86 protein-coding genes, 6 tRNA genes and 2 pseudogenes are annotated in these 88432 nt (G+C 71.9%); 47 read left to right on the top strand and 47 right to left on the bottom strand.

What is annotated here, in order from left to right; genetic code table 11:
- Nucleotides 1-24 precede the first annotated feature (24 nt).
- Genes bioD through ABZU74_RS08715 form a run of 3 tightly spaced genes read left to right on the top strand, consistent with a single transcriptional unit; the run spans nt 25 to nt 3053 of the window.
- Nucleotides 25-750 (top strand): dethiobiotin synthase, encoded by a 726-nt coding sequence (gene bioD, locus ABZU74_RS08725; RefSeq protein WP_355420505.1) that lies wholly within the window; start codon nt 25-27, stop codon nt 748-750.
- A 54-nt stretch (nt 751-804) separates the two neighbouring features.
- On the top strand, nt 805-2376 hold the full coding sequence (locus tag ABZU74_RS08720; RefSeq protein ID WP_355419962.1) for a histidine kinase: 1572 nt from the start codon (nt 805-807) through the stop codon (nt 2374-2376).
- Nucleotides 2376-3053: a response regulator transcription factor gene (locus ABZU74_RS08715; RefSeq protein ID WP_355419959.1), complete on the top strand. Its 678-nt coding sequence runs from the start codon at nt 2376-2378 to the stop codon at nt 3051-3053. The genes ABZU74_RS08720 and ABZU74_RS08715 overlap by 1 nt, the downstream gene beginning before the upstream one ends.
- Nucleotides 3054-3090: 37 nt before the next feature.
- On the opposite strand, the gene ABZU74_RS08710 is transcribed toward ABZU74_RS08715, so the two are convergent.
- The 5 genes from ABZU74_RS08710 to ABZU74_RS08690 all read right to left on the bottom strand — a co-directional run bounded on the left by ABZU74_RS08710 (nt 3091) and on the right by ABZU74_RS08690 (nt 7672).
- Nucleotides 3091-3912 carry an ABC transporter permease subunit gene (locus tag ABZU74_RS08710; RefSeq protein ID WP_355419957.1) on the bottom strand — a complete coding sequence of 274 codons (822 nt, stop codon included), beginning with the start codon at nt 3910-3912 and terminating at the stop codon, nt 3091-3093.
- Nucleotides 3909-4841, bottom strand: coding sequence for an ATP-binding cassette domain-containing protein (locus ABZU74_RS08705; protein ID WP_355419954.1), 933 nt, complete (start codon nt 4839-4841; stop codon nt 3909-3911). The genes ABZU74_RS08710 and ABZU74_RS08705 overlap by 4 nt, the downstream gene beginning before the upstream one ends.
- Before the next feature lie 89 nt (nt 4842-4930).
- Nucleotides 4931-5779, bottom strand: a complete 849-nt coding sequence (locus ABZU74_RS08700) for a polysaccharide deacetylase family protein (protein ID WP_355419951.1) — start codon at nt 5777-5779, stop codon at nt 4931-4933.
- Nucleotides 5780-5803: 24 nt separating this feature from the next.
- Complete coding sequence (locus tag ABZU74_RS08695) at nt 5804-6994, bottom strand: cytochrome P450 (protein WP_355419948.1); 1191 nt, start codon at nt 6992-6994, stop codon at nt 5804-5806.
- A gap of 9 nt (nt 6995-7003) precedes the next feature.
- Nucleotides 7004-7672 (bottom strand): 50S ribosomal protein L11 methyltransferase, encoded by a 669-nt coding sequence (locus tag ABZU74_RS08690; RefSeq protein WP_355419945.1) that lies wholly within the window; start codon nt 7670-7672, stop codon nt 7004-7006.
- 150 nt (nt 7673-7822) lie between these two features.
- Between ABZU74_RS08690 and ABZU74_RS08685 the strand changes: the two genes are divergently transcribed.
- Complete coding sequence (locus ABZU74_RS08685; protein WP_355419942.1) at nt 7823-8716, top strand: hypothetical protein; 894 nt, start codon at nt 7823-7825, stop codon at nt 8714-8716.
- A 45-nt stretch (nt 8717-8761) separates the two neighbouring features.
- On the opposite strand, the gene ABZU74_RS08680 is transcribed toward ABZU74_RS08685, so the two are convergent.
- The 3 genes from ABZU74_RS08680 to ABZU74_RS08670 form a co-directional block, all read right to left on the bottom strand.
- Complete coding sequence (locus ABZU74_RS08680; RefSeq protein WP_355419939.1) at nt 8762-11692, bottom strand: M36 family metallopeptidase; 2931 nt, start codon at nt 11690-11692, stop codon at nt 8762-8764.
- Nucleotides 11693-12138: 446 nt separating this feature from the next.
- On the bottom strand, nt 12139-12720 hold the full coding sequence (locus ABZU74_RS08675) for a TIGR03086 family metal-binding protein (protein ID WP_355419936.1): 582 nt from the start codon (nt 12718-12720) through the stop codon (nt 12139-12141).
- 82 nt (nt 12721-12802) lie between these two features.
- Complete coding sequence (locus tag ABZU74_RS08670; RefSeq protein WP_196921788.1) at nt 12803-13405, bottom strand: TetR/AcrR family transcriptional regulator; 603 nt, start codon at nt 13403-13405, stop codon at nt 12803-12805.
- Nucleotides 13406-13792: 387 nt separating this feature from the next.
- Between ABZU74_RS08670 and ABZU74_RS08665 the strand changes: the two genes are divergently transcribed.
- The 3 genes from ABZU74_RS08665 (at nt 13793) to ABZU74_RS08655 (ending at nt 14058) form a co-directional block, all read left to right on the top strand.
- Nucleotides 13793-13865 (top strand) — tRNA-Gly (locus tag ABZU74_RS08665).
- A gap of 34 nt (nt 13866-13899) precedes the next feature.
- Nucleotides 13900-13970 (top strand) — tRNA-Cys (locus ABZU74_RS08660).
- Between the two features lie 13 nt (nt 13971-13983).
- Nucleotides 13984-14058, top strand: a tRNA-Val gene (locus ABZU74_RS08655).
- Nucleotides 14059-14122: 64 nt separating this feature from the next.
- On the opposite strand, the gene ABZU74_RS08650 is transcribed toward ABZU74_RS08655, so the two are convergent.
- Nucleotides 14123-14608, bottom strand: a complete 486-nt coding sequence (locus tag ABZU74_RS08650; protein ID WP_355420502.1) for a winged helix-turn-helix domain-containing protein — start codon at nt 14606-14608, stop codon at nt 14123-14125.
- A 182-nt stretch (nt 14609-14790) separates the two neighbouring features.
- Nucleotides 14791-15525, bottom strand: coding sequence for a GNAT family N-acetyltransferase (locus tag ABZU74_RS08645; RefSeq protein ID WP_355419932.1), 735 nt, complete (start codon nt 15523-15525; stop codon nt 14791-14793).
- A gap of 118 nt (nt 15526-15643) precedes the next feature.
- Here ABZU74_RS08645 and ABZU74_RS08640 point away from each other — a divergent pair, with 118 nt between their 5' ends.
- From ABZU74_RS08640 to ABZU74_RS08630, 3 genes are all read left to right on the top strand, one after another.
- On the top strand, nt 15644-16225 hold the full coding sequence (locus ABZU74_RS08640; protein WP_355419929.1) for a TetR family transcriptional regulator: 582 nt from the start codon (nt 15644-15646) through the stop codon (nt 16223-16225).
- An 80-nt stretch (nt 16226-16305) separates the two neighbouring features.
- Nucleotides 16306-17415 (top strand): Gfo/Idh/MocA family oxidoreductase, encoded by a 1110-nt coding sequence (locus ABZU74_RS08635; protein WP_355419926.1) that lies wholly within the window; start codon nt 16306-16308, stop codon nt 17413-17415.
- Between the two features lie 13 nt (nt 17416-17428).
- Nucleotides 17429-18385 (top strand): NADP-dependent oxidoreductase, encoded by a 957-nt coding sequence (locus ABZU74_RS08630; RefSeq protein ID WP_203125542.1) that lies wholly within the window; start codon nt 17429-17431, stop codon nt 18383-18385.
- Between the two features lie 169 nt (nt 18386-18554).
- On the opposite strand, the gene ABZU74_RS08625 is transcribed toward ABZU74_RS08630, so the two are convergent.
- Nucleotides 18555-18797 (bottom strand): DUF6458 family protein, encoded by a 243-nt coding sequence (locus tag ABZU74_RS08625; RefSeq protein ID WP_091400768.1) that lies wholly within the window; start codon nt 18795-18797, stop codon nt 18555-18557.
- A 146-nt stretch (nt 18798-18943) separates the two neighbouring features.
- On the opposite strand from ABZU74_RS08625, the gene ABZU74_RS08620 reads away from it, so the two are divergent.
- A tRNA-Gly gene (locus ABZU74_RS08620) sits at nt 18944-19016 on the top strand.
- A gap of 26 nt (nt 19017-19042) precedes the next feature.
- Nucleotides 19043-19117: transfer RNA gene (locus ABZU74_RS08615), tRNA-Val, on the top strand.
- A gap of 86 nt (nt 19118-19203) precedes the next feature.
- On the opposite strand, the gene ABZU74_RS08610 is transcribed toward ABZU74_RS08615, so the two are convergent.
- The 4 genes from ABZU74_RS08610 to ABZU74_RS08595 are packed head-to-tail and all read right to left on the bottom strand — an operon-like array spanning nt 19204 to nt 26768.
- Complete coding sequence (locus ABZU74_RS08610; protein ID WP_355419923.1) at nt 19204-21957, bottom strand: FtsX-like permease family protein; 2754 nt, start codon at nt 21955-21957, stop codon at nt 19204-19206.
- Nucleotides 21954-25109, bottom strand: coding sequence for a permease (locus tag ABZU74_RS08605; RefSeq protein WP_355419920.1), 3156 nt, complete (start codon nt 25107-25109; stop codon nt 21954-21956). Before ABZU74_RS08605 ends, ABZU74_RS08610 begins: the two co-directional genes overlap by 4 nt.
- A 7-nt stretch (nt 25110-25116) precedes the next feature.
- Nucleotides 25117-25839 carry an ABC transporter ATP-binding protein gene (locus ABZU74_RS08600; RefSeq protein ID WP_355419917.1) on the bottom strand — a complete coding sequence of 241 codons (723 nt, stop codon included), beginning with the start codon at nt 25837-25839 and terminating at the stop codon, nt 25117-25119.
- Nucleotides 25836-26768 (bottom strand): ABC transporter ATP-binding protein, encoded by a 933-nt coding sequence (locus ABZU74_RS08595; RefSeq protein WP_355419914.1) that lies wholly within the window; start codon nt 26766-26768, stop codon nt 25836-25838. Before ABZU74_RS08595 ends, ABZU74_RS08600 begins: the two co-directional genes overlap by 4 nt.
- A gap of 338 nt (nt 26769-27106) precedes the next feature.
- Here ABZU74_RS08595 and ABZU74_RS08590 point away from each other — a divergent pair, with 338 nt between their 5' ends.
- From ABZU74_RS08590 to ABZU74_RS08580, 3 genes are all read left to right on the top strand, one after another.
- Nucleotides 27107-27625 carry a sigma-70 family RNA polymerase sigma factor gene (locus tag ABZU74_RS08590; protein ID WP_355419911.1) on the top strand — a complete coding sequence of 173 codons (519 nt, stop codon included), beginning with the start codon at nt 27107-27109 and terminating at the stop codon, nt 27623-27625.
- Nucleotides 27622-28086, top strand: coding sequence for a hypothetical protein (locus ABZU74_RS08585; protein ID WP_355419908.1), 465 nt, complete (start codon nt 27622-27624; stop codon nt 28084-28086). The genes ABZU74_RS08590 and ABZU74_RS08585 overlap by 4 nt, the downstream gene beginning before the upstream one ends.
- Before the next feature lie 105 nt (nt 28087-28191).
- Nucleotides 28192-29184, top strand: a complete 993-nt coding sequence (locus ABZU74_RS08580; protein WP_355419906.1) for an NAD-dependent epimerase/dehydratase family protein — start codon at nt 28192-28194, stop codon at nt 29182-29184.
- Between the two features lie 15 nt (nt 29185-29199).
- Here ABZU74_RS08580 and ABZU74_RS08575 read toward each other — a convergent pair.
- From ABZU74_RS08575 to ABZU74_RS08555, 5 genes and pseudogenes are all read right to left on the bottom strand, one after another.
- A pseudogene (locus tag ABZU74_RS08575) lies at nt 29200-29544 on the bottom strand (nitroreductase); the annotation flags it as partial.
- Nucleotides 29545-29766: 222 nt separating this feature from the next.
- Nucleotides 29767-30624 (bottom strand): universal stress protein, encoded by an 858-nt coding sequence (locus ABZU74_RS08570; protein WP_355419903.1) that lies wholly within the window; start codon nt 30622-30624, stop codon nt 29767-29769.
- A gap of 11 nt (nt 30625-30635) precedes the next feature.
- Nucleotides 30636-33029 carry a phosphoketolase family protein gene (locus ABZU74_RS08565; protein ID WP_355420500.1) on the bottom strand — a complete coding sequence of 798 codons (2394 nt, stop codon included), beginning with the start codon at nt 33027-33029 and terminating at the stop codon, nt 30636-30638.
- A gap of 68 nt (nt 33030-33097) precedes the next feature.
- Nucleotides 33098-33958: a universal stress protein gene (locus tag ABZU74_RS08560; protein WP_355419900.1), complete on the bottom strand. Its 861-nt coding sequence runs from the start codon at nt 33956-33958 to the stop codon at nt 33098-33100.
- Nucleotides 33959-34050: 92 nt separating this feature from the next.
- The gene (locus ABZU74_RS08555) at nt 34051-34188 is read right to left on the bottom strand and encodes a hypothetical protein (protein ID WP_355419897.1); all 138 of its coding nucleotides are present in this window, start codon (nt 34186-34188) and stop codon (nt 34051-34053) included.
- Between the two features lie 47 nt (nt 34189-34235).
- Here ABZU74_RS08555 and ABZU74_RS08550 point away from each other — a divergent pair, with 47 nt between their 5' ends.
- The 7 genes from ABZU74_RS08550 to ABZU74_RS08520 all read left to right on the top strand — a co-directional run bounded on the left by ABZU74_RS08550 (nt 34236) and on the right by ABZU74_RS08520 (nt 40472).
- Nucleotides 34236-34472: an HTH domain-containing protein gene (locus ABZU74_RS08550; protein WP_030336062.1), complete on the top strand. Its 237-nt coding sequence runs from the start codon at nt 34236-34238 to the stop codon at nt 34470-34472.
- The gene (locus tag ABZU74_RS08545) at nt 34472-35056 is read left to right on the top strand and encodes a Clp protease N-terminal domain-containing protein (protein ID WP_355420498.1); all 585 of its coding nucleotides are present in this window, start codon (nt 34472-34474) and stop codon (nt 35054-35056) included. The genes ABZU74_RS08550 and ABZU74_RS08545 overlap by 1 nt, the downstream gene beginning before the upstream one ends.
- Before the next feature lie 93 nt (nt 35057-35149).
- Nucleotides 35150-36154, top strand: coding sequence for a diacylglycerol kinase family protein (locus ABZU74_RS08540; RefSeq protein WP_355419894.1), 1005 nt, complete (start codon nt 35150-35152; stop codon nt 36152-36154).
- Nucleotides 36147-37148: a YihY/virulence factor BrkB family protein gene (locus tag ABZU74_RS08535; RefSeq protein WP_355419892.1), complete on the top strand. Its 1002-nt coding sequence runs from the start codon at nt 36147-36149 to the stop codon at nt 37146-37148. Before ABZU74_RS08540 ends, ABZU74_RS08535 begins: the two co-directional genes overlap by 8 nt.
- Nucleotides 37149-37266: 118 nt before the next feature.
- Nucleotides 37267-38757 carry a phosphatase PAP2 family protein gene (locus tag ABZU74_RS08530; RefSeq protein ID WP_355419889.1) on the top strand — a complete coding sequence of 497 codons (1491 nt, stop codon included), beginning with the start codon at nt 37267-37269 and terminating at the stop codon, nt 38755-38757.
- An 11-nt stretch (nt 38758-38768) separates the two neighbouring features.
- Nucleotides 38769-39578 carry an endonuclease/exonuclease/phosphatase family protein gene (locus ABZU74_RS08525; protein ID WP_355419886.1) on the top strand — a complete coding sequence of 270 codons (810 nt, stop codon included), beginning with the start codon at nt 38769-38771 and terminating at the stop codon, nt 39576-39578.
- Between the two features lie 66 nt (nt 39579-39644).
- Complete coding sequence (locus tag ABZU74_RS08520; RefSeq protein WP_355419884.1) at nt 39645-40472, top strand: hypothetical protein; 828 nt, start codon at nt 39645-39647, stop codon at nt 40470-40472.
- Between the two features lie 137 nt (nt 40473-40609).
- Here ABZU74_RS08520 and ABZU74_RS08515 read toward each other — a convergent pair whose 3' ends face one another.
- On the bottom strand, nt 40610-41485 hold the full coding sequence (locus ABZU74_RS08515) for an alpha/beta fold hydrolase (protein WP_355419881.1): 876 nt from the start codon (nt 41483-41485) through the stop codon (nt 40610-40612).
- Nucleotides 41482-42444 (bottom strand): TIGR03557 family F420-dependent LLM class oxidoreductase, encoded by a 963-nt coding sequence (locus tag ABZU74_RS08510; protein WP_355419878.1) that lies wholly within the window; start codon nt 42442-42444, stop codon nt 41482-41484. Before ABZU74_RS08510 ends, ABZU74_RS08515 begins: the two co-directional genes overlap by 4 nt.
- A 375-nt stretch (nt 42445-42819) precedes the next feature.
- Between ABZU74_RS08510 and ABZU74_RS08505 the strand changes: the two genes are divergently transcribed.
- Nucleotides 42820-44181 carry a cellulase family glycosylhydrolase gene (locus tag ABZU74_RS08505; protein ID WP_355419876.1) on the top strand — a complete coding sequence of 454 codons (1362 nt, stop codon included), beginning with the start codon at nt 42820-42822 and terminating at the stop codon, nt 44179-44181.
- Between the two features lie 55 nt (nt 44182-44236).
- On the opposite strand, the gene ABZU74_RS08500 is transcribed toward ABZU74_RS08505, so the two are convergent.
- From ABZU74_RS08500 to ABZU74_RS08470, 7 genes are all read right to left on the bottom strand, one after another.
- A complete protein-coding gene (locus ABZU74_RS08500) occupies nt 44237-44557 on the bottom strand; it encodes a multidrug efflux SMR transporter (RefSeq protein WP_355419873.1) in 321 nt (106 codons plus the stop codon).
- Between the two features lie 385 nt (nt 44558-44942).
- Nucleotides 44943-46217, bottom strand: coding sequence for a sigma-70 family RNA polymerase sigma factor (locus tag ABZU74_RS08495; protein ID WP_355420495.1), 1275 nt, complete (start codon nt 46215-46217; stop codon nt 44943-44945).
- 4 nt (nt 46218-46221) lie between these two features.
- Entirely contained in the window at nt 46222-46623 is a 402-nt protein-coding gene (locus tag ABZU74_RS08490; RefSeq protein ID WP_355419870.1) for a YciI family protein, read from the bottom strand.
- A 105-nt stretch (nt 46624-46728) separates the two neighbouring features.
- Nucleotides 46729-48936 carry an alpha-galactosidase gene (locus ABZU74_RS08485; protein WP_355419868.1) on the bottom strand — a complete coding sequence of 736 codons (2208 nt, stop codon included), beginning with the start codon at nt 48934-48936 and terminating at the stop codon, nt 46729-46731.
- The gene (locus tag ABZU74_RS08480; protein WP_355419865.1) at nt 48933-49847 is read right to left on the bottom strand and encodes a carbohydrate ABC transporter permease; all 915 of its coding nucleotides are present in this window, start codon (nt 49845-49847) and stop codon (nt 48933-48935) included. The genes ABZU74_RS08485 and ABZU74_RS08480 overlap by 4 nt, the downstream gene beginning before the upstream one ends.
- The gene (locus tag ABZU74_RS08475; RefSeq protein ID WP_355419863.1) at nt 49844-50800 is read right to left on the bottom strand and encodes a sugar ABC transporter permease; all 957 of its coding nucleotides are present in this window, start codon (nt 50798-50800) and stop codon (nt 49844-49846) included. Before ABZU74_RS08475 ends, ABZU74_RS08480 begins: the two co-directional genes overlap by 4 nt.
- 21 nt (nt 50801-50821) lie before the next feature.
- A complete protein-coding gene (locus ABZU74_RS08470) occupies nt 50822-52150 on the bottom strand; it encodes an ABC transporter substrate-binding protein (RefSeq protein WP_355419860.1) in 1329 nt (442 codons plus the stop codon).
- A gap of 283 nt (nt 52151-52433) precedes the next feature.
- On the opposite strand from ABZU74_RS08470, the gene ABZU74_RS08465 reads away from it, so the two are divergent.
- Nucleotides 52434-54425 carry a beta-galactosidase gene (locus ABZU74_RS08465; protein WP_355419857.1) on the top strand — a complete coding sequence of 664 codons (1992 nt, stop codon included), beginning with the start codon at nt 52434-52436 and terminating at the stop codon, nt 54423-54425.
- Between the two features lie 37 nt (nt 54426-54462).
- On the top strand, nt 54463-55236 hold the full coding sequence (locus tag ABZU74_RS08460; RefSeq protein WP_355419854.1) for a DeoR/GlpR family DNA-binding transcription regulator: 774 nt from the start codon (nt 54463-54465) through the stop codon (nt 55234-55236).
- A 197-nt stretch (nt 55237-55433) separates the two neighbouring features.
- Here the strand turns inward: ABZU74_RS08460 and ABZU74_RS08455 are convergent, their stop codons facing one another.
- Both ABZU74_RS08455 and ABZU74_RS08450 read right to left on the bottom strand, forming a co-directional pair.
- On the bottom strand, nt 55434-55670 hold the full coding sequence (locus tag ABZU74_RS08455; RefSeq protein WP_355420492.1) for a hypothetical protein: 237 nt from the start codon (nt 55668-55670) through the stop codon (nt 55434-55436).
- Between the two features lie 95 nt (nt 55671-55765).
- Complete coding sequence (locus ABZU74_RS08450) at nt 55766-56014, bottom strand: DivIVA domain-containing protein (protein ID WP_355419851.1); 249 nt, start codon at nt 56012-56014, stop codon at nt 55766-55768.
- A 326-nt stretch (nt 56015-56340) separates the two neighbouring features.
- Between ABZU74_RS08450 and ABZU74_RS08445 the strand changes: the two genes are divergently transcribed.
- Entirely contained in the window at nt 56341-57204 is an 864-nt protein-coding gene (locus ABZU74_RS08445) for a helix-turn-helix transcriptional regulator (RefSeq protein WP_355419848.1), read from the top strand.
- A complete protein-coding gene (locus ABZU74_RS08440; protein ID WP_355419845.1) occupies nt 57201-57410 on the top strand; it encodes a DUF397 domain-containing protein in 210 nt (69 codons plus the stop codon). The genes ABZU74_RS08445 and ABZU74_RS08440 overlap by 4 nt, the downstream gene beginning before the upstream one ends.
- On the opposite strand, the gene ABZU74_RS08435 is transcribed toward ABZU74_RS08440, so the two are convergent.
- The gene (locus ABZU74_RS08435; RefSeq protein ID WP_355419842.1) at nt 57407-58021 is read right to left on the bottom strand and encodes a TetR family transcriptional regulator; all 615 of its coding nucleotides are present in this window, start codon (nt 58019-58021) and stop codon (nt 57407-57409) included. The two genes, ABZU74_RS08440 and ABZU74_RS08435, sit on opposite strands and share 4 nt — an antisense overlap.
- Nucleotides 58022-58062: 41 nt before the next feature.
- Between ABZU74_RS08435 and ABZU74_RS08430 the strand changes: the two genes are divergently transcribed.
- Both ABZU74_RS08430 and ABZU74_RS08425 read left to right on the top strand, forming a co-directional pair.
- Complete coding sequence (locus ABZU74_RS08430) at nt 58063-59232, top strand: glycosyltransferase (protein WP_355419839.1); 1170 nt, start codon at nt 58063-58065, stop codon at nt 59230-59232.
- A gap of 189 nt (nt 59233-59421) precedes the next feature.
- Nucleotides 59422-60363 (top strand): sporulation protein, encoded by a 942-nt coding sequence (locus ABZU74_RS08425; protein WP_355419836.1) that lies wholly within the window; start codon nt 59422-59424, stop codon nt 60361-60363.
- A gap of 68 nt (nt 60364-60431) precedes the next feature.
- Here ABZU74_RS08425 and ABZU74_RS08420 read toward each other — a convergent pair whose 3' ends face one another.
- Together ABZU74_RS08420 and ABZU74_RS08415 are read right to left on the bottom strand one after the other, a co-directional pair.
- The gene (locus ABZU74_RS08420; protein WP_355419833.1) at nt 60432-60803 is read right to left on the bottom strand and encodes a hypothetical protein; all 372 of its coding nucleotides are present in this window, start codon (nt 60801-60803) and stop codon (nt 60432-60434) included.
- 178 nt (nt 60804-60981) lie between these two features.
- Nucleotides 60982-63024, bottom strand: coding sequence for a glycerophosphodiester phosphodiesterase family protein (locus tag ABZU74_RS08415; protein ID WP_355419830.1), 2043 nt, complete (start codon nt 63022-63024; stop codon nt 60982-60984).
- Nucleotides 63025-63215: 191 nt separating this feature from the next.
- Between ABZU74_RS08415 and ABZU74_RS08410 the strand changes: the two genes are divergently transcribed.
- Nucleotides 63216-63638, top strand: coding sequence for a hypothetical protein (locus tag ABZU74_RS08410; RefSeq protein ID WP_355419828.1), 423 nt, complete (start codon nt 63216-63218; stop codon nt 63636-63638).
- Nucleotides 63639-63701: 63 nt separating this feature from the next.
- Here ABZU74_RS08410 and ABZU74_RS08405 read toward each other — a convergent pair whose 3' ends face one another.
- The gene (locus ABZU74_RS08405) at nt 63702-65996 is read right to left on the bottom strand and encodes an ATP-binding domain-containing protein (RefSeq protein WP_355419826.1); all 2295 of its coding nucleotides are present in this window, start codon (nt 65994-65996) and stop codon (nt 63702-63704) included.
- A gap of 146 nt (nt 65997-66142) precedes the next feature.
- On the opposite strand from ABZU74_RS08405, the gene ABZU74_RS08400 reads away from it, so the two are divergent.
- The gene (locus ABZU74_RS08400) at nt 66143-66769 is read left to right on the top strand and encodes an SGNH/GDSL hydrolase family protein (protein WP_355419824.1); all 627 of its coding nucleotides are present in this window, start codon (nt 66143-66145) and stop codon (nt 66767-66769) included.
- Nucleotides 66770-66838: 69 nt separating this feature from the next.
- Here ABZU74_RS08400 and ABZU74_RS08395 read toward each other — a convergent pair whose 3' ends face one another.
- Nucleotides 66839-67969, bottom strand: a complete 1131-nt coding sequence (locus tag ABZU74_RS08395) for a hypothetical protein (protein ID WP_355419822.1) — start codon at nt 67967-67969, stop codon at nt 66839-66841.
- Nucleotides 67970-68064: 95 nt separating this feature from the next.
- Between ABZU74_RS08395 and ABZU74_RS08390 the strand changes: the two genes are divergently transcribed.
- Nucleotides 68065-68721: a response regulator transcription factor gene (locus tag ABZU74_RS08390; RefSeq protein WP_355419820.1), complete on the top strand. Its 657-nt coding sequence runs from the start codon at nt 68065-68067 to the stop codon at nt 68719-68721.
- 74 nt (nt 68722-68795) lie between these two features.
- The gene (locus tag ABZU74_RS08385; RefSeq protein WP_355420490.1) at nt 68796-70286 is read left to right on the top strand and encodes an ATP-binding protein; all 1491 of its coding nucleotides are present in this window, start codon (nt 68796-68798) and stop codon (nt 70284-70286) included.
- Between the two features lie 280 nt (nt 70287-70566).
- Here the strand turns inward: ABZU74_RS08385 and ABZU74_RS08380 are convergent, their stop codons facing one another.
- Nucleotides 70567-72276, bottom strand: a complete 1710-nt coding sequence (locus tag ABZU74_RS08380; RefSeq protein ID WP_355419818.1) for a tetratricopeptide repeat protein — start codon at nt 72274-72276, stop codon at nt 70567-70569.
- A gap of 57 nt (nt 72277-72333) precedes the next feature.
- A complete protein-coding gene (locus tag ABZU74_RS08375; RefSeq protein ID WP_030333595.1) occupies nt 72334-72795 on the bottom strand; it encodes a MarR family transcriptional regulator in 462 nt (153 codons plus the stop codon).
- 49 nt (nt 72796-72844) lie between these two features.
- Here ABZU74_RS08375 and ABZU74_RS08370 point away from each other — a divergent pair, with 49 nt between their 5' ends.
- Nucleotides 72845-73366, top strand: a complete 522-nt coding sequence (locus tag ABZU74_RS08370; protein WP_355419816.1) for a VOC family protein — start codon at nt 72845-72847, stop codon at nt 73364-73366.
- A gap of 24 nt (nt 73367-73390) precedes the next feature.
- Nucleotides 73391-74275: a hypothetical protein gene (locus tag ABZU74_RS08365; protein WP_355419814.1), complete on the top strand. Its 885-nt coding sequence runs from the start codon at nt 73391-73393 to the stop codon at nt 74273-74275.
- A 70-nt stretch (nt 74276-74345) separates the two neighbouring features.
- On the opposite strand, the gene ABZU74_RS08360 is transcribed toward ABZU74_RS08365, so the two are convergent.
- Complete coding sequence (locus ABZU74_RS08360; RefSeq protein ID WP_030333600.1) at nt 74346-74525, bottom strand: DUF4236 domain-containing protein; 180 nt, start codon at nt 74523-74525, stop codon at nt 74346-74348.
- A gap of 247 nt (nt 74526-74772) precedes the next feature.
- Between ABZU74_RS08360 and ABZU74_RS08355 the strand changes: the two genes are divergently transcribed.
- The 7 genes from ABZU74_RS08355 (at nt 74773) to ABZU74_RS08325 (ending at nt 80320) form a co-directional block, all read left to right on the top strand.
- Entirely contained in the window at nt 74773-74850 is a 78-nt protein-coding gene (locus ABZU74_RS08355) for a putative leader peptide (RefSeq protein WP_349881247.1), read from the top strand.
- A 132-nt stretch (nt 74851-74982) separates the two neighbouring features.
- Entirely contained in the window at nt 74983-76014 is a 1032-nt protein-coding gene (locus ABZU74_RS08350; protein WP_355419812.1) for an ABC transporter substrate-binding protein, read from the top strand.
- Nucleotides 76011-76940, top strand: coding sequence for an ABC transporter ATP-binding protein (locus ABZU74_RS08345; RefSeq protein WP_355419810.1), 930 nt, complete (start codon nt 76011-76013; stop codon nt 76938-76940). Before ABZU74_RS08350 ends, ABZU74_RS08345 begins: the two co-directional genes overlap by 4 nt.
- Nucleotides 76933-77805, top strand: coding sequence for an ABC transporter permease (locus ABZU74_RS08340; RefSeq protein ID WP_355419808.1), 873 nt, complete (start codon nt 76933-76935; stop codon nt 77803-77805). The genes ABZU74_RS08345 and ABZU74_RS08340 overlap by 8 nt, the downstream gene beginning before the upstream one ends.
- A 12-nt stretch (nt 77806-77817) precedes the next feature.
- Nucleotides 77818-79152, top strand: a complete 1335-nt coding sequence (locus tag ABZU74_RS08335) for an LLM class flavin-dependent oxidoreductase (RefSeq protein ID WP_355419806.1) — start codon at nt 77818-77820, stop codon at nt 79150-79152.
- Nucleotides 79149-79712, top strand: coding sequence for a flavin reductase family protein (locus ABZU74_RS08330; RefSeq protein WP_355419804.1), 564 nt, complete (start codon nt 79149-79151; stop codon nt 79710-79712). Before ABZU74_RS08335 ends, ABZU74_RS08330 begins: the two co-directional genes overlap by 4 nt.
- A complete protein-coding gene (locus ABZU74_RS08325; RefSeq protein WP_355419802.1) occupies nt 79709-80320 on the top strand; it encodes a malonic semialdehyde reductase in 612 nt (203 codons plus the stop codon). The genes ABZU74_RS08330 and ABZU74_RS08325 overlap by 4 nt, the downstream gene beginning before the upstream one ends.
- 12 nt (nt 80321-80332) lie before the next feature.
- Here the strand turns inward: ABZU74_RS08325 and ABZU74_RS08320 are convergent, their stop codons facing one another.
- On the bottom strand, nt 80333-80788 hold the full coding sequence (locus ABZU74_RS08320) for an Rrf2 family transcriptional regulator (RefSeq protein WP_355419800.1): 456 nt from the start codon (nt 80786-80788) through the stop codon (nt 80333-80335).
- Between the two features lie 7 nt (nt 80789-80795).
- Nucleotides 80796-81788, bottom strand: a complete 993-nt coding sequence (locus ABZU74_RS08315; protein ID WP_355419798.1) for an AraC family transcriptional regulator — start codon at nt 81786-81788, stop codon at nt 80796-80798.
- A 202-nt stretch (nt 81789-81990) separates the two neighbouring features.
- On the opposite strand from ABZU74_RS08315, the gene ABZU74_RS08310 reads away from it, so the two are divergent.
- On the top strand, nt 81991-82767 hold the full coding sequence (locus ABZU74_RS08310; protein ID WP_355419796.1) for a glucose 1-dehydrogenase: 777 nt from the start codon (nt 81991-81993) through the stop codon (nt 82765-82767).
- A gap of 115 nt (nt 82768-82882) precedes the next feature.
- On the opposite strand, the gene ABZU74_RS08305 is transcribed toward ABZU74_RS08310, so the two are convergent.
- Nucleotides 82883-83314, bottom strand: a complete 432-nt coding sequence (locus ABZU74_RS08305) for an SsgA family sporulation/cell division regulator (RefSeq protein WP_007457244.1) — start codon at nt 83312-83314, stop codon at nt 82883-82885.
- 273 nt (nt 83315-83587) lie between these two features.
- On the opposite strand from ABZU74_RS08305, the gene ABZU74_RS08300 reads away from it, so the two are divergent.
- Together ABZU74_RS08300 and ABZU74_RS08295 are read left to right on the top strand one after the other, a co-directional pair.
- Entirely contained in the window at nt 83588-84259 is a 672-nt protein-coding gene (locus ABZU74_RS08300) for a PGPGW domain-containing protein (RefSeq protein WP_355419794.1), read from the top strand.
- A gap of 50 nt (nt 84260-84309) precedes the next feature.
- Nucleotides 84310-84381, top strand: a tRNA-Val gene (locus ABZU74_RS08295).
- Between the two features lie 75 nt (nt 84382-84456).
- Here ABZU74_RS08295 and ABZU74_RS08290 read toward each other — a convergent pair.
- From ABZU74_RS08290 to ABZU74_RS08280, 3 genes and pseudogenes are all read right to left on the bottom strand, one after another.
- A pseudogene (locus ABZU74_RS08290) lies at nt 84457-84755 on the bottom strand (hypothetical protein); the annotation flags it as partial.
- A gap of 4 nt (nt 84756-84759) precedes the next feature.
- Nucleotides 84760-85338 carry an HD domain-containing protein gene (locus ABZU74_RS08285; RefSeq protein ID WP_355419792.1) on the bottom strand — a complete coding sequence of 193 codons (579 nt, stop codon included), beginning with the start codon at nt 85336-85338 and terminating at the stop codon, nt 84760-84762.
- Entirely contained in the window at nt 85335-86462 is a 1128-nt protein-coding gene (locus ABZU74_RS08280) for a helix-turn-helix transcriptional regulator (protein ID WP_355419790.1), read from the bottom strand. Before ABZU74_RS08280 ends, ABZU74_RS08285 begins: the two co-directional genes overlap by 4 nt.
- Nucleotides 86463-86694: 232 nt before the next feature.
- On the opposite strand from ABZU74_RS08280, the gene ABZU74_RS08275 reads away from it, so the two are divergent.
- Nucleotides 86695-86871 carry a hypothetical protein gene (locus ABZU74_RS08275; protein ID WP_355419788.1) on the top strand — a complete coding sequence of 59 codons (177 nt, stop codon included), beginning with the start codon at nt 86695-86697 and terminating at the stop codon, nt 86869-86871.
- A 172-nt stretch (nt 86872-87043) separates the two neighbouring features.
- The gene (locus tag ABZU74_RS08270; protein WP_355419786.1) at nt 87044-87262 is read left to right on the top strand and encodes a hypothetical protein; all 219 of its coding nucleotides are present in this window, start codon (nt 87044-87046) and stop codon (nt 87260-87262) included.
- 77 nt (nt 87263-87339) lie between these two features.
- Here the strand turns inward: ABZU74_RS08270 and ABZU74_RS08265 are convergent, their stop codons facing one another.
- Both ABZU74_RS08265 and ABZU74_RS08260 read right to left on the bottom strand, forming a co-directional pair.
- Entirely contained in the window at nt 87340-88059 is a 720-nt protein-coding gene (locus ABZU74_RS08265; RefSeq protein WP_355419784.1) for a VOC family protein, read from the bottom strand.
- Nucleotides 88060-88178: 119 nt separating this feature from the next.
- A partial coding sequence (locus ABZU74_RS08260) for a DUF418 domain-containing protein (RefSeq protein ID WP_355419782.1) occupies nt 88179-88432 on the bottom strand: 254 nt, incomplete at its 5' end.

The raw sequence follows: 88432 nt of genomic DNA, 5'->3' as shown, positions 1-88432 counted from the left end.
GCAGTCGCGAAGGAAGGCGGACCAGTGACCGGGTGGGCGGGGCCGGTTCTGGTTACCGGAACGGACACCGAGGTCGGTAAGACGGTGGTGACCGCGGCGATCGCGGCCGCCGCGCAGGCGGCCGGGCTGCGGGTGGCGGTGGTGAAACCGGGCCAGACCGGTACGGCCGGTGGTGAGCCCGGCGACGTGGACGCGGTCAACCGGCTGGCTGCGCCGCTGACCGGTCGGACCCTGGCCAGCTATCCGGATCCTCTTGCCCCGTTGGCCGCCGCGCGGGTCGCCGACCTGCCGCCGTTGGAGTTGTACGCGGCGGTGGACGCCGTCCGCGAGGAGGCCGACAAGCACGACCTCGTGTTGATCGAGGGTGCGGGTGGGTTGCTGGTTCCGATGGGGCTGCGGCCGTCGGGGGAGCCGTGGACGATGGCCGACCTGGCGGTGTCGCTCGGCGCGCCAGCGGTGGTGGTCGCCCGCGCCGGGTTGGGCACGCTCAACCACACCGCGTTGACCTTGGAGGCGCTGGATCGTCGGGCGGTGCCGGCGGGTGTGGTGATCGGCGCCTGGCCGGCCCGGCCGGAGCTGGTGCACTGGACGAACCTCACCGACCTGGTGCCGAACCTGCTCGGCGCGCTGCCCGACGGCGCGGGCGCGATGGATCCGGGTGTGTTCCGGCGGTCCGCGCCGGGTTGGCTCACCCCGGCCCTGCACGGCGTGCTCGACGACTGGCGGGTATGGGCCGAGGAGAGCGGCTGAACATCTGACTTTCGTCAGTGTTCGCGCAGGTCGGGCGTGGGTAGCCTGGCCGCCGTGGGGATCCTCGACTCCGCGCCGCCGGGTTGGTTGCACCGGCGGCGTCGCCTGCTGCTGGACGTGCTGCTCTGGGCGGTGGTGGCCGCCCCGGTCGGCTACGCCGGGGTCAGCCCGCCCTATTCGCGGTACGCGTTGCCGCTGCTGGTCGGCAGCCTGCTGGTGCTCACTGTGGCGGTGGTGGCGAGTCGACGTCAGCCGTTGGTCTCCCTGGTGCTGGTGGTGCTGGGGTCGTTGATCGACGGCAACTTCCTGTTCGCCATTCCGGTCTTCAGCTATCTCGCCGGGCGGCGCAGTGCCACTGCGGGTCCGTCGATCATGGTCTTCGTGTTGATCACGGCCGGTGGCACGGCGCTCAACCTGGGGGTGCTCGGCGCCGGCGCGGCAACCTGGTTCCTGCTCGCGTCGGTGCTGCTCTTCGCCGCCGTGTTCCCCTGGTTGGTCGGCCGGTACCGCCGTCAGCAGCAGGAGTTGACCGACGCCGGTCGCCGGCACGTCGACGCGCTGACCCGCGAGCAGCGGGGTGCCGCCGAGCGGATCCGGCTGCGTGAGCGGGCCCGGATCGCCGGGGAGATGCACGACTCGCTCGGTCACGACCTCAGCCTGATCGCGTTGCGCGCCGCCGCCCTGGAGGTCGCCGCCGACCTGGACGACCGGCACCGGGCCGCGGCGGGGGAGTTGCGGGCCAGCGTCTCCGCCGCCACCGAGCGACTGCACGAGATCATCGGGGTGCTCCGGGAGGAGGCGGGCGCGTCACTGCGTCCGAGCGGGGAGACCGTCGCCGACCTGGTCGACGGTGCCCGGGAGGCCGGCATGGCGGTACGACTGGACGCCGCCCCGGCGGTCGCGGAGCTACCGGCGATGACCGGTCACGCGGCGCACCGGATCGTCCGGGAGTCGCTGACCAACGCGGCCCGGTACGCGCCGGGCGCACCGGTCGACGTGCGCCTCACCCGCGACGGTGACCGGGTCGAGGTGGCCGTCGTCAACGACCCCCCACCGGGCGGGCCGCTGCCCGCCCCGCCGTCGCAGGGCAGTGGGCTGCTCGCCCTCGCCGAGCGGGTCCGCCTCGCCGGCGGGACGCTCGACGCCGGCCACCGGGCCGACGGCGGGTTCGTGGTACGGGCGGTGTTGCCGGCCACCGCGTCGCCGCCGGAGGCGATCGGGTCGGCGGCCGAGGTCGGGCCGACCGCGTGGTCCGACGAGCGACCCGGTCCGGCGGAGCGGCCGGTGGACGCCGAGCGGCGGCTGCACGACGCCCGGCGGCGGGTTCGGCGCAGCCTGCTGGTGGCGCTCGTCGCCCCGGTTGGTTTCGCCCTGGTGCTCTCGTTCGTCTACTACCCGGTGGCGACCGCGGGGACGGTGCTGGACCGGGCCACCTTCGACCAGCTGCGCGTCGGCGCGCCCCGGTCGGAGCTGGTAGGGCTGCCCCGGCGGCAGTTGGAACGCCCCGCGGCTGTCGACCGGGCCGACTGCGAGTACTACACCGACGGCAATTTTCCCCTCGCGGAGCCGACATGGCGGCTCTGTTTCACCGATGGCCGGCTGGTCAGCAAGGAGTGGATCGTCTAGTGGACACCGACACGGCGGGGGCACCGCCGATCCGGGTGGTGCTCGCCGACGACGAGGCGATGATCCGGGCCGGCGTCCGGGCCATCCTCGCCAGCGACCCCTGCATCGAGGTGGTCGCCGAGGCCGGCGACGGGCACGCGGCGGTGGAGCTGGTTCGTGCCCACCGACCCCGGGTGGCGCTGCTGGACATCCGGATGCCGCGGCTGGACGGGTTGGCCGCCGCCGCCGAGATCCGCCGGGTCGTGCCGGACACCGCGACGATCATGCTGACCACGTTCGGCGAGGACGACCATGTGGCCCGGGCGCTCGGGCACGGTGCCAGCGGGTTCCTGCTCAAGGCCGGCGACCCGCGTGAGCTGATCGCCGGTGTGCACGCGGTGGCCGACGGTGGGGCGTACCTGTCGCCGAGGGTGGCCCGCCGGGTGATCGAGCTGGGGGCTGATCGGCTGGCCCGTCGACCCGCCGCCCGGGACCGGACGGCGGGGCTGACCGAGCGGGAACGGGAGGTGCTGGCCCTGGTCGGGGCGGGGCTGTCCAACGCCGAGATCGCCCGCCGGCTGCACCTCGTGGAGGGCACCGTGAAGAGCTACCTGACCAGCATTTTCACCCGGCTCGACGTGCGTAACCGGGTGCAGGCGGCGATCCTCGCGTACGAGGCGGGGTTGGTCGACGGTTGAGCGGGGGCCGGGGGAGCCCCCGCTCAACCGTCATTCCTCAAGCGTCGCGGCGGCGCAGTGCGGCCCGGCCCAGCAGCAGCGCGGCCCCGGCCCACCCGGCGAGCACTAACAGCCCGACCATAGGCGGGTACGGCTCGGTGTCGCCGGCCAGGAAGTGTCCGCCGGCCACGCCGGGGAACATGTCGGCGATCCGGTTCAGCACGTCGATGTCCGGCTCCTGCAGTGACAGCGGCACGATCATCAGGGTGGCGAGGAGCACGGTGAGGGTGAGCACCGCGCTGCGCAGCGCGGCGCCGAGGCCCAGCGCGAGTACGCCGATCAGCGCCAGGTAGACCGCCACCGCCACGATGTCGCCGACCGTGTCGGCGGCCGGTGCGCTGCCCCACTCGCCGAGCACCGGCCGGGCGACCAGGGTGCCGACCCCGCCGAGCAGCAGCCCGAGCGCGAAGGTGACCGCCCCGGCGATCACGGCCTTGGCCAGCAGCACCCGGCCGCGGGACGGGGTGCACTGCAGCGTCGTCCGGATGGTGCCACTTGTGAACTCGGCGGTGATGGCGAGCAGGCCCAGCGCCAGCACCACGTACTGGGTCAGCTCGACCGAGTCGATCAGCACGCTGCCGACGGTGACGATCCCCCGGTCGTCGGTCGGGTCGTCGTTGGTGTTGTCGTTCGCGGCGTAGATGGCCAGTTGGCCGGCGCTCGCGGCCATCACCAGCAGCCCGGCCAGAGCCGTCCACCAGGTGCTCCGCACCGAGGAGAGCTTGGTCCATTCGGCGGCCACGGCGCCGCGGAGGGCAGCCGGCGTACCGGCGGCCGGCGGGTTGGCGGGACGGGTGCCCGCGTCGGTCTGCGCGCTCATCGTGCCCCACCTCCGGTCGAGCCGCCGACGTACTCCACGCTGTCGGCCGTCAGCTCCATGAACGCCTGCTCCAGCGACGCGGCGTGCGCGCTCAGCTCGTGCAGTCGTACCCCCAGCTCGTGGGCCAGGTCGCCGACCTGGTCGGCGGTGGCGCCGCTGACGGTCAGCTCGTTCCGGTCGGCCGCCTCGACGGTCGCCCCGGTGGCGGTGAGGCGTGCGGCGAGGGCGGCGAGCCCGTCGGGGTGCGGGCTGCGGACCCGGACCGCGACAGTGCTGCGGGCGATCACCTCGGCGATCGGCGCGTCGGCGAGCAGGCGTCCCCGGCCGATCACCACGAGCTGGTCGGCGGTGAGCTGCATCTCGCTCATCAAGTGGCTGGAGACGAACACCGTCCGCCCCTCGTCGGCCAGCGAGCGCATCAGCTGCCGCACCCAGCGCACCCCGTCCGGGTCGAGGCCGTTCACCGGCTCGTCGAACATCAGCACCGGCGGGTCGCCGAGCAGCGCGCCGGCGATGCCGAGCCGTTGGCCCATGCCGAGGGAGAGCGTCCGCCCCGACTTGGCGGCGGCCCGTCCGTCCAGCCCGACGGTGTCCAGCACCTCGTCGACCCGGCGGGTCGGGATGCCGTTGCTGTGCGCCATGGCCCGCAGGTGCGCCCGGCCGGACCGGGCCGGGTGGATGGCCCGGGCGTCGAGCAGCGCGCCCACCTCGTGCAGTGGCCGGCGCAGCTCCCGGTACGCGCGCCCGCCGACCAGCGCCTGCCCGGCGGTGGGACGGTCCAACCCGAGGATCATCCGCATGGTGGTGGACTTGCCGGCGCCGTTGGGGCCGAGAAAGCCGGTGACCCGGCCGGGCGCGATGTCGACGGTCAGCGCGTCGACCGCGACGGTCGACCCGAACCGTTTCGTCAACCCACGTAATGTGATCATGTGCTGACGCTAGGCGAGTGGTCCGCTGCCGCACCGCGCCCGAACGGCACCACCCACCCCTGACCTTCGTCAGGCCGGTGGCGGTGCGGTCACTGGATGTAGTTGGTGAGCAGGGCCGGGGTGAGCCCCGCCCGGTGGATCGCCTTCAGCGCCGCGAGCAGGTCGTCCATCAGCGCCGGCCGGAAGTGCATGAGCAGGATGTCGCCGGGCCGCACCACCTTCTCGGGGGTTTGGTAGCGAACCTTCCCCTCGTGCACGGTCTCGCTCCAGTGCAGCACCGCCTTGGCGCCGCAGTCGTGCGCGGCCTGCAAGGTGGTGGAGTCGTATTCGCCGAACGGGGGGCGGAACAGCGTCGCTCGCGTGCCGAAGAGGGCCTCCAGCTTGTCCGCCGCACCGCAGATCTCCTGCTTCTGGTGGCCGTACGACCGGCCGGCCAGCGAGGTGTGGTTGATCGTGTGGTTCTCGACCATCCCGCCCGCCACCTGGATCTGTCGGAAGTAGTCGGTGTGCTCCGCCGCCGCCGGTGAGTTGAGGAACATGGTGACCGGGATGCGCGCCTGCCAGATGAAGTCGATCGCCCCCGGCGGGCGGGCCAGCCCACCGTCGTCGATCGTGATGAAGGCGACCTTCTGCTCGGTCGGCAGGTGGTGCCAGAACGCCGCCGTGCCGGTGGTGGGCAGCGGCACCGGCTGCGGGATCGGCGCCTCGGGGAAGGCCGGCACCTGGGCGACATACCAGGCGAGGCTCTTGAACGCGGGTTTGGCGGTCGCCGACGGCGAGGCCGACGGGGTCGGGGACGGGGCGGACACGGTCGGCGGGGGCACGGTGATCCGTCGGGCGTGCGCCGGGTGTCCGGGACCGACTGTGCAGCCGGTCAACGCCAGCAGCGCCAGAAGCGTTACGACGGCAGGGATCCGGCGGGTGGGGGTGGCTGACACGCCGGGAAACATACCGAGCGGATGTCAGGATCCGGTCAGCCCGGTGACCCCGGTCGAGCGGCGGACCACGAACGCGTCCGGCATCCGGAAGGTGAGATTGTCCGGGCACCAGGGCGGACGGAGCACCGTCACCCCGTCCAGCAGCGGCGCGGCCTCGGCCACCACCACCGCCGCCTCCATCCGGGCCAGCACGTCCCCGACGCAGCGGTGCGCGCCCGCCCCGAACGCCAGGTGTCGGCGTGATCCGCGCTGGCCCGGTCGGAACTCGTCGGGCGACTCCACGACCGCCGGGTCCCGACCGGCGCGGCCCAACCACAGCACGAGGCTGCTGCCCGCCGGCACCGTCGTGCCGCCCAGCGTGCTCTCCGTCGTCGCCACCCGCCGCCAGGTGACGATCGGCGGTTCCAGCCGCAACCCCTCCTCCACCACGTCGGCCACCGCGACCTCGCCGGTGCGCAGGCCGGCCCGTACCGCGGGCTCGCCGGCCAGCCGGTGCAGCAGCAGGGTGAGGAACTGCGAGGTGGTCTCCTGCCCGGCGACCAGCAGGAAGAAGAGCGCGCCGACCACCACGTCCGGCGGGTGTCCGGCCGCGCGCAGGTCGGCGGCCAGCCCGCCACCGACGGCCGCGAAGTCACGCAGTACGCGGTGGAACCGGCCCACCTCGGTGGCGAGCGCAAGCTGCCGTTCGGCGTCCAGTGGTGCCCAGAACAACTCCAGCGCGGCGCGGGCGAACTCCTTGACCGCGCCGACCGGCGCGTCCGGCAGCTCGACCAGCCGGGCCAGTACCAGCAGCGGCAGATCGGCGGCGAGGTCCGCGTACAGGTCGACCGGGTCACCGGCGTCGAGCGCGGCGCCGATCCGGGCCACCCGGTCCCGGACCAGTGTGGTGAGCCACTGCCGCTGCGCGGCGACCCGGGCCGGATGCAGCGCCTCGGCGACGATCGACCGGATCTGCGGATGGCTGGCACCCGAGTTGTTCGCCAGGGTCGGCGGCAGCCGGAACCGGTGCCCGGCGAGCACCCGCAGCGAGGTCACCGGCATCGGCGTCACCGCGTCCAGCGCGTTGTCCGGCTGGTAGCTGACCGGGTCGGCGAGAACCTGGCGGACCAGCGCGTGCCGGGTCACGACCAGGTGTTCACCGCCGACGTGGTCCGGCACCCGGGCCACGTCCGGCCATGCGGGGTCGGCCACCTGCGCCCAGCTGCGGAACAGCACCCGGACACGCTAGCCGGCGGCCCCCGGCAGCCCGGCCCGTAGCCGCCAGACGGTGGTGCGCTTCACCCGCACGCTCTCCAGCGCCTCCGGCACCGGCACGTCGTACGCGGCCACCTCGTCGAAGCGGTCCCGGGGCAGGAACGCCCGGCCGGGGTCACCGACCAGCGCCGGCGCGCCGGCCCGGGCGGCGCGCAGCAGGAACCGCAGGACCCGGCGGGCCATCGCCTCGCTGTAGAAGACGTCCCCGGCGAGCACCACCTCGGCGTCCCCGGCGTCCCCGTCGAGGATGTCGCCGAACTCGGCGTCGACGCGTACCCCGTTGGCCTCGGCGTTGAGGGCGACCGCCGCCACCGCCAGCTCGTCCACCTCGACGGCCCGCACCGACGCCGCGCCGGCGCGGGCGGCGGCGATTGCCACCAGGCCGGAGCCGGAGGCGAGGTCGAGCACCCGGCGGCCGGCGACCAGCTCCGGGTGGTCGGTCACGTAGCGGGCGAGGGCCTGCCCACCGGCCCAGGCGAACGCCCAGAACGGCGGCGGCCGGTCGGTGGAGAACTCACCCTCGGTCAGCTCCCACAGCCCGATCGGCTCGTCGGCCTGGTGCAGCCGCACCTCGGGCACGAAGGGGACCGGGGCCAGCCGGGCGTGCAGCCGGACGAAGGTGCTGGAGAGCTCGGACACCGCGTGATTCTCCCAGCGGCACGACTCCCGGCGTGTCGCGGGGGAGCGGTGACCGGTTCACCACCGTCGGTGAAAACGCACCCCGTCCTTGCCGTCCGGTGCGAACACACCCGTCTGGTCCGGCCGGTGCCCCACTTCTAGCGTTGCGGGGTGGAGGCGACCGAACGGAGGACGGCGGTGGTGACGGTGTGGCGGTATGCGCTGAGGGCAGGGGTGGTGCTGGCCTGTCTGAGCGGGGTGGAGCTGGCGGTGGCCGCCCCGGCACAGGCGGCCTTCACCACCGAGATGAGCGGCCTGCCGGGACGGTTCACGGCCGGCGAGCAGGTGCGGACGATTTCCGCGGTGGTCTCCCAGACGGATCGGCGCGCCAGGTGCGGGAAGGTGCGCTGGTCGATGGTGCTCAGCGTGCAGGGCCTCCGGCTCGACCAGGTGAAGATGGACCGGGTCGAGGAGAACGGCGACTTTCCGCTGGAGATCCGTACCGAGGGTGACGTGGCCCGGTTGACCGATCGGCAGCTCGACCCGGGCACGCTCTGCCCGGGCCGCACGGTCACGGCCCGCTACCGGGTGGCCTTCGCCGAGGACGTCACCCAGGGGCGGATCACCCTCGCCGCCGAGGCGTACGACGCCAACCTGCGCCTGCTGGCCCGGCAGACCGCCACCCGCACTGTGGTGGGGCTGGGCGGCGTCCCGACCGGTACGCCGAAGCCGACGAAGACCCCGCCGGAGCCCACCGAATCGGCGAGTGCACCCGCCGAGGACGAGAATGCGGCGACCGAGGAACCGGTTGAGGAGTACCCGGCCGACGCCGCGCCACCGGCGGCCAGCCGTCCGGTCTCCCAGTCCGGCGCGTTCGGCGTGGTGCAGGCCGCGTTCCTGCTCGGTGGGCTGCTGCTCTTCCTCGGGGTGGGGCTGCTGCTGCGGCTGCGGCAGCTGACCCGGGCCGCCGCCGGGGACGCCGACGAGGCCGACGACGACCCGCCGGTGGACCGGCGCTGGGAGCGCCCGGCCGTCGCCGACCCCTGGCGCCGGGCGCACCGCTGACCGAGGGCAGTGGGGGCCGGCGGACACCCGCCGGCCCCCACTGTGTCACTTCGCGAACGCCTGGAACTCGGCGATCCTGACCTGGCTCCGGGCCGGGCTGGCGGTCGCGCAGTCCGTCGTCGTGGCCGGGTCGTCGTCCTGCTCGCCCGCGTAGTGCGGGCCGCCGGTGCACTGGCTCGCCAGCACCTCGAGTCGCAGGTGGGTGGCGAGGGTGGTGGGTACCGCGAACGTCCGGAGGTTGATGTCCCGGCTGTACGCCCGGTACGCCCCGCCGGGGAACGCGTCCCCAGCGCTGGTGTAGATGCGCTGCCAGCGCGTCGGGTCGGCGCAGTCGGTGGTCCTCGCGTTGCAGGCCGACACCGCGAACGAGCGCAGCGCACTGAGCGCGTTCTGGGCGCCGGTGTCGGCGTCGCCGGTGATCGCCGGGCGCAGCATCGCGCTGACGTTCACCCGCTTGACCGTCTGTGGGGCGTCCCCCGGCAACGCCACGGTGAGCTGCCGGCCGGCGACCCCGTCCAGGGAGGCCCAGTTCGTCGCCTCGGTGTCGTCGGCGACCCGGTCCAGGTTGACCCCGTCGCCGGTGACGGTGGCGCCGGACGCGGTGGAGGCGAGGTTGCGGCTCATCCGCAGGTCGACGTAACCGTCCTGACCGGCCTTGGCGACCACGCTGAGCCGCTGGTGCCCGAATCCGGGAGCCACGGCGAGCAGGTCGTACGTGCCGGCCACCAGCTCCACGGTGTCCGGGATCGGGGTCGCCGGGTCGGTGTCGGCCACCGGCACGGCCCGCGCCTCGTACGCCCCCACGTACACCCGGATCGGCGCGTCGGCGCTGTCCCCGCGCGGGCGGAGGGTGAGCGTCGCGTTGCCACCGCGCGGCGAGGCGAAACTCGGCGTCGGGTCGGTGTCGCCGGCACCGTTGGTGGCGGCGTCCCGGCCCATTCCGGAGCGGGCGAACTCCGCCCAGATCAGATCCTGGTTGGCGCCGCCGAAGCGGAGCAGGTCGGCGGTGAGCATGTTGTCCCGCATGTCGAGCATGCTGACCTGGCTGGCGGCCTGCAGCAGGAACGAGTCGAAGACCAGCTGCGACCAGCGCCGGTTGCCCGGGCACTGGTCCGCCGCGACGGTCCCCTGTGCGCAGTCGAGCTGCCGCTGCGGGGTGCCGAGGCCGTACCGCTTGACCAGGGCGGAGCGGACCCGGAAGTTGGTGGCGCCCCAGATCTCCCCGTCGGCGTGCACGGCCGGGCCGGCGGTGTTGTAACCGATGTCGGAGTAGTTGAGGGGGCTGCGGCTCAGGTCGTAGTTGCGGATGCCGCTGACCAGGTTGCCGGTGACGTAGCCGCCGGTGACGAAGGGCGTCTCGCCGGGCGCGCGCAGCCCGTGCTGGAAGAGGTACTCGGCGGCGAGCAGATCACCCCACGACTCACCCATCGACCCGCCCTGGTGGCCGCTGATCCCGCTGTCCGGACCGGCGATCATCCGGTTGGTGATCGCGTGGGTGTACTCGTGGCCGATCACCGTCATGTCGTAGTCGCCATCCACGCACGGCGGGTACGGCCCACCCGCCTGCGGCTGCCAGAGGTACATGTTCGTGGTCGGCGGCAGCCCGTCGCGCGGGGTGCCCTGGTTGGCGTTGTTCCGGTTGCCGCTCAGCGCGCCCTGCTGGGCACGACCCTGCTCGGCGTCCCCGCCCAGCCCGGACGGGGTGAGGTTGACCGCCTGGAGGTTCCACGCCGACTCGGTGAAGCCCAGCTGGTACGACCAGTCGTGCATCCGGTTGTGCATGGCGAACAGGTTGGCGATCGACGCGTCCGCGTCGTTGCGCTGGGCCGAGGTGAACACCCCCGGGTTGCAGCGGGCCTGGTGCCACTGGTCGGTGAAGGGGTACTCGTAGCGGCGTTCCGGGCTGGTCGGGGCCGGCACGACCGGGGTGTTCGCGCCCCAGGACAGCACCGTGTTGGCCGAGTTGCCGCGCGAGGTGAAGGTCGGCGTGCCGGTGGCCGCGTCGACGTCCCACGGTTGGCCGGTGGCCGGGTCGCGGAAGGCGGCCTGGCAGCCGGGGGCCGGGTCGCCGCACCAACGCACCCGAGGGTCCTGCCCGGGGCCGAGGTCGCGGGGCGGGGTGGCCGGGAAGACCGCCCAGCTCGGGTTGTCGGAGTCGTAGTCGACGAGATCCTCGCGGACCAGCACCTGCCCGGTGCTGCCGTCCACATAGCTGGTGAACGCTGCCGGGTGCTCGGTGTCCGCGCCGATCATGGTCACCTCGTAGGCGGCCCGGGGCCTGTCCAGCGGCGTGGGCACGGCCACCGACCGGACGGTGTGGCTGGCCACCGCGCTGGCGGTCAGCTTGGCGTCGGCGAGCGCTGCAGCGTACGCCTGCTCGGCGGTGCGGGTGGCCGGCGCCGGCGCGCCGGTGTTCCTGGCCAGCGAGGAGCTGACCGAGAGCACCGCGCCGTCGGCGACGGCGAGGGTGACGAGGCCGTCCGGCCCGGCCGGCAGGTCGCCGAAGCGTTGCCGGAGGGTGACCACGGTGCCACTGCCGATCGGCCGGACCAGCACCCGTTCCATGGCGGCCACAGCGGCGGCGTCCATGCCGAACAGGTCACGGTTGGCGGCCAGGTAGGCGCGGGCCGCGGCCTCCGGGTCGGCGGGCAGCCCGCTGGCCAGCGGGGTGCGGCCGGGGCCGAGCGCCTGTGGGGTGCCGAGCCGGTTCCACCGGACGTCGGGGTCGACGGCGCGGGCCATGCCGCGTTGGCGGGCGTCAGGTGCCGCCGTACCGGTGCGGTTGTCGGCGTCGGCGGGTGCGTGCCCCTCGGCGAACGGCCCGGACCGGCGCTCGGCGGACGCGGCGCCGCCGGTGGGGGCCGCGGTGCTCACGCCGGTGGGGAGCAGCGCGGCGACCGTCGCCGTTGTCGCCAGGATGGCGATGAGCCGGCGTCGACGCCGGCTCATCGGGGGTGACCATTCCGGTTGTGGCACGGGACCTCCTCGTGGGAGCGGGATGGCCGGCGATCGCCGGCCGTCGCTGCGCGGTGACGCATGCGCATCTGTGGATATCAGTCTGCCGAGGTCCCGGCAAGGTCCCGGGCCGTCACCGCACCAACAGATGGAGATAACCCGACTTTACGAAATGGCCACGCTTGTAAAAGCGGGCGGTCGGACGGAGTCGACGCAGGATGCTGGAGCGGACGTTGGCCGTGGCCGTCGATGCCGATCGGCCCGGCCGCCTGGCGAGGCCCGCGAAATGCCTGGCCGCTGGCGCTGCTGGTGCCGACGCGCGGCACAGCGACCAGCACGCCGCGCCGCTGCTATCAGGCTTGCGCAGCTTCGACTCCGCGCCGCAGCCGCAGGCCAACCTCCACCGCCGGAGCTGTCCCCCGCGGTGTGGTCAGTCGGTGGTCAGGCGCTTGGCACGCCCTGCGTGGTCAGTCGCTCGGCGCCCAGTCGGGGTCGCGGCCGAACGCGGCCAGCAGGTGGTCCTGCTCGTCGGCGTCGTCGGGCACCCGTACCCCGGTGTGGACCAGATTGTTTCGCTGGTAGGCCTCGATCTGGCCGGCGAACCACTGGGCTGCTGCGTGCACCGCGTCTGGGTCGAACCGCGGCTGCGCGCCGATCGCCACCGCCAGGTCCCAGCCGTGCACGAGGTGCTCGGCGAGGAGTTGCCGGAGGTACTCGGTGGCCGGGGTGTCGCCGCCGGAGAGGTGCACGGTGCGGTCGATGGCGCCGGGGTGGGTGGCGGCGATCTCGGCCTGCGCGGCGGCCTCCCGCGCCGTCGCGATCGGGTCGGCGCCGAGCTGGTCACCGTCGAGCCGGTCGCCGACCTCGTCGATGGTCCGGCCGGCGAGCAGCGGCACACTCCACCGGTCCTCGGTCACCACGTGGTTGACGAGCGTGCGGACGTCCCAGTCCGAGCAGGGTGTCGGGTCGGACCACTGGCCGGGCTCGATCTGGTCCACCCGGTCGATGAACTCGGCCAGGCTCCGGCGGTACGCCTCCAGTAGATCCATGTTGCCGATTGTTCCGGTCGGCGGGGCGGCAGGAGCCCGTTTTGCCCGGCCTGGTGCGGCGGATCGGTGCTGGTTGCCCAGCTCAGTCCAGGTCGGCCGGGTCCAGGCCGAGCTCTCGGGCGGTGACCAGCCGGACCCACTCGCCGAACTGCCGGCGGGAGATCACCCGGTCGTGCACGGCGAGTTGGACGGCAAGGCCGTCCATCACCGCGCTGATCCGCCAGGCGGCCCCGTCCGGGTCGGCGCACTGGAAGGTGCCGTCGGCCACCCCGGCGGTGATCACTGCGGCCAGGTCCTGCCGCCAGCGCAGGTCGAGCCGGCGGGAGACCTTCTCCAACTCGGGAGTGCGCAGCGACTCGGACCAGCCGTCGATCCACATGGACCAGGAGGTGGCCCGCCCGGCCGGGGTGTAGAGCTTGAGGATCCGGCGAAGCTTGGTCAGCGGTGGGGCCGAGGAGCGGGTCACCACGTCCAGCCGGGCCAGGTCCTGCTCGACCGCGTACGCGAAGGCCTGCGCGAGCAGCCGCTCCTTGGTGGCGAAGTGGTAGAAGACCAAGGCCTGGCTCACGCCCGCGGCATTCGCCACATCCGCCGTCCGGGTGTTGGCCAGACCGCGCTCCACGATCACGTCACAGGCGGTGCGCAGCAGGGCATCCAGGCGGATCTCGGCCGCACGTCTCGTCACGACCGTTACCGTAGCCCATCCGACCGAACACGAACAGTTACCACCACGCGCCGATCCGCGCGGTGACAGTCGGAAGCCGGACACTTCCTCCGGGTGCCGTGGGTCGTTCAACAGAGAGTGTTCGTCGAGGTCCGCCGCCCAGTATCGGGGGGTGGAGACGTCGATGGTCGGGCATGCGACGCGGTGATAACGATCATTGCCTGGTGATGTCGGAGTGTGACGTTCCGTGCGGGAGATGGTCACCAGGTCAGCCCCCTAGGAAGCCTGCGGGTGGTGCCTCCCGTCCAGCCCCGGCCATGCGGGACGCGCCGAGGCGACCCCGAGTTGGCAGTCAAACACCGGCTCGGCTAAAGTTCTCATCCGTCACCCGGGAACGTCCGGGGGCGTGCGGACGTAGCGCAGCTGGTAGCGCATCACCTTGCCAAGGTGAGGGTCGCGGGTTCGAATCCCGTCGTCCGCTCGGAGCTGCCGCCACGCATGACGGGGGCAACCTCGGTGGGGTGGCCGAGAGGCGAGGCAACGGCCTGCAAAGCCGTGTACGCGGGTTCAAATCCCGTCCCCACCTCGGCAACAAGCACGGGCGATTGGCGCAGTGGGAGCGCGCTTCCTTGACACGGAAGAGGTCACTGGTTCAAACCCAGTATCGCCCACCAGAGCGAAACGGCTCGTTACCGGAAGACTCGGTGACGAGCCGTTTCCCTTGTGGCGCGACGGCCATCAGTCGACGCTGAGCCGGTAGCCGATGCCGCGTACGGTGTGCACGCGCAGGGCATCGTCGACGGCATGCAGTTTGCGACGTAACCGCTTCACGGCCGAGTGCAGGACCGACGTGTCGCCGAGGAACGCGCAGCCCCAGACCGATTCGAAAAGCCTCTGGTAGGTCCAGACGCCGACCGGTGCGGTGGCGAGTTGGGTGAGCAGGTTGCGCTCGAGTCGGGTCAGCGCCAGCGGTTCTCCGCGCCACGTCACCCGGTGGTCGAGCGGGTCGATGGTGAGGTCACCGAGGTTGATCTGGCCGGCCACGGCGACGGGGGGAGCGGCTGCCGCCGGAGCGGGGGCGGACGCGGTGTCGGAGGTGGGCAGCCGCGCCGGCCCACCGATCACCGGTCCGCCGATCATCGCCTGCAACTCCGCGAGGTCGGTGCAGATCACCAGGGTGCCGAGGCCGTCCAGGCGCCGGACCATCCGCTCGCGCACCGACACGTCAGCGGTCACGCAGAACACGAGGGACACATCGTCGATCACTGTCGTACCTCCCCAGGCGCCAGTAAAAGACAACGCTGTCTGAACCTCGTAGTCAATGGTTTCCGCAGGGCGGCCACGCCGTGATCCACCGGATTCCTGCGCGCGACCCGCAGCGCCGGCACCAGGCCGAGCGCTCCCCTTCAGAAGGTCAACAGGCGGAACTCGCCCACCGGCCGGAAGCCGAGGCCGTGGTAGACCGACTCGCCGACGGCCGACGAGGTGAGGGCCGCGGTGCGGACGCCCCGCTCGCCGGCCAACTCGAGGGCGGCCCTGGTCATGGCCGCGCCGATGCCCCTGCGGCGCTGCTCCGGCTGGGTGCCGACGAAGTAGAGGGTGACCAGACCGTGGCTGACCCAGGCGACGGCCGTCGCGACGATCCGGCCGTCGTCGAGGCGGCCGGCCAGCCGGAGCACTGTGCCGTCGCCGGTGAATGCCTTCTCCCGTTCGATCGTCGCCGCCACACCGTCCGCCGGGATTCCGGACACCCGGGCATAGGCCGGGACGAACGTGGCGAGGTCTGTGGTCTCGGCGATCCGCACGCCAGCGGGAGTCGGGACATCGGCCGTCGCCCCGATCCTCACCGCCATGATCGGCATCCGGGCGACCTGCACCGCGCCGAGGGAGACCAGGCCGTCCGCGGTGCCGGCGTCGCTGTCCGGGCCAACCCACCAGATCCGGGGTACGCCGTGCAGGCGCTGCCGGGCCTCGGCGAGGGCGTCCTGTGGCGTGCGCCCGGCCACCCGCAGTACGCCGTTGAGGGGTGCGTGCGGCACCTCACTGCGGTAGGTCGGGAGGTCGGGACCCCCGGCGACACCGATGTTCCAACCGAGCAGGTACGCCCGGTGCGCGGCCAGCACCGTGTCGAGAGGCTCCATGATCTGGATCGTAACGCGGCGTCCGGGACCCCTGTCAGCCAGCGCAAACGTCTCGATTCGTCGGCTGTGACCGGCGGTACTTTGTCGATCGTTCCAGATAGCGGGTAGCGTCTCCGGCATGGCCCGCACCCGTGAGTTCGACCTCGACGCCGCGGTCAACGCTGCCATGAACGTGTTCCGGAGCAAGGGCTACGAGGGCACCTCCATGCGTGACCTCTCCGAGGCGACCGGTTTGGGCAGCGGCTCGATCTACGCCGCGTTCGGCAGCAAGGACGGCCTCTACCTGGCGGTGCTCGACCTGTACCGGCAGCGTTACGCCGCACCCATGGTTGATCTGCTGCGCTCGGGCAACGACGCGCGAGCGGTCGTCCGTGAGGTGTTCATCGGTGCCGTGGACGACATCACCGGGGACGGCCGGCACCTCGCCTGCCTCATCGTCGGGGCCTCCATGGAACGGGCTCACCAGGATGTGCGGGTCGCCGAGCGGCTCCGCTCGACCACCCAGTCCCTGGAGTTGGCGCTCTACGACCTGCTCGCCGAGGCGCAGTTGCGGGGCCAGATCAGCACCGACCGCAGTGCCACCGACCTGGCCGGCTTCCTGGTGACCAGCCTCCAGGGTCTGCGGGTGATGGGCGCCATCAACCCGGATCGGGCGGCGCTGACGCGTTACGCCGAGGTCGCGCTCACCTGCCTGGACTGACGTCCGCCGGACGACGTGGTCGGCCCATCGTCCAACCAACGTACGCTTTTCCGATTTATCCTGTTTTGAGGAGATGGAACATGTCCAAAATCGGCGTCGGCATCATTGGCGCGAGCACCAGTGGATGGGCCTCCACCGCACACGTGCCCGCCATCGCCGCGACACCCGAGTTCACCCTGCGCGCGGTGAGCACCTCCCGTCCGAGCAGCGCCGAGGCGGCAGCGGCCAGGTACGGCGTGCCCGCCTACCACGACCACCGCGACCTGATCCGCCATCCCGGCGTCGATCTCGTGGTCGTGGCGGTGAAGGTCACCGAGCACTTCAAGCTCATCTCCGCGGCCCTTGACGAGGGCAAGATGGTCTACAGCGAGTGGCCGCTGGGCAATGGCCTGGTCGAGGCCCAGCAGTTGGCAGACCGGGCGGCGAAGGCGGGCGTCCGCACGGTGGTCGGCCTCCAGGGGCGGTACGCCCCCGAGGTCCGATACGCCCGGGAGTTGATCCGCGACGGGTACGTCGGCAAGGTGCTCGGCACCACGATGGTCGGCTCGGGGATGGTCTGGGGTGGTGAGGTTGCCGACCCCAGCCAGGCGTACTGGTTCGACAACGCCAACGGCGCCACTCCGCTCACCTCAGCCACCCTGCACGCCCTCGATCCGCTGCACTTCGTCCTCGGTGAGTTCGACTCGGTGGCCGCGAACCTCGTCGTCGGCCGCAAACAGGCGACGGTCGCGACGGACGGCAGCACCATCCCGGTCACCGTGCCGGACCAGGTCGCGGTGATCGGTACCCTCGATGGCGGCGCGGCGGCGTCCATCTTCTACCGGGGCGGGGCGTCTCGTGGGGACAACTTTCGGTGGGAGATCAACGGCAGCGAGGGCGACCTGGTGCTGACGGCCGGCTGGGGCAACATGCAGGTCGCCGAACTCACTCTCGCCGGAGGCCGGGGCACGGACAGCGCCGTCCAACCACTGGAGGTGCCGGCGTCCTACCTGGACGGCGTGCCCGCCGAGCTGAGTCGTTCCGTGGCCGGAGGTGTGGCGCGGCTCTACCGGCAGCTCGCCCGGGAGTTGGCCGACGGCACCCGGACCGTCCCGGACTTCGCGCACGCCCTCGGTCGGCACCGGCTCATCGACGCGATCGAGCGGGCCTCCGCCACCGGCATGACGCAGCCCCTGGCCCGACCCGAATGACGAGGAGTCGAGCATGAGAGCAGTTGGACTACTCCGGTACGGCGGGCCCGAGGTGCTGCGGGTGGTCGAGCTTCCGACGCCGCACGCCGGCCCTGGCGAGGTCCGCATCCGGGTACGCGCCGCGGCGGTCAACCCCGCGGACACGCTGATCCGGGCCGGTATGACGCCGGTGCGACTGCGCGGCGGCGACCCGCTGCTGCCCGGTCAGGACATCGCCGGCACCATCGACGAGGTGGGTTCCGGGACCAGTGGTGCTCTCGCCCAGGGTGACCCGGTGATGGCCATGATCAATCCGACCCGGGCGGCCGGCGGTGGGTACGCCGAGTGGGTGGTGCTTCCGGAGACCTGGGTGGCGCCCGCGCCGGCGGGCGTGTCACCCGCCGAGGCGGCCACCCTGCCGCTGAACGGGTTGACCGCCCTGCACGCCCTGGACCAGTTGCGGCTGCCGCCGGGCAGCACCCTCGCGGTGACCGGAGCGGCCGGCGCGGTCGGCGGGTACGCGGTACAGCTCGCCAAGGCCGCCGGGCACCGGGTGTTGGCCGACGCGGCGCCCGACGACGTCGAACTGGTCACCGCGCTCGGCGCCGACGTGACGGTGACCCGAGGTCCCGATGTCGCCGACCGCTTCCGGGAGCACGCCCCGGACGGGGTGGACGCCGCTGTCGACGCCGCGTTGCTCGGCGGCGCGTTGCTGCCCGCGGTGCGCGCGGGTGGTGCCGTCGCGCTGCTGCGCGGCGGGCCCGATCCGGTGCTGCGGGCGCAGGCCGACCAGCGGAGGATCGACATGGTGTCCGCGTACGTGCACGAGTACGACGGGCGCCGCGACAAGCTCGACCTGCTTCGGCGGCTCGCCGAGGAGGGTGCGCTGACCCTGCGGGTCGCCGGCCGGTTCCCGCCGGAGGAGGCGGCCCGGGCGCATCAGCTCCTGGAGGCCGGAGGGGTACGCGGCCGATTGGTCATCGAGTTCTGATTCCGCCGCCGGCACCACCGGAGCATGCCGGCCCACTCGCCGGCCGCGACGCCTACCCGACGTCTGCTGCGGCACGGGGTCGCCGGTGCGACGGGTCGGCCGCCTTCGGCGAGGCGGCCGACCCGGAATCGTTGATCTGGCGGCTCTGTCAGCGATGGAAGTGGTCGCGTCACAGCGGAGGCGCGATGTCCCGCCGCTCCTCGACCTGCCGGTACTCCACCGGCTGCTCGGTGGTGGTGACGACCTGGCGGCGGCGACCCCAGATCAGCGTGGTCATGATCAGGCCGAGGACGCCGGCGCCCATCAGGATCCAGCCGACCACGTCGAGGTTGATGCCGCCGACGCTCGCGTCCAGTGCGAAGGTGAGGATCGCGCCGAGCGCGATCAGGAAGATGCTGGTGCCGATACCCACGACAGCCTCCTTAAGGGGTGTGGTGCGCTGTCGCGTCCTTCAGTACCCCGGCCGGGACCAGCGCAACCGCGACCGGCCAGGGTGCCGTGCCAAGCGATCTTGGCATCGGGTAGAGTTCACCTGTCGCCGGCGCTTGCCGGGGACGTGCGGACGTAGCGCAGCTGGTAGCGCATCACCTTGCCAAGGTGAGGGTCGCGGGTTCGAATCCCGTCGTCCGCTCGCGATGCGCCCCACGGGGCCGCCACGGGCGATTGGCGCAGTGGGAGCGCGCTTCCTTGACACGGAAGAGGTCACTGGTTCAAACCCAGTATCGCCCACCATCCATACGAGCAGATCAGACGACCCGTTTCCGGATATCCGGTAACGGGTCTCGGCGTTTCTGCTTCCCGCATGGGGAGACCACCGGCTACTCGCCGGCGCGGAGTACCTCGCTCAGCCGGTCGCGTCGCCGCAGCGCCGACTCGACAGGTACGACAGTGGCGGCCGCCGCCAGCAGCGCCACGCCCGCCAGGCCCAGCAGCCACCACGGCAGGACCGTCGCCGGGTCGTCGCCTTGGCCGGTGAGCAGCCGCAGGTCGAGCGGGCCGAGCGTCAGGCGTGCGAGCAGGGCCCCGAGTAGCGGGCCGCACACCGCGGCGACCACCACCGGCGGCAGGAGCTCTCCGGCGGCGACCCAGCGGACGTCGCGTGGCCGCAGGCCGAGGGTCCGCAGCCGGGTCAGGGTCTGCCACCGCTCCGACGCACCGGCGGCTGCGGCGAGCGTGAGGCCGAGCACTCCCAGCGCCAGCAGCACCGCGGCGGCCGTCCACGCCAGCCCTAGTAGCCCTGCGGTCAGCGGAGCCACTCGCTGCGCCCGCAGGGCGTCCGCGCGCAGCTCGACGTCGGCGGCGACGCCGGTGTTCGACACGGCCCGCGCCGCGCCGGGGCCGGTCACCCAGACGGTGTTCGGAACGGCGGGCAGCCCGGCCTCGGCGAGGGCCGCGGCGTCCACCATGACGACGTCGTTGGCGCCGCCGACGGAGGGAGCGGTACCGACCGCGGCGAGACGGATCGCCGGGGCGCCGTCCCGGGGTAGTTGCAGCCGCGTGCCGGCCCGCAGAGCACCGTCGCTCGATCGGACCAGCGCTGGGACGTCCCCGGTGCCAGGACCGGGTGCCGTGAGTCGAGCCAGCGCCGGCGCGTCGGGCAGCGGAGTGCTGGCCAGCAGGCGCTGGAACGCGGCGGTGTCCACGATGACCAGACGTGGGGTGAGCAGTGCCGACTCGGTGAAGACGCGTGCCGAGTCGGTGACCTGCGCGACGACGACCTGCTCTACCCCCGGTGCGGCGGCGATGCGTTCGGCGAGTGCGGGCGTGGCGGCGCCGACGCCGACGTCGAGGCGGGCGTCGGCGCCGACGGTGCTCCACGCGCCGTCGGCCAGACCCCGGGTGACTGTGGTGCCGAGGATGAGCGCGAACGACGCGAGCGCCGTGGTGCTGACCAGAACCAGCAGCGGCAGCGCGCGCCCGGCCGTTGTGGCCGCCTGGGCGGCACTGAACACGGCCAGCGGGCGGCGCGAGCGCAGGGCCTGTCGGAGCGCGAACCGCGCCCCGAGGGGCAGTAGCCGGAGCAGGACGAGCGCGCCGACGAGCGCGCCCAGAGTGAGGGCGCTGATCGGCAGGACCAGGTCTCCGGTCAGCTCACCGGTGTCGCCGTCGGAGGCGACGGGCAGGAGCCCGCGCTGGTGCAGTGTGACGAAGGCGGCGACCGCGGCGATCAGGACAGCGGCCTCCACCGCGGCGCGGCGCAACTGGCCGGTGGCCTGGATCCAACGCCGAGCGGCCGGGTTGGCGGGTTGGCGCCGGTCGCGGCTGGCGCGGGCGGCGGCGAGGGTGCCGAACGCCGGCCCGGCGACGGCACCGGCCAGGACCACGGGAACGGCCCAGGTCCAGGAGACACCCGGTGCGGCCGCGCGGGCGAGCGCGAGCCCGACGGCGGCGGCCGACAGGGACACCACAGTGGACTCGAGGATCAGTTCCGCACCGAGGTCGGGTAGCGCCGCCCCACGCTGCCGGGCGGCGCCCAGCACCGGAGTACGGCGGCAAACCAGCAGGTCGGCGGCGAGCAGCAGGACCAGTACCGTGGCGGTCAGCACCCCGGCGAGCAGGACGGCGGCCTGTGCGGAAGCGGCGCTGTTCCGGGTACGGGCGTCGCGCAGGGCGGTGTCGAGCTGCGACTCCCACCTCAGGGTTTGGTCGCGGTCGCCTGATGAGCCGGAGGCCGCCTTGAGCTTGACCACCTGGCTGGCGAGCGCCGCGGTGGCGTCCCAGGTGAGCGCGTCGGGTGCGGGGGCGAAGTGGACGGTGCGCCGCAGTTGGTCCTCGTCGACGGCGAGCCGGGCGTCCGGTAACGACTCGCGCGACAGCAGGCCGGCGAACCGGGTGGTCCCCACGCCGTCGGCGCCGGGCACGGGGCGCAGTAGCGCCGGGGCGAGTCGCCAGGCTGGATCGGCGCTGTCCGCGGGTCGGTAGATCCCGCTGATCCGGACGTCCTTGTCGCCACCCTGGCCGTCCCTGACCGGGATTCGGTCGCCGGGGCCGAGGTCGAGTGCTGTGGCGTCCTCCTCGGAGAGGCCGACCTGCACCGGCCAGGGCGGCCCGTCGTAGGGGGTCTCGACGTACTCGTCGGAGACGGCGGGGCCGGGCGGGCTGCCGGCGATCCAGGTCACGTCCGGGCCGCCGAGGTCACCGGCCAGGTAGGTGAACTGGAAGGTACGCGGCACGCTGCCGCCGGTGATGCTGAGGATCGGGCCGTTGACGGCGGCGACGGGTGGGAGTAGCGCGGCGTCCAGGTCGGGCCCGAGCGCGTAGGTCGCCCGGCCGCGGAAGTCGTCGACTTCCTCGGCGAGGCCGGGCATCCGGACCCGCCCGCCGGTCGGCCCGTCGTCGCGTTCCCAGTTGGAGTGGACGAGGACGTTCGCGTCGTGGCCGGCGCGGCGGACCGTGTCCTGGACGGCGTCGTCGGCGGCGGCGCGGAGCAGCACCGGCACGGCCCCGGCGAGCAGCGTGACGGCCGCGATGACGGCGGCGGTGAGCAGCAGCGGCCCCGCGTCGGCACGGCCACGGCCGCGGATGCTGGGCCAGTGCGGCGCCGGCCACCGGCGGGTCAGCCACCGGTTCACGGCGACACCCGCAGGTGCGCGGCGTCGGCCCGGCGGACCTGGACGGTGACCACAACGGCGACCGCCAGCATGCATCCGGCCAGCAGTACGGCGAGCAGTGCGGCCTCGGCTGGCCACGGCCAGTGTGGCTGGGGGGCCGGGACGGGCGCGGCGCCGGTGTCGGAGCGCACGAGCAGGGGAGCGACGACGCGGGTGGCGAGCGCGCCGACGGCCGCGCCCGCCGCGAGCAGGGGCAGCAGAACGCCGGCGTGCTGGCCGAGCAGCACGGCCCGGATGCCGCGCCGGGACATCCCCAGGCCGCGCAGCCGCGTCACCTCGACGGCGCGGACCTGTAGATCACAGGTGACGTGCAGGACGACGCCGGCGAGCAGCAGCAGGGCCGCGGCCGGGACGATGAGCCGGAGCGCGGCCGGCACACCGGCGTTCAGCGGGCCGCCGGTGAGGCGGGCGGTCTCCGCCTCGCGGGTCGCGACGGTGCCCAGGTGCAGGGCGGTGGCCCGGTCGGCGGCACCGGGACCGGCTGGGTGGCCGATCCACCAGGCGTCGACCGGGAACGTCAGGTCGCCGATGACGGCGCGTGCGCGGGACAGCGCGTCCAGGTCGGCCAGGACGGCGACGGCGCCGGGGGCGGACGGCACGGTCGGCACGACCTCGGCGACGACGATCGGCACGGGCGTGGTGCCGACAGTGACGCTGAGCTGACTGCCGCTGTCGACACCGACCTCGCTGGCAAAGCGGGCGGAGACGGCGACGGGCACCGGGCCGGGGTCCGGGAAGGCGCTGGCGACGAGGGTCCGGGCGGCGTCGTCGGCGCCGCCGAGGTCGACGGTCGCGGCCATCCGCAACGCGGTTCCCGTCGGCGTGGCGGACAGCGTGACTGTCGGATCGCTCAACTTGCTCGGGACCGGCGGCGCGGAGGTGGCGGTCCAATCCGATCCGGCAGTGGACCCCTGCGCCGGCACGGTGAGCGTGACGGCTACCGCGACGGGTCCGCCGACCGCGTCGGTGGTGACCGGCAGGGCGACCGCGACGAGACGCAGCCCGTCGGCGGTCGCGCAGGCGGGCAGCCGAAACTCCCGGCCGTCGAGCGGTACGGCGGGACCGGTGCAGGACGTCCGTAGGCCGGTGGCGTCCTGCAGCAGCAGCCGGGGCGTCACGGCGAGCGGGGTGTCGCCGGCCGCGGTCCCGCTCAGGACGAGCGGGGCGCCAGTCGGAACGGCAAGGCCGGTGACCCGGGTGCGCGGCGCCAGCGTGGCACCCACGTCCGCCCAACCGCGGTCACTGTCCAGCGGCCCGCGCAGGAGGGCGTCGGCGCGGGTGGTGTCGACGGCGACCAGGCGCGGCGCATCACCGGCGGTGCCGAGCCACTGACCGACGGCGGTACCACGGTCGAGGGCCGGGCTCACCGCCCCGGCGGTGGCCGCGCTGATGACAGCGCCTTCGCCGGCCACCGGCGCCGTGCTGAGGGTGAGTGCCAGGTCGGTGCCGACGGAGAGCGCGGCCTGGTCGCGCTGCGACTGGTGCCACGTGTTGTCGAAGGCGAGGCCGAAGGTTCCGGCCGCGCAGGCCAGTCCGACGAGCAGCCCGGCGGCCACCGCTTGTGGCCGGCGGGCGGTCTCGGAGGCCGCCAGCGGAAGGACCAGCCCGCGGGCGCGGTACGCCAGCCGGTCGGCGCCGCGAAGAGCGGGCCGTACCACCCGGAGAGCCAGGGCGGCGCCTGCGGTGAGCAGCAGCGCCGGCGCGAGCACCCGGACCGTGTCGGCGCGTGGGCTTGCGGCGGAGGGCTGGGCGTACAGCTGCCACCATCCGGCGGCGGCGAACACCGCGAGCATCAGGTCGGCGCCGGATCGGGCCAGCAGTTCACGGCGGGTGCGCTGGTCGCCGGCGACCGGGACGGGCCGGATGGCCAGGACGGTGAGGACAGCGGCGAGCACCAGCGCGCCGCCGGCGACCGCGAGGACCTGGGCACCGGCGATGGCCGGACGGACGGTCAGGCCGGCGTCGTCCATCGGCGGCAGGTGGGTCAAGCTGGCGTGCAGGGCCGACGAGGCCGGTGTCGCGAGCGCGGCGGCGACGGCGGCGACGAGCCCGGCCTCGAGTGCCGCGGTGGCGGCGAGTTGGCGACGGCTGGTGCCCAGGGCGGACCGCAGGGCGGTCTCGTCGGCGCGTATGCCCGTGGTCAGCCGGCCGGCGAGGACGAGTGCCGTCGCGGCCAGGACACCGCCGAGGACGGCGATGGCGAGCACGACGGCGGCGGTGACCTGCCGTTGGTCGTCGGCGGACCGCAGGGTCAGCGGCAGGTCGGAGGAGACACGGGCGAGCTGGACGCGGTCGCCGAGGGTGCCGGCCAGCGGGCGGTCGGCACCGCGCACGGCCCCGGCCACGGTCTCCAGGTCGCGGCGGTTGGGGTGGGACAGGTCCGGATGGGCGGTGACCTCCAGCCGGTCGACTGTGGCGCCCGTGGTGACCAGGTCGGCGAGGTTGACGAGGAACGGGCCGTAGGCGTTGACCGGCTGCAGGAAGCGGCCGTCCCGGTAGCCGATGGCGGAGCCGGCCGCGGCCAGCGGGTCGCGGTCCCAGCCCCGCCCCGCTAGCGGGCGTACGACACCGACGACTGTCACGTCGAGGGCCGGGACGGGCGGGTGGGCCAGTTCGGCGCCGAGGCGCACCCGGCGACCGGGGGTGAGGTCGAGCAGTTGGGCGGTGGACTCCAGCAGCACCGCGTCGCCGGGATGTTGTGGCCAGCGCCCGCTGACCAGCTCGGTTCGGGCCGGCAGGTCGTCAAGCCCCGACAGGTACGCCTGGGCCGGGACGGTGGTGCCCGGGGCGAGGGCGGGCGGCAGCGCCCGCAGCACCGTCGACGCCCGCGCGGTCGTCGTCACCGGGAACGGTGCGAGCGCGGAGGTCACCACCGTGCGGGTGTCGGCGGCGACGGACGGCACGTTCGGGCCCTCGACCGTGCCGGTGTAGACGGTCACGTCGACGGCGGCGGGGGCGGCGCGGGCCATGGCGACCTCCAGCGCCCGCTCGGCGGTGCGGGTGACCAGCAGGGTGCAGGTGCCCAGCAGTGTCGCGCCGATGGTGACGACCCCGAGGAGGGCTGCCAGCAACGGCCACTGCGCGCGGGCGCGCCGGCTGACCAGCCTCAGCATCGTCGCGTCACCCGACGCCCGGCACGGGCTCGTGCGGCTGCCCGGCCGGCTGTTCGTCGAGGTGCCCGTCGTGGATGCGGATCACCCGGTCGGCCAGGGCCATCATCACCGCGTCGTGTGTCGACACCACCACTGTGACGCCTTCGGATTCCACTATCCCGCGCAGCAGGGCCATCACCGACAGGCCGGTCTCGGCGTCCAGTTGCCCGGTGGGCTCGTCGGCGAGCAGAAGCTGGGGCGAGGCGGCCAGCGCGCGGGCGATCGCCACCCGCTGCTGCTGGCCGCCGGAGAGCTCGGCGGGCCGCTGCCGGGCGTGGTCGGCCAGGCCGATCAGCTCCAGCAGCAACTCGACCCGCCGCTCGCGCTCGGTTGGGGCGACGCGGGCCATCCGCAGCGGGGCCGCGACGTTTTCCGCAGCCGACAGCACCGGGATCAACCCGAAGCTCTGGAAGACGTACGACACCTTCTCGCGCCGCAGGCGGGACAGGCCATCCTCGTCGAGCGCGGTGACGTCGGTGCCGTCGACGTGCACGGTGCCGGCGTCCGGGCGGTCCAGGCCGCCGATGACGTTGAGCAGTGTGGTCTTGCCCGAGCCGGACCGGCCGACGAGCGCCACCATGGAACCGGCGGCCACGTCGAACGACACGCCGCGCAGGGCGTGTACGACGGTCGGCCCGGTGCGGAAGCGCCGGTGTACGCCGCGCACGCGCAGCAGCGGCTCGTTGCTCATTCGCCGCTTCCCGAGTCGGGGCGGATCGTGATGTGGTCGGGTTCCAGGGCCAGCCGGACCCGTCGGGTCAGCGCCAGTGCCTGGCGGAACTCGCGGGGCACCTGGACCCGCCCGGCCCGGTCCATCACGGCGTACTCCTCGGCGATCATGTGCGTGTCGCCCTCCGCGTCGGTGGTGGTGCGGCGCAGGACCTCGCTGCTGGTGCGCCCGTCCCGGATCGCGACGGTCCGTTCGACCTGGCCGCTGACCTCCGGATCGTGGGTCACCACGACAACCGTGACGCCGTAACGGCGGTTGACGTCCCGCAGCACGCCGAAGACCTCGGCGGACGTGGCGGCGTCCAACTCGCCGGTCGGCTCGTCGGCGAGCAGGACCCGCGGCTGGTTGGCAAGCGCCACCGCGATGGCGACCCGCATCTGCTGTCCTCCGGAGAGTTGTCCGGGGCGCCGATCAGCGCAGTCGGCGACACCGAGGGTGGTCAGCAACTCGTCCGCGCGCTCCCGGCGCTCCTTTCTCGCGGTGCGGGCCGCCGTCATCGGCAGGTCCACCATCTCCCGTGCGGTCAGGTAGGGGATCAGGTTGCTCGCCGTCTGCTGCCGTACAAACCCGACGGTGTGCCGCCGGTAGTTCACCCGGTCCGCACGGGACATCGCCAGCAGATTCCACTCCTCGACGCGGACCCGCCCGGCGGTGGGGGCGTCGATGCCGGCCAGGATGGAGAGCAGGGTCGACTTGCCGGACCCGGAGGCGCCGACGACGGCGACCAGCTCACCGCTCTCCACGGCCAGGTCCAGTCCCTGCAGTGCCTGCACCTCGATCGAACCGGTCTGGTAGATCCGCACCAGGTTCTCGCAGACGATGAGGGCGTCGCGGCCGAACTCGGGCGCCCGCGCGGTTGGCTGCGGCAGGGACAGCGGTGTGCTGGACATTCCCTCTCCGTCCGGGTCGTGCCGACGTCGAGCCAGCCTCGGGTAGCGGTCGAGCCCACCGGTCGGCAAGTAGGGTCACCTGGACGGCACGCCTGGTCACCAAATGCGTCAAGAGCCTCGATTGCCCGTGCTGACGCACATTGAAGCAGTTTCGCAATCGGCGGCTGCGTTGACCATGCCCTGGGCGGCTTTCCTGCATTCTGGACGAGGGTCGGCCACTGAACGTTTCGGCGGGCGGCGGCGCGGAGGATGGCGCCGCCCGCCCGGAATGGTTTTCGCTGTGGCGGGTCGTGAACCTGCCGGGCCTCCACGCCGACTGAACAGGCGAAGGAGGGCCGATGAGCGATGAGTTGCTGGTGGTCCGCTGCCAGTTGGGTGAACGGGAGGCGTTCGCCGAGCTGGTGCAGGGCTGGCATCCGGCGGTCGAGCGGTACGTCGGGCGGATGCTCGGCGGGTCCGACGACGATGTGGTGCAGGAGATCTGGCTGGCGGTCTTCAACGGGCTGCCGAAGTTGCGGCAGCCGGACCGGTTCACCCCGTGGCTGTTCACCATCGCCCGTCGGGCGGTGATGAACCGGTTGCGGGACGCGTACGCCCGCCCGGAGCCCGAACCGATCGACGACCTGCCGGGCGTCGACGAGGCGGAGGGTGTCGTCAACCGGGAGACGCTGGCCGGGGCGCTGGCGGCGCTCCCCGCCCGGGAGCGGGAGGTGCTTCTGCTGTTCCACCTTGAGGATCAGCCGCTGGACGCCTGCGCGCAGATCTGCGGCGTACCCGTCGGCACTGTCAAATCGCGGCTCAACCGGGCCCGCAGGTTGTTACGCCACGAGCTGGTGCGGAAGGGGTACGAGGCATGACTCCGGAAGAGGTGCTGGCGCGACTGGACGCGCCGTTGTCGTTGCGCAGGCGGATCGGCTACCTGGCCGTGGCCTTCACCGGTCTCACCGCGAGCGCCCTGATCGGCCTGCTCTGGGTCACCGAGCCCCGGTTGCCGACACGCACCAACGTGGCCTTCGCCGTCCTGGTGGCGATCGGCTTGTGCTGGGCGGTGTTCGGTGGCTGGGCCGTGACCCGACGCACCCCGCTGTTCGCCCGGGATCGGGTGGTCGCCGGCTGGCTCGGCGTCGGGGCCTGGCTGACATTCAGCGTTGGCGCGCTGATCATCAGTCTGCTGCGGCACGACCTGGAGCCGGCGCTGCTGGGCGTTGTGCTCCTGCTCGGCGCGGTGGCGGCCCTGAACCTGCGGGCGGCCCGGCGGGCGCGAGCGGTGCTGGTGCGCCGCAGGAGCGTGCTGACCGGAACGGCGAAGGGCGAGTGAGTGAACGCCCGACCCTCCTGCCCACCGTCCGGTTCTGCCGCGGGCAGATCCGCTGCCGGTGAACAGGGGTGCCCTTCGTCGGCCGGTGTCGGCAGGGTGGAGCACATGCGACTGCTGGTGCTGGGTGGTACGGGTTTTGTGGGCGGGGCGACGGTCGCCGAGGCGGTGCGCCGCGGCTGGTCGGTGACGGTGTTCAACAGGGGTGTGCACGGCGCGGTGCCTGCCGGCGTACACCGGTTGCGGGGTGACCGCACCGCGCCGGACGGCCTGGCGGCGCTGGCCGGCGGCGAGTGGGACGTCGCGGTGGACACCTGGGACGGTGCGCCGCGGGCCGCCGGCGACGCCGCCCGCGCCCTGGTCGACGCGGTGGGCCACTACGTGTACGTGTCCAGTGGGTCGGTCTACACCGACCATGCCAGGGCGGGGTTGACTGAGGACTCGCCGGTGGTGGACGCCGACCCGGGCTCCGTCGACGGTGACTACCCGCAGCTCAAGGCCGGTGCTGAGCGCGCCGTGCGGGAGGTGTTCGGCCGGCGCGCGCTGGTCGCGCGGGCCGGCCTGATCCTGGGCCCGGGTGAGGACATCGGCCGGCTGCCCTGGTGGCTACGGCGCGTCGAGCGGGGCGGGGACGTGCTCGCCCCCGGGCCGGCCGACCTGTCGGTGCAGTACGTCGACGTCCGCGACCTGGCGGCGTGGATGCTGGACGCGGGCGCCCGGCGGGTGGGCGGCACGTTCAACGCGGTGGGCCGTCCGGCGCAGACCACCATGGGCGAGCTGCTCGACGCGTGTGTGGCCGCCACCGGTGCCGACGCCCGGCTGCGCTGGACCGAACCGGCGTCGATCCTCGCCGCCGGGGTGCAGCCGTGGAGCGACCTGCCGATCTGGCTGCCGCGCGGGCACCCGTACCGGGGGTTGCTGGAGCAGGACGTGACCCGGGCCCTCGCCGCCGGGTTGACCTGCCGGCCGGTGGCGGAGACCGTCGAGGACACCTGGCGCTGGCTGCGCGAGGTCGGTGCGGTTCCGCCGCGCGCCGGGCGACCGCACCGCAGCTCGATCGGGCTGGATCCGGCCCTGGAGGCCGCGGTGCTCGCCGCCTGACCGTGTCCCGGCGGGTCAGGCGGGCACTACCGGCTGGTCCAACACTTCGTCGACGTCCCGACGGGGGGTCGGTCGGCCCGGCTGGCCGTACCCGATCCGCAGCACCATCTGCGGTGTGCCGAACCGGCCCAGTGACAGCCGCAGCTGCTCCCGCGCCGCGGGCACCTCGATCGGCTGGGAGAGCATCGACACGCTGAGTCCAGCATCCGTGGCGGTCAGCAGCAGGCGTTGCAGCGCCTGCCCGGCGATCACCTGGTCCACTGCGGTGTTGCCCGCCGAGCCCAGCACCCCCACCAGGGGTTCCGGTTCGAAGTCCCGCCCGGGGGCGCGGTCGCGCCCACCGTAGCCGCGCGTCGGGAGGTGGCGGCGGCCTCCGCCAGCGCGGTGGTCAGCTGACTTTCCTGACTCATCGTCATGACCTTTCCGTCTCTGCTCATCGTGCTGCACGGCGCGTCGCTGTGCCCGGGGTTGCCACCTCAGCCTGCGTCATCCGGTGGTGCGCCACAGGGGCCACAGGTCCCGACCCCAACGGGCCGCTACGCCCGCCCTGGCTGCGCCCGCACCTTGCCCGCCCGGTGGGTGTCAGCGTTCGCGGACCACGGCGACCGGGCATGCGGCGTGTTGGATGAGTTGTTGGCTGACCGAGCCGAGCAGCATGCCGGCCAGCCCGCCCCGGCCCCGGCTGCCGACCACGATCAGCTGCGCGTCCCGACTCGCCTCGATCAACATCGCCGCCGGGCTGGTCGGCACCAGGTCGACGGTGACCGCCAGTTCGGGGAAGGTCCGCCGCCACGGCTCCAGTGCCTGCTCCACGGCGGCCCGCTCGTCGGGCACCCCGGCCGCCCCGCCGGGGCCCGGGGTCCAGGCGTGCAGGACGCGCAGCGGCGTCCGCCGCTGTGCCGCCCGTTCGGCCGCGAAGCCGAGCGCCACCAGCGACGGTTCCGAGCCGTCCACCCCGACCGCCACCGGGCTGCTCGACGGGTCGGTCGCGGAGCTGCCGGCCCCGTCCCGGACCACCACGACCGGGCAGTGGGCGTGCGCGGCGACCGACACCGCCGTCGACCCGGCCAGCAGGCCGCCGAATCCGCCGTGGCCCCGGCTGCCGAGCACCAACATCCCGGCCTCGGTCGAGCGTTCCTGCAACACCAACGCGGGGGGCCCGTCGTACACCTCGCCGGTGATCCGCAGCCCGGGGTTGGCCGCGGTGGCGTCCGCAGCGGCCTTGCGTACCAGGTCGTCGACCTGCCGGCGGGCGGTGTCGTCGGGCCACACGCCGGGGGCCACGCCCGGGCCGACCCAGCTGGCCACGGTCAGCCATTCGAAGACGTACGCCAGCCGCACCGGCTGGCCGCTGTGCCGCGCCTCCTCCACGGCCCAGTTCAGGGCCACCGAGGCGTCGGTGGAGCCGTCGTAGCCGACCAGGATCTCCGCGTCGCGCACGTCGTCCTCCTTCAGGGGGCGGTCGGGTCGGTTTCGCGGACCCAGCGCCATTCGGCGACCTGGGGGTCGTCCTCGCCGTACTGGCGGGTGTAGTCGCGGGCCGCCTGCCGGGCGTCGACCATCCGTTGGCGCAGGTGCGCGGCGCTGGCGGCCAGCCCCGGCACCCGGTCGATGACGTCGATGACCAGGTGGAAGCGGTCCAGGTCGTTGAGCATCACCATGTCGAACGGGGTGGTGGTGGTGCCCTCCTCCTTGTAACCGCGCACGTGCAGGTTCTCGTGGTTGGCACGGCGGTAGGTGAGTCGGTGGATCAGCCACGGATAGCCGTGGTACGCGAAGATGATCGGCCGGTCCTCGGTGAAGATGGTGTCGAACTCGTTGTCGGTCAGGCCGTGTGGGTGCTCGGTGTCCGGCTGGAGTCGCATCAGGTCGACCACGTTGACCAGGCGCACCTTCAGCTTCGGCAGGTTCTGGCGCAGCAGCTCGACGGCGGCCAACGTCTCCAGGGTGGGCACGTCTCCGCAGCAGGCGAGCACCACGTCCGGTTCGGTGCCGCCGTCGTTGCTGGCCCACTCCCAGATGCCCAGGCCACGCCGGGTGTGTTGGATCGCCTCGGTCATCGTCAGCCAGTTCGGCGCGGCCTGCTTACCGGCCACCACCACGTTGATGTAGTGCCGGCTGCGCAGGCAGTGGTCCATCGTGGCGAGCAGCGTGTTGGCGTCCGGCGGCAGATAGACCCGCACCACCTCGGCCTTCTTGTTGACCACATGGTCGATGAAGCCCGGGTCCTGGTGGGAGAAGCCGTTGTGGTCCTGCCGCCAGACGTGGCTGGACAGCAGGTAGTTCAGCGAGGCGATCGGCTGCCGCCAGGGGATGGCCCGGGTCACCTTCAGCCACTTGGCGTGCTGGTTGAGCATTGAGTCGACGATGTGGATGAACGCCTCGTAGCTGGTGAACAAGCCGTGCCGGCCGGTCAGCAGGTAGCCCTCCAGCCAGCCCTGGCACAGGTGCTCGGAGAGCACCTCCATGACCCGCCCGTCGGGGGAGAGGTGGTCGTCGCCGGGCACGGTGGCGGCCACCCAGGCCCGGTCGGTCACCTCGAACGCGGCGCCCAGCCGGTTCGACGCGATCTCGTCCGGGCCGAACAGCCGGAACGTCTCCGGGTTGGCGCTGATCACGTCGCGGATCCACGGGCCGAGCACCCCGGTCGCGCCGGCGATCGGGGTGCCGGGCTCGGGAACCTCCACGCCGTAGTCGCGGAAGTCCGGCAGGGTGAGGTCGCGTAGCACCACCCCGCCGTTGGTGACCGGGTTGGCGCTCATCCGCCGGTCACCGCGCGGCGGCAGCGTCAGCAGCTCGTCGACCGGCGCGCCGGTGGCGTCGAACAGCTCCTCCGGCCGGTAACTGCGCAGCCAGTGCTCCAGCTCGGCCAGGTGCGCCGGCTTGTCGCGGACGCCCGACAGCGGCACCTGGTGGGCGCGATAGGTGCCCTCCACCTGGGTGCCGTCGACCTCACGGGGGCCGGTCCAGCCCTTCGGCGTCCGCAGAATGATCATCGGCCAGCGGGGGCGGTCGACGACGCCCCCGGAGCGGGCCCGCCGTTGGATCTCGGCGATCTCGTCCAGCACCCGGTCCAGCGTCGCGGCGAGGGTCCGGTGCACCTGGGCGGGATCGTCGCCGGCCACCACGTACGGCTGGTAGCCCGATCCGCGCATGAGGTCGAGCAGGTCGGTCTCGGGGATCCGGGACAGCACGGTCGGGTTGGCGATCTTGTAACCGTTGAGGTGCAGGATGGGCAGCACCGCGCCGTCGCGCGCCGGGTTGAGGAACACGTCGGAGAGCCAACTCCCGGCCAGCGGCCCGGTCTCCGCCTCCCCGTCGCCGATCACACAGGTCACCAGCAGGTCCGGGTGGTCGAACGCGGCGCCGTAGGCGTGGCTCAGGGCGTACCCAAGCTCGCCGCCCTCGTGGATCGAACCCGGAACGTCCGCCGCGACGTGGCTGGGGATGCCGCCCGGGAAGGAGAACTGGCGGAACAGCCGGGACATCCCGACCTCGTCGCGCGCCACGTCGTGGTAGCGCTCCGACCAGGTGCCCTCCAGCCAGGTGTTGGCCACGATGGCCGGGCCGCCGTGGCCGGGGCCGGTGACCAGCATGGCGTTGAGGTCGCGTGCCACGATCACCCGGTTGAGGTGGGCGTAGATCAGGTTGAGGCCGGGGCTGGTGCCCCAGTGCCCGAGCAGCCGGGGCTTGATGTCGTCGGGGGTCAGCGGCTCCCGCAGCAGCGGATTGTCCAGCAGGTAGATCTGCCCGACGGTGAGGTAGTTCGCGGCGCGCCAGTAGGCGTCCAGCCGGCGCAGTTCGTCGTCGGTGAGGGCGTGCTGCACGTCGAGAGCGGTGTCCATCATGCTGCCTCTCGCGGGTAGGAGTGGGGCGTCCGACGTTCAGCCTGGCCGCTGCGGGCGCCCCGGATTCAGGGCCGTTGGTCCCGCGCCGGGTGGGCGTCAGGCCCGGTCAGCGGTGCCTCGGCCAAGCCGCGGACGACGACCACCGGGGCCGGGGAGTGGTAGAGCAGGGACTGGGCGACCGCGCCCAGCATGGCCCGGCCCGGTTCGTCGCCGCGGGCGGCGACCAGTGCCACCTGCGCGTTACGGGACGTGTCGATCAGCACTTCGGCGGGGTCACCGCGTACCACCCGGCACTCGGTCGGCACCGCGCCGTGCCCGTCGGCGTGCCGGGCCAGTGCTTCGCTGAGCTGCTCGGCGACCGCGTCGGTGTCCTCGTCGTACTCCACCACCCGCAGCGCCAGCAGTCGGCTGTCCCGGCGAGCAGCGCACTCCACGGCCCACTGAAGGGCGAGGTGTGAGCTGGGGGAGCCGTCCACGCCCACCAGCACCGGGCCCTGTGGCGGCGGCTCACGCCGGACCACCAACAGGGGGCAGCCGGCGCGGGCGGCCAACTGCACGGCGGTCGTCTCGGCCGGAACGCACTGACCGCTGCCCGCCATGCCGCTGTCGCCCACGGCCAGCAGGAAGGTGCCCTCCGAGCGGCGGATGAGGGTGGGCAGCATGGCGCTCTCGACGATCTCGCCGCGTACGGTCAGCCCCGGCTCGGTCTGGTGGGCCAGTTGGGCGGCGCGGGTGATCAGTTCTTCGGCCTGGTCGCGGGGTGCGGCGACGGTGTCCGCGGCGAAGGCCGCACGCCAGTCGAAGGTGTGCAGCAGGTGCAGTGGGCGGCCGTGTCCGGCGGCCTCCTGCGCGGCTTGTTCGACGACCGGGAGGTCGAGTTCCGACCCGAGGCCGACCAGCACCGCTGCGTCGGCGGGTGCGGCCATCCGATATCACCTCCCGGGCGTCGCGCCCGGCACGACCAGACTGTCCCTGACCGAGGGTAGTCGGATGAGCACGGCGGCGCGGCGTCGTTGCGTTATCGCCCGGTGGTCCGCCTGGAGAGGACCCGGTTCCAGTCGACGGTGCGGGCCCAGTCGGCGTAGCGGTGCCAGACGACGTCGGGGTACGCGGCGTGCAGCGCGTCGGTTGAGGTCTGTCGCTGCGGACCGATCATGTCAACCAGGGTTGACGCGCGAGGTTCTGTCAACGTATGTTGACGGCATGAGTCAGGCGACAGAACTCGCGGCGGCAGCCGGCAGCACCGACCCCCGGGTCGGGCTGCGCGCCGTCCGCGCGCTACGCCGGCTGCTCGAGCGGCTCGAGGTGGTCCAGGTGGACAACGCCCGACGACAGGGCTGGTCCTGGCAGGAGATCGCCGACACGCTCGAGGTCAGCCGGCAGGCAGTGCACAAGAAGCACGCCGGGCGACCGGCGGTCAACTCATCCTGGGAGGCGTGATGTTCGAACGGTTCACCGACCGGGCACGCGACGTGGTGCGCCGGGCGCTGGACGAGGCGCGGGCCGAGGGCCAGCGGCCGGTCGGCACCGAGCACCTGCTGCTCGCCCTGCTCGCCGACGACGCCGGCCTGGCCAGCCGGGTGCTCGCCGACGCCGGCGTGCGCGCCGACGACCTGCGTGAACGCATCCACCGGCACACCGCCAGCGGCGGCGCCGGCCTCGGCGAAGCGGACGCGGCAGCCCTGCGGGAGATCGGCATCGACCTGGCCGCGATCGTGGCCCGCATCGAGGAGTCATTCGGCCCGGACGCGCTGCGCGAGGCCGTGCCGGCACCGCGCAGCCGCTGGGGTCGCCGGCGGCGGCGGTACCTCGGCGGCCCGTTCTCGCCCCGCTCCAAGAAGGCGCTGGAGCTGTCCCTGCGGGAGGCGGTGCGCCTGCACCACCGCCACATCGGCACCGAGCACATCCTGCTCGGGGTGCTCCGGGAGGGCCAAGGGCTGGGGGCGCTGGTGCTCACCGAGTCCGGGGTCGACCTCGACGATCTGCGCCGACGGGTGGAGCTTGCGCTGCGGGCGGCGGCCTGACGGGTGCGACCGTCCTGAAACCTGTCTGTGGCACTTCCGACGCGGGCGGCTCGCCGGGTCGCTGAAGCCCTCCGGGTGCTGCACACTGGCGCCGTGGATGCTGGACAGGACAGGCGGCCCTCGGGCGGCGACGGCGGGTTGCGCTCCGCCGTGGTGGTCAACCCGTCGAAGGTCGACGATCTCGACGAGCTGCGCCGCACCGTCGACGACGCCCTGACCGCGGCCGGTTGGCCCGCGCCGCAGTGGTACGAGACGACAGTCGAAGACCCGGGGCGCGGTCAGACCGAGCAGGCCGTCAAGGACGGGGTCGACCTGGTCTTCGCCTGCGGCGGCGACGGCACAGTGATGTCCTGCGTCAGCGGGTTGGTCGGCACCGACGTGGCCCTCGCCGTCCTGCCGCAGGGCACCGGCAACCTGCTCGCCGCCAACCTGGGCCTCTCCACCGACCTGGCCGCCGGGCTGGAGATCGCTGTCGAACGCGGCCGACGGCTGCTCGACGTCGGCGCGGTCGAGGACAAGTACTTCACAGTGATGGCCGGGATGGGCTTCGACGCCCAGATGCTCGAGGCCACCAACGAGACCACCAAGGCCCGCATCGGCTGGCCGGCGTACGTGATGGGCGCCGCCCGCCACCTACGGGACCGGCCGATGCGGGTGCAGATCCGCATCGACGACCGGCCGCCGTTGCGCCGCCGGGCCCGTTCGGTGCTGATCGCCAACGTCGGCCGGTTGCAGGGTGGCGTGACCCTGCTGACCGAGGCCGAACCGGACGACGGCTGGCTCGACGTCGCCGTGCTCACCCCGCGCAACCTGCGACACTGGCTCGCGCTCGGCTGGGCGGTGATCCGCCGCAGCGGCCGGGTGCCGCAGCTGGAGGTGTTCCGGGGCCGGCGGGTGGCGGTCACCAGCAACCGGGCGCAGCCTCGGGAGTTGGACGGCGACCTGATCTCCCCGGGCCGGCAGCTGCGGGCGGAGATCCGGCCCCAGGCGCTCTGGCTCTGCGTCCCCCAGCCCGCCGACGCCCCGGACCTGGCCGTCGATGCGCAAGGCGCCGGGGAGCGGGGCGAGCAGCTGATCGAGGAAGCACGCCGTGAGTAGCACCCGGATCGTGCCGGAGACCCGGCTGATGGCCGACGAGGAGCTGTCCGCCGACGACGCCTGGCACACCCTGCGCGGGCAGGGCGGCTGGCACCTGCTGCGGGACGCGTTCATCCGGTTCCGCTACGGCGACGGATTCAGCCACTCCCGAGCCTTCGCCCTGCAACTCTGCCTCGCCGTGGTGCCGTTCCTGATCGCCCTCACCGGCCTGATCAGCGAGCTGGGCGTCGAGGAGGGCGGCCAGGTGGTCGCCGACACCGTCCTGGCGCTCACCCCCGGGCAGAGCGCGCAGATGGTCTCCGAGCTACTCGGTGAGGGCGAACGCGCCGAGGACGCGGGAGAGCTGGCGCTCACCCTCGGTCTGCTCACCGGCCTGTTCGCGCTCACCACCACGATGGCCCAGATCGAGAGGGGCGCCAACCGCATCTACGGCGTCGAGCGGGACCGCCCGGCGCTGCGGAAGTACCTGCGGGCCGCCCTGCTGGCCGTCACGGCCGGCCTGCCCGCGCTCGCCGGCTTCCTGATCCTGGTCGGCGGCGGCGCGATGGGCGACTCGGTCCGCGAACACTACGAGTGGGGTGCGCTCGCCAACGGCATCTGGGACGTGATCCGCTTCCCGCTGAGCCTCGCGCTGACCGTCGTCGCCGTCGCTGTGCTGTTCCGACACGCGCCGCGCCGCAACCAGCCCGGGCTGTCCTGGCTGATGTTCGGCGCCGGCATCGCCACGGCGCTGTGGTGGCTGGCGAGCCTGCTGCTCGCCGCGTACGTACGGTTCAGTGACGGTTTCGGGCAGACCTACGGCGCCCTGACCGGCATGATGGCGCTGCTGCTCTGGGCCAACCTGACCGGGATGGCGCTCTTCGGCGGGCTGTCCTTCGCCGCCCAACTGGAGGCGCTGCGCATCGGGGTGCAGGAGCCCGCCCAACCGGACCTGTGGGAGCCCGACCCGGACCGCGCCGAGCTGTACGACACCGGGGACATGTCGGCGCTCTAGGGCGTGCGTCGAAGCCCCTCGCCCGAGGGCTTCGACACACGCCCCGGGGGCACACCGGCGTGTACGACGGACGCGGATCGGGTAAAGCGCCTCGCCAGACAGGAAAGGGAGGTGCGGGGTGACCGCGGTCAAAGAGGTGGCGCGCCGTCCGATCGGTCATTTCGCCGAGCGGAGCATTGCCGGCCTGGTGGCCGTCACCGGCGCCGGGGTGGCCTTCGGGCTGCTGTTGTTGCTGGTCCGGGTGCGGTGGAGCCCGCTGCAGGATGCCGACCACGCGGTCGCCGAGTGGTTCAACGGGCTCGTCGCCCCGCACCACGCGCTGGTCACCGTGCTCCAGGCGGTGACCGACCTGGGCGGCCGGCCGATCCTCATCTGGCTGGTCACCATCGCCGTGGTCGGGCTGCTGATCCGGCGGCAGCCCCGACTCGCCGTCTACCTGATCGTCACCGGGGTCGGTGGTCTGATCCTCGACCCGTCGCTGAAGACGCTTGTCGGCCGGCTCCGCCCGGTCGTGGACGTGCCGGTCGCCAGCGCGCCCGGTAACAGTTTCCCGAGCGGGCACGCGCTCGGCTCGTTCGTCGCGTACGGGGCGCTGCTGCTGGTGTTCCTGCCGGCGATGGCGCCCCGCTGGCGCAAGCCGGCCATCGTCGGGGTCGGTGCGCTGGTGGCACTGGTCGGGCTGACCCGGATCGCGCTGGGCGTGCACTTCGTCTCCGACGTGTTGGCCGCCTGGCTGCTCGGGGCCGCCTGGCTGGGCGTCACCGCGTACGCCTTCCGGCTGTGGCGGCGGGAGCGGGGTCGGCCGGTGCCGCCGCTGACCGAGGGCCTGGAGCCGGAGGCGGGGCACGACATCGCCCCCGCCCCGGCCGAGGAACACGTGTTGGCACACCCCCGCTCGGCGGTGGCCGAGCTGCTCGTCGGCTGGGTGATCGTGTTCGGGGCGCTGTACGGCTTCGGCAACTACGTCAGCTACCACGCCAAGGGCACCTTCTTCGACACCCTCGACACCGAGGTCCCTCAGTGGTTCGCCGAGCGGCACACCGAGGTGCTGACCGACGTCAGCTGGTGGTGGAGCAAGTTCGGTGACACCCATGCCATCCTGCTGATCTCGCTGGTGTTCTGCCCGCTGGTGCTGGCGGTGTGGCGGCGCTGGCGCCCGGTGCTCTTCGTGGCGCTGGCGATGGTGGGTGAGCTGACCCTCTTCCTCGCGTCGGCCCGCGCTGTCGACCGGCCGCGTCCGCCGGTGGAGAACCTGGACGGGCAGATGCCCACCTCGTCGTTCCCGTCCGGGCACATCGCGGCCACGATCTGCGTCTGGCTGGCGATCACCCTCATCGTGTTCCCGCGTACCGACAGGTGGTGGCGTTGGGTCTTCGTGGCGCTGGCCGTGCTCATGCCGGTCGGGGTGGCCACCTCCCGGATGTACCGGGGGATGCACCACCCGACCGACTTCGTGGGCGCGATCCTGCTCTCCGCGCTCTGGATCGGGTTGCTCTACCTGGTGATCCGCCCGAATGAGGACCTGAAGGAAGGCAACCGACCGGCCATCGAATCGGAGGACGTGGACACCCTCGACGACGAGCTGGCGCGGGCCGGCCGAGCCGACTAGGCGTCGCCGTCGTGCTGCGGGTGATGACCTGGAACGTCCGCACCGGCGGGCGGGACCGCGGCGGCCCGGACCGGCTGGATCAGGTGGTCCAGGTCGTCAACGAGCAGGCACCGGACGTGCTGGCCCTGCAGGAGTTGCGCGGCTTCGACCGGGACGGGCTGATGGCCACGGTGGCGGGCCGGGTGGGGATGACGCCCCACCTGGCCCGGTCCTGCTTCGGGCAGCCGGTGGCGGTGCTGGTCCGGCCCCCGTACCGGGTCGTCGACGCCGGGTCGGTGCGCCGCCCGTTCCACCACGCGGCCGTCCGCGTCGTGGTGGCCACGTCCGCCGGTCCGTTCACGGTGCTGGGCACTCACCTCTACCCGTACTCAGGGGGTCGGCGGCGGATGGAGGTCGACTGGTTGGTCGCCGCGATGCGCCGCGACCGGGGGCCGCTGACGCTTGTCGCCGGTGACCTCAACTCGCTCGACCCGACCGTCGACCACACCGCCCGGCTGGCCGGTATGCCCGCCCTCTACCGGCGGCGGCACCTGCGTCGCTCCGGCGGCGCGGTGGACACCCGCGCGATCGCCCGGCTGCTCGCCGCCGGCCTTGTCGACCTGTGGCCGTCGGGCAACGTCGACGCACCGGAGGCCGCCGGCCATACCGTGCCCACCCGACTCGGTGGGGCCGAGTTCGCCGGGATGCGGCTGGACTACCTGATCGGCAGCCCGGCGGTGGCGCAGCGGGCGCACGACTGTCGGGTGCTCCGCGACGGCGCGGCGGCCACCGCCTCCGACCACTATCCGCTGCTCGTCACGTTGGAGTTGTCCGCCAGCTGACGCGGCCTCTCGGTCTCGCGTCGCCGGCACCCCCATGGCGTGGCGCGGGCCGATTACCGTGCCACAGTGACCGACCGCCGTACCCTCCGCCCGCCGCTGCCCGGTCCGCCGAACGATCACCGGGCCGCGCCACCGAGGGCTCGTCCGGCCGCCGGCCCGCTGGCCTCGGGCACGGCGCAGCCGGCCGCCGTCGCGCTTCCGCTCGTCTCGGCCGTCGCGCGCGGTGTGGCGCTGGTCGTGGTGCTGCCGGTACGCCTGCTCTGGGAGCTGATCGCGGCTGCCGGCCGGCTGCTGCACCGGTACCTGCTCCGCCCGGCGGGCCGGTTCCTGCGCCGCTGGCTGCTGGCCCCGCTGGCCTGGGTGCTGCACCGGCTGGTCTGGCTTCCGCTGGTCTGGTGCGCCCGGCACCTGCTGTGGCTCCCGCTGGCGTGGGTCGTCCGCACGGTGATCTGGCCCGCGCTGGTCTGGCTGGCCCGTCGTGGGCTGCGTCCGCTTCTCGTCGTGCTGGGGCGGGTGCTGGTCTGGCTCGCCACGTACCTGGTCCGGTGGCCGCTGCGGTGGTTGGGCGCGGTGCTCACGCCCGTCGGTCGGCTGGTCGTCGCCGCGGTGGTCGGCGCATGGCAGACCGCCGGCCGGGTGCTGAGAGTGCTCTACCGACTGCTGCTGCGCCCGCTCGGGCGGGGGTTGCGCTGGCTGTGGCAGCACACCGTACGCCCGCTGCTCGCGGGAGTCCGGTGGGTCTGGTCGGTGACGGTCGTGCCGGTGATGCGGGGCCTCAAGGCGGTGTGGCGGGCCACCGTCGCGCCCGCGGCCCGCTGGGCCCGCCGTTCGGTGCTCGACCCGGCCCGGCTGGCCGTCCGGGAGGTGCTCAACGCCCTGGGCCTGCGCCGTTGAGGCTCGCGGGGCTCAGAGCACCAGATTCAGCAGGACGGTCAGCACCACCGAGGCCACGATCGAGAAGAGGATCATCAGGAGGCAGCCGAGGCCCCCGCCGAGCGGGCGGATCTCCGTGTTGCCGAAGCGCATGATGTTCACCTGTCCGTGAGTGCGGGTTGAGGGGCTAGCAGGTGCCGGATCGCGTCGGCGACGGCAGTCGGGGCGGTCGTGACCACGTTGTGCGCCGCACCGGGAACGACCACCAGGGCCGCCTCCGGCACCAGCCGCGTCGCCTCGTCCCGCCACCGTTGCGGCACGACCGGGTCGCGATCGCCGGTCACCACGACAGTCGGCGCGCTGACGCGGACGAGGTCCGCCTCGATCGCGTTCCGCACCGAGTGCGACAGCGTGGCGAGGACCCGCCAGGGCCGGGCGTTCCAGACGTCCCGTACCAGGATCGGGGCCTGCAGCGGCGCCTCGCGCAGGGTGTCCACCAGCCAGCGACCGAACTGGTCCCGTCGGGACCGGGCCGCCGGGTCACTTGTCGGTCCGGCCAACACCAGCGCGCGTACCGCATCGGGGTGGCTAGCGGCCACCGCGGCGACCACCTCCGCGCCGAACGAGTGCCCCAGCAGGCAGACCGGCGGCAGTTGGTACGCGGCCAGCCAGGCGGCCAGGTGGTCGGCGTGCCGGCGGACGTCGAACGCGCCCCGGGGGTGTTCGGTCAGTCCGAAGCCGGGCAGGTCCGGCACGTACACCTGGTGGGTGGTGGAGAGCGCGACGGCCAGCGGGGTGAGATATCGGTGCGAGACCGCCAAGCCGTGTACCAGCACCGCGGGTGGCGCCCCGGTCCCCGGGTCGGCGCTGCGGCGGGTGTGGGTGCGCAGCCCGTCAACGACCCGCCACTCGCTGGTCAGTCCGCCGGCCGCCCGGGGCGCGGCCATGGCGAGCCGCAGCTCGGCCGGCCCGAACCGGCCGACGGCGCTGCGGCGGCTCGACCCGGGCGGCGGAGGCGCCGCACCTCGGTTCACAGCTCGCGCAACCGGGGCAGCAGCTGCTCCCGCGCCCAGTCCAGGAACATCGGTTGGGTCTCCCCACCGACCTGAATGATCGCCACGTGGGTGAAGCCGGCGTCGACGAACTTGCGGAACGCCTCGACGTGCGCGTCCACGTCCGGACCGCAGGAGATGCCCTCGGCGACGTCCTCCTCGCGGACGAACTGGGTGGCGGCGGCGAAGGACTCCGGGCCGGGCAGGTCGGCGTTGACCTTCCAACCCATCCCGAACCAGCGGAACTGGTCGTGGACGATCTTGCGGCACTCCGCCTCGTCGGGGCCGTAGCAGATGGCCACCTGGCCGTAGCGGGGCTGGCCGGCGCCCCCGGCATCGTCGTACATCTCGATGATGTGCCGGTCGGGTTCGGTGGAGATGAGGCCGTTGCCGTACTCGGCGGCAAGCGTCGCGGACTGTCGACCGGACGCGGCGACGGCCATCGGCACCGGCTGTTCCGGGCGGTCCCAGACGTAGGCGTCGGGCACGTCGAAGTGGTTGCCGGAGAAGGTCAGCGTCTCCCCGTTGAGCAACGGCCGGATGATCTGCAACGCCTCCTCGAACATCTCGTGCCGCTGTTGGACGTGCGGCCAACCGCCGACCACGTGCTCGTTCAGGTTCTCCCCGGCGCCCAGGCCGAGGGTGAAACGGCCGTCCGAGAGCGCCCCGATCGTGCTGGCCTTCTGCGCGACCACGGCCGGGTGGTAGCGGCGGATCGGGCAGGTCACGAAGGACATCAGCTGCGCCCGGGAGGTGGCGTGGGCGACCGCGCCGAGCACCGACCAGGCGTACGGGGAGTGGCCCTGGGAGTCCAGCCAGGGGTAGTAGTGGTCGGACATCACCAGTTGGTCGAAACCAGCCGCCTCGGCCCGTACCGCATGGTCCACCAGCTGCTTGGGCCCGGCCTGCTCGCTCATCAGGGTGTAGCCGACGCTGACCATCCTGGTATCCCCTCTCACCAACGGATCGTTCCCGGGATACCCCGATGCACGGCGGTCAACCCTCTCGTCCGATTCGGCTGCCGCGGTGCTTGACGGATCGCAGTCACCTGCCTACCGTCGCTCTTAACCGGTTAAGAGCCGGGTGTGGCGCACATCCTGTGGTGGGGATGACCGCCCCGTGACGGCCCGCGTCCTGCGTGGGCCGTTGCGGCTGTCCGGGCTGCGGGCCCGCCAACTGAACCGGTTGCGAAGGCCGATCCATCGTCCTACGCTGATGCGTGCGCCGGGAGCCGGGCGCGGCTGCCGGGCTGCAGCCGCCTTCCCTGTCTCGTCCCCACCCCTGTCGGGCACCGGGGGTCCTCCCTGAGGAAGGCCATGAAGACTCGACTCTCCGCCGTCGGCGCGACACTGCTCGCGTTGCTCGTCACCGTGCTGGCGTTCGGCCAGCCGGCGCACGCCGCGGCTGGCTTCTCCGTCGCTGGCGGCAAGTTGTACGACGCCAACGGCGCCGAATTCATCATGCGCGGCGTCAACCACGCGCACACCTGGTACCCGCAGCAGACCAGCTCGTTCGCCGACGTCAAGGCGCTCGGGGCGAACACCGTGCGGGTGGTGCTCTCCAGCGGTGACAGGTGGACCCGCAACACAAACGCCGACGTCGCCAACGTCATCTCGCTCTGCAAGGCCAACCGGCTGATCTGTGTGCTGGAGGTGCACGACACCACCGGGTACGGCGAGCAGAGCGGCGCGATCACCCTCGACCGCGCCGTCGACTACTGGCTCAGCCTCGCCGACGTCCTCGCCGGCCAGGAAAGATACGTCATCGTCAACATCGGCAACGAGCCGTACGGCAACCAGAACTACGCCTCGTGGGCCACCGACAACGCCAATGCGATCAAGCGCCTGCGGGCCGGCGGGTTGACCCACACGATCATGGTGGACGCCCCGAACTGGGGGCAGGACTGGTCGTTCACCATGCGCGACAACGCCGCGTCGGTCTTCGCCGCCGACCCGGCCCGCAACACGGTGTTCTCCATCCACATGTACGGGGTGTTCGACACCGCCGCGGAGATCAGCGACTATCTGGGCCGGTTCCGCGCCGCCGGGCTGCCCATCGTGGTCGGTGAGTTCGGCTTCAACCACTCCGACGGCAACCCGGACGAGGACGCCATCCTCGCGTACAGCCAGGCCAACGGGATCGGCTGGCTGGGCTGGTCGTGGAGCGGCAACGGCGGCGGCGTCGAATATCTCGACCTGGCCACCAACTTCAACCCGGCGAGCCTGACCGACTGGGGTCAGCGCCTCTTCAACGGCGCCAACGGCATCCGGCAGACCGCCCGCGAGGCCAGCGTCTTCGGCGGCACCCCTCCGCCGACCACGCCGCCCCCGACCACCCCACCGCCGACGACGCCGCCACCCACCACGCCGCCGCCAGCCGGTGGTTGCACGGCCACGTACACGGTGACCAACCAGTGGCAGGGCGGCTTCCAGGGTGAGGTGCGGGTGACCGCCGGCGCGAGGGCGATCACCGGCTGGACCGCCGGCTGGACCTTCGCCAACGGCCAGCGCGTCACCCAATCCTGGAATGTGGCCCTCACCAGCAGCGGAACCACCGTGACCGCCCGAAACACCGACTACAACGGACGGCTGGCCGCCGGGGCCAGTGCCAGCTTCGGCTTCCTCGGCAGTTGGACCGGCGCCAACAGTCTGCCGGCGGTGAGCTGCACGGCGAGCTGACCGTCGGGCCGGTGGTCGGGTCCGCGTCGGACCCGACCACCGGAACCCGACCTGGTCAGTGCTCCCCGGCCAGGTTCACGATGACCACCCCGACGATGATCAGCGCGATGCCGGTGAGCTTGGCGAGCCCCACCGACTCACCCAGGAACACCGCCCCGATCGCCACGATGGTCGCGGTGCCCAGACCCGACCAGAGGGCGTACGCCACCCCCACAGGGATCTCCTTGACGGCCTGGGCCAGGAGGAGGAAGGCCACCGCGTAGCCGCCGAGGCACGCCACGGTCGGCCAGAGGCGGCTGAACCCGGCGGTGCTCTTGATCAGGCTGGTCGCCAGCACCTCGGCGAGGATGGCGATCCCCAGCAGCACGTACGCCATGCTTCCCCTTGGTCCTTCGTGGTCGATGAACCCGTCGTGGCCCAGGCTAGTGTCGACGATGTCCACGTCCGGCCGACCCGTCGACGTGACGTCCGCGCGACCCCGACACCTGTCCCGGAACCCCTGTGGAGCTGACGTCACAAACGAATCGGCTGCGCAGGGCCGGGCACCCGTCCCGATGGATGAATCGTTTACCGCATCAGCTCCAAAGGCGGCCCGGGACACCCATCCGCCGATCCGGGCCGCGTCGCCGCGCAACGGCTCGCTGAGCGAGGGCGTTGTCGCCAGTTGGCCGCTGTCGTCACGGGAAATCGCGCCGCGACACCTCCGCTATCGACGTGCCTCCGGCGGTCGGACCTCCTGGGACAGATCATCTGGGGCTCGATCACGACCGCTGAGGCGGGCCGTCCCCGGATTCGGCGGCCAGTCGGGCTGCCCGCATGGTCAGGTAGAGCTGTTCGGGGCGGCTGCTCGTGCGGGCGGCGGCGCCCCGGTAGTCGGCGATCGCCTGGGCCTGGTCACCGGCCATCTCGTGCAGGTGGGCGCGGGCGGCGGCCAGCCTGTGGTGTCCGGCCAGCTGCGGGTCGTGGGCCAACGCGTCGAGGGCGGCCAGGCCGGCGGCCGGGCCGTGCACCATGGCCGTCGCCACGGCCCGGTTGAGGGCCACCACCGGGCTGCCGGCCATGCGTTCCAGCACCTCGTAGAGCGCCAGAATCTGCGGCCAGTCGGTCTGCTCGGTGCTCGGCGCCTCGTCGTGCAGGGCGGCGATGGCGGCCTGTACCTGGTACGGGCCGACCGGCCCACGCGGTAGAGCCCGGGTGATAAGTGCGACGCCCTCGGCGATCGCCGCCGTGTCCCAGCGGCTGCGGTCCTGGTCGGCCAGTGAGATCAGCTCGCCGGACGGCCCGGTCCGCGCCGGGCCGCGTGCCTCGGTGAGCAGCATCAACGCCAGCAGCCCGGCCGATTCGCTGTCGTTCGGCAGCAGCGTGTGCAGCGCGCGGGTCAGCCGGATCGCCTCCGCCGCGAGGTCGATGCGACGCAGGTCCGGGCCGGTGGTGCTGGTGTGCCCCTCGGTGAAGACCAGGTAGAGCACCTGCCGGACGGCGACCAACCGGTCCGCCCGCTCCGCCGGATCGGGCATCCGGAACGGCAGCCCGGATCCCCGGATGCGCTGCTTGGCCCGGCTGATCCGCTGCGCCATCGTCGCCTCGGGCACCAGGAACGCGCGGGCGATCTCGGCGGTGCTCAACCCGCCGACGGCGCGCAGCGTCAACGCCACCGCCGACGTCGGGGCGAGCGCCGGGTGGCAGCAGAGGAAGAGCAGGACCAGCGTGTCGTCCCGCTCGGCGGTCAACTCCTCGTCCGGGGCCGGCGCGTACCGCTGGTGGTCCGGGTCCCGGCTGGCGACCAGGTCCTCCCGGCGGCGTCGGGCCTGCTCACCGCGGACCAGCTCGATCATCCGGCGGTAAGCGACCTGGATCAGCCAGCCACGGGGGTTCGCCGGCAGCCCCTCGGTGGGCCACTGGGTGGCAGCGGCCAGCAGCGCCTCCTGAACCGCGTCCTCCGCCGTGGCGAAGTCACCGAAACGGCGGCTGAGCACGCCGAGGACCTGCGGCGCCAACTCGCGCAGCAGGTCCTCGACGCGGGGATCGGTGTTCAGCCGCTCACACCTCCTGCGAAGGGGCGGACATCACCGGGTGCACCTCGATCGGCATGTTCAGCGGCCGGCCACCGGGGCCGGGCGCCGTGGAGATGTGCGCGGCCAGCTCCACGGCCCGCTGTGGGCTGTCGCAGTCGACGATCCAGTAGCCGGCCAGGAACTCCTTCGTCTCGGCGAACGGCCCCTCGGTGACCACCGGCGTCCCGCCCTCACCGGCCCGGACGATCCGGGCCTGCTGCGGGCCGCCGAGACCCTGCGCGTCGACCCACTCACCGGCGGCGGCAAGCTTGGCGTTCACCTCGCCCATGAAGGCGATGTGCGACCGGACCTCGTCCTGGGTCCAGGTGTCGATGCCCGGGAAGTCAGCCCCGGCGGCGCTGAACTGCATCAACAGCATGTACTTCATGGTTGGCTCCTCCACACCTGCGCACCATCGTCGGTGCTCTCACCCTGAGGTAGAAGCAGGCCCTGCCGTTCTCGACACCCCGGCCGAAGATTCTCCAGAATCTTGTCAGTCGACGGCGTCGACCTCCAGCACCAGACTCTGCTCCGGGTGCAGGGCGGGCAGCTGCACACCCACCCGGGCCAGTGCCGCCCCGCTGAGGGTGAGACCAGCCGCCAGCCAGGTGGGCGCGGACAGGTCGATGGTCGCCGGGGCCGGTACGCCCGACACCTGTCGCACCCGGTACCGCCGGCCCGGGTCGAGGCCGGGCAGCCGCACCGCGCCGGGAACCTGCGCCACCGAGGTGGCCAGCCGGGCCACCGCGTACACCGCTCGGCTGTTGTCGTGATCGACCACGCCGTGCGCCCAGACGGCCGGGTCCGGGTGGTCGACCCGGACCACCCGACCGGCGTGCAGCAGCGGGCGCAGCCGCTTGTGCAGTGCCACCCAGGCGGCCAGTTCGGTCTGCTCGGCAGCGCTGATCGACGCGATGTCCCACTCGATGCCGTGGTGGCCGAAGAGCGCTGTCGCCGCCCGGAAACCCAGGTCGTGTACGCGGTGGGTGGTGTGTGAGCGTTCCGGGCCGACGTGGGTGCCGATCAGCTCCGGTGGCAGCAGCAACCCCGTCCAGCGCTGGATGCTGAGCCGCTCCAGGGCGTCGTTGCAGTCGCTGGCCCAGACCCGGTCGGTACGCGCCAGGATGGCCAGGTCCACCCGGGCCCCGCCGGACGAGCAGCTCTCGATCTCCACGCCCGGGTGGCGATCACGCAACTCGTCGAACAGCCGGTAGACCGCGAGTGTCTGCCCGTGCACCCCGGGGCGGCCGTGGTGCCCGGCCTCGGTCAGGTCCCGGTTCTGGTCCCACTTGAGGTAACGGATGCCCGGGTGGTCGGTGAGCAGCGTGTCGAGGCGTGCCAGCACATAGTCGTACGCCTCGGGGCGGCCCAGGTCGAGCACCTGCTGGTGACGCCAGGCCGGCGGTAGCCGCCCCGGCACCGCGAGCACCCAGTCGGGGTGCGCCCGGAACAGGTCCGAGTCGGGGTTGACCATCTCCGGCTCGACCCAGAGGCCGAACTGGAGGCCCTGGCCGGTGACGTGGTCGATCAGCGGTTGCAGGCCGTCCGGCCAGACGCCCTCGTCGACGAACCAGTCGCCGAGCCCGGCGGTGTCGTCGCGTCGGCCCCGGAACCAGCCGTCGTCGAGCACGAACCGCTCGACGCCGATCTGCGCGGCCCGGTCGGCGAGCGCCCGTAGCCGGTCCAGGTCGTGGTCGAAGTAGACCGCCTCCCAGACGTTCAGGGTCACCGGGCGGGGGGAGCGCGGGTGCCCGGGGCGGGCCCGCAGGTGGGTGTGCAGCACGTCGCTGAGCCCGTCCAGCCCGGCGTCGGACCAGACCGCGTAGAGCAGGGGAGTCTCGTAGGACTCGCCGGGGTCGAGCCGGACCTCGCCGGGGGCCAGCAGCTCGCCGCCACCGATTGTCGACTCGCCGGTGGGGCGACGCTCGGCGAACGTGACGTGGTCGCCGCTCCACGCGGTGTGCACCGCCCAGACCTCACCGTGACCGAAGCCGAAGCCAGTGGTGCCGGCCACCAGCAGCAGCGTGGCGTCGTGCCCGGTACGGCCGTGCCGGCCCTCGCGGACCCAGGCGCCGTGTTGCCACGGGTGCCGCTGCGGGGACCGTTCCCGACACCACCGGCCGGTCAGGTCGAGCAGTTCGGTGGCGACCGCCGGCACCGGCAGCACCGGCGTCAGCTCCCGCAGCTCGTACGCGCTGTCGCCGTCGTTGCGCAGCCGGTGCCGAACGGTCAGCAGGCCGTACCGGTCGAGCGTGATCTCGATGGTCAGAGTCAGCCCGGCGGCCGGGTCCGAGGCCCGCACCGTCAGCAGCGCCGCGCCGGGCCCGCCGTGCCCACCGTCGGAGGGGAGTACGCCCACCGCCTCCCCGCCCGCAGCCAGCTGGTCCGGGTCGGGGCCGATGTCGCGCACGTCTACCCCAACGAGGCGGAAGGAGGTGGACCAGTCTCGTCCGTCGCGGTGCCCGGCCAACCCCGGTCGGCCGCTCCAACCGGCGCTCGCCTCGGGCAGCACTGACAGCACGGTCGGCTGGTCGAAGCTGCTCGGCACCACCGGCGGTACCGTCGCGTCGGTGAGCTGGCGCAGGCCGTCGTCGTCGAGGTCGCCGACGTCGCCGCCCCAGTGCACGACCCGGGGCAGCCCCGGGCCGCGCGCGTCGAGCACCAGGCTGGTCCGCGCGCGGCGCAGGTGCAGGATGGTCATCCTTTGGAGGCTCCCAAGGTCAGGCCCCGAACGAAGTGCCGCTGGAGCATAAAGAAGATCACCAGGGTGGGGATCGCGACGAGCACGCTGCCCGCCGAGACCAGGTTGTTGTCGGTGAAGAACTCACCGCGCAGGTTGTTGAGTGAGCTGGTCACCGGGAACTTGTCGCCGGTGCGCATGAGGACTGTGGCCCAGAAGAACTCGTTGTAGATCCAGGTCACCTCCAGCGTCGCCAGCGCGGCCAGGGCCGGCCGGCACAGCGGCATGGTGACCTGCCAGTACTGCCGCCAGATGCTCGCCCCGTCGACCATCGCCGCCTCGTACAGGTCACGGGGCAGCGCTTTCATGTAGTTGCTGAGCACGAAGACGCAGAAGCCGCACTGGAAGGCCACGTTGATCAGGATCAGGCCCCAGTAGCTGTCGTAGAGCAGCTCGGAGTCGCTCATGAACTCCGGCAGCGGCACCTCGGTGAACAGCCGGAACAGCGGGATGAGCAGCGCCTGCTGGGGCAGCAGGTTGGCCGCGGTGAAGACCCCGAGCAGGACGAGGTTGAGTTTCCAACTGAACCGGGCGATGACGAACGCCACGCAGGAGGCGAGGAAGAGGGTGAGCAGTACCGCCGGCACGGTGATGTACACCGAGTTGAGGAAGTGCTGCCCGAACTCCGCCGTCCGCCAGGCGGTGACGTAGTTGTCGAAGGTCCAGCCGCCGAATGACACGTAGCCGTTCGCTGCGGTGTAGTCGTAGGAACGCAGCGAGGTCAGCACCGCCCAGGCGATCGGGAAGAGCCAGGCCAGTGAGACGAGGATGAGGAAGCCGTGCAGCAGCATCCGCAACGGGGTCAGCTTGCGGCGGCGCGGCGGCGCGTCGAGCCCATCCTCGCTCCGCGGGGTGATGGTCGCGGTGCTCATTCCCGGTTCTCCCTCATCACGGTCGCCAGGTAGATGGTGATGAAGACCAGCGAGACGACCAGCATGATCGTTGCCAGTGCCGAACCGAAGCCGATCCGGCTCGCCTCGCCCACCACGTTCTGGGTGACCAGCGCGGAGATCAGCTCCAGCCCGTTGCGGCCCTTGTTGACCACCCAGACCAGGTCGAACGCGCGCAGCGACTCGATCACGGTCACCACCAGCACGATGATGTTGATGGGCCGCATGACCGGGAACACGACCTGGAAGAACGTCCGTCTCTCCGAGGCGCCGTCGACCGCGGCTGCCTCGCGCAACGATGGATCGACGCCCTTCAGACCGGCCAGGTAGAGCAGCATGATGTACCCGACGTGCCGCCACCCGGAGGCGATCATCACCGCCCAGATGTTGACGTTCGAGTCGCCGTACCAGTCGATGCTGCTGCCGAAGATGGCGTTGATCAGGCCCTGGTCGCGGGAGTAGAGCAGCTGCCAGACGAAGCCGATGAGCGCCAGCGAGAGCACCACCGGCAGGTAGAGCGCGGTCTGGTAGAAGCGGCTGCCGCGCAGCTCCTTGTCCAACAGCACGGCCAGGAACATGCCGAACGGGGTGGCGACCACGAAGAGCGAGGCCAACCAGAGCAGGTTGTGCTGGATCGCCGGCACGAACGGCGGGTAGATGCTCACCACGTCGCTGTAGTTGCGCGCGCCGACGAACTCGATCTCGTTCAGTGGGCCGATGCCGTCCCAGTTGGTGCCGGAGAGCAGCACGGTGGCCGCCGCCGGCAGCCAGACGAACCCGGTGACGAGCAGCAGCGGGACGAGCACCATCAGCGTGATGACCACGCGGTCGGTGCGGGACAGGAGCCGTAGCCGCCGGCGACGACCACCCGTGGAGGTGGTCGTCGCCGGCGGCGGCACGGCGCGATCCGCTTGGATCAGGGGCAGGTCGGACACGATGTCCTCCCCCTTCCGCCGTCAGTCAGTGAAGATCGACTTCTTCTGGTTCTCGATGGACGAGGTGAGGCCGTCGATGTCCTTGGGGTTCTTGATGAACTGCTGGATCGCCGGGATCATCACCGTGGAGGCGAAGTCCGGCCGGGTGTCCCGGTCGAGGAACTGGGCGATCTCGGTGGCTGACCCGACCAGTTCGGCGGCCTTCTTCTGCAGCGCGGTGTAGCCGCCGACGTCCGCGCCACTGTTGGCCACGAGGACGGCCGGGTCGTTCTTGAGGTTGATGTCCGCAGCGGCCTTGCCGCCGAGGTACTCCAGCAGCTTGCGCGCGTTGTCCTCGTTCTTGGGCTTGCGCGCCATCATGTAGCCGTCGATCGGCGCGTCCAGCGCCTTGGCGCCGATGGCCGGGTCGATCTCGGGGAAGGTGAAGAAGTCGAGGTCGTCCTGCTCGTCGTTGCTGAACTGCTGACCGACGAAGAGGCCGAGCAGGTACATACCGCTCTTCTTCTGCTGCAACGACTGCGCGGCCTCCTGCCAGGTGCGGCCGAGGCTGTCCGGCTGGTGCAGGGGGAGCAGGCCGGCCCAGGTGTCGAAGACCTTCTTGACCTTGTCGGAGGTCCAGGCTTCCTTGCCGGCCATCAGGTCGATGTGGAACTGGTAGCCGTTGATGCGCAGGTTGAGGATGTCGAAGGTGCCCATCGCCGGCCAGCCGTCCTTGTCGGCGAAGGCGATGGGGGTGAGGCCGTCCCTCTTCATCTGCGCCCCGAGCGCGGTGAACTGGTCCAGGGTGGTGGGCACCTGGTAGCCGTGCTGCTGCCAGACCGACTTGCGGTAGAAGACCGCCCACGGGTAATACGTCGCCGGCACGAAGTACTGTTTGCCGTCGTCGCCGGTGGATGCCTTCTTGAAGGCGTCGGAGTAGCCGGAGAGCTTGCCCCACACGTCGCTGATGTCGCTGGCCAGGCCCTTCTGCGCGAAGAAGCGCATCCGGTAGCCGGCGAACCAGGTGAACACGTCGTCGGGCTTGCCCTGTAGGTAATTGTTGATGTTCTCCTGGAACGTGTTGTGGTCGACCGTATTCACCGCGACCTGCACCCCGGACGAGGTCTTGAAGCCGTCGGTGACCTTGACCAGGACGTCCTTCGGCTTCGGGTCGGACTGGTTCGAGCCGAGCGACACGTCCTTGCTGGACCCCCCGGAGCCGGAGTCGTCGCCGCAGCCGGCGAGCAGTCCGGTGCCGAGCAGCGCGCCCGTGCCGGCCGCGCCGGCCAGCAACGACCGTCGGTTGATGCCGGCGACTGAGGGCGGTACGAGCCGAGCCAGGTACTCGGCTTGGGATTGGGGACGGGACATCTGTGCCTCCTGCGGATGAAGAGGTGCTACGCCCAAGGGCCGTCAGGGTGGTGAAGGCAGGTCCGGCGTCGTGATCGCACATTGAGATCCACCGAGAATCCACATTGGCGAACACGAACGGCCATTGGGGCCTCAAGCTACCCTGCAGTCAGGCGCTGTCAAGAGGGCAGTTCGCCTCTGATAACCCAGTCGTGACGCGGCCGTTACCTGGTAAACGTTGGAAAGAACCTCGATGTTGGAACCTGTTGACTTCCGTGGGCCAGCGGGTGCACCCTCAGCTGTCATGCGGCGATGGCAGGGTGACAGCATCTATTTCGGCGGCGACTACAACCCCGAGCAGTGGCCCGAGGAGACCTGGTCCGAGGACGTCGACCTGATGCGCCAGGCCGGGGTCAACCTGGTCTCCGTCGGCATCTTCTCCTGGGCGCTGCTGGAGCCCACCCCGGGGCGGTTCGAGTTCGGCTGGCTGGACCGGGTTCTGGACCTTCTGCACGACGGCGGCATCCAGGTCGACCTGGCCACCGCCACGGCCAGCCCGCCGCCGTGGTTGGCCCGCGCGCACCCGGAGACGCTGCCCCGTCGGGCCGACGGCGCGATCCTCTGGCCCGGGGGACGACAGGCGTACTGCCCCAGCTCACCGGTGTTCCGCGAGCGGTCGCTGGAGCTCGTACGCGCGGTCGCCGGCCGGTACGCCGAGCACCCCGCCGTGGTCATGTGGCACGTCTCCAACGAACTGGGCTGCCACAACGTGCACTGCTACTGCGATGTCAGCGCCGAGGCGTTCCGTGGTTGGCTGCGCGAGCGCTACGGCGACCTGGACCGGCTCAACGACGCCTGGGGCACCGCGTTCTGGAGCCAGCGCTACGGCGACTGGGCCGAGATCAACCCACCGCGCACCGCGCCGACGTTCGCCAACCCCACGCAGCAGCTGGACTTCCTGCGGTTCTCCTCCGACGAGCAGCGCGCCCAACTGCGCGCCGAGCGTGAGGTGCTGCAGACGCTGGTCCGGCAGCCGATCACCACCAACTTCATGATCGGCCTGGGCATCAAGCACATGGACTACCACTCCTGGGCGTCCGACGTGGACCTGGTCTCCAACGACCACTACCTGACCGCCGCCGACCCGCAGGCGCACCTCGGGCTGGCGCTCGCCGCCGATCACACCCGGGGCGTCGCCGGCGGCGACCCGTGGCTGCTGATGGAGCACTCCACCAGCGCGGTCAACTGGCAGCCGCGCAACGTGGCGAAGCTGCCCGGGCAGCTGCGCCGCAACAGCCTCGCGCACGTCGCCCGCGGCGCCGACGGGGTGCTCTTCTTCCAGTGGCGCGCCTCCCGGGCCGGCGCGGAGAAGTTCCACTCCGCGCTGGTCCCGCACGCCGGGCCGGACACCAAGGTGTTCCGCGAGGTCTGCCAGCTCGGCGCGGACCTCAAGGCCCTCGCCGAGGTACGCGGCAGTCGGGTGGACGCCGACGTGGCGATCCTGTTCGACTGGGAGGCGTGGTGGGGTGTCGAGTTGGACTCGCACCCCAGCGTCGACGTCACCTACGCCGACCGACTCAAAGCCCTGTACGACTCGCTCTGGCGGGCCGGCGTGACCGCCGACATCGTCCACCCGTCGACCGACCTCAGCGACTACCGGCTGGTCCTGGTGCCGACCCTCTACCTGGTCCGGGACGCCGACGTCGCCGCCCTGCACCGCTACGTCGAGGCCGGTGGCACCGCGGCGGTCACCTACTTCAGCGGCATCGTCGACGCCAACGACCACATCCGGCTGGGCGGCTACCCGGGCGCGTTCCGGGAGTTGCTCGGCGTCCGTACCGAGGAGTTCTTTCCGCTGCGCGAGGGCGAGCAGGTCCACCTCGACGACGGCAGCACCGCCGACGTGTGGACCGAGTGGGTGCACACCGACGGCGCCGAGGTGCTCGCGTCGTACACCGATGGGCCCTTGCCCGGCGTGCCGGCGCTGACCCGGCACCGGGTGGGCGACGGCGCCGCCTGGTATGTCGGCACCCGGCTGGACGGCCCGGCCACCGACCGGCTGGTGGCCCGGCTGCTCGCCGAGGCCGGCGTCCGCCCGGCGGCGTCGGCGCCGACCGGGGTGGAGGTGGTCCGCCGCCGCGACGGCGACCGGACGTGGCTGTTCGCGATCAACCACACCGACACCGAGGTACGCCTGCCGGCGCGCGGCGTCGAGCTGTTGACCGGAGGACACTGCGCGGGTGAGCTGACGCTGCCGGCCGGTGAGGTGGCGGTGGTCCGTGAGGATCAGACCTGATTCTGACGACAGTCACGGTGCGAAGGAGATTCCCCAGATGCTCGCCCAGCAGCGGCAGACCGCGATCCTCGATCTGATCCGCCAGCGTGGCGGGGTTCGGGTGAGTCACCTGGTCAGCCGGTTCGGCGTGTCCGACATGACGATCCGGCGTGACCTGGAGGTGTTGGCCGAGCGCGGCCTGGTCGACAAGGTGCACGGTGGCGCGACCCTCGCCGGGCCGGGCTCGGCCGAGGAACCCGGCTTCGCCGCGAAGTCGATCCGCCAGCAGGCGGAGAAGCGCGCCATCGCCGAGCGGGCGGCGACGATGGTGGAGCCGGGGATGGCCATCGCGCTCTCCGCCGGCACCACCACCGCCGCGCTGGCCACGCTCCTCTCCGACGTACGCGGGCTGACAGTGGTGACCAACTCGATCCCGGTGGCCGACGCGCTCTACCAGAACCCCCGCGCGGACCAGACAGTCGTGTTGACAGGCGGCATCCGCACCCCGTCGGACGCGTTGACCGGGCCGGTGGCCGAGGCGGCGATCAGCGCCCTCAACGTCGACCTGCTGTTCCTCGGCGTGCACGGCCTCAGCCCACGCACCGGGTTCACCACCCCCAACCTGCTGGAGGCCGGGGTCAACAGGTGCCTCATCGGCGCGGCCCGCCGGCTCGTGGTGCTCGCCGACCACACCAAGTGGGAGACGATCGGCATCGCCACCATCGCCCCACTGGAGGCCGCCGACGTGCTGATCACCGACGTCGGGTTGCCGGCCGAGGCACGTACCACGATCGGCGAGCAGGTCGGCGAACTGGTGGTCGTCGAAGCCTGACCGGGCGGCTGACCTCGTCGATCATGGAGTTGTGGGGGTGGATAGAAGCCGCGAAATCGCATCTTTCGACCACCAGAACTCCATGATCGACGGATTGGAGGGCCTGCTAGTGGTCGTTCAGCATGAGCCCCACCGCCGCAGCGAGCACCGCTGGACGTGCCCGTCTCCCGTCTCCATCGGCCAGACTGTAGATCAACCTATGGACCGCCATCGGGCAGGCAGGGGCCGACGTGGTCGGCCTTCCTCGCGCAGCGGCGGCGATCGGGCATGATCCCGTCGCAGAAAACCCAATGTCGTACGTGCTGCGCGTCCTCCGCCGACACGGTGATGCCAGCGACGTCGACCTGCGGCGTCGAGGTCAGCGACCGGGCGAGAGTACGGGCCATGTCCAGTGTCCCGGCCAGGTCGGGAACCGCCACCGGCAGGTGGATCACGTGTCGGGGCGGCGGTTCGGTCGACTCGGTGAACGCCAGCACGGCGGCCCGAGGCAGCGGTACGAAGATCCCGCCGGGCGGCTCGTCCGGCGGGATCACGGCCGACGCCTCTCGGACCAGGCACCCTGTCGGGCACGCAGCGCCCGCTTCATCCGGGCGTTCTCCTCACTGAGCTGCGCCAGGTCGTGGTGCAGCGCGGTCAGGTCGAGCGCGACGCGGTGCAGGAACCGCCGCACCTCCGCGGGGTTGAGGCCCCGCCGGCCGAAGCCGACGGTAGCGAACTGGTGGTCGCGGACGTGCCGCGGATGCAGCCGGCCGCCGTCGTGGAGCGTGCCTCTGGGCATCGGTCACCTCTCGTCGTTCCTCGATGGGTGAGTCAGGGTCGCGTGGGCGCCCTTTTTCGTGGTAGGTATTCGTTCAAGTCGGTTCGGAGCCGGGATTCGCACATCCCGACGCTCTAGTTGAGACCCGACGAGAGCCGGTAGGCGCCTGCCACTCGCGAGGCCGTCTCTCGTCACCTTCTCGGCTGTTGGCACAGCCGCGGTTGTCGTGTTTGCACCGGGCGTCCCGGGGGCCGGCGATCACCTCACCCGAGGGCCACGGTTCCAGTGGCTAGGAACTGGAGCAATGGTTCCTACGCGGGCGTCGCCAACAAATTGAGAGGTGGACCATGCCGCACAAGCCGTTCATCCGCACCCTGCGTGCGCAATGGCTGGGGCAGCGATTGCGGACCCTGCGGGAGGAGCGGGGGATGACGTTGAAGTTGGTCGCAGAGCATCTGCAGCGCGACATGTCAGCGCTTGGTCGGTACGAACGCGCGGACTGGCCGATCCGCAAGGGTGATGTGATCGCGCTGTTGGATCTCTACGGATTTCACCACGCAGCCGAGCGGGCTCGCCTGCTGGCGCTTGCCGAGGAGGTTTGGCGCACCGACCGGTGGGACGAGAACTATGGCGACGTCGTTGACGCCTCCTTCATCGAATATCCCTGGCTGGAGGGTCGCGCGGAGCAGGTCTGCTGCTTCCACCTCACCCTGGTTCCAGGGCTTCTGCAAACCCGGGAGTACGCCGAGGCTGTGATTCGTAACGCGGCAGAACCGGGAGTCACCGAGGCGACGATCAATCGCTGGGTGGAGCTTCGGATGACCCGCCAAGAGGTTCTGAGGCGACGCCGCCCGCTCATGATTTCTACCGTGGTCGACGAAGCTGCGCTGCGTCGAATAGTCGGCGGGCCGGAGGTGTGGCGTCGACAACTACACCACCTCACACAGGTGCAGCAGATGAGCAACGTGGCCATCAGAATCATGCCGTCCGGGATGGCCCTGCACCAAGGGCTCGACGGCACGTTCTGGATATTCCGGCTGCCAGAGCCGTATCCTGCGGTGGCCTACGTGGAGTCTCTGGGAGGGCGGCTCTACCTGGAGTCGCCGAAGGCTGAGCGCTTTGTTCGTACCTATGGTCGTCTGCTGGACTCCGCGCTCAGCGAGAGCGAGTCAACGAAGTTGATCACGAGCATCGCGGAGGAGTTGTCATGAGCGAGAGCATGCCCAAGGTCGCTTGGCACATCAGCAGCAAGAGTGACAGCAACGGTGGTAGCTGTGTCGAGGCGGGGCCCATCCTGGACGGTTCGGGTCGAGTGGCGGTGCGGGACAGCAAGGACCGGGCGGCGGCAACCCTCGTCTACCCCGCCGAAGGGTGGACCGTGTTCGTCCTCGGGATCAAGGACGGCGAGTTCAGCTAGGGCCGGATAAGTGCCTCGGTGGCCCGGTCGACCAGCCAGCGCTCGGCCTCGTCGTACGACCAGCCACCCTCGTCGACCAGCTGTGGCCAGGAGTGCAGCCCGAAGTAGAACCAGAGCACCTGGGTGGCCTGTTCGACGGTGAGGCCCGGACGTAGGGCGGACAGTTCGTCGAGGCGTACCGCGCCGACCCGTAGCGCCTGCCGGTACGCCGCCGCGCCGTCGCGCGCCGCTTCCGCCGCGCTCGCCGTCATGCCCGGCGCCGCCCTCATCAGTTGGATCGTGTGCGGGCGGCTCTGGTGGCCGTACCGTGTCCCGGCGCCGATCAGCCGCACGACCTCGCCGGGGTCGGCGGCGACCGCGATGGCCGCCACGTTCTGCGCGGTCTCCGGGTCGTTCACACCCGCCTCAATGAGCGCACGCAGCAGCGTCGGCTTTCCGCCGACGCTGGTGTAGACGGTCGCCACGGCAACCCGGGCGCGGGCGGCGATGTCGTTGACCGTCGTGGCGGCGTACCCCCGGGTGATGAACAGATCCTGCGCCGCATCCAAGATCAACTGCCGCGTTTGCTCGGCGCTCTCCTGGCGCCGACTGGCGCGGGGTTGAGCAGCCACCAGGGCACTCTACCGACCCATCTCGTCAGAAGAGTATTCTGATGAACATGCGAGTCCTCTTCTCGAACGTGCCGTCTTTCGGGCACTTCCTCCCGCTTCTGCCCCTGATCCGCGCGTTCCGGCGCCAAGGCCACGACGTTGCCGTGGTGACCGCTGCGGGCATGGCCCCGCTCCTCGCTCCCGAGGGCATCGAGCTGCTGCCGGCTGGCCCCATGCCGGATGTCCTCTTCGCCGAGGTGGGGCGAAAACTGGGCATCAACCCCGCGACCGAGCCGATCCCGGAGGCGGTCGCCGAGTTCTTCGCCGGGGTCCGGGTCGACCTCACCGCCGACGAGGCGTTCGCGCAGGCAAAGAGCTGGCAGCCGGATTTGATCGTCAACGAGATGCTCGACTTCGTGGGGCCGCTGGTCGCCGCCGGGCTCGACGTACCGCTGGCCACCCTCGCCTTCGGCCCGGCGGTGCCGGCCGAGTTCACCGACCCGCTGATCGCGGTGGTCCGCGCCCGCTACGAGGAGCGCGGGTTGCCCGCGCCGCAGCGCGTCCAGGCCGGGCGGTGGCTGCTGGACACCTGCCCACCGGGACTGCAGTTCGAGGGCTTCGCCGTACCGCAGGGGGTGGAGCGGATCGCGCTGCGGCCGGAACCGCACCAGGCGCCCGACGCTTCGACGGGCGGGCACACGCCGCCGGCCGGCGGGCGTCCCCGGGTGCTGGTCAGCTTCGGTACGGTCTTCGCCGACCCCGCCGTGGTCGGCCCGCTGCTGGGCGCCCTCACCGACGTCGACGTCGACGTGCTGGCCACGCTCGGCCTCGACGGCAAGCCGGAGGACTACCAGCTCGACTCGGAGCGGGTGGAGTTCACCCCCTTCGTGCCGCTGGCCCAGTTGCTGGATAACGTCAGCGCGGTCATCACCCACGGCGGCGCCGGCACCACCCTCGGCACGCTGGCCCGTGGCGTCCCGATGGTGGTCGTACCCCAGGGCGCCGACCAGTTCATCCAGGCGGACCGGGTCGCCGCGTCCGGAGCGGGTCTTGCACTGATGCCCGGGCAGGCCGACCCGGCCGCCATCGCGGCGGCACTGCGCCGGCTGCTCGACGAGCCGACGTTCACCGAGGCGGCTCGCCGGATCGGCGCCGAGGTCGCCACGATGCCGTCGCCCGACGGGGTCGCCGAGCGGCTGCGCGCCGAGTTGGTTGGCCAAGGCCAGGGTTGATCGACTCGGGTTCGCTGAAACCGGGGTGTCCTGTCGCCGGGACACCCCGACTTTCATGAACCGGAGTCGATCAACGGACGCCGGCCGTCCGGGCGCTTCACAGCCACCTCACAGGGGTGCTGGATAGGGTGCCGTTCGAGTCAACGTCCGACTCCAGCCTGGAGCGGTCGGCGTCGCACAGGAGTTCCGATGGTCTTCAAGAAGATGTTGAGCGCGTTCGGTGTGGGCGGTCCCAGCGTGGACACCGTGCTGACCAACCCCAACACCCGGCCCGGCCTGACCCTCGACGGGCAGGTGAACCTCGTCGGTGGCGACGCTGAGGCGGCCATCGAGCAGGTGGTGATCGGCCTGGTCACCCGGGTCGAGGTCGAGGGACACGACACCGAGTACGCGGGCACGATGGAGTTTCACCGGATGGCGGTCAGCGGGTCGCTCGTCCTCGCTCCGAAGCAGCAGCTCTCGATCCCGTTCCAGCTGCCGGTGCCGTGGGAGACCCCGATCACCGACGTGTACGGCCAACGCCTGCACGGCATGACGATGGGTCTGCGCACCGAGTTGGCGATCGCCCGCGCGGTCGACAAGAGCGACCTGGACCAGGTGGCGGTGCACCCGCTGCCGGTGCACGAGCGGATCCTGGAGGCGTTCCAGCGGCTCGGCTTCCGGTTCAAGCACGCCGACCTGGAGCGTGGGCACATCCGGGGCGTGCAGCAGACCCTGCCGTTCTACCAGGAGATCGAGTTCTTCGCCTCCCCGCAGTACGCGAGCACCATCCGCGAGGTCGAGCTGACCTTCGTGACCAGCCAGCGCGGTGTGGAGGTCATCCTGGAGTGCGACAAGCGCGGCGGGTTCCTCAGCGCCGGGCACGACGCGTTCGGCCGCTACCAGGTGTCGCACACCGACGTCGACCGGGTTGACTGGGCGCAGGTCGTCGACGGTTGGCTGCGGGAGACCACGTCCCGCTACGGCAGCCTGCGTTCCCAGTACGGTCCGACCCACGGTCACAGCCGCGGGCACGGCATGGGCGGCATGGTGGCCGGCGCGGCGCTCGGCGTCGCCGGCGGCATGATCGCCGGTGAGATGATCGAGGATGCGTTCGAGGGCGACTTCGGCGACTTCGGTGGCGACGAGTAGACGGTCCACAAACGACGACGGTGGCCCCCGGGAGATTCTCCCGGGGGCCATCGTGCGCTGTGAACCGGTCAGTGCCGGGCCTTGCGCTCCTCGCCGCTGCGCCAGTTGCTGCCGGCCTTGGCCAGACCGCGGCTACCGAGATAGCCCAGCGTCAGCAGGGTGATCAGGAACCAGGCGTTGTCGGCCCGGAAGATGTCCACCCCAGCGGAGTTTCGACCGACGACCTGCGACGCGCCCAGTACGGCGGCCACCGCGATCAGGTAGATCCAGAACTCGGTGGTCTTGAACGCCTGCTTGGTCTCCGTACCAGGTGCCTGCATGTCGTTCCGACGCCCGTCGTGCATGACCGGCATCTGCTGCGTCTCTCGCATCGCAGCGGGATTCTGCGGGTCGTTCATGGGCCGGTTCATCGGCCGGGTGGAAGCAGCCTGCGTGCTCATCTGGTCCTCCTCAGGATGCGATGAGTCGTACCTGCATTCCCTCGCCCCGCTACCGCGTGTCGGCCACGGCACGGTTCGCTTTCGTGGCGGGGACAACCCCCGACTACCCGGGGCCCCGGAGCAGGTAACACCGATCGCCGGCCGGAAAAATCCGGCCGGCGATCGGGTGGTCGACTGGTCAGCGCAGGCCGTTGCGGATCGCCACGCTCACCAGAAGGTCCGGGTCGTCGGTGATGATGCCGTCCACGCCCAGGTCGATGACCCGCTGCATCACCGTCGCGTCATCGACGGTGTACGGGATCACCTTCAGGTCGTCGCGCGTCTGAAGGGTCCGGACGTCCGGTCCGTGGAAGTATGCCGGGTTCTCCCGCAGGTACCAGTCGGTCGAGGCGACAGTGCCCTGCTTCGGGTCGTGCACCTGCCAGTTGGCGGACACCGTGCCGGCGCCCGCGGCCCGGGTCAGCTTGCCGAGGTCCTGATACTTCCACCAGTCCAGCCCACCGGTCCACGGGCTCTTCACCGACGGGTTGCCGTAGACCGCCTCCAGCGAGCACTCGTCGGCGAGGGTGGTGCACTCGGCCGGACCGTACTGCCAGACCAGGGCGACCGTTCCGATCCGCCGGTCGAGCTGCCGGGCGTACGTGATGGTGCGCCAGTCGAACGACTGGATGGTGGCCCGGCTGGTGAAGCCGGCCCGCTGGATCGCGTCGACGAGCTTGCGGGTGAAACTGCGGTACGGCTCGGTGTCGTTAACCACCGGGCTGATCTTCGTCTCGATGTTCATTCCGATGTCGGAACGGCCACTCGCCCTCACCAGGGCGAAGACCTCGTCCAGGGTGGGGATCCTGGCACCGGGCGCGGGCACCTGAGCGGGCAGCTCGGGCAGCGTCTTCGTGCCGCAGTCGACGGTCTTGAGCTGCGCCAGGGTCAGCTCGTGCACCGGTTTGCCCACGTACGGGAACTTCTGGTCTCCCGGGCGCACCGGGGCGGTGTCGACGCAGTGCGACCCGTTCACTGTGCGATCGTGCAGCACCACGAGCTTGCCGTCGGCGGTCACATTGGTGTCCAGCTCCAGGGTGGAGATGGCCCGGTTGGACAGCGCGTTCGCGAACGCCGGCAGCGTGTTCTCCGGCCGGGTCGCCCGACCGCCCCGGTGCGCCTGGATGTCGAACGGCGCGGCGTACGCCTTCGGCAGCCGGTAACCGCGCTGCGCCAGCAGGCCCCGCAGCCGGTCCGGGTAGTCGGTGATCATGCCGTCCACACCGTCGTCGATCAGCTTGGCCATGGTCGGCACGTCGTCGACCGTCCACGGGATCACCTTGATCCCGTAGCGGTGCGCCTGGGCGACCATCTCCTTGGTGACGTACGGCTGGTAGCCCGGGTCGGTGACCGTGCCGTTCTGCGGCATGCCGTGCACGGGCGAGAACGCGCTGGCGCCGAAGCTGCGGATCGCCTTGATCGGGTCGCCACCGAAATCGTCGATGTCCAGCCCGCCCAGCCACGGCGAAGCGCCCGGCTGCCCGGTCTGCAGGAAGTCGTAGTTGGTCAGCGCGACCAGCGGCAACGTTGGTTCGACCTGACGCATCCGCATCAGCGCGCCCCAGTCGAAGCTCTGGACGGTGACCTGCTTGAGCAGCCCGGCGGCGCGGATCTCGGCCGCGGTGACCCGGACGAACTGCTCGCGCGGGGCGGTCTCGGTCGGCGCGCCCGCCTCCACCTTGGTTTCGACGTTGAGCTTCACGTCCTTCGCCCGGTAGCGGTTGATCAGGGCGAAAACCTCACGCAGCAACGGCATCCGGGCACCCGGGACGGCGAACTGGCCGGGCTTGTCCGACAGCGTCTTCGAGCCGCAGTCCAGGGAGCGCACCTGGGCCACGGTGAGCGTGTTGATGTACTTCCCGACGTACGGAAACTCCGGGTCGCCAGCCGTCACCGGGCTGGTGTCGACGCACTTGGCGCCACTGATCTTCCGGTCGTGGGTGACGACGGCCTGGCCGTCCTCGGTGATCTGCACGTCCAGTTCGAGGGTGCTCACCCCGAGCTGGAGGGCGTTGCCGAAGGAGGCGAGGGTGTTCTCCACCCGCAGCCCGAGGCCGCCCCGGTGGGCCTGCACGTCGAATGTCCGGTCCGGTCGCGGCTTCGCCTGGACGGGCGCCGCGAGCCCGGTCGTCACCGTCGCGGCCACCAGTGCCGCGACGGCGGTACGGCGTACTGTGCGCACGCTGTCATCCCCTCCTGCCGGCGGGCATCTCCCACCGGTCGCCGGACAGCATGGACATCTCGGGCTGCGGGCAGGCGGCCAGCGGGCGGCGCGACGGTGAACCGCCGTGGACGACCTCCCGGTCACACCGGGTTTGGTCGGCCGGTGGCCGGGCACGCAGTCAGTTCCACAGCTTCTGCGAGGTGATGGACGTGCGTGAGGACGACATGCGGCAGGACGCCGCCCGCGAGGCCGAGGACCGGATCGCCGGCGGCGTGTACGGCAAGGGCGCCCTCGACGAGGTGACGGTGCCGCGCACCGATGTGGAGAGCCAGATCCAGCGAGATGACCCACTCGATCCGGCGAACGAACGGATCGACCCGCAGGTGTTGCGCGACGGCGGCCCCGTCGGTGGACAGGGCGCGGTGACCACCACAGGCGGCACCGCCGGGCCGGCGAGCGTACGCCGGGTGGCCCGGCAGCCGGAGCGGCACCCGGGCACTGTCGCACCGACCACCACCGGCGATGCCACCACCGGCGGCCTCAGCACCCCGATGGGCGGCAGCACCAGCGACCAGTCCACCTCCGCGCCGGAACCGGCCAGGTCCATCAGGGACCGGTCAACCAACGACTGACCGCCTGAACATGCCCGCCGCCCCCGCCGAGCGACAACTCGGTGCGGGCGGCGGGTTTCGTGCTCAGCTCGCCGGCCGCAGGACGCCCAAACGTTGGGTGGCGCGGGTCAGGGCCACGTACAGGTCGCTGCGTCCGCGGGGGGACTCGGCCACCATCCGGTCCGGGTCGACCACCAGCACCGAGTCGAACTCCAACCCCTTGGCCTGCGCGACGGTCAGCACCACCACCCGGCTCTCCAGCTCCGGATGCTCACCGACGGCGGCCTCGGGCAGGGCGGCGGTCACCGCCGCGCCCAACTCGCCCACCCGGCCGGCCGGCACGAGCACCCCGAGCCGGCCCTCGGTCAGCCCGGCCGCCTCCCGACTGGCCTCGGCGACCAGCTCCGCCGCCAACCGCCCGTCGGGCACCGTCCGGTCCCACGGCGGTACGCCGCTCTCCCGCACCGAGCGCGGCGGCCGCAGCGCCGGGTCGATCTCGGCCAGTACGTCGGCGGCCACCGCCATGATCTCGGCGGGGGTGCGGTAGCTGACCGTCAGCTCGGTGAGCCGCCACCGCCGCTCGACGTACGGGGCGAGGGCGTCCGCCCAGGACGGCGTGCCGCTGAGCGCGCCGGTCTGGGCCACGTCCCCGACGATCGTCATCGACCGGCTCGGGCAGCGGCGCATCAGCAGTCGCCAGGCCATCGGCGACAACTCCTGCGCCTCGTCCACGATGACGTGGCCGAACGCCCAGGTGCGGTCGGCGGCGGCCCGCTGCGCGGTGGTCAGCCGGTCGGCCTCCTCCTGCCGTTCCAGCAGCCGATCCGCGTCGATCAGGTCGGTCACGCCGAGGATCTCACCGCCCTCGGCCTCGTCCTCGACGTCGATCGAGCGGGAACCCCGGGCGATCTCCAGCACGCCCTCGGCGTACTCCCGTTCCATCATCCGGATCCGGTCCCGCCGGGCGGCGGCGGCGCGTTCGTCCTCGCCGAGCAGTTCGGCGGCCTCGTCCAGCAGCGGGACGTCGGCCGGCGACCAGCCACCGCGCTCGCGCCGCAGCAGCGCCCGTTCGTCCTCGCTGAGCATCGGCGCGGCGGCGGCGATCCGGTCCGGGTCGGCGTACAGGTCGGCGAGCAGCCGCTGCGGGGTGAGCACCGGCCACAACTGGTCGAGGGCGGCCCGGATCTCCGGCTCCTCGCGCAGCTCCCGGCGGATCTCGGCCCGGTCCGCCTCGTCGAGGAGGTTGTCTCCGCCGAGCGGGTCGGCGCCGATGCGTTCGGCCACCTGCTCGGCGAGCGCGTGCACGATCTCCACGTCGAACAGCGCGCGGGCCAGGTTGTGCGGTCGGTCCGCGCGGCGGACCCGGTCCCGGGCGGCCCGCACGATCTCCGGGTCGAGGGTCAGCGTCTCCCGCTCGACCTCGATCTCCAGCGGCTCGTCCGGCACCCACTGCCGGTCCCGTACGGCCAGCGCCAACACCTCGGCCAGCACCGCTTGGCCCTTGAGCGCCGCGGTCTCGGCCGGCTCGGTCCGTTGGGCGCTCACCCCGGGAAAGAGATCACCCTGGGTACGCAGCAGCACGCCGGTCTCGGCCAGCGTCGGCAGCACCTGGGAGATGTAGCGCAGGAAGGTCGCGTTCGGGCCGACCAGCAGCACGCCACGGCTGGAAAGTTCCCGGCGGTGCGTGTAGAGCAGGTACGCCGCCCGGTGCAGCGCGACAGCGGTCTTGCCCGTGCCGGGGCCGCCCTGGACCACCATCACGCCCGGGAGTTCCGCGCGGATGATCCCGTCCTGTTCGGCCTGGATGGTCTCGACGATGTCGCGCATCCGGCCGGTACGACCCGCGTTGAGCGCGGCGAGCAGCGACGCCTCACCGGTCAGCTCCTCGTGCGCCCCGGGGGAGGCGGTGTCGATGTCGAGCACCTCGTCGTTGAGCCCGGTCACCTTGCGCTGCCGGGTGCGCAGGTGCCGGCGACGGCGTACGCCCTGCGGGTTCGCGGCGGTGGCGAGGTAGAACGGGCGGGCGGCGGGGGCCCGCCAGTCCATCAGCAGCGGGTCGTAGTCACCACTGGTGTCGAAGATGCCGATCCGGCCGATGTAGCGGCGGGAGTCGTCGTCGCCGTCGAGACGGCCGAAGCAGAGCCCGTTCTCCACGGCGGAGAACTGTTCGACCTGATCGGCGTACATCGCTACCGAGCTGTCGCGCTGCGAGCGATCCTGGAGGGTGCCGCCGGTGTTGTGCAGCTCGGCGGTGAGTCGGTGGGCGGCCTGCTCACGCAGCTCGTCCAGCCGGTTGTAGAGCATCGAGACGTACTCCTGCTCGCGACCGATCTCGTCGCCGAGCGGCAATTCGCCGGAACCGCCGGAGTGCCTTGACAAGCCGTCTCCCTAAAGATTAGAATCCTTTGCAGGAACGGCTTTTAGCCGTTCTTTTTTGTGCCTTGGAACTGTTGAAGATAGCGCGTTCCGTCGGTTCTCACCAAGCCGGGCGGTCCGGCGCGCCGGTGATCGCGAGGTGGCGGCGGATGATCCTGCGGACCGGGCAACGGGTGGTCTTCATCGGGGACAGCATCACCGATTGTGGTCGACGTGACGTCGCCGCGCCCTACGGCAGCGGATATGTGAGCCTCGTGCGCGCCCTGGTCGGCGCGCGGCACCCGGAGTTGGAGCTGGAGTGGGTCAACCGGGGTGTGGGCGGCGACACGGTACGGGACCTGGCCGCCCGGTGGGACGACGACGCCATCGCGGAGCGCCCCGACTGGCTCGCGGTGCTGATCGGCATCAACGACATCTGGCGGCACTACGGTGACCGGCCGGATGAGGGCGTCGGCATCGAGGAGTACGAGCGCACGCTGCGCGATCTGCTGCGTCGGGCGGTCAGCGCCACCGGCTGCCGGCTGATCCTCGGCGACCCGTTCCTCATCGAGGCGGACCGCAGCGACCCGCAACGCGCCGACACCGACCGGTACGCGGCGGTCGTGGCGGGGCTGGCCACCGAGTTCGACGCGGTGCACGTGGCCAACCAGGCGGCGTTCGACCGGGTGTTGGCGGTGAGTTTGGCGACGCGCTGGGCCGACGACCGCGTCCACCCGTACCTGCCCGGCCACGCGGTTCTCGCCGACGCGTACCTCAGCGCCCTCGGCGTTTCCTGACCTTGGGTGACTGACAGCGAAGCGCCGGGCCGACCGTCAGGTCGACCCGGCGCGAACACCGCGGAGATCTCAGCCGCGGGCGGCCTGGTAGAGCCGCTCCGGAGTGACGGCTCCGGCGAGCACCCGGCCGTCGTCGGTGAGCAGCACGCTGAACAGCTTGCTGGTGAGGAGCCGACCGCTGCCCCAGTCGCCACTGACCGCCGGCAGTCCGCCGAGCAGCTTCGACACGTCGACGTCCGGCGCGGAGCCGCCCGCTGCCGCAGCCGGCTTCGCGGGGATCTTCCGGCCGACGTCGGCCCCGTCGAGGCGGCTGACCAGCACTGTCGTCCAGCCGGAGCCCACCGCGCGTACCTGCGGGTCACCCATCGGTGCGGCGTGGCCCGGCTTACCGGCCGCCGGCCGTTCGGCCTTCTCCTCGTCGACCGTCACGCCGGGCGGCGGGTTGAAGGTGAACTGGTCGGCGTCCGGGCGGCGGTAGTCGACCTGGGTGAAGGCCACCTCGAACGCCGGCCGGTCGCTGCCCTTCGCGAGCACCTCGAAGCGCAGCGGCACGTGCTGCTTGGCGTCGATGGCGATCCGCAGCTGGTGCACGAGTGAGGCACTGTCGCGCGGTTGGAGCACCAACTCGTATGCGTCCTGGCCGGCGACGGTTGCTGACCGGCCGACGCTGACCTCGGTGCTCGGGTCGATCGCGCCCAACGCCAGGTCGGCGGCCTGCTGCGGGGTGGCCGGCAGGCTCGCCGCCGGCTCGGGGGCGGGCTTCCAGGCCCCGGCGTCGCCGCCCAGCGTGCGGTGGGTGGCGGTGTTGCCGCGGCTCTGCCAGGTCCACAGGTCCCGACCGTTGCGGATGATGTCCTGCTCGCCCAGGGTGTCCATCAGCGCGACCCGCTGCTGGTCCGGCCCGGAATACCAGACCCGCAGGGTGTGGGTGCCGGTCAGCAGGGTGGTCAGCTCGTTGCCGGGAACGAGCCCGACGAGGGACGGCAGACCGAGATCGGCGCGTTGCACCACGGTCCCGGACAACCCCTCCAGCCGGGATGTCTGTAGGTCGACCAGGAGCTGAGCGGCGGTTCGGGGCGGCAGGCTCGGCTCGGCCTCGGCGGCGAACGTGCCGATCGCCGCGCCTCCGCCGATGACGGCGACGGCCGCGGTGGCCGGGACCAGCCAACGAAGGACGGGACGGCTTCTCAGGACGGACATGGTGGCACCTCCTGGGGCCATCCTGCCCCCTGCGTGCTGTGAACGCGCTGAGGACGCCGAACCGCGTCCTTTGACCCGGGTGGCACCCTTGACCTGTGCGCGTGCTGGTGGTGGAGGACGAAGCCCGGTTGGCGGCTGCCCTGCAACGCGGTCTCCAGGCGGAGGGGTTCGCGGTCGACGTGGCGGCGACCGGCCCGGCCGGCCTGGATGCGGCCCGGCACGGCGGGTACGACGCCATGATCCTCGACGTGATGCTGCCCGGCCTCTCCGGCTACGAGCTGGTCCGGCGGCTGAGGGCGGAGCAGCACTGGTTGCCGGTGCTGATGCTCTCCGCGAAGGACGGCGAGTACGACCAGGCCGACGGCCTCGACTGCGGTGCCGACGACTACCTGACCAAACCCTTCTCGTACGTGGTGCTGCTGGCCCGGCTGCGGGCACTGCTGCGTCGGGGCGCACCGGAGCGCCCGACCGTGCTGACGGTCGGTGACCTGCGGCTGGACCCGGCCCGCCGTCGGGTGACCCGGGCGGACGCCGAGGTGGCCTTGACCGCGCGGGAGTTCGCGCTGCTGGACTACCTGATGCGCCGGCCGGGCCAGGTCATCTCGAAGATCGAGTTGTTGGACCACGTCTGGGACGCGAGCCTGGAGACCGCGCCGAACGCCGTCGAGGTGTACGTCGGTTACCTGCGCCGCAAGCTCGGCCGGGACCGGTTGGAGACGGTCCGGGGCGCCGGCTACCGGCTGGCGACGTGACCGGCGACGGCCCGGCACCCACCCGTCGGGCGAGGCTCGGCCGGATGCCGGTCCTCGGGCTGCGGGGGCGGCTCCTGGCGATCGGTGTGTTCGGCCTCACGGTCGGGCTTGCCCTGGGCGGTGTGGTGCTGCTCGGCGCGCTCGGCTTCGTGCTCCAGCGCACGGTCGACACCGAGGCGTTCCGCACCGCTGACGCGGTCGCCCTGCTCGCCGCCGAGGACGCGCTGCCCGACCCCCTGCCGGTGGCCGGCGGGCAGGTCCGCGTGCAGGTCGTCGACGGGCAGGGGCGGATCCGGGCGGCCTCGATCGACGCCGACCGCCTGGTGCCGATGGTCCGCCCGGAGCGACTAAATCGCGACGGTCGGCAGCGGCTGGAGGTGCCGGCCGAGCGGGTCGGGCTCAACGGCCCGGTCCGGGTTGTCGCCGTACCCGCCGGCACCGCGGCCGACCCGCTCACCGTGCTGGTCGCCCGCTCGATGGCCGACGTGCGGCACAGCACCCACGTGGTCCGGACCATCCTGCTGGTGGCGTTCCCGCTGCTGGTGGCGGTGCTGGCCGGGGTGGCGTGGCGGGTGGTGGGAGCGACCCTGCGGCCCGTCGAGGCGTTGCGTCAGGGTGCCGAGGAGATCACCGGGAGGGCCGGCGCCGGCCGGCTGCCGGTGCCGGCGTCGGCCGACGAGATCCACCGCCTGGCGGTCACCCTCAACGGCATGTTGGGTCGGCTGGAGTCCGCCCGCGTCCGGCAGCGGGCCTTCGTCTCCGACGCCGCACACGAGCTGCGCAGCCCGTTGGCCAACATCCGGACGGAGCTGGAGGTGGCCCAGCGCCTCGCCGACCGGACCGACTGGACCGCGGTGACCGCCAACCTGCTCGCCGACACCGAGCGGCTGAGCCGCCTGGTCGACGACCTCCTGCTGCTGGCCCGGCTGGACGAGACTCCACCAACCCGGGGGACCGGCCCGGTGGAGTTGGGCGCGTTACTGACCGAGGTTGCCGCCCGCTACCCGTCGCCGCCGGTGCGGGTGACGCCGCCGACGGGCCCGCTCTGGACGATCGGCACCGTCGAGGAGCTGCGTCGCGTGCTGGCCAACCTGGTCGACAACGCGGTACGGCACGCGAGGGGCGATGTCGTGCTCACGGCCGAGGCGACGACGGCGACGGCGACGGCGACGGCAGGGGCGGCGGGGAGAGCGGGCACGGCGGGGAGAGCGGGCACGGCGGGAAGAGGGGGGACGGCGGGGACTGCGGTTGGGCCTGGCGTTGGGGCATACCACCTGGTGACGGTGACCGACGACGGCCCGGGGATCCCGGTGGCCGACCGGGAGCGGGTCTTCGACCGGTTCACCCGGCTGGATGACGGGCGGGCCCGCGACGACGGGGGCGCCGGTCTGGGCCTGGCCATCGTCCGGGAGCTGGTCCGACGCGCTGGCGGCAGCATCATCCTGAGCGACGCGCCGGAGCAGCAGGGGCTACGGGTGTGCCTGCTGCTGCCGGCGTTGCCGGCCGAGGGCGGCGAACAGTTGACGGTCCGTGACGGCGATCCGCCCCCAACCGCCCACCGATGACCCTTTGCTCTGCACCCGCGGGTGCGACAGTTACGTCAAGTGATGCTCGCCTGCGCGTGGTGAAGCGCGATGACGACGTTTCAGCTGGTCATCCGCAGTGGTGCGTATAGGTAAGCAGAGCAAAGGCTGGATGGGATTGTGGTTGGGTGTGACGGTGTGTCACGGCAGGTCTGCCGACGGGTAAGCCCACGCTGAGTGATGTCGGCGGGGCGTGGCTGTGGGCGTGACGGGCGGGGCAGTGGCTGGCGGGGCAGTGGCTGGCGGGGCAGTGGCTGGCGGGTTAGCGGCGGCGGGTGCAGACCTGCTTGGAACGGGCCACGGTGTCGGTGGACCAGGCGACAGCGACGGTGAAGCAGAAGTCGTTGGTGCGGTTGAGCGCGTAGATGACGAAGCTGGTGGTGCCGGCCGGCAGCGTCGCGAAGATGTTGTGGGCCTGGCCGGTGCGACCGCCCGCGATGACCACCGGCCCCTCGCCACCGGCCGGGTAGGTCCAGTTCAGCGCGATGCTGTCCCGGGTGTCGCGCAGGGTCACCTCGCTCGGTGGGGTGCCGGGCGGGGCCGCGGCGGCAGCCGACGTGGGTGCCGTGCCGCCCGGGGCGGGCGCGGTGCCGGCCGACGCGCCGGCGGTGGGGGAGGCGCTTGCCGGCGGCGGGGTCGGCTCGTCGTCGCCGTCGACCCGGGCTACGCCGGCGATCACCGCTGCCGCGCCGAGGAGCACCACGACAACGCCGGCCACCAGCACCGGCACCAGCCGGTTGCGCTGCTCCGGCGGCGCGCGGTGCACGGGCACCGGCAACAGCCGCGACGGCGTGTACGGCTCGACCGGCGCGTAAGGCTCCGCTCGCGAGTACGGGTCGGACGGCCGATACGAGTCGGGCGGCGCGTGCGGGTCGGGCGGCGGGTACGAGTCGGCGGGTGCGTGCGGGTCGGACGGCGGATACGAGTCGGACGACGTGTACGGGTCCGGCGGTGCGTACGGGTCGGTGGGGGCGGCGGGTCGGTGCAGCCGGTACACCCCGGGCTGCTCCTCCGCGCCGCCGGCCAGCCCGACCACCGACGGGGGCACCGGAGGGTTGGTGGGGTGGGGCGGAAGCTCGTCCGCCGGTTCGGTCGGCCATCTGCCGCCCGTCGACCCGACCGCTTCGTCGGAGGGCAGCCGGGGGTTCGGAACCGACCCGGCGTGGTGGGTCGCGGCAGCCGGCGGGTGGTAGTCGGATTCGGCCGGCCCGTGTCCGTGTGGTGGGACGCGGGCGGCCGGCACGACCGGCGTGTCCCGGGCCGTGGGCGGGTTGTCGGCGCAGGCGTGGTCGGGATTCGCCGCCGCCCGGGCCAGGGCCGCCACCTGGGTGGCCAGCGGGTCGTCGGCGGACAGGTGCTGCCGGCACAGCTCACGGGCGAGCGCCAGGTTGTCGTGTGCCTCGGCGAACTGCCCACAGTCGCGCTGCATCGCCCCGAGCCGCGCCAGCATCTTGATGCCGCTGGGGTGCCCGTCGCCGTACACCTCGCGGTGCAGCTCCCAGGCGTCCTGGAGACGGTCGCGGGCCACCGTGCACTGGCCGCGCGCGTACTCCACGGTGGCCAGGTCGGCGTGTGCGGCGAGCACCCGCAGCGACTCCGGGCCGTCCTGCGCGGTCAGCTCGATGATGACTTCCTGGTAGAGCCGCGCCGCCCGGGAGTGGCTGCCGACCCGGTGCAGCACCGCGGCCAGGGTCGCCGCGGCGGCCACCGTGCGTGGGTCGGATCGCCCGTGCAGGCGGGTGGTGGCCGCGTACGCGAAGGCGGCCCATCCCCGGGCCGAGTGCGGCTCACCGAGGGCGATCAGCACCCGCGCCTGGAGGCTGGCCGCCTCCGCCAGCTCGGGGGTGGCGTTGGCCGGGCGGGGGTCGGCGTCGGTGAGCGCGTCGGACAGCAGTTGCTGTGCGCCGGCCAGATCGCCGGAGGACACGAGGTGGTGCGCCTGATCAGTCAGTTCACCGAAGCCGGAAGACACGCCCCATCGTGCTCATCCGACGACGGTAAGTACAAGACCCGCGCCGGTGTCGATTGGTCAGGATCCGGTCAGGTGCTCGGCCAGGGTCTCGCTGATCCGGCGCAGCTGATCGACCTGGGCGGGGCTCAGCGCGTCGAACAGGTGTCGGCGTACCCCCTCGACGTGGCCGGGTGCGGCGGCCGCGAGGGTCGCGAAACCCTCGTCGGTGAGCAGCGCGATCTGCCCCCGCCGGTCGGTGGGGCAGTCCTCGCGGCGCACCCAGCCGGCGGCCTCCAGCCGGGCCACCGCGTGCGAGAGCCGACTGCGGGACGACCCCGCCGCCTGGGCCAGCTGGCTCATGCGGAGCTGGCGACCGGGGGCCTCGGAGAGCTGAACCAGGATCTCGTAGTACGCGTGCGGCATGCCCGCGTCGCGTTGCAACTCGCGGTCGAGAGTGTCCATCAGCACCCGGGAGGCGGTGAGGTACGCGCGCCAGGTGCGTTGCTCGTCGGGGTCCAGCCAGCGGGTCATGACCGCCATCATACCCTCGATGGTTGAATGTTCAACTAAACCGCGCTAGCCTCGGGCCATGGGTATTCATCGGCTCAACCACGCGGTCCTCTACGTCAGTGACCTCGCCCGCAGCGTCGCGTTCTACCGCGACGTGCTGGGCTTCCGCCCGGTGGCGATGACCCCGGACGGCTTCCGGGGCGCCACCTTCCTCCAGGCCCCCGACTCCACCAACGACCACGACCTCGGCCTCTTCGAGATCGGCGCGGGTGCCGGCCGGTCCACCGCCGGCCGGTCCACCGTCGGCCTCTACCACCTCGCCTGGGAGGTGGACACGCTTGACGAGCTGGCCGCCACCGCCGAACGGCTCGTCGCGGCCGGCGCACTGGTCGGCACCTCCGACCACGGCACGACCAAGAGCCTCTACGGCAAGGACCCGGACGGCCTGGAGTTCGAGGTGGTCTGGCTGATCCCGGCCGACCTGCTCGACGACACCGCGCTGGCCGCCCGCAAGCAGATCGGTCGGCTCGACCTGGACGCCGAGCGGCAGCGCTACGGCGGGCAGACCCGGGGCGGGGTGGGGATCTCCGTCCCGGCCTGACCGCCCGTACGGTAGAACGGACCGATGCCGACCGACCGGACCACCGAATTCCTCCGCGAGCTGCTGGTCCGCCAGTTGACGACCTGGCTGCCCGCAGCCCTGCACCGCTCCCGGCGGGCCACCATAGCCCTCGCCGGCGCCGACGCGGGCGGCGCGGAGGCCACGCTGCGCCTGGTCGCCTCGCACGGCGACCAGGCGCGCGGCCGGCAGGTGACGGTGCTGGTGCTGGCCGACGCCGCCGCCGACCTGCCCGCCCGACTCGGCCCGATCGAGGCTGAGCTGCCCGCCGAGGTCACCGTGCACCTGCTGCCCGGCGACGCGTACCGGCTGCCGGTCGCGGTGAAGGCCGCCGGGGCGGCCGGCGCGCCACTGTTCTCCTTCGTGGACCTGCCCGGCGCGGTGACGCCGAAGGTGCTCGCCGCCGCAACCAACGGCCGGACCGGAGAGCTACTGCTGCACACCACCGACAGCGCCCGAGACGTGCTCGTCTCCGCGGGCTTTCCCCTGGTCGCCGAGGTGGCGCCGGTGCTGCCCGGCGGCGAAACCGCCGGGGTCATCGCATTCGGCAGCCGCTCCGACCGGAGCCTGGAGGCGGTCCGCGACGCGCTCTGGGCGGTCGGCGCGGACCTCGACGTGCGCTTCCGCGACCCGCTGGACCCGACCGGCACGACTGTCGACGTGGTAGACGAACCCGACCTCGACCCGCTGGCCCGCGAGCTGCTGGCCGAGTTGCGGGCGGGCGGGCCGCGGCCGGTCACCGAGCTGCGCCGGCACACCCTCACCGCTACCGTCTACCGGGCGGCCGACGCCAACCGGGCGCTCGCCGACCTGCTCGACGCCGGCGCCCTGCGACGCGACCGCGAGTCCGGCCGGCTCGCCGGCGACGAGCTCATCACCCCGACGCGCTGAGCGCCCCACCCCACAGACGCCGAGCGGGGTGCCGGTGAATCACCGGCACCCCGCTCGACTCCCGGGAGGCTTACGACCGGGACTTGTCCTGCTTCCAGGACAGCGGACCCGGCAGGTCGACCCGGTGCGCACGCGCCTTGGAGTTCCAGGACCAGCGACCGATCTTGATGCTCCACGAGGAGAAGCCGTTCTCGGTGAAGTTCAGGATGATCGGACCGTACTTCTTGCGCTTGCGAAACATGAGGCCCATCGGAGCACTCCCCTCGTCACCGTTCCCTGCCGTGTCGAGATCGAACATTCCCGAACCGGCAACTTCTGAAACCCTCTCGCTGTCCGTCCTGGACGGTGACCACCGGGCACCACAATCCCTATCCACCAGATAGGTGTTGCGCCAAGGTAAACGCTGTTCATGGCAGTTTGTAACATCGGCAGCGATAGAAGTCTCATCTTCTGGAAGGTCGTTGACCGCTCGTTCCGGTTCCCGGCAGCATGGGATCATGTCGCAGCGGGATGAGCTTCTCCTCACCGCTCGTGTGCACGTCGACCTGGTCCGGCACGCGAGCGCGCTCTGTTGAGCTGACCGGTCCATCCGGCTCGGCTCCCAACGCCGCACTCCCACCGCCCGCCCGCTCAACGCGGAGCAGCGTGCCCGCACGCCCTCATCCGGGCGTCCCTGCCCCCATCGTGGACAGATCAGGAGACTCCTCATGTCCCCACCCCGTCGTGCCATTTCGCGTACCGTCGCCGCCGTTGCCGCGCTGGTCGTGCTCACCGCCACCGCCGGTTGCGGCGGTGACGCCGCAGCCGGCGGCGCCCAGGCCGCCGAGCTGCGCTACCAGGGCTCGGTCGGTCAGGTCACCCTCCCCGAACTCGCCGCCGACCTCGGCTACCTCGGTGACGTCAAGCTCAAATGGATCGGCAACGTCACAGGTGGTCCGCAGGACATCCAGGCCACGGCCACCGGGCAGAGCGACGTCGGCGGCGCGTTCAACGGCGCCATCGTCAAGCTCGCCGCCGCCAACGCCCCGATCACCGCCGTGGTCAGCTACTACGGTTCGGACGCGCAGACCTTCCAGGGCTACTACGTGCTCGACGACAGCCCGATCCGCGGCCCCCGCGACCTGATCGGCAAGAAGGTCGGCATGAACACCCTCGGCGCGCACGCCGAGGCCGTGCTCAAGACGTGGCTCGCCCGCGGTGGCCTCACCCCCGCCGAGGTCAAGCAGGTCGAACTGCTCGCCCTGCCACCTGTCAACACCGAGCAGTCGCTGCGACAGCGGCAGATCGATGTCGCGGTGCTCGGCGGGGTGATCCGGGACAAGGCGGTCGCCAGCGGCGGCATCCACACCATCTTCACCGACTACGAGCTGCTCGGCGCCTTCAGTGGCGGCACCTACGTCTTCCGGGACGACTTCATCAAGCGCAACCCGGAGACCGTGAAGGCGTTCGTCACCGGGGTCGGCAAGGCCATCGAGTGGGTCCGGACCCAGCCCCGGGAGACCGTTGTCGCCCGGATGCGCGACATCATCGGCAAACGGGGCCGCAACGAGGACCCGTCGCTTGTCGCGTACTGGAAGAGCAGCGGCGTCGCCGGTCGCGGCGGTGTGATCGCCGAGCAGGAGTTCGGCACCTGGATCGACTGGCTCGCCGCCGAGGGCGAGCTCAAGGGCGACCGTCCGAAGCCCGGCGACATCTACACCAACCGGTTCAACCCCTTTGTTGACGGGGGCAGCGCGTGAGCACCGACAAGATTCTCTTCGATCGGGTGAGCAAGACCTTCCCGGTCCGCGCCAGCCGGCGTGGCGGCGCCGGCGCGGTCACCGCACTGGACGAGGTCACCCTCGGGGTACGCCCCGGCGAGTTCCTGGTCGTCGTCGGCCCCAGCGGCTGCGGCAAGTCCACCCTGCTCGACCTGCTCGGCGGGCTCACCCGGCCGACCGGCGGGCAGGTGCTCGTCGACGGCCGGCCGGTCACCGGTCCCGGCCTGGACCGGGGCATCGTCTTTCAGCAGTACGCGCTGCTGCCCTGGCGCACCGCCGCCGGCAACGTCGCGTTCGGTCTGGAGGCCAAGGGGGTGCCCCGGGCCGAACGCGCCGCCCTGATCGAGCGTCACCTGGACCTGGTGGGCCTGCGCGGGTTCGCCGACCGCTACCCGCACGAGCTGTCCGGTGGGATGAAGCAGCGGGTCGCCATCGCCCGCAGCCTCGCGTACGACCCGGACGTGCTGCTGATGGACGAGCCGTTCGCCGCCCTGGACGCGCAGACCCGCGACTCGTTGCAGGACGAGTTGGTGCGGATCTGGGCCCGCACCGGCAAGACCATCGTGTTCATCACCCACGGCATCGACGAGGCCGTCCACCTGGGTCAGCGGGTGGCGGTGCTGACGTCCCGGCCCGGGCGGCTCAAACAGGTCATCGACATCGACCTCGGCGACCGGGACGCGGTCGAGGACGTCCGCTCCACCGACGCGTTCCGCCACCACCGCCACCAGATCTGGACCCTGCTGCGTGACGAGGTGCGCGCGGCCCAGGCCGCCGAAGGCGCCACGGGCAGCCGCACCGCCCACACCGGAGCAGTTGGTGCTCGTACTCCCGTCGTCGCCGGAGCCGACGCGCGGCGCGCGGCGCCGACGGCGGCCCGTACCGAGGAGGCCCGCGTTGGTTGACATCGCCGAACGTCCCGCCCGGCTGGTGGCCCCGACGGCCGCGCCCGACGCGGCGGCCGCCGCCGGACCCGGTGCCGGCGGCCTTGCCGGCCGGCTGCTCGGCCTCGGCGGCAAGGTGCTGCACCGCGGTGTCGCGATCGTCGCGCTCGCCGCGATCTGGGAGGGCGCACCCCGGCTGGGGCTGGTGGACCGGGTCTTCCTGCCTCCGCTGTCGGAGGTGCTGGTGGCCTGGTGGGAGCTGCTGCGCAGCGGGCAGCTCGCCGAGCACGTGGGCGCGAGCCTCACCCGGTCGCTGGCCGGGCTGGGGCTGGCGGTGCTCACCGCCATCCCGCTCGGGCTGTTGATCGGCTGGTACCGGCCGCTCGCCGAGCTGCTCAGCCCGCTGCTGGAGGTGTTCCGCAACACCGCCGCGCTGGCCCTGCTGCCGGTGTTCGTGCTCATCCTCGGCCTGGGGGAGACCTCCAAGATCGCCCTGGTGCTGTACGCGTGCTCCTGGCCGATCCTGCTGAACACCATCGCCGGGGTGAAGGGCGTGGACCCGCTGCTGATCCGGTCGGCCCGCTCGATGGGGCTCAACCATTTGCGGCTGTTCCAGAAGGTGATCCTGCCGGCGGCGGTGCCGACCATCTTCACCGGCGTCCGGCTGGCCGGGGCGTACTCGATCCTGGTGCTGGTCGCGGCCGAGATGGTCGGCGCGAAGGCCGGGCTCGGCTACCTCATCAACTACGCGCAGTACAACTTCGCGATCGCCGACATGTACTCCGGGATCATCACGATCTCCGCCATCGGCGTGGTCGTCAACCAGCTCCTGATCGCCCTCGAACGTCGCTTCTCCACCTGGCGCGTCGACGTCTCTGCCGGATAGGACGGACACCACATGACTCGTACCCTGCACCTCAACGCGTTCCTGATGGGCGTCGGCCACCACGAGGCCGCCTGGCGGCACCCCCGCACCGACCCGCGTCGGGTCACCGACGTACGGCACTTCCAGGAGCTGGCCCGGATCGCCGAACGTGGCACCCTCGACTCCCTGTTCCTCGCCGACGGTCTCTCGGTCGGGCCGAACCCCCGGCACAACATCCAGGCCGTCTTCGAGCCGCTGACCCTGCTCGCGTCGCTCGCCGCGGTGACCGAGCACATCGGTCTCATCGCGACGGTCTCCACCACCTACAACGAGCCGTTCCACATCGCCCGCAAGTTCGCCTCGTTGGACCACCTCAGCGGCGGCCGGGCCGGCTGGAACATCGTCACCTCCGCGCAGGAGCGGGAGGCGGTCAACTTCAACCGGGACAGCCATCCCGCGCACGCCGACCGGTACCGGCGGGCCGGCGAGTTCGTCGACGTGGCGATCAAGCTCTGGGACAGCTGGGAGGACGACGCGCTGGTCTTCGACACCGCGGCCGGGGTGTTCGCCGACACCGACCGGGTGCACGAGGTGGCGCACCGCGGGCCGGAGTTCCAGGTCCGTGGCCCGCTGAACATCCCTCGGGGGCCGCAGGGCCGACCGCTGCTGGTGCAGGCCGGCTCGTCGCCGGACGGGATCGCCTTCGCCGCCCGCTACGCCGAGGCGGTCTTCACCGCGCAGCAGACACTCGCCGACGGGCAGAGCTTCTACGCCGAGCTGCGCCGGCAGGTCACCGCCGCCGGTCGGGACCCGGACCTGGTGAAGATCCTGCCCGGCATCGCGCCGGTGCTCGGCGGCACCGAGGCCGAGGCGCTGGCGCTCGCCGCCGAGTTGGAGGAGCTGATCGTCCCCGACTACGCCCTGGCCCAGCTCTCCGGGATGCTCGGCATCGACCTGACCGGCCTGCCCCTGGACGGGCCGCTGCCGGAGCTGCCAGATCCCGGCAGCGTGCAGGCCCACCAGAGCCGCTACCAGCTCGTCACCGAGCTGGCCCGCCGGGAACAGCTCACCATCCGGCAGCTGATCGGCCGGCTCGGCGGCGGCCGGGGGCACCGGGTCGTCGCCGGTACGCCGGAGCAGATCGCCGACCAGATCGAGCTGTGGTTCACCCAGGGCGCCGCCGACGGGTTCAACATCATGCCGCCGCACCTGCCCGGCGGGCTCGCCGACTTCGTCGACCACGTGGTGCCGGTGCTGCGCTCCCGTGGGTTGTTCCGCACCGAGTACACCGGCCGGACACTGCGCGAGCACTACGGTCTGCCCCGACCGGCCAGCGCGTACGCCGCGTCGGCCCTGGTGCCGGCATGACCACCGTGGAGCGCCCGGCGGCGGACACCGCCGAGCTGCGACCGGTGCACCCGGACCTGTTCCGCGCGCTGCTGCGGCGACAGGCCAGCAGCGTCACAGTGGTCACCACTGTCGCCCGCGCCACCGACCCCGCCTGCCTGGGTGGGATCGGCGCGCCCATCCGGGCGGGCTTCACCGCGACCTCGTTCACGTCGGTGTCGCTGGAGCCTCCGCTCGTCTCGTTCTGCCTCGGGGTGGCGTCGTCGAGTTGGCCGGTGCTCGCCCGCGCCGAGCACGTCGCCGTGCACCTGCTCAGCGCCGGGCAGCGCGAGGCCGCCACTGTCTTCGCGACCAGCGGCATCGACCGGTTCGCCGCGTACCCGGACTGGACGTCCGGACCGTTCGGGGTGCCGCTGCTCGGCGGGGTGCTGGCCCGGCTGCTCTGCCGGGTGGTGCACCGGGTTCCGGCCGGCGACCACACGCTGGTGATCGCCGAACCGTTGGCGCTCGGCGACGGCGGCGACGGCGCACCACTTGTGCACCACCGGGGCGGCTACACCACAGCCGTTTCCCGGACGTGACCGCACCGGCCACGGCCGACCTGCTCGCGTTGGACCGGGCCGCCCAGGACCTGCTGTTCCGGGCGGCCCGCACGGCCAACACGTTCACCGACGAGCCGGTCACCGACGCCCAGGTCGCGGCGATCCACGACCTGATCCGGTACGGGCCGACCGCGTACAACGGTCAGCCGCTGCGGGTGCTGCTGCTCCGCTCGGCGTCGGCCCGGGCGCGGCTGCTGCCGTATGTCTCGTCGAGCAACCGGGCGAAGACGGCCAGCGCGCCACTGGTGGCGGTGCTCGCCGCCGACGTGGACTTCCACGAACGGCTGCCCGAGCTGTACCCGCACCGGCCGCAGGCCCGCGACTGGCTGGCCGACCGCCCGGCCCGCGCCGAGCAAGCCCGGTTCAGCGCGACCCTCCAGATCGGCTACCTGCTGGTGGGCGTACGGGCCGCCGGGCTGGCCGCCGGCCCGATGGCCGGGTTCGACGCGGCCGCGGTGACCCGCGAGTTCTTCCCCGATGGCCGGCACGAGGCGCTGCTGCTGCTCAACCTGGGCCACCCCGGTCCGGACGCCTGGGAGCGGCGGCTGCCCCGACTCAGCAGCGAGGAGGTGGTGTGGACGCTGTGAGCCGGCCCAGGGTCAGCGGGGCTCCCACGCGTCGGGCAGCGCGGTGAGCTTGCGGACGTGCGCGGGCAGTCGACCGCTGACGATCTCGGCGAGGCTCACCTCGTCGACGACCCGGCGCACGGCGGCGCGGACCGCCACCCATAGGCCGGGCAGGTTCTCCGCCGACCCCTCGTACCGGGTCTCCTCGGGGCGCAGCCCGCGTACCCCGGCCAGCGGGCCCTCGACGGCGCGTAGCACCGCGCCGACGGTCACCTCGCGGGGCGGTCGCGTGAGGGTGTAGCCGCCTTCGGCACCCCGTTGGGCGCGGACGATGCCGGCCCGGCGCAGATCCGCCAGGACCGCCTCCAGAAACTTGCGGGGCATGTCCTGCTCCGCGGCGATGGCCTGGGTGGACAGCAGCGAGGGGTACGCGGTGGCGAGGCTCAACGCCGCCCGTACCGCGTAGTCGCCGCGCGCGGAGATCTGCACCCTGCCATCATGCCCGGCCGGTGACGCCCGGCCCCGCAGCGGGCGGACCGGACCTCGTGGCGTGCCCGCCGTTCGCGGCTCCGCCGGGGGTGCCGGGGCGGAACCTGCCGCCGTTGGCGCCCGTCGACTCGGCCGGTGGTCGGGGTCGGACCACCCGGCCGGCCGCCGGTTGGTCCCGGGCGGCCCGGAACGCGCCGGGGCTGACCCCGACCTCGCGGGTGAAGAAGCGGCCGAAGTTCGTGGGTTCGGAGAAGCCGAGCCGCCGGCCGATCTCGGCGATCGGCTGATCCGTCGTGGCGAGTAACCGGCCGGCCTGCAGGGCGACCCGTTCGTCGATGACCTGTTTGGCGCTGCGACCGGTGACGGCCAGGCACGCCCGGGTCAGTGTCCGCACCGAGCAGCTGAGCTCGGCGGCGTAGTCCTCCACCCGCCGGGTGTGCGGATAGCCGTGCTCCACCTCCTGGCGGAACCTGTGGAACGTCTCGTCCTCGGGCCGGGCCGGCGACCGGTCGGCGTGCGCCACGGCCAGCCGCAGCAGCAGCACGGCCAGTTGATGCCGAAGCAGGGCGCGGGCGGTGGGGCCGTCGGGGTGCCGCCGACAGTCCACCGCCAACTGGCTCACCTCGCTGATCACCGCGTCCTCGTCCTCACCTGCCAACTGCCGCCAGGTCGCGGTCGTGGTCAGGTCGACGTCGAAGTCGCGCAGCGCCTCGGGATCCCAGGCGACCACTGTGGCGTCGAACTGGGGCCCGGCGCAGCGCAGCACCTGGCCGGGGCGGACCCGCAGCAGTGTGCCGGGCCGGCACGGCAGCAGATGAAAGTCGAGTTCCGCGTCGCCGTGCCCACGCGTGGTGAGAATCAACAGCTCCCGCTCGACCATCACCGGCCGACGCCAGCCGGGGTCACCGGCAAGATCGGCCAGCGCGAACGTGGATATCTCGTCGGTGACCGGAGACGCCGTTCCGATCGATGGCGCGGGGGAGGGATCAGTGGAGACCATCGCCTGCGACGGTAGTCCGAACCGCAGGTCACCGCATCCCCGGCGACGTTCGCAGCGGAATCCGCGAGGCGCCCCGGGGTTGTCCCGGTCCCGGCGGCCGGGCTACGTTACCCGGCGGTAGCGCCGTCGGTCCGCGGTCCACCCGGCATCCGCCGGCCCGCCGACCGACCGACGGCCCCCGCCGACTCGCGATGGGATGGGCATGACGCAGCTGTTCTCGGTCGAAGGTAAGACGGTCCTGGTCACCGGTGGGTCGCGGGGGATCGGGCTGATGATCGCCCAGGGCTTCGTCCGGGCCGGCGCACACGTGATCATCTCGTCCCGCAAGGCGGACGTCTGCGCGGCGGTCGCCGCCACCCTTTCCGCCGAGGGCCGCTGCGAGGCCATCCCCGCCGACCTCGGCGACGACGCCGGCGCCGAGACGCTCGCCGCCGCCGTCCTCGAACGCTTCGGCCGCCTCGACGTGCTGGTCAACAACGCCGGCGCGACCTGGGGTGCGCCGCTGGAGGACTACCCCGGGGCCGCGTTCGACAAGCTCTGGGCGGTCAACGTCAAGGCCGTCTTCCGGCTCACCACCGCGCTGCTGCCGGCGCTGCGCGCCGCCGCCAGCGCCGACGACCCGGCCCGCGTGATCAACATCGGGTCGATCGACGGCATCCGGGTGCCGATGATGGAGGTGTACGCGTACTCGGCCACCAAGGCGGCCGTGCACATGCTCACCCGCAGCCTCGCCCACCAACTCGCCGACGAGCAGATCACCGTCAACGCGATCGCGCCCGGCCCGTTCGAGAGCAAGATGATGGCGTTCGCGCTCGACGACCCGGCCAGCCGGGCCGCCATCGAGCAGCAGGTGCCGCTGGGCCGCATCGGACGCCCCGAGGACATGGCCGGCACGGCCATCTACCTCTCGTCGCGCGCCGGCGCCTACCTCACCGGCGCGGTCATTCCCGTCGACGGCGGCATCACCACACACGGGTGAGCACCGGCCGACCCGGGGCGGGCTGTCCGCGTACCCCTGGGTGTGTGTGCCGGGGCCGCGCGGACTCGGCAGATCCGCGCGGCCCCGGTGTGGCCGGTGTTGCTTGTTCGGGCGGTCAGCGGCCGGCGAGCAGCCGGTTCACCGCCGTGTCGACGTCCAGGTGCTCGGCCTCACGGCCGCGCGGGACGACGACGTAGGTCCGTCGAAGGAAACGCACCAGGACGCTGCGCGGCACCTCGAAGAGGGCGTTGCCGTCCGGTGACGAGAGGGCCAGCGCGACGAAGTCGCCGCGCGGTGTGGCCCAGGGCCAGACCCGCACATCGCCGATGCCGGCCGGCTCGTCCAGGCCGGTGACCAGAAGTTCGCGAGCGAACGACCAACTCACCGCCTCGCCCCCGGCCGATTCGGCATGGAACAGGACATGGACCGCATACGGGTCAGCAGGGTCGTAACGCAGACTGGCACGCACCGGCAAGGCGGTGGCGTCAGGTGCGACGAGCCTTAGCGACGTCTCGACCTCTACGGTCGTCGGTCGGATGACACTCATGGACGTTCTCCCCCCGGCACCGCTGCGGAACGCGCGTGTCCCGCTTTTCCCATACTCAGGTGCTACTCCTGGCTACGCTCCGCCATACGCTGACTTCACCCAGTGGTGGGAAGGGGGACGGAAAGGCCGCGTGAATGTGAGCATTCATGTAGGATTTCCGGTTCTGCCCAGTGCGTGATCCCGCCCGGTATCGGGTGGCTCAGTCGTCGACTTACTCCGGTAACGTCCAGTCGGGCGTTGCAGTGACGGGCCCGAGCGACACTGGGGGGTGAAATGGTGACGAAGCAATCCTCAGTGGATGCGGCGGCGGTGCCCGGCCCGCCGAAAGTCGCGGTCCGAGCAGCCGAAAAGCGGGGGTACGGAGTGCCGATGGAGCAGCCCGAACGGGCCGGTCGGCCGGCGTCCGACGCCGGTCGTCCCGGTGTCGATGGCGCCGGTCGCGGTGGCGGCGCCACCGTTGGTCGTGGTGACGGCACCGGGGCTGGTCGCGGCAGCGACGCCGATGCTGGTGGTGGCGGCGGAGTCGCCGTGCAGGACCGGCCGCGCAGCCCCCGCTGGCGCGAACGGATCTCGCTGACCCTCGACCTCATCCGCGCCAACCCCACCGGCCGGATCGCCCTCAAGATCTTCATCGCGATCGCAGGGGCGCTGGTGGTGACCATCGGCATCGCCCTCATCCCTCTCCCCGGGCCGGGCTGGCTGCTGGTGATCGCCGGCCTGGGCATCTGGGCCGTCGAATACCACTGGGCGCGCCGACTGCTCGGCTTCACCCGCCGCCACGTGCACGGCTGGACACGCTGGGTGACGAGACAGTCGCTGCTGGTGCGAATCGTGCTCGGCTCCGTCGGCCTGGTCTTCGTGGCCACGGTGGTCTGGCTGTCCCTCAAGTACAGCCTCGGCATCGACGTGGTGGCCGAAGCGATGCAGTACCTCGCGACGCACTGACCCCGGATTTCCGGTCCGGTTCCACGATCGGGTAGAGTCAGTGGCGCTGAGGGCGATTAGCTCAGTGGGAGAGCGCTTCGTTCACACCGAAGAGGTCGCTGGTTCGATACCAGCATCGCCCACTCTCAGTTCTCGCAAGTCAGAGGCCGCTTCCCGGGTTCGGGAGGTGGCCTTTCTGCTGTCGTACAGCAGTTCCGTCAGCGCCCGAGTGAGTCGCCAAGGCGTTTGAGTGCGTCTCTGGTCGCCTCCGTCGATACCTGCGTGCAGATCTCCATCGTCGCGGAGAAGCGGGCGTGCCTGAGCACCTGCATGGCGACTCTGGGGTGGACGTCGAGGTCAGCGAGCAGCGTGGCGCAAGTGCGGCGGGCGTCGTGGACGGTGATCGGCTTGACGTTGGTCTTCTCGCACCGCGCGTCCAGGCCCAGTTCACAGGACGTCTCGTCCAGCTTGGCCGACTACGCCTGGGCTCGCGATCGATAGGACGAGAAGTGTTGAGACGCTTACTCCTGCGGCTGGGGAGTGAGCCAGGCCAGGGGTTGTCCGCTGAGGGCGGCGTCGGCAAGGCGGTGGGCGCTGGCGGTCTTCAGAGCGGATCGCGAGCTGTCAATCCAGCGCTGCACGTTGTCGACGCCCTGGTGGCGGTACTCGACGGCTTGAACGAGGCATTCCAGCTTGTCAGCGTCACGGGCGACGACAGCTTCTAGTGTCTCGCCAGCTTCGTATTCAGCGACGGCGGCGGTGATGACGTCTCCGACGGCTGGGGGACAGGCGGCGACCTGGTCGGCGGTGACGGCGGTGTTGGGTACGGCGGTGAGGTAGCGCTTGGCGATGTGCGGGATGTCGGTGATCCGGGTTTCCTGGGTGTCGTGCAGAACGCAGAGCATCGACACTCGGGCTGGGTCGGCGCCCTCCATCGCGGCGAGCATCATTCCGATGAGCGCCGTTCGGAAGGAGTGCTCGGCGATGGACTCGGGTTGCTTGACGCCGGCGAACCACCAGCCGGTCCGGGCGGCGCGTTTGAGGACGCCAGCTTCGAAGATGAAGTTCATCGCTCCGGCGGCGTCGTGATCGTCGGTCATCTGCCCGTCCCTGTGCCGGTGAGTCCGTCCGCCCGCAGGCTGTAGACGATAGAGGTTAGTTCCTGCCGCGACTGCGCGGAGATCCGGTCACTGTCCAGAAGCGGGACACTGCGGTCGAGGAGCGCCCGAGTCGCGGCGGGATTGTCGAGAGCGAGACCGCGTCGTGCGGCCAGCAGAGCCCAGACGTTGTGGATGTTGAGGTCCACGAAGGGATGCCCTGGTTCGAGGCGATGGACCAGGTGCCGAAAAAGAATCGAGCCATGCCAGTCAGCGGGCGCTTCGGGCATGAAGGAGTCGTCGCGGTGGCGGTACGGGATCTCACCCACCCAGTAGGCCGAGTAGTTGAGGGCCGCTCGCTCGCAGGCGTCGTCGGGATGGGCGCGAGCGATGAAGTCTCGTAACGGTTCCGGGTCGCCCTGATTAGCGAGGGACGTGACGACGGAGCGGGCGTCGGACCACAGCGGTGACCAGGTGCGGAAGGTGGTCGTGCGGCGTGCTCGGGCGGTGGTCTGGCTGAGCCAACCTGCTGCTGCCTTGGTGGGGTCCATGCCGGCAAGGAAGCAGGCTTGCCGGTGCAGCAGCACGTTCCGATGCCGTCCGGCCGCGGCGCGATCGGCGAGCACGTGAAGGTGAGCGAAGAACGCACGCTGCTCGTGAACGGGCAGGGTCGGTCCGGACGCGACCGGACCCCGCCGGGGATGGGCGATGGGCAGCCCTCTGGCGAAGGTCGGTGTCTGCCCGAGGACGGCCCAGAGGATCAAGTCCGTCAGACGGTGGGTGAGTACCGACCAGCCCAGCGGCTGTTCGGCGATGTCGCAGCGGTCCACGTGCTCGTTGAGGACGGCGGCGAGGATGAGATCGGCCTCGGCGGCGTCGTCGAGTGCTGCGAGCAGGAGTGTGTTCGCGCCGAGTCGTCCGAGCCGGCGTCGGACGGCTATCGCCTGCCCGAGCGGTACCGAGGCGAGTGGCCGGCGCCCGGATTCCCAGCTCTGCACGGTCACGCGATCGACGTCCAGGTCGACGGCGAGCTGCTCCTGCGTGAGCGGGATGGACTCCCGGATCAGCTTGAACAGGTAGCCGCTCACCCCGCCGCGACGTGTTGCTGATCGTCCGCGACCTGTCATCCGTCATCCCTATGTTGACCGGTGGTCGACGTTTCCGCCGTGAAACCACTGCTGCGGCAGCCCATCTGACCTGCTCACTCGTACTACGGGTGAGTCCAACCGCCGCCGTCGTGATCGTAGCGTCGCAGTTACCGAACGTTCCAGATCCGATCCCGTGGTTCGAGGTCGGTCATGGAGCGCTGCCCGGCGGAGGGAGCCAGTGATGCGGGCCAGGACACCACCGTGGCGACGAGTGACCTACGACCAGTACCTGATCGCCGTCGCGATGACCCTGGCACGGCGACACCGCCCGGTTTGGTCGTGGCGGAAGTGGAGCTGGATCTGCCGCTGTGGGGCGGAGCTGCCCTGTCGCAGCCGACACCGCATCCCGATCAACCGGGGGCACTGGCCCGCCGAGGAGGAGCAGTGAGCAACGAGGCGGAATCGCAAACCCTGGTCGGACGTCTGCCCGGGACAGGCGGCCTTTGCACCGGCGGTCGGGCGTGGTGCTCGCGGCTCACGCCGTACCCGTGCTGGCAGGTGCACTGGGCGACCAACCGGCAGACGCGGTCCCTGACGGCGGCGCTGCGCGGAGGCCGCGCATGACCACGCACGGCCCGGTGCTGCCGATCTGGAGCTGCGGCGGCTGCGGTTCGCCATGGCCCTGCTGCACACGGCAGCGCCAGCTACGCGCCGAGTTCGACGACGCTCCGATCTCCCTGGCGCTCTACCTGGGTGCCCAGCTGGTGCGGGCCTCCGAGGACCTGAGCTGGGTGCCGGCGGGGACGCTGCACAGACGCTTCCTCGGCTGGCTTCGGTGAGCATCCTGCGGCCGGGTGACGCGAAGTTCCACTACAGCGATGGCTCGCACAAGTGGTGGAGGCGTTCGTGTGGTGAGTCACCGCAGTGCTGTTGCGAGTTCGGCGGCGTTGTCGAACGCGGGTGCCGCCCTTTCGGATTCGTCGTCGGTGAGCGTGACGGACTGGGCGCGGGCCAGCAGTTCGGCCGCAGTCTGTGGGTCGTGCAGCACCATCGCGAGTTCGGCGCGGTAGACCAGGACCTCTACCTGCTCGACCGGGTCGTCGTCGGCCTGCGGGCGGGCCAACGCGCTGTCGAGGATCCGAACAGCCTGTCTGACGCTTCCCCTGGAGTCGGCCTGTACGACAGCATTCGCTAGGGCTTTGGCCAGCCGCCCGGCAGGCGTGGCGGCCGGCATGGGCGCGGTGGTGGCGTCCCGAAAGACGCGGATCCAGTTGCCGCCCGGGTCGATGACGCTGAATCCGCCCAACCCGTCGGCGTTCTTGCGCGCCCTGGGCCGGGTCATCCGCGGCGTTCCGGAGACCAGTACCTTGCCGTACGCGGCCCGCATGCCGGCTGCGAATGCTCGGTGTAGTCCTTCGATGTCCGGGGTGATTACGAGACAGGAGCCATAGGACTGCTCCGGGTCGAATCCGGCGATCTCGAAGAACTGCAGGTCAAGGTCCTCGCGCTGCACCCCCACGCACGGGTTGGGCTTACGTTGTTTGTACGTGGTGTGGAAACCGAGAACTCCGTAGAAGGTTTCGATGTCGTCGATGGATGCGCACGGCAGTAGGGGAACGGTCCGCTCGTTGGTCATGCCTCCTTCCTAAGCGTCGCGGGGTGTCCGTCGCACATGGAAATAGCCGATCATCGCCTCCGGTCATCCGTTCGGCTGATGACCCGGAGCGCAACGACGGTGGCGAGCCGGACACGCCGTCAGACCGGGTCGGCGGCCCGGAGCTGTGGCCACCGCTGCTCGGTCCAGGCCCGCAACAGCCACTCCACCGGTCCGTACCGGAACCGAGCCATCCACGCCGCGCTGGCGGCGAGCTGCGCACCATAGATGGCGACCGCGATGACGAGGACGACCGCAGGTGCGACGGTGCCGGCGAGGCCCAGTCCGACGCCGGTGAAGACCAGCACACAGAGCAGCGATTGACCCAGGTAGTTCGACAGGGACATCCGTCCGG

Source organism: Micromonospora sp. NPDC005171 (genome assembly GCF_040608575.1).
Taxonomy (GTDB): Bacteria; Actinomycetota; Actinomycetes; order Mycobacteriales; family Micromonosporaceae; genus Micromonospora.
This window is presented reverse-complemented; position numbering and strand designations above follow the sequence as displayed.

Excerpts from the sequence above, each read along its gene's own strand:
- ABZU74_RS08710 (WP_355419957.1), bottom strand. The coding sequence starts at position 3,912 with ATGAGCGCGCAGACCGACGCGGGCACCCGTCCCGCCAACCCGCCGGCC.
- ABZU74_RS08705 (WP_355419954.1), bottom strand. The coding sequence starts at position 4,841 with ATGATCACATTACGTGGGTTGACGAAACGGTTCGGGTCGACCGTCGCG.
- ABZU74_RS08675 (WP_355419936.1), bottom strand. The coding sequence starts at position 12,720 with ATGGATCTACTGGAGGCGTACCGCCGGAGCCTGGCCGAGTTCATCGAC.
- ABZU74_RS08645 (WP_355419932.1), bottom strand. The coding sequence starts at position 15,525 with ATGGAGCCTCTCGACACGGTGCTGGCCGCGCACCGGGCGTACCTGCTC.
- ABZU74_RS08640 (WP_355419929.1), top strand. The coding sequence starts at position 15,644 with ATGGCCCGCACCCGTGAGTTCGACCTCGACGCCGCGGTCAACGCTGCC.
- ABZU74_RS08635 (WP_355419926.1), top strand. The coding sequence starts at position 16,306 with ATGTCCAAAATCGGCGTCGGCATCATTGGCGCGAGCACCAGTGGATGG.
- ABZU74_RS08630 (WP_203125542.1), top strand. The coding sequence starts at position 17,429 with ATGAGAGCAGTTGGACTACTCCGGTACGGCGGGCCCGAGGTGCTGCGG.
- ABZU74_RS08605 (WP_355419920.1), bottom strand. The coding sequence starts at position 25,109 with ATGCTGAGGCTGGTCAGCCGGCGCGCCCGCGCGCAGTGGCCGTTGCTG.
- ABZU74_RS08600 (WP_355419917.1), bottom strand. The coding sequence starts at position 25,839 with ATGAGCAACGAGCCGCTGCTGCGCGTGCGCGGCGTACACCGGCGCTTC.
- ABZU74_RS08595 (WP_355419914.1), bottom strand. The coding sequence starts at position 26,768 with ATGTCCAGCACACCGCTGTCCCTGCCGCAGCCAACCGCGCGGGCGCCC.
- ABZU74_RS08590 (WP_355419911.1), top strand. The coding sequence starts at position 27,107 with ATGAGCGATGAGTTGCTGGTGGTCCGCTGCCAGTTGGGTGAACGGGAG.
- ABZU74_RS08585 (WP_355419908.1), top strand. The coding sequence starts at position 27,622 with ATGACTCCGGAAGAGGTGCTGGCGCGACTGGACGCGCCGTTGTCGTTG.
- ABZU74_RS08580 (WP_355419906.1), top strand. The coding sequence starts at position 28,192 with ATGCGACTGCTGGTGCTGGGTGGTACGGGTTTTGTGGGCGGGGCGACG.
- ABZU74_RS08565 (WP_355420500.1), bottom strand. The coding sequence starts at position 33,029 with ATGGACACCGCTCTCGACGTGCAGCACGCCCTCACCGACGACGAACTG.
- ABZU74_RS08560 (WP_355419900.1), bottom strand. The coding sequence starts at position 33,958 with ATGGCCGCACCCGCCGACGCAGCGGTGCTGGTCGGCCTCGGGTCGGAA.
- ABZU74_RS08555 (WP_355419897.1), bottom strand. The coding sequence starts at position 34,188 with ATGATCGGTCCGCAGCGACAGACCTCAACCGACGCGCTGCACGCCGCG.
- ABZU74_RS08550 (WP_030336062.1), top strand. The coding sequence starts at position 34,236 with ATGAGTCAGGCGACAGAACTCGCGGCGGCAGCCGGCAGCACCGACCCC.
- ABZU74_RS08545 (WP_355420498.1), top strand. The coding sequence starts at position 34,472 with ATGTTCGAACGGTTCACCGACCGGGCACGCGACGTGGTGCGCCGGGCG.
- ABZU74_RS08510 (WP_355419878.1), bottom strand. The coding sequence starts at position 42,444 with ATGGTCAGCGTCGGCTACACCCTGATGAGCGAGCAGGCCGGGCCCAAG.
- ABZU74_RS08505 (WP_355419876.1), top strand. The coding sequence starts at position 42,820 with ATGAAGACTCGACTCTCCGCCGTCGGCGCGACACTGCTCGCGTTGCTC.
- ABZU74_RS08500 (WP_355419873.1), bottom strand. The coding sequence starts at position 44,557 with ATGGCGTACGTGCTGCTGGGGATCGCCATCCTCGCCGAGGTGCTGGCG.
- ABZU74_RS08490 (WP_355419870.1), bottom strand. The coding sequence starts at position 46,623 with ATGAAGTACATGCTGTTGATGCAGTTCAGCGCCGCCGGGGCTGACTTC.
- ABZU74_RS08485 (WP_355419868.1), bottom strand. The coding sequence starts at position 48,936 with ATGACCATCCTGCACCTGCGCCGCGCGCGGACCAGCCTGGTGCTCGAC.
- ABZU74_RS08480 (WP_355419865.1), bottom strand. The coding sequence starts at position 49,847 with ATGAGCACCGCGACCATCACCCCGCGGAGCGAGGATGGGCTCGACGCG.
- ABZU74_RS08470 (WP_355419860.1), bottom strand. The coding sequence starts at position 52,150 with ATGTCCCGTCCCCAATCCCAAGCCGAGTACCTGGCTCGGCTCGTACCG.
- ABZU74_RS08465 (WP_355419857.1), top strand. The coding sequence starts at position 52,434 with ATGCGGCGATGGCAGGGTGACAGCATCTATTTCGGCGGCGACTACAAC.
- ABZU74_RS08460 (WP_355419854.1), top strand. The coding sequence starts at position 54,463 with ATGCTCGCCCAGCAGCGGCAGACCGCGATCCTCGATCTGATCCGCCAG.
- ABZU74_RS08450 (WP_355419851.1), bottom strand. The coding sequence starts at position 56,014 with ATGCCCAGAGGCACGCTCCACGACGGCGGCCGGCTGCATCCGCGGCAC.
- ABZU74_RS08445 (WP_355419848.1), top strand. The coding sequence starts at position 56,341 with ATGCCGCACAAGCCGTTCATCCGCACCCTGCGTGCGCAATGGCTGGGG.
- ABZU74_RS08440 (WP_355419845.1), top strand. The coding sequence starts at position 57,201 with ATGAGCGAGAGCATGCCCAAGGTCGCTTGGCACATCAGCAGCAAGAGT.
- ABZU74_RS08430 (WP_355419839.1), top strand. The coding sequence starts at position 58,063 with ATGAACATGCGAGTCCTCTTCTCGAACGTGCCGTCTTTCGGGCACTTC.
- ABZU74_RS08425 (WP_355419836.1), top strand. The coding sequence starts at position 59,422 with ATGGTCTTCAAGAAGATGTTGAGCGCGTTCGGTGTGGGCGGTCCCAGC.
- ABZU74_RS08420 (WP_355419833.1), bottom strand. The coding sequence starts at position 60,803 with ATGAGCACGCAGGCTGCTTCCACCCGGCCGATGAACCGGCCCATGAAC.
- ABZU74_RS08400 (WP_355419824.1), top strand. The coding sequence starts at position 66,143 with ATGATCCTGCGGACCGGGCAACGGGTGGTCTTCATCGGGGACAGCATC.
- ABZU74_RS08395 (WP_355419822.1), bottom strand. The coding sequence starts at position 67,969 with ATGTCCGTCCTGAGAAGCCGTCCCGTCCTTCGTTGGCTGGTCCCGGCC.
- ABZU74_RS08375 (WP_030333595.1), bottom strand. The coding sequence starts at position 72,795 with ATGGCGGTCATGACCCGCTGGCTGGACCCCGACGAGCAACGCACCTGG.
- ABZU74_RS08370 (WP_355419816.1), top strand. The coding sequence starts at position 72,845 with ATGGGTATTCATCGGCTCAACCACGCGGTCCTCTACGTCAGTGACCTC.
- ABZU74_RS08365 (WP_355419814.1), top strand. The coding sequence starts at position 73,391 with ATGCCGACCGACCGGACCACCGAATTCCTCCGCGAGCTGCTGGTCCGC.
- ABZU74_RS08360 (WP_030333600.1), bottom strand. The coding sequence starts at position 74,525 with ATGGGCCTCATGTTTCGCAAGCGCAAGAAGTACGGTCCGATCATCCTG.
- ABZU74_RS08355 (WP_349881247.1), top strand. The coding sequence starts at position 74,773 with ATGTCGCAGCGGGATGAGCTTCTCCTCACCGCTCGTGTGCACGTCGAC.
- ABZU74_RS08350 (WP_355419812.1), top strand. The coding sequence starts at position 74,983 with ATGTCCCCACCCCGTCGTGCCATTTCGCGTACCGTCGCCGCCGTTGCC.
- ABZU74_RS08335 (WP_355419806.1), top strand. The coding sequence starts at position 77,818 with ATGACTCGTACCCTGCACCTCAACGCGTTCCTGATGGGCGTCGGCCAC.
- ABZU74_RS08330 (WP_355419804.1), top strand. The coding sequence starts at position 79,149 with ATGACCACCGTGGAGCGCCCGGCGGCGGACACCGCCGAGCTGCGACCG.
- ABZU74_RS08315 (WP_355419798.1), bottom strand. The coding sequence starts at position 81,788 with ATGGTCTCCACTGATCCCTCCCCCGCGCCATCGATCGGAACGGCGTCT.
- ABZU74_RS08310 (WP_355419796.1), top strand. The coding sequence starts at position 81,991 with ATGACGCAGCTGTTCTCGGTCGAAGGTAAGACGGTCCTGGTCACCGGT.
- ABZU74_RS08305 (WP_007457244.1), bottom strand. The coding sequence starts at position 83,314 with ATGAGTGTCATCCGACCGACGACCGTAGAGGTCGAGACGTCGCTAAGG.
- ABZU74_RS08300 (WP_355419794.1), top strand. The coding sequence starts at position 83,588 with ATGGTGACGAAGCAATCCTCAGTGGATGCGGCGGCGGTGCCCGGCCCG.
- ABZU74_RS08285 (WP_355419792.1), bottom strand. The coding sequence starts at position 85,338 with ATGACCGACGATCACGACGCCGCCGGAGCGATGAACTTCATCTTCGAA.
- ABZU74_RS08280 (WP_355419790.1), bottom strand. The coding sequence starts at position 86,462 with ATGACAGGTCGCGGACGATCAGCAACACGTCGCGGCGGGGTGAGCGGC.
- ABZU74_RS08270 (WP_355419786.1), top strand. The coding sequence starts at position 87,044 with ATGACCACGCACGGCCCGGTGCTGCCGATCTGGAGCTGCGGCGGCTGC.
- ABZU74_RS08265 (WP_355419784.1), bottom strand. The coding sequence starts at position 88,059 with ATGACCAACGAGCGGACCGTTCCCCTACTGCCGTGCGCATCCATCGAC.